At 42.2% G+C, this 115,343-nt stretch carries 107 protein-coding genes and 1 tRNA gene (2 of these 108 running past the window's edge); 39 read left to right on the top strand and 69 right to left on the bottom strand.

The window, feature by feature from the left end; translation table 11 throughout:
- On the top strand, window positions 1-223 hold the 3' portion of the coding sequence (metJ, locus tag B158_RS0112300; RefSeq protein WP_018625691.1) for a met regulon transcriptional regulator MetJ. Its footprint begins 74 nt before the window's first position; only the last 223 of its 297 coding nucleotides appear in the window; its start codon lies off the left edge, out of view; the stop codon is at window positions 221-223.
- Between the two features lie 66 nt (window positions 224-289).
- Here the strand turns inward: metJ and cysK are convergent, their stop codons facing one another.
- The gene (gene cysK / locus B158_RS0112295; RefSeq protein WP_018625690.1) at window positions 290-1,237 is read right to left on the bottom strand and encodes a cysteine synthase A; all 948 of its coding nucleotides are present in this window, start codon (window positions 1,235-1,237) and stop codon (window positions 290-292) included.
- A 285-nt stretch (window positions 1,238-1,522) separates the two neighbouring features.
- Here cysK and B158_RS0112290 point away from each other — a divergent pair, with 285 nt between their 5' ends.
- Entirely contained in the window at window positions 1,523-2,527 is a 1,005-nt protein-coding gene (locus B158_RS0112290; protein WP_018625689.1) for a LysR substrate-binding domain-containing protein, read from the top strand.
- 57 nt (window positions 2,528-2,584) lie between these two features.
- On the opposite strand, the gene B158_RS0112285 is transcribed toward B158_RS0112290, so the two are convergent.
- Both B158_RS0112285 and nadA read right to left on the bottom strand, forming a co-directional pair.
- A complete protein-coding gene (locus B158_RS0112285; protein ID WP_018625688.1) occupies window positions 2,585-3,523 on the bottom strand; it encodes a class I SAM-dependent methyltransferase in 939 nt (312 codons plus the stop codon).
- A 20-nt stretch (window positions 3,524-3,543) separates the two neighbouring features.
- On the bottom strand, window positions 3,544-4,599 hold the full coding sequence (gene nadA, locus B158_RS0112280) for a quinolinate synthase NadA (RefSeq protein WP_026309398.1): 1,056 nt from the start codon (window positions 4,597-4,599) through the stop codon (window positions 3,544-3,546).
- 147 nt (window positions 4,600-4,746) lie between these two features.
- Here nadA and B158_RS0112275 point away from each other — a divergent pair, with 147 nt between their 5' ends.
- Entirely contained in the window at window positions 4,747-6,900 is a 2,154-nt protein-coding gene (locus B158_RS0112275; RefSeq protein ID WP_018625686.1) for a prolyl oligopeptidase family serine peptidase, read from the top strand.
- Window positions 6,901-6,907: 7 nt separating this feature from the next.
- On the opposite strand, the gene B158_RS0112270 is transcribed toward B158_RS0112275, so the two are convergent.
- The 3 genes from B158_RS0112270 to B158_RS0112260 all read right to left on the bottom strand — a co-directional run bounded on the left by B158_RS0112270 (window position 6,908) and on the right by B158_RS0112260 (window position 10,783).
- On the bottom strand, window positions 6,908-8,233 hold the full coding sequence (locus tag B158_RS0112270) for a saccharopine dehydrogenase C-terminal domain-containing protein (RefSeq protein WP_018625685.1): 1,326 nt from the start codon (window positions 8,231-8,233) through the stop codon (window positions 6,908-6,910).
- Between the two features lie 4 nt (window positions 8,234-8,237).
- The gene (locus tag B158_RS0112265; protein WP_018625684.1) at window positions 8,238-9,365 is read right to left on the bottom strand and encodes a M14 family metallopeptidase; all 1,128 of its coding nucleotides are present in this window, start codon (window positions 9,363-9,365) and stop codon (window positions 8,238-8,240) included.
- 185 nt (window positions 9,366-9,550) lie between these two features.
- Entirely contained in the window at window positions 9,551-10,783 is a 1,233-nt protein-coding gene (locus tag B158_RS0112260) for a TonB family protein (RefSeq protein WP_018625683.1), read from the bottom strand.
- Window positions 10,784-11,137: 354 nt separating this feature from the next.
- On the opposite strand from B158_RS0112260, the gene B158_RS0112255 reads away from it, so the two are divergent.
- Window positions 11,138-11,827: a response regulator gene (locus B158_RS0112255; protein WP_026309397.1), complete on the top strand. Its 690-nt coding sequence runs from the start codon at window positions 11,138-11,140 to the stop codon at window positions 11,825-11,827.
- Window positions 11,824-13,194 (top strand): sensor histidine kinase, encoded by a 1,371-nt coding sequence (locus tag B158_RS0112250; RefSeq protein ID WP_018625681.1) that lies wholly within the window; start codon window positions 11,824-11,826, stop codon window positions 13,192-13,194. The genes B158_RS0112255 and B158_RS0112250 overlap by 4 nt, the downstream gene beginning before the upstream one ends.
- Before the next feature lie 20 nt (window positions 13,195-13,214).
- Here the strand turns inward: B158_RS0112250 and B158_RS0112245 are convergent, their stop codons facing one another.
- Genes B158_RS0112245 through dapA form a run of 3 tightly spaced genes read right to left on the bottom strand, consistent with a single transcriptional unit; the run spans window position 13,215 to window position 15,958 of the window.
- A complete protein-coding gene (locus tag B158_RS0112245) occupies window positions 13,215-14,024 on the bottom strand; it encodes an MBL fold metallo-hydrolase (protein ID WP_026309396.1) in 810 nt (269 codons plus the stop codon).
- A complete protein-coding gene (bamC, locus tag B158_RS0112240; RefSeq protein ID WP_018625679.1) occupies window positions 14,011-15,093 on the bottom strand; it encodes an outer membrane protein assembly factor BamC in 1,083 nt (360 codons plus the stop codon). The genes B158_RS0112245 and bamC overlap by 14 nt, the downstream gene beginning before the upstream one ends.
- The gene (gene dapA, locus B158_RS0112235; RefSeq protein ID WP_018625678.1) at window positions 15,077-15,958 is read right to left on the bottom strand and encodes a 4-hydroxy-tetrahydrodipicolinate synthase; all 882 of its coding nucleotides are present in this window, start codon (window positions 15,956-15,958) and stop codon (window positions 15,077-15,079) included. Before dapA ends, bamC begins: the two co-directional genes overlap by 17 nt.
- A 174-nt stretch (window positions 15,959-16,132) precedes the next feature.
- Here dapA and bcp point away from each other — a divergent pair, with 174 nt between their 5' ends.
- Both bcp and B158_RS0112225 read left to right on the top strand, forming a co-directional pair.
- On the top strand, window positions 16,133-16,600 hold the full coding sequence (bcp, locus tag B158_RS0112230) for a thioredoxin-dependent thiol peroxidase (RefSeq protein WP_018625677.1): 468 nt from the start codon (window positions 16,133-16,135) through the stop codon (window positions 16,598-16,600).
- A gap of 22 nt (window positions 16,601-16,622) precedes the next feature.
- Window positions 16,623-18,044 carry a PhoH family protein gene (locus tag B158_RS0112225; RefSeq protein WP_018625676.1) on the top strand — a complete coding sequence of 474 codons (1,422 nt, stop codon included), beginning with the start codon at window positions 16,623-16,625 and terminating at the stop codon, window positions 18,042-18,044.
- Window positions 18,045-18,099: 55 nt separating this feature from the next.
- Here the strand turns inward: B158_RS0112225 and B158_RS0112220 are convergent, their stop codons facing one another.
- Entirely contained in the window at window positions 18,100-19,230 is a 1,131-nt protein-coding gene (locus B158_RS0112220) for an AI-2E family transporter (protein WP_018625675.1), read from the bottom strand.
- Window positions 19,231-19,362: 132 nt separating this feature from the next.
- On the opposite strand from B158_RS0112220, the gene B158_RS0112215 reads away from it, so the two are divergent.
- Window positions 19,363-20,862, top strand: coding sequence for a M48 family metalloprotease (locus B158_RS0112215; RefSeq protein WP_018625674.1), 1,500 nt, complete (start codon window positions 19,363-19,365; stop codon window positions 20,860-20,862).
- Between the two features lie 23 nt (window positions 20,863-20,885).
- Here B158_RS0112215 and B158_RS0112210 read toward each other — a convergent pair whose 3' ends face one another.
- Window positions 20,886-21,347 (bottom strand): TlpA family protein disulfide reductase, encoded by a 462-nt coding sequence (locus B158_RS0112210; protein ID WP_228127102.1) that lies wholly within the window; start codon window positions 21,345-21,347, stop codon window positions 20,886-20,888.
- A gap of 148 nt (window positions 21,348-21,495) precedes the next feature.
- Here B158_RS0112210 and B158_RS0112205 point away from each other — a divergent pair, with 148 nt between their 5' ends.
- Window positions 21,496-23,073, top strand: coding sequence for a hypothetical protein (locus B158_RS0112205; RefSeq protein WP_018625672.1), 1,578 nt, complete (start codon window positions 21,496-21,498; stop codon window positions 23,071-23,073).
- Here B158_RS0112205 and B158_RS0112200 read toward each other — a convergent pair.
- The gene (locus B158_RS0112200; RefSeq protein ID WP_018625671.1) at window positions 23,044-24,237 is read right to left on the bottom strand and encodes a YihY family inner membrane protein; all 1,194 of its coding nucleotides are present in this window, start codon (window positions 24,235-24,237) and stop codon (window positions 23,044-23,046) included. The genes B158_RS0112205 and B158_RS0112200 overlap by 30 nt on opposite strands.
- A 50-nt stretch (window positions 24,238-24,287) precedes the next feature.
- Here B158_RS0112200 and arsC point away from each other — a divergent pair, with 50 nt between their 5' ends.
- From arsC to B158_RS0112185, 3 genes are read left to right on the top strand one after another with little or no spacing between them, the layout of a single operon-like run.
- Window positions 24,288-24,641, top strand: a complete 354-nt coding sequence (arsC, locus tag B158_RS0112195; protein ID WP_026309395.1) for an arsenate reductase (glutaredoxin) — start codon at window positions 24,288-24,290, stop codon at window positions 24,639-24,641.
- A 22-nt stretch (window positions 24,642-24,663) separates the two neighbouring features.
- Window positions 24,664-25,263 (top strand): NAD(P)H:quinone oxidoreductase, encoded by a 600-nt coding sequence (gene wrbA / locus B158_RS0112190; protein ID WP_026309394.1) that lies wholly within the window; start codon window positions 24,664-24,666, stop codon window positions 25,261-25,263.
- 22 nt (window positions 25,264-25,285) lie between these two features.
- A complete protein-coding gene (locus B158_RS0112185) occupies window positions 25,286-25,699 on the top strand; it encodes a DUF2069 domain-containing protein (RefSeq protein ID WP_018625668.1) in 414 nt (137 codons plus the stop codon).
- 30 nt (window positions 25,700-25,729) lie between these two features.
- Here B158_RS0112185 and aroC read toward each other — a convergent pair whose 3' ends face one another.
- The 27 genes from aroC to ribF all read right to left on the bottom strand — a co-directional run bounded on the left by aroC (window position 25,730) and on the right by ribF (window position 54,921).
- Window positions 25,730-26,827: a chorismate synthase gene (aroC, locus tag B158_RS0112180; protein WP_018625667.1), complete on the bottom strand. Its 1,098-nt coding sequence runs from the start codon at window positions 26,825-26,827 to the stop codon at window positions 25,730-25,732.
- Window positions 26,828-26,842: 15 nt separating this feature from the next.
- Window positions 26,843-28,147 (bottom strand): 3-phosphoshikimate 1-carboxyvinyltransferase, encoded by a 1,305-nt coding sequence (aroA, locus tag B158_RS0112175; protein ID WP_018625666.1) that lies wholly within the window; start codon window positions 28,145-28,147, stop codon window positions 26,843-26,845.
- 39 nt (window positions 28,148-28,186) lie between these two features.
- Complete coding sequence (locus tag B158_RS0112170) at window positions 28,187-28,396, bottom strand: hypothetical protein (RefSeq protein ID WP_018625665.1); 210 nt, start codon at window positions 28,394-28,396, stop codon at window positions 28,187-28,189.
- Entirely contained in the window at window positions 28,380-29,285 is a 906-nt protein-coding gene (gene trpA, locus B158_RS0112165) for a tryptophan synthase subunit alpha (protein ID WP_018625664.1), read from the bottom strand. The genes B158_RS0112170 and trpA overlap by 17 nt, the downstream gene beginning before the upstream one ends.
- A gap of 25 nt (window positions 29,286-29,310) precedes the next feature.
- Window positions 29,311-30,522: a tryptophan synthase subunit beta gene (gene trpB, locus B158_RS0112160; protein ID WP_018625663.1), complete on the bottom strand. Its 1,212-nt coding sequence runs from the start codon at window positions 30,520-30,522 to the stop codon at window positions 29,311-29,313.
- Window positions 30,519-31,979, bottom strand: coding sequence for a bifunctional indole-3-glycerol-phosphate synthase TrpC/phosphoribosylanthranilate isomerase TrpF (gene trpCF / locus B158_RS13145; RefSeq protein WP_018625662.1), 1,461 nt, complete (start codon window positions 31,977-31,979; stop codon window positions 30,519-30,521). The genes trpB and trpCF overlap by 4 nt, the downstream gene beginning before the upstream one ends.
- Window positions 31,972-32,979: an anthranilate phosphoribosyltransferase gene (gene trpD / locus B158_RS0112150; RefSeq protein WP_018625661.1), complete on the bottom strand. Its 1,008-nt coding sequence runs from the start codon at window positions 32,977-32,979 to the stop codon at window positions 31,972-31,974. Before trpD ends, trpCF begins: the two co-directional genes overlap by 8 nt.
- Window positions 32,963-33,577, bottom strand: coding sequence for an anthranilate synthase component II (locus B158_RS0112145; RefSeq protein ID WP_018625660.1), 615 nt, complete (start codon window positions 33,575-33,577; stop codon window positions 32,963-32,965). The genes trpD and B158_RS0112145 overlap by 17 nt, the downstream gene beginning before the upstream one ends.
- Window positions 33,574-35,163, bottom strand: a complete 1,590-nt coding sequence (locus B158_RS0112140) for an anthranilate synthase component 1 (RefSeq protein WP_018625659.1) — start codon at window positions 35,161-35,163, stop codon at window positions 33,574-33,576. The genes B158_RS0112145 and B158_RS0112140 overlap by 4 nt, the downstream gene beginning before the upstream one ends.
- Window positions 35,153-36,187, bottom strand: a complete 1,035-nt coding sequence (gene aroF / locus B158_RS0112135; RefSeq protein WP_018625658.1) for a 3-deoxy-7-phosphoheptulonate synthase — start codon at window positions 36,185-36,187, stop codon at window positions 35,153-35,155. Before aroF ends, B158_RS0112140 begins: the two co-directional genes overlap by 11 nt.
- A gap of 467 nt (window positions 36,188-36,654) precedes the next feature.
- The gene (locus B158_RS0112130) at window positions 36,655-37,365 is read right to left on the bottom strand and encodes a ParA family protein (RefSeq protein ID WP_018625657.1); all 711 of its coding nucleotides are present in this window, start codon (window positions 37,363-37,365) and stop codon (window positions 36,655-36,657) included.
- 89 nt (window positions 37,366-37,454) lie between these two features.
- Window positions 37,455-40,406: a VWA domain-containing protein gene (locus B158_RS0112125; RefSeq protein WP_018625656.1), complete on the bottom strand. Its 2,952-nt coding sequence runs from the start codon at window positions 40,404-40,406 to the stop codon at window positions 37,455-37,457.
- Window positions 40,407-40,417: 11 nt separating this feature from the next.
- Window positions 40,418-40,975: a PilX N-terminal domain-containing pilus assembly protein gene (locus tag B158_RS0112120; protein WP_018625655.1), complete on the bottom strand. Its 558-nt coding sequence runs from the start codon at window positions 40,973-40,975 to the stop codon at window positions 40,418-40,420.
- Window positions 40,976-40,979: 4 nt separating this feature from the next.
- Entirely contained in the window at window positions 40,980-41,720 is a 741-nt protein-coding gene (locus B158_RS0112115) for a PilW family protein (RefSeq protein WP_228127101.1), read from the bottom strand.
- 56 nt (window positions 41,721-41,776) lie between these two features.
- Window positions 41,777-42,370: a type IV pilus modification protein PilV gene (pilV, locus tag B158_RS0112110; RefSeq protein WP_018625653.1), complete on the bottom strand. Its 594-nt coding sequence runs from the start codon at window positions 42,368-42,370 to the stop codon at window positions 41,777-41,779.
- Entirely contained in the window at window positions 42,367-42,930 is a 564-nt protein-coding gene (locus tag B158_RS0112105; RefSeq protein ID WP_018625652.1) for a pilus assembly FimT family protein, read from the bottom strand. Before B158_RS0112105 ends, pilV (B158_RS0112110) begins: the two co-directional genes overlap by 4 nt.
- A gap of 171 nt (window positions 42,931-43,101) precedes the next feature.
- Window positions 43,102-43,509: a type IV pilin protein gene (locus B158_RS13640; protein ID WP_018625651.1), complete on the bottom strand. Its 408-nt coding sequence runs from the start codon at window positions 43,507-43,509 to the stop codon at window positions 43,102-43,104.
- Window positions 43,510-43,511: 2 nt separating this feature from the next.
- Complete coding sequence (locus B158_RS13260) at window positions 43,512-43,964, bottom strand: pilus assembly FimT family protein (protein WP_018625650.1); 453 nt, start codon at window positions 43,962-43,964, stop codon at window positions 43,512-43,514.
- Complete coding sequence (locus B158_RS0112090; protein WP_018625649.1) at window positions 43,961-47,035, bottom strand: pilus assembly protein; 3,075 nt, start codon at window positions 47,033-47,035, stop codon at window positions 43,961-43,963. Before B158_RS0112090 ends, B158_RS13260 begins: the two co-directional genes overlap by 4 nt.
- Window positions 47,036-47,049: 14 nt before the next feature.
- The gene (locus B158_RS0112085) at window positions 47,050-47,613 is read right to left on the bottom strand and encodes a pilus assembly PilX family protein (RefSeq protein ID WP_018625648.1); all 564 of its coding nucleotides are present in this window, start codon (window positions 47,611-47,613) and stop codon (window positions 47,050-47,052) included.
- Between the two features lie 9 nt (window positions 47,614-47,622).
- Window positions 47,623-48,351, bottom strand: a complete 729-nt coding sequence (locus B158_RS0112080; RefSeq protein ID WP_018625647.1) for a PilW family protein — start codon at window positions 48,349-48,351, stop codon at window positions 47,623-47,625.
- A 16-nt stretch (window positions 48,352-48,367) separates the two neighbouring features.
- Window positions 48,368-49,033 (bottom strand): type IV pilus modification protein PilV, encoded by a 666-nt coding sequence (gene pilV / locus B158_RS0112075; RefSeq protein ID WP_018625646.1) that lies wholly within the window; start codon window positions 49,031-49,033, stop codon window positions 48,368-48,370.
- 163 nt (window positions 49,034-49,196) lie between these two features.
- A complete protein-coding gene (gene ispH, locus B158_RS0112070; protein ID WP_026309391.1) occupies window positions 49,197-50,132 on the bottom strand; it encodes a 4-hydroxy-3-methylbut-2-enyl diphosphate reductase in 936 nt (311 codons plus the stop codon).
- 3 nt (window positions 50,133-50,135) lie between these two features.
- Complete coding sequence (gene fkpB, locus B158_RS0112065) at window positions 50,136-50,573, bottom strand: FKBP-type peptidyl-prolyl cis-trans isomerase (protein WP_018625644.1); 438 nt, start codon at window positions 50,571-50,573, stop codon at window positions 50,136-50,138.
- Window positions 50,563-51,105, bottom strand: a complete 543-nt coding sequence (gene lspA, locus B158_RS0112060; RefSeq protein ID WP_018625643.1) for a signal peptidase II — start codon at window positions 51,103-51,105, stop codon at window positions 50,563-50,565. Before lspA ends, fkpB begins: the two co-directional genes overlap by 11 nt.
- A gap of 14 nt (window positions 51,106-51,119) precedes the next feature.
- On the bottom strand, window positions 51,120-53,924 hold the full coding sequence (gene ileS, locus B158_RS0112055) for an isoleucine--tRNA ligase (protein ID WP_018625642.1): 2,805 nt from the start codon (window positions 53,922-53,924) through the stop codon (window positions 51,120-51,122).
- Window positions 53,925-53,985: 61 nt separating this feature from the next.
- Window positions 53,986-54,921, bottom strand: a complete 936-nt coding sequence (gene ribF / locus B158_RS0112050) for a bifunctional riboflavin kinase/FAD synthetase (RefSeq protein WP_018625641.1) — start codon at window positions 54,919-54,921, stop codon at window positions 53,986-53,988.
- A gap of 188 nt (window positions 54,922-55,109) precedes the next feature.
- On the opposite strand from ribF, the gene B158_RS0112045 reads away from it, so the two are divergent.
- The gene (locus B158_RS0112045) at window positions 55,110-55,688 is read left to right on the top strand and encodes a hypothetical protein (RefSeq protein ID WP_018625640.1); all 579 of its coding nucleotides are present in this window, start codon (window positions 55,110-55,112) and stop codon (window positions 55,686-55,688) included.
- Between the two features lie 50 nt (window positions 55,689-55,738).
- On the opposite strand, the gene B158_RS0112040 is transcribed toward B158_RS0112045, so the two are convergent.
- A complete protein-coding gene (locus tag B158_RS0112040) occupies window positions 55,739-56,470 on the bottom strand; it encodes a hypothetical protein (RefSeq protein ID WP_018625639.1) in 732 nt (243 codons plus the stop codon).
- Window positions 56,467-58,002 (bottom strand): murein biosynthesis integral membrane protein MurJ, encoded by a 1,536-nt coding sequence (gene murJ / locus B158_RS0112035; RefSeq protein ID WP_018625638.1) that lies wholly within the window; start codon window positions 58,000-58,002, stop codon window positions 56,467-56,469. The genes B158_RS0112040 and murJ overlap by 4 nt, the downstream gene beginning before the upstream one ends.
- A 203-nt stretch (window positions 58,003-58,205) precedes the next feature.
- Here murJ and rpsT point away from each other — a divergent pair, with 203 nt between their 5' ends.
- Window positions 58,206-58,466 carry a 30S ribosomal protein S20 gene (rpsT, locus tag B158_RS0112030; RefSeq protein WP_018625637.1) on the top strand — a complete coding sequence of 87 codons (261 nt, stop codon included), beginning with the start codon at window positions 58,206-58,208 and terminating at the stop codon, window positions 58,464-58,466.
- 179 nt (window positions 58,467-58,645) lie between these two features.
- Here the strand turns inward: rpsT and B158_RS0112025 are convergent, their stop codons facing one another.
- Entirely contained in the window at window positions 58,646-59,086 is a 441-nt protein-coding gene (locus B158_RS0112025) for a MarR family winged helix-turn-helix transcriptional regulator (RefSeq protein ID WP_018625636.1), read from the bottom strand.
- A gap of 262 nt (window positions 59,087-59,348) precedes the next feature.
- Here B158_RS0112025 and B158_RS0112020 point away from each other — a divergent pair, with 262 nt between their 5' ends.
- Together B158_RS0112020 and B158_RS0112015 are read left to right on the top strand one after the other, a co-directional pair.
- The gene (locus tag B158_RS0112020; protein WP_018625635.1) at window positions 59,349-60,701 is read left to right on the top strand and encodes a DUF1329 domain-containing protein; all 1,353 of its coding nucleotides are present in this window, start codon (window positions 59,349-59,351) and stop codon (window positions 60,699-60,701) included.
- Window positions 60,702-60,839: 138 nt separating this feature from the next.
- On the top strand, window positions 60,840-61,382 hold the full coding sequence (locus B158_RS0112015; RefSeq protein ID WP_018625634.1) for a DsrE family protein: 543 nt from the start codon (window positions 60,840-60,842) through the stop codon (window positions 61,380-61,382).
- Between the two features lie 37 nt (window positions 61,383-61,419).
- Here the strand turns inward: B158_RS0112015 and cgtA are convergent, their stop codons facing one another.
- The 3 genes from cgtA to rplU all read right to left on the bottom strand — a co-directional run bounded on the left by cgtA (window position 61,420) and on the right by rplU (window position 63,660).
- Window positions 61,420-62,691 (bottom strand): Obg family GTPase CgtA, encoded by a 1,272-nt coding sequence (gene cgtA / locus B158_RS0112010; protein ID WP_018625633.1) that lies wholly within the window; start codon window positions 62,689-62,691, stop codon window positions 61,420-61,422.
- Window positions 62,692-62,820: 129 nt separating this feature from the next.
- On the bottom strand, window positions 62,821-63,075 hold the full coding sequence (rpmA, locus tag B158_RS0112005; protein WP_018625632.1) for a 50S ribosomal protein L27: 255 nt from the start codon (window positions 63,073-63,075) through the stop codon (window positions 62,821-62,823).
- A gap of 3 nt (window positions 63,076-63,078) precedes the next feature.
- Window positions 63,079-63,660: a 50S ribosomal protein L21 gene (gene rplU, locus B158_RS13710; protein WP_018625631.1), complete on the bottom strand. Its 582-nt coding sequence runs from the start codon at window positions 63,658-63,660 to the stop codon at window positions 63,079-63,081.
- A gap of 283 nt (window positions 63,661-63,943) precedes the next feature.
- On the opposite strand from rplU, the gene ispB reads away from it, so the two are divergent.
- Complete coding sequence (ispB, locus tag B158_RS0111995; RefSeq protein ID WP_018625630.1) at window positions 63,944-64,915, top strand: octaprenyl diphosphate synthase; 972 nt, start codon at window positions 63,944-63,946, stop codon at window positions 64,913-64,915.
- 265 nt (window positions 64,916-65,180) lie between these two features.
- Window positions 65,181-66,782 (top strand): phosphoenolpyruvate carboxykinase (ATP), encoded by a 1,602-nt coding sequence (pckA, locus tag B158_RS0111990; protein ID WP_018625629.1) that lies wholly within the window; start codon window positions 65,181-65,183, stop codon window positions 66,780-66,782.
- 57 nt (window positions 66,783-66,839) lie between these two features.
- Here pckA and B158_RS0111985 read toward each other — a convergent pair whose 3' ends face one another.
- From B158_RS0111985 to B158_RS0111975, 3 genes are read right to left on the bottom strand one after another with little or no spacing between them, the layout of a single operon-like run.
- On the bottom strand, window positions 66,840-69,191 hold the full coding sequence (locus B158_RS0111985; RefSeq protein ID WP_018625628.1) for a bifunctional diguanylate cyclase/phosphodiesterase: 2,352 nt from the start codon (window positions 69,189-69,191) through the stop codon (window positions 66,840-66,842).
- A 21-nt stretch (window positions 69,192-69,212) separates the two neighbouring features.
- The gene (locus tag B158_RS0111980; RefSeq protein WP_018625627.1) at window positions 69,213-70,100 is read right to left on the bottom strand and encodes a TolB family protein; all 888 of its coding nucleotides are present in this window, start codon (window positions 70,098-70,100) and stop codon (window positions 69,213-69,215) included.
- Window positions 70,101-71,852, bottom strand: a complete 1,752-nt coding sequence (locus B158_RS0111975) for a pentapeptide repeat-containing protein (RefSeq protein WP_018625626.1) — start codon at window positions 71,850-71,852, stop codon at window positions 70,101-70,103.
- 139 nt (window positions 71,853-71,991) lie between these two features.
- Between B158_RS0111975 and B158_RS0111970 the strand changes: the two genes are divergently transcribed.
- Window positions 71,992-72,348, top strand: a complete 357-nt coding sequence (locus B158_RS0111970; RefSeq protein ID WP_018625625.1) for a carboxymuconolactone decarboxylase family protein — start codon at window positions 71,992-71,994, stop codon at window positions 72,346-72,348.
- Between the two features lie 3 nt (window positions 72,349-72,351).
- Here B158_RS0111970 and hda read toward each other — a convergent pair whose 3' ends face one another.
- The 3 genes from hda to B158_RS0111955 are packed head-to-tail and all read right to left on the bottom strand — an operon-like array spanning window position 72,352 to window position 74,774.
- On the bottom strand, window positions 72,352-73,041 hold the full coding sequence (hda, locus tag B158_RS0111965) for a DnaA regulatory inactivator Hda (RefSeq protein ID WP_018625624.1): 690 nt from the start codon (window positions 73,039-73,041) through the stop codon (window positions 72,352-72,354).
- A 17-nt stretch (window positions 73,042-73,058) separates the two neighbouring features.
- Window positions 73,059-73,664 (bottom strand): CDP-alcohol phosphatidyltransferase family protein, encoded by a 606-nt coding sequence (locus B158_RS0111960; protein WP_018625623.1) that lies wholly within the window; start codon window positions 73,662-73,664, stop codon window positions 73,059-73,061.
- Between the two features lie 45 nt (window positions 73,665-73,709).
- Window positions 73,710-74,774 carry a DUF2066 domain-containing protein gene (locus B158_RS0111955; RefSeq protein ID WP_018625622.1) on the bottom strand — a complete coding sequence of 355 codons (1,065 nt, stop codon included), beginning with the start codon at window positions 74,772-74,774 and terminating at the stop codon, window positions 73,710-73,712.
- A 261-nt stretch (window positions 74,775-75,035) separates the two neighbouring features.
- On the opposite strand from B158_RS0111955, the gene B158_RS0111950 reads away from it, so the two are divergent.
- The 6 genes from B158_RS0111950 to B158_RS0111925 all read left to right on the top strand — a co-directional run bounded on the left by B158_RS0111950 (window position 75,036) and on the right by B158_RS0111925 (window position 79,498).
- Window positions 75,036-75,638, top strand: a complete 603-nt coding sequence (locus B158_RS0111950) for a hypoxanthine-guanine phosphoribosyltransferase (RefSeq protein WP_018625621.1) — start codon at window positions 75,036-75,038, stop codon at window positions 75,636-75,638.
- A gap of 158 nt (window positions 75,639-75,796) precedes the next feature.
- Entirely contained in the window at window positions 75,797-76,462 is a 666-nt protein-coding gene (locus B158_RS0111945) for an OmpA family protein (protein ID WP_018625620.1), read from the top strand.
- Window positions 76,463-76,632: 170 nt separating this feature from the next.
- Window positions 76,633-77,670 (top strand): phosphoribosylformylglycinamidine cyclo-ligase, encoded by a 1,038-nt coding sequence (purM, locus tag B158_RS0111940; protein WP_018625619.1) that lies wholly within the window; start codon window positions 76,633-76,635, stop codon window positions 77,668-77,670.
- Between the two features lie 14 nt (window positions 77,671-77,684).
- Window positions 77,685-78,305, top strand: a complete 621-nt coding sequence (gene purN, locus B158_RS0111935) for a phosphoribosylglycinamide formyltransferase (protein WP_018625618.1) — start codon at window positions 77,685-77,687, stop codon at window positions 78,303-78,305.
- Window positions 78,265-79,059 carry a DUF3108 domain-containing protein gene (locus B158_RS0111930; protein WP_018625617.1) on the top strand — a complete coding sequence of 265 codons (795 nt, stop codon included), beginning with the start codon at window positions 78,265-78,267 and terminating at the stop codon, window positions 79,057-79,059. The genes purN and B158_RS0111930 overlap by 41 nt, the downstream gene beginning before the upstream one ends.
- 22 nt (window positions 79,060-79,081) lie before the next feature.
- Entirely contained in the window at window positions 79,082-79,498 is a 417-nt protein-coding gene (locus tag B158_RS0111925) for a hypothetical protein (protein WP_018625616.1), read from the top strand.
- 69 nt (window positions 79,499-79,567) lie between these two features.
- Here the strand turns inward: B158_RS0111925 and dcd are convergent, their stop codons facing one another.
- Both dcd and apbC read right to left on the bottom strand, forming a co-directional pair.
- Window positions 79,568-80,134 (bottom strand): dCTP deaminase, encoded by a 567-nt coding sequence (dcd, locus tag B158_RS0111920; RefSeq protein WP_018625615.1) that lies wholly within the window; start codon window positions 80,132-80,134, stop codon window positions 79,568-79,570.
- A gap of 65 nt (window positions 80,135-80,199) precedes the next feature.
- On the bottom strand, window positions 80,200-81,288 hold the full coding sequence (apbC, locus tag B158_RS0111915) for an iron-sulfur cluster carrier protein ApbC (RefSeq protein ID WP_018625614.1): 1,089 nt from the start codon (window positions 81,286-81,288) through the stop codon (window positions 80,200-80,202).
- 178 nt (window positions 81,289-81,466) lie between these two features.
- On the opposite strand from apbC, the gene metG reads away from it, so the two are divergent.
- Together metG and B158_RS0111905 are read left to right on the top strand one after the other, a co-directional pair.
- Window positions 81,467-83,491: a methionine--tRNA ligase gene (gene metG, locus B158_RS0111910; protein ID WP_018625613.1), complete on the top strand. Its 2,025-nt coding sequence runs from the start codon at window positions 81,467-81,469 to the stop codon at window positions 83,489-83,491.
- 42 nt (window positions 83,492-83,533) lie between these two features.
- On the top strand, window positions 83,534-84,043 hold the full coding sequence (locus B158_RS0111905) for a hypothetical protein (RefSeq protein WP_018625612.1): 510 nt from the start codon (window positions 83,534-83,536) through the stop codon (window positions 84,041-84,043).
- A 93-nt stretch (window positions 84,044-84,136) separates the two neighbouring features.
- On the opposite strand, the gene ggt is transcribed toward B158_RS0111905, so the two are convergent.
- Entirely contained in the window at window positions 84,137-85,873 is a 1,737-nt protein-coding gene (ggt, locus tag B158_RS0111900) for a gamma-glutamyltransferase (protein ID WP_018625611.1), read from the bottom strand.
- A gap of 258 nt (window positions 85,874-86,131) precedes the next feature.
- Here ggt and B158_RS0111895 point away from each other — a divergent pair, with 258 nt between their 5' ends.
- From B158_RS0111895 to B158_RS0111885, 3 genes are read left to right on the top strand one after another with little or no spacing between them, the layout of a single operon-like run.
- Window positions 86,132-86,413, top strand: a complete 282-nt coding sequence (locus tag B158_RS0111895) for a chorismate mutase (RefSeq protein ID WP_018625610.1) — start codon at window positions 86,132-86,134, stop codon at window positions 86,411-86,413.
- Window positions 86,414-86,420: 7 nt separating this feature from the next.
- On the top strand, window positions 86,421-87,410 hold the full coding sequence (gene ubiU, locus B158_RS0111890; protein ID WP_018625609.1) for a ubiquinone anaerobic biosynthesis protein UbiU: 990 nt from the start codon (window positions 86,421-86,423) through the stop codon (window positions 87,408-87,410).
- Window positions 87,411-87,415: 5 nt separating this feature from the next.
- Entirely contained in the window at window positions 87,416-88,297 is an 882-nt protein-coding gene (locus B158_RS0111885; RefSeq protein WP_018625608.1) for a U32 family peptidase, read from the top strand.
- Here the strand turns inward: B158_RS0111885 and ubiT are convergent.
- Window positions 88,267-88,809, bottom strand: a complete 543-nt coding sequence (ubiT, locus tag B158_RS13135; RefSeq protein WP_228127099.1) for a ubiquinone anaerobic biosynthesis accessory factor UbiT — start codon at window positions 88,807-88,809, stop codon at window positions 88,267-88,269. The two genes, B158_RS0111885 and ubiT, sit on opposite strands and share 31 nt — an antisense overlap.
- A 334-nt stretch (window positions 88,810-89,143) precedes the next feature.
- Between ubiT and B158_RS13130 the strand changes: the two genes are divergently transcribed.
- Window positions 89,144-89,680 (top strand): transposase, encoded by a 537-nt coding sequence (locus B158_RS13130; protein ID WP_033414123.1) that lies wholly within the window; start codon window positions 89,144-89,146, stop codon window positions 89,678-89,680.
- Window positions 89,681-89,698: 18 nt separating this feature from the next.
- Here B158_RS13130 and B158_RS0111870 read toward each other — a convergent pair whose 3' ends face one another.
- The gene (locus tag B158_RS0111870; RefSeq protein ID WP_156823107.1) at window positions 89,699-89,866 is read right to left on the bottom strand and encodes a hypothetical protein; all 168 of its coding nucleotides are present in this window, start codon (window positions 89,864-89,866) and stop codon (window positions 89,699-89,701) included.
- A gap of 143 nt (window positions 89,867-90,009) precedes the next feature.
- On the opposite strand from B158_RS0111870, the gene rsxA reads away from it, so the two are divergent.
- From rsxA to nth, 7 genes are read left to right on the top strand one after another with little or no spacing between them, the layout of a single operon-like run.
- The gene (gene rsxA, locus B158_RS0111865; protein WP_018625604.1) at window positions 90,010-90,591 is read left to right on the top strand and encodes an electron transport complex subunit RsxA; all 582 of its coding nucleotides are present in this window, start codon (window positions 90,010-90,012) and stop codon (window positions 90,589-90,591) included.
- 8 nt (window positions 90,592-90,599) lie between these two features.
- Complete coding sequence (rsxB, locus tag B158_RS0111860; RefSeq protein ID WP_018625603.1) at window positions 90,600-91,187, top strand: electron transport complex subunit RsxB; 588 nt, start codon at window positions 90,600-90,602, stop codon at window positions 91,185-91,187.
- Window positions 91,187-92,785, top strand: a complete 1,599-nt coding sequence (gene rsxC / locus B158_RS0111855; protein WP_018625602.1) for an electron transport complex subunit RsxC — start codon at window positions 91,187-91,189, stop codon at window positions 92,783-92,785. The genes rsxB and rsxC overlap by 1 nt, the downstream gene beginning before the upstream one ends.
- Window positions 92,782-93,858 (top strand): electron transport complex subunit RsxD, encoded by a 1,077-nt coding sequence (gene rsxD / locus B158_RS0111850; RefSeq protein WP_018625601.1) that lies wholly within the window; start codon window positions 92,782-92,784, stop codon window positions 93,856-93,858. Before rsxC ends, rsxD begins: the two co-directional genes overlap by 4 nt.
- Window positions 93,848-94,489, top strand: coding sequence for an electron transport complex subunit RsxG (rsxG, locus tag B158_RS0111845; protein ID WP_018625600.1), 642 nt, complete (start codon window positions 93,848-93,850; stop codon window positions 94,487-94,489). Before rsxD ends, rsxG begins: the two co-directional genes overlap by 11 nt.
- Window positions 94,482-95,183 carry an electron transport complex subunit E gene (locus B158_RS0111840; protein WP_018625599.1) on the top strand — a complete coding sequence of 234 codons (702 nt, stop codon included), beginning with the start codon at window positions 94,482-94,484 and terminating at the stop codon, window positions 95,181-95,183. The genes rsxG and B158_RS0111840 overlap by 8 nt, the downstream gene beginning before the upstream one ends.
- Complete coding sequence (nth, locus tag B158_RS0111835) at window positions 95,176-95,811, top strand: endonuclease III (RefSeq protein ID WP_018625598.1); 636 nt, start codon at window positions 95,176-95,178, stop codon at window positions 95,809-95,811. The genes B158_RS0111840 and nth overlap by 8 nt, the downstream gene beginning before the upstream one ends.
- A gap of 394 nt (window positions 95,812-96,205) precedes the next feature.
- Here the strand turns inward: nth and B158_RS0111830 are convergent.
- The 6 genes from B158_RS0111830 to B158_RS0111805 all read right to left on the bottom strand — a co-directional run bounded on the left by B158_RS0111830 (window position 96,206) and on the right by B158_RS0111805 (window position 101,857).
- A tRNA-Val gene (locus B158_RS0111830) sits at window positions 96,206-96,282 on the bottom strand.
- A 52-nt stretch (window positions 96,283-96,334) separates the two neighbouring features.
- Complete coding sequence (cysC, locus tag B158_RS0111825) at window positions 96,335-96,931, bottom strand: adenylyl-sulfate kinase (protein WP_018625597.1); 597 nt, start codon at window positions 96,929-96,931, stop codon at window positions 96,335-96,337.
- A gap of 15 nt (window positions 96,932-96,946) precedes the next feature.
- Window positions 96,947-98,695, bottom strand: coding sequence for an SLC13 family permease (locus B158_RS0111820; RefSeq protein ID WP_018625596.1), 1,749 nt, complete (start codon window positions 98,693-98,695; stop codon window positions 96,947-96,949).
- Window positions 98,696-98,712: 17 nt separating this feature from the next.
- Window positions 98,713-100,134 (bottom strand): sulfate adenylyltransferase subunit CysN, encoded by a 1,422-nt coding sequence (gene cysN, locus B158_RS0111815; protein ID WP_018625595.1) that lies wholly within the window; start codon window positions 100,132-100,134, stop codon window positions 98,713-98,715.
- Window positions 100,134-101,042 (bottom strand): sulfate adenylyltransferase subunit CysD, encoded by a 909-nt coding sequence (gene cysD / locus B158_RS0111810; RefSeq protein ID WP_018625594.1) that lies wholly within the window; start codon window positions 101,040-101,042, stop codon window positions 100,134-100,136. The genes cysN and cysD overlap by 1 nt, the downstream gene beginning before the upstream one ends.
- Window positions 101,043-101,119: 77 nt before the next feature.
- Window positions 101,120-101,857, bottom strand: coding sequence for a WecB/TagA/CpsF family glycosyltransferase (locus B158_RS0111805; RefSeq protein ID WP_018625593.1), 738 nt, complete (start codon window positions 101,855-101,857; stop codon window positions 101,120-101,122).
- A gap of 268 nt (window positions 101,858-102,125) precedes the next feature.
- On the opposite strand from B158_RS0111805, the gene B158_RS13125 reads away from it, so the two are divergent.
- Window positions 102,126-103,253 (top strand): MraY family glycosyltransferase, encoded by a 1,128-nt coding sequence (locus B158_RS13125; protein WP_018625592.1) that lies wholly within the window; start codon window positions 102,126-102,128, stop codon window positions 103,251-103,253.
- 74 nt (window positions 103,254-103,327) lie between these two features.
- Here the strand turns inward: B158_RS13125 and B158_RS13340 are convergent, their stop codons facing one another.
- The 7 genes from B158_RS13340 to wecB form a co-directional block, all read right to left on the bottom strand.
- Entirely contained in the window at window positions 103,328-105,208 is a 1,881-nt protein-coding gene (locus tag B158_RS13340; protein ID WP_018625591.1) for a glycosyltransferase, read from the bottom strand.
- 3 nt (window positions 105,209-105,211) lie between these two features.
- The gene (locus B158_RS0111790; protein WP_018625590.1) at window positions 105,212-108,766 is read right to left on the bottom strand and encodes a glycosyltransferase family protein; all 3,555 of its coding nucleotides are present in this window, start codon (window positions 108,764-108,766) and stop codon (window positions 105,212-105,214) included.
- A gap of 43 nt (window positions 108,767-108,809) precedes the next feature.
- Window positions 108,810-109,775, bottom strand: coding sequence for a hypothetical protein (locus B158_RS0111785; RefSeq protein WP_156823106.1), 966 nt, complete (start codon window positions 109,773-109,775; stop codon window positions 108,810-108,812).
- A gap of 23 nt (window positions 109,776-109,798) precedes the next feature.
- Window positions 109,799-112,513 (bottom strand): glycosyltransferase family 4 protein, encoded by a 2,715-nt coding sequence (locus tag B158_RS0111780; protein WP_156823105.1) that lies wholly within the window; start codon window positions 112,511-112,513, stop codon window positions 109,799-109,801.
- A gap of 68 nt (window positions 112,514-112,581) precedes the next feature.
- A complete protein-coding gene (wecC, locus tag B158_RS0111775) occupies window positions 112,582-113,844 on the bottom strand; it encodes a UDP-N-acetyl-D-mannosamine dehydrogenase (protein WP_018625587.1) in 1,263 nt (420 codons plus the stop codon).
- A 105-nt stretch (window positions 113,845-113,949) separates the two neighbouring features.
- A complete protein-coding gene (locus B158_RS0111770) occupies window positions 113,950-114,714 on the bottom strand; it encodes a hypothetical protein (RefSeq protein WP_018625586.1) in 765 nt (254 codons plus the stop codon).
- 18 nt (window positions 114,715-114,732) lie between these two features.
- Window positions 114,733-115,343: the 3' portion of a non-hydrolyzing UDP-N-acetylglucosamine 2-epimerase gene (gene wecB, locus B158_RS0111765; protein ID WP_026309383.1), read on the bottom strand. The gene runs 511 nt beyond the window's last position; only the last 611 of its 1,122 coding nucleotides appear in the window; its start codon lies beyond the right edge, outside the window; its stop codon occupies window positions 114,733-114,735.

The raw sequence follows: 115,343 nt of genomic DNA, 5'->3' as shown, positions 1-115,343 counted from the left end.
AATAACAGTATCAATACCCTTTTCGGTACTCAAAATTTTGACAGACGAAAGAACCAGACGCCAAGTTAATAACTTACGTCATGCAACCAACAGTGAATTGTTGTGCGAGGCATTTTTACATGCTTACACCGGCCAGCCGCTACCAACCGATGAAGACTTGAGAAAAGATAGGGATGATTATGTCCTCGATATGGAAGCGCGAGGCAAGAAAGTTAAAAAGTGAACATCAGCTATAATATTAAACACAATAAAAAGCAGGATTAATTCCTGCTTTTTATTTGCTTAAAGATTAATTTAAGACTTCATCATCACTGCCTTCATTGATTCCTTCGAACAGGAACGTGCTCATGTAGCGCTCACCGGTATCAGGTAACATTGCCAATATGGTGGCACCCTCTTCTGCATCTTTAGCTACCTCAAGCGCGGCCGCAAAGGTTGCACCTGCTGATATACCACAAAAGATTCCCTCTTTTTGAGCCAAAGCCAAGGCTGTATCTCGGGCTACGACATCATCAATTGGAATCAGACGATCATAGATATCCTGGTTCATCACTTCAGCAATAAAGTCAGGTGTCCAACCTTGAATTTTATGGGGTTGCCACTCTTTACCAGCTAACAAAGAAGCCCCTGCAGGTTCAGTAGCTATAATTTTAGTTTCTGGACGGGCAACTTTTAGAACTTCCCCCACACCAGTGATTGTTCCACCCGTGCCATATCCACTTACAAAGTAATCCAGGCGCTTACCGGCAAAGTCCTTTAGTATTTCTGGAGCTGTGGTATTCCGATGGTAAGCAGGATTAGCTTCATTCTCAAACTGACGAGCGAGGAACCAACCATTTTTATCCGCCAGCTCTTTAGCCACACGCACCATTCCGGTTCCACGCTCTGCTGCTGGTGTCAGAACAACCTTGGCCCCAAGCGCCCTCATGATCTTTCGTCGCTCAATCGAGAAGGTTTCCGTCATTACAGCAACAAATGGATAACCTTTTGCGGCACAGACCATAGCTAATGCGATACCGGTGTTTCCAGATGTGGCCTCTACCACTGTCTGCCCGGGTTCTAGCAATCCCTTCTGTTCGGCATCGTTAATAATAGCAAAGGCCAGGCGATCCTTGACGGATGCTAATGGGTTAAAAAACTCCGCTTTTACATACATACTGATATTTTTCGGAGCCAGCCTATTAATTTTAATGATTGGTGTATTACCAATCGTCTCCAGAATGGAATTATGAATCATGAATAAAACCTCTATACAAATAACATTCGGTTATTTATCTCAATAAAAACTGAAACTTAAGTTCAACTATTCAAAAATAACTTTATGACTTAGATAAAAAAGGACGCAACAAATCTAAGCATAATAAGGTTTGTAAGCTAATTGTTTTTCATTATCTTCTAATAACCCTCGGTTATAAAGAAGTATAATTAATTTGCACAATATATCTGAAGGATATATAAGATATTGCTTTTAACTATAAAGCATGCTAATTTTCACAGCCATTTAAACATTTAGACGTCCAAAATGAAACTACAACAGCTAAAATATTTAATCGCTATTGCGGATAATAATCTGAGCATCACCAGTGCTGCCCAGAAAATTTTCACTTCTCAACCCGGGATCAGTAAGCAATTACGCCTTCTTGAAGATGAATTACAGACCAAGATCTTTGAGCGCAATGGCAAACAATTGGTAGGAATAACCCAGGTGGGCAAAGAAATTCTGGCAAGAGCTCGCAAAGTCATGCAGGAGATTAATAATATTAAGCGTCTATCAAGTGAAATTAGCCAGCAAGACTCTGGCTGCTTTTCAATTGGAACCACTCAAACTCAAGCTCAGTACGTTTTGCCGCGCACATTCTCTACTTTCCATAAAGAATACCCTGGCTTGAAAATTGATCTGCATCAGGGAACAACAGAACAAATCATTGAACAGCTCAACAAGCAGGAAATCGATTTTGTTATAGCGTCAGGCAACGTTGAACTTGGGCCTGATATTGTTCAGATACCTTGCTACCAATGGGATAGAACATTACTGTTCCCTCAGGACCATGCACTGGGTGATCTAAGAAAAATTTCCCTCGAGGACTTGGTCCAATATCCGCTTGTAACTTATAACTTCAGCGACAAAGCCTCTTCTAGTTTGTTGCGGGCTTGTAAAGAACAAAAACTAGAACCCAATATTGTTTTCACGGCTCGTGATGCTGACATCATAAAAACATATGTTCGGAAAGGATTCGGTGTTGGAATTATCGCCAGCATGGCCTATGACAACGAGCATGATAAAGACTTAATCAGCTATTCGACACGTGAGATGTTACCTAAGTGCACTACTTGGCTTGCATTCAACAAGAACCTGTTCTTGAAACAGTATATGAAAGACTTTATTGAGCTGTTTGCTCCACATATTTCACAGCAAGAACTCATTCGTTACTTGTATAGTGAACATACATCATCCTCAGAATTACTGAATAGGATTAAAGCAAATGATAGTAAAGGGATTGAGTTTCGAAGAGTGGTTTCTGCATAGCGCTACGCCCTATTGGGGTAGCGCTATATTGCTTTGATAAAGAATAAATGCAATTGATTACTGAGCTGCTGGCTTGACGAATTTTAAAGTCATACGATCGCTCTCACCAATTTCCAGATACTGTTCTTTGTTTTCTTCACCTAGACGCAGACTTGGTGGCAAAGTCCATACTCCTTTGGGATGATCAGTAGTATCTTTGGGGTTAGCATTGATTTGTGATCGCTCAAGCAGTTTAAACCCAGCTTCTTCTGCCAAATCAATGACGAACTTTTCATGCATATATCCGGAGCTTGCTTTTTCGTCCTGCTCCAATCTAGTTGCCAAACGATGTTCTACAACACCGAGCATGCCACCTGGTCTTACAGCATCATGCATTAGCTTAAAGGCATTCAGTGCTTCTTCACGACCACCGCGCATCCAGTTATGCACATTACGGAAAGTGACCACTACATCAGCACTATTGGCAGGTGCTATTGGATTAGTAGACTTAGGGTCGAATACGGTTAACTCAACATTAGAATAAAGCTCTGGGCTCGCCGCCAACTTATCTCTGAAACCTTTAAGACTATTCTGGTAATACTCAACCTCCGAATTAGGGTCAAAATGTGCTGCATAGAGCTTTCCTTCTTCACCTAACCAGGGGGCAAGAATTTCAGTATACCAGCCGCCACCAGGCGAAACTTCAACAACAGTCATACCAGGACGGATACCAAAAAACTTAATCGTTTCGGCAGGATGACGATACTCATTTCGAGCTTTATTCTGCTCGCTTCTATGATCACCCTCAATAATGGATACTAATTTAGAGCCGGTAGTCTCTTTTTTGTCAGCTGTTGCTTCTGGCTTGGCTTCTGATTTAGCTTCCAGATTAGTTGTATCCTGTTTAGATTCTACGGCAACCAACTGACTCTCAGATTGCTCATTCTGCTCGTTACAGGCACTGATGCTTAGAGCCGTGATAATTGCTAAGGTTACTACCTTGATATTTGCTTTCATGAATTCCCCTTTGGTCTCTGTTAAATATTACTTTTAACGTTCGCTTGAATATCGTTAGCAAAATTTACCATTTTCTGTAAGGGGATCAATGCTTTTTCAGCTAAATCGTGATCAACAAACACTTCATTATCATCTTGCTCAAAGACCTGAGATAACAATTGCAGGACATTCATCTTCATCCAGGGGCAGTGTGCACAACTACGGCATGTTGCTCCTTCCCCTGCTGTGGGTGCAATAATCAGCTCTTTTTCAGGAGCTGCCTGCTGCATTTTATAGAAGATGCCTTTATCAGTAGCAACAATAACCTGCTTCTGAGGAAGTTCTTTGGCGGCTTTAATCAGTTGTGATGTTGAGCCAACAAAATCAGCCAGATCCACAATCTTTTGGGGGGACTCTGGATGTACCAGCACTGCAGCTTCTGGATACAAAGCCATAGTTTGCTCTAAGGCTTTGTATTTGAATTCATCATGAACAATACAGGCACCTTGCCACAACAGCATATCGGCACCTGTTTTTTGTTGGATATAGCGCCCCAGGTGCTTGTCAGGCCCCCAGATTATCTTTTTCCCTTGCTCGGCCAAATACTCAAGAACATCTACAGCAATACTGGAAGTCACCACCCAATCAGCACGTGCTTTAACGGCAGCTGAGGTATTTGCATAGACCACCACTTCTCGGTCAGGGTGCTGATCACAAAACTCACTGAAAGGTTCAATTGGGCACCCTAAGTCCAATGAACAGGTTGCCTCAAGAGTTGGCATGAGAACACGCTTTTCAGGGCTTAGAATTTTGGCCGTTTCTCCCATAAACTTAACTCCAGCAATAATTAGAGTGTCTGCCGGATGACGGGCTCCGAATTTGGCCATTTCCAGGGAATCACCTACAAAACCACCAGTTTCTTCAGCCAAAGCCTGAATTTCAGGGTCAGTATAATAATGAGCAATCAGCACAGCGTTATGCTGAGCCAATAACTCTTTGATTAACTTCCTATGATGTTCTTTTTCATCAGTAGAGAGTTCGACAGGAGGCTTTGGGAATGGAACATCAATTTCGATGGGCGCTACAGTTTGATTCATCGCCATATGTGGTATTGCAAAGTGGTTCGATCATTATATAACAGTTAGCATACAACTGATAAATCTTTTATAGCTATTTGGTTTTGCATTAAAACTGGCTGTTGGTACAATCAATTCAACTTTTGCTATGCTCCATACAAGGATTTTATGCTTTTTAACGCACCAATCAAGAATACCAATCAATCGCAGATTAGGCGTACTAAAGCTATCCTTATTGTTCCAGCCTTGCTGTCCGCTTTGTTACTGAGCTCTTGTTCAGAAGATGAAGCACCTGAACAGCTACCTGTTACCAAAGTTTCCTTGCCAAAGAATCCCACACAAGATTACGACTATCTTCTTAATGGTGTGCAGATTGATGATAATTATATGTGGCTTGAGCAAAAAACACCGCAACGCACTGATTGGCTCGAACAGCAGGTAGAACTATCCAAGCAATATTTTTCCAGACTGGATCAGGGAATCGAAGCATTTAAACAAGTTGAAAGTGCTCTAGGACGTAAACTCCCCCAACAGTTCATCAACCTTTATTTCTACATCAAAGAAGACCCTGCCACCCTAGAGAGCAGTATTACTGTTTATGACACTATAAAGGAAATAGAGACAAACCTTGGAGCATTGCCTGCTGGCATGACCGCTGTATCAACATCACTATCACCACACGGACGATATCTAGCAATCCAGACACAAAACAGCCAAAAGCAATACCGCTGGCTAATTTTTGACCTTACAGCACAACAATTTAATAGCTACCGGTTACCTGCAACTCATATCCAAACTCAGTTTAACTGGCTTGCGGGACATAATCGGTTTATCTATCAAACCGATCACCAGTTGTACTATCAAAACCTTGGTCAGGGGCCAGATTTCAGTCAGGTTCTTTTTGATTTAACAGAACACATTGACACACCAGAACTCTGGAGTATCAGTACTCAACTTACTCCTGATGGCCAATATCTTGTGGTTACTGCCAAACATCTGGTTGATACGTCTGACATGGTTTGGGTTATTCCGATTAGTGAAACTGGAAAGTTGTCAGATGCCATTAATATTGCAAAAAATACTCGAGCCAGCCTTAATTTTGTTGGCAATATCAATGAAACTTTTTATTTTCATACAAACCTTGTAGCACCTCGCTGGCGCATTATATCGATTAATCTTAAGCAACCATCTCGCCGTGACTGGAAAGAAGTCATTGGTCAACAGAATGAACTGCTGCTTAGTGCCCAGCTAATAGAGAATCGCTGGTTATTGCAATACCTGAACAATACTCAGCAAAAGCTCTATGTTACACAGCTGAATGGTGGCTCCAGACAATCAATAGAAGTTAAGCCAAACAGCGAATTAAAACTGCAGCCGAGCACCCTTATGCAGAACGGGCAAAGAAGTATTCTTGCAACGGTGAACAGCTTTGCACACCCGGCAACCATTCACTCTGTGGACTTAAACCAAAAAGAACTTGTGGTATCACCACTTCCTATTAATAAATCAAAAGATATTGTTAGCGAAACAGTATTTTATCGTTCAACTGATGGTAGTCGAATTCCATTGACCATAGCCTACCATGAAGACCTACCCAAAAATGGAAAGAACCCTGCCCTTCTTCTGACTAACCACGGTTTTGGACATATTCAAGAACCATACTACCATCCGTTATTTAAAGATTGGCTGGAGCGTGGAGGAGTCGTTGCAATCGCTCATATCCGCGGAGGTGGAGTGTATGGTGAAAGCTGGCGCCAATCAGTCAGCGGACAAAAGCATGCACGTGCGGTAGAAGATATTGTGAGCGCCGTTGACTGGCTGGCGGATAATGATTTTTCTAATAGAAAGCAAATTGCGGCATATGGTGAAGGCTTTGCCGGTAGCTTGTTAATGGAGGCCGCCATCCATGCTCCTCAGAACTTTAGTGCCATCGCACTCAAGGATTTCGAAGCTAATTATCTCAGCATGCTTGAGTCTGAAAACCCTTATTGGATGAAGGAATTTAATCTCAAAAACGACGAAGCTTCCACTGAATGGTTTTTAGCGGTGAGCCCCTATCACCGTTTAACAGTAAAAAACTATCCAGCAGTTCTAATTATTGATGATAGTAGCGAGCCTGGTGTTAGCCATTACAAAACATTAGCAAAATGGCAAAACCTGCAGCTCTCACAAAGGCCGGTATTATTACTCAATAAGGAAATTACTAAGGAGATAACGGAAGAGAATAACTTTAGTCTCATTACTCAAGAAGCTATAAAGCAATTCCTGAGTAATGAGTTAAGAGCAGCGGATACTGAACCAAATGACAATTTGGCTCAGTAATTTATAGTTAATAGTCCAACTCACTTAAAAATGAAGAGTCAGCATCCATTACCTGCTCTTTACAGACAACGCCTTCTTTTTCAAGCAAATCAAGGATAGGGGCATAAATATCTTCAGTCATTGGAAGAACAAGGCCTTTACGGGCAATTTTGCCGTCTGCAATCAGCTGACAGGCTATTGCCGCCGGATATCCAACTGTTTTTGACATGGCTGAATACCCCCCAACCTCCCCAAACTCTTGAAGCGTTGAAGCTATGTGATAACGACTACCATCAGCTTTTTCGATTTCAAACTTGTGTTGTAATAACACCATATCGACCTGGCCTTGACTGTAGCCTAACTTCTTAACTAATAGACTACAGAAAGCATCAATCGGGCCGACATGTTTTCCCACATTCTGTTCTGAAAAACAACCAAGCCACTCAAGTCCTTGCCATGCAGATTCAGATAACTGATCTTTCAGTTCATCGACACTGTTGACCTCATTTAGCCTACTAATATAATCGCTCCAGACCGAATCCTGCATAACAACATCTGATTCAGAATCCAGCAAATTTAAATCCTTGGCTGCCTGAATAATTTCACAAAAGCCAGAATAGCGGAAAGTGCCTCGAATGATATTTTGAGCTTCAGGTATACCGTAAATTTCCTGATAACCTGTGGAGTCTCGATTAGGATAGCCCTCGAGCTCTAAACCATTTGCCTGCAATGGTTTTGCCCACTTCAGAAGCTCTTTAGCAACCACTCTTTCAACTTTGCCGTTATGTAAGAATAACGCATCATTAAGAAGTGCCAATAACACGCCTTTCGGAGCCCATGAAAATTTATAACCTAACGGATTATCATTATCCTGTGGGGATGGAAGCCCGCCACACCAGGAAACAAAACTGATGACCTTTTCATTGTTCGCATGTGCTTGGTCGATAATCTTCATCGCGCTCAAGTGATCAATTCCAGGGTCTAAACCAATTTCATTTAAGATGGTAACACCAGCATCGAGAGCCTGTTGCTTTAGCTCTCTCATTGCAGGTGATTCATAACTTGCCGTGACCATGTTCTTTTTCTGGGCAATGGCTGCTTTTGCTATTACAGGATGTAACGTAGCTGGTACCAAGCTAACGACCATATCATAGTCAGCCATCAATGGTTCAATTTGCGCCTGATCAGTGACATCTGCCTGAATAGCTTTTACACCGGAAAATTTATTCGCAAGAGCTTGCGCCTCTTCGAGAATATGACTGACAACAGTCACCTTGTTATCCGAGCGTCGCAATAAATATTCAACTAATGGTTCGGCGACAAAACCGGCACCGAAAACTAAAAAGTTTGCCATGCTACTACCTTAATTTTTTAACTAATTGATAGAGTGGATTGAGTAAAGTTTGGCCCAATAAATAACTACGATCTCCTGACCAGCCAGTTTGCTTATCAGGCAAGTTAGCATTATCTTTGAATGGCATTTCAAGCGTTAGCGATAAACACTTAAACTCTTCGCCAACCCAGGCATTTGCCACTGTCAAATTTGCTTTGCCAGGCTCATCTTTATCGTAACCATACTCTGTCTGGAAATCTGGGTTTATCGACTTAAGAATGGCGCTGAAATCTTCCTCAAGCTGTTTAATTCGATCATCGTAACTTGGGATACCTTCACAAGCAGCAACAAATACATAAGGCAAGCCTTCATCGCCATGCAGATCGAGAAATGCGTCTACTCCAGTAGACTTCATTTTATTACGCACATGATAAACTTCAGGACTTTTCTCAAGACTAGGATTTTGCCATTCACGATTTAGGTTGGCACCAGCAGCATTCGAACGTAAGTTTCCGCGGATACTACCGTCAATGTTCATATTAGGAACGATATAGAAAACCGCTTCTTGTAAAAGACTTTGTGCTAAAGCATCGTCTTCATTCAACAGGCGCTCAATAAGGCCTTCAGCACACCATTCAGCCATGGTTTCACCTGGGTGTTGTCGTGCGGTTACCCAGATTTTACGCTCACGGCTTTCATCACCAATGACCAACAGATCAATATCATGCCCATCAACCGTTTGCCCCAGCACCTGATGCTGACATAGCTCTGAATGCTGTGCCTGATGAACAAGGCTCAAGTGACGTTGATAAGAATAAGGCTCGAAATAAGCAAAGAAAATCGTGGAATGCTCTAACTGATGGGAGAATGTAAGGCGTTTATCTGCGTCAAATGTGGTATGAACTCTAAACCAAAATTCACCATCATAGGAAGCTGCAACCTGATAGTCATTCCAGCCATCGACATAAGAGCAATCTTTGGCATTCATTATTTCGAAATTATAGGTTTTGCCAATTTCACCGTGCAGCCGGAAGTGAAACCACTGTTTGAATTCTGAATTGGAGTCATCTCTGATAGCCAGTTTAACTGCATTGTTATCACTGGCCTCAATTACCTCAATATTACCACTATCAAATAAGCAATTGATATTCATTATATTTTTACCTTAATTGTTTAATGAAAGGACTAATAAGCAAGTTAAGGTGCCATATCGTCCAGTTTCATCTAAAGTAAGCTCAAAGGGCTCAACCAATATTTAAATCGTTCGGATTCGCAATATCATAGTCAATATAATAGAAAGGGGCCATAAAGGCCCCTTCCACTAAAGTGTAGACGATTCTACATTTGTGGCGCTGGAATTGAAATAGGCAATGTCGTGTTAAATGTTTCTTCTGGCAACTCTTCTGGCATTGCAGGGTAAGGAACCGCATCAAAAAGTGCGCTCATCACTGCATCATCAAGAATTTTCTCACCAGAGCTGCTTACCAGACTACCACCTACCAGCTCACCGTCACGATCGACTTCCAGCTGAATGGTTACCTCACCATGGGTGCGGCCCTTACGCGGATTCAATAGCGCTGACTTGCCATGACGGCGCATAATCTCCTGTACCGGATACTCGAAGAATGGAACATAATGCGCGCGAATTGCGGAGTTATAACTCGCTCTCATCGCTGCTAGCTCTTCTTCAGTTGGACCAGCTGGCACTTCTTCTACAACCGGCTGCTTAACCTCCGGCTTAGGCTCTGGCTTTTTCTCTTCCTGCTGCTGAGCCTGTTGAGTTGCCTGTTGCTGTTCGCGCTGCGCTGCTATTTCAGCCTGACGCTGTCTTTCCTCTTCCGCACGACGCTGCTCTTCGGCACGGCGTTCCTCTTCTAGACGGCGCTCTTCAGCTTCACGTGCTTTACGCTCTTCTTCTTCCTTAGCCGCCTGCGCTGCCTGATCAAATATTGAAACGCGCGATGGAGCAGGATTGATTGTTGTGTACTTGGCTAAAAGATCTGAATAACCTACAGCTGATTGATTACCCAGAATAGCATCTTTGAATTCAGAAGATGGTGGTCTTTCTCCAACCCAGGTATTTAGCATTAACGGGAAAATGGCTTCATCAACAGTATTCACAGTTGCACCGTTAATTTGAATGACAGTACCTTGCCCTGGTACATAATCAATATTAATGGTGTCGCCAGCAGCAAGATCCTGACCAAGGCTATCCGCCAATTCTCGAACACCTTTTGCATTTTCCAGAACTACAGAGGCCTCATTGTTATTCTTAATTCGTTCAATCCAGAAACGTTTTAGGCGGCGACCAGGCAACTGGTCTGCCAACACCTTGATTTGCATTCTCTTAATCATCGGAGAATTCAAGATTTCTGCTGGGTCATCTGATTTATTGCTTAAGTACAATGCATTGAGGAACCACTCTTGACGTAGTTCACTGTGCACTGCTAGACCATTCAATTGCAAATTAGAACCTTGCACATTCACCTGTTCAGCGGCTTTAGCCAAACCAGCGACACCCGATAACGCAACCAATAATAACGAAGATAAGAATAATGCTACTTTTTTCATATGTTTACAGCCGTAATGCGTGAAAAGATATTAAGAAAACTTGTGTGCCAAGAATGTTAAATTTTATGACACAGTTCATACTGTAAGAGATTAGCAGTTAAATGCAAGTATGACAATAACAAGCCTTTACAGAGCTGGAGAGACAATTTTTAAAACCTGGTTTTCAAGTTTAACTTATTGATAAATATGGTTATTTATTATCGGATAGCACACTTATCGTAATTTTGTGCTATTATCAAACCGAAAAAATCTAAAAATACTTTAGATATTTCAGCCAAGGCATTGACCTGACAGGCTATTTCAGGCAATTTAATGCCTACTTTTATTGGGTGTACTCTAAAAAACTATAAAATAATGTCGCAAACTATATTACTTGTAGAAGATGATGACAAACTAGCTTCGCTGGTAGCAGAATTCCTTGAAAGCAATGACTATCAAGTGCAAATTGAAGCTAACGGCACAAAAGCTATTGATCTGATCATTGAACAGCAGCCGCGAGCTGTAATTCTTGATGTTATGCTTCCGGGAGCAGATGGTCTGACTGTCTGTCGTACCGTGCGACCACATTATAGTGGCCCGATCCTGATGCTGACCTCAATGAGTGATGATATCGACGAAGTCGCAGGGCTAGAAACTGGCGCTGATGACTATCTTTCCAAACCAGTAAAATCAAGAGTACTACTCGCCCATCTACGGGCTCTTCTGAGACGTGTGGAAGTTTCAGATTCCTTAGAGTCAGGCACTGAATTTATCCATGCTGGTAAAGTCAAAATTAATCCGCAAAACCGCACAGTCATTTCCGACGGTCAAGTAGTTCACCTAACCACGGCAGAATATAACCTACTCTGGTTACTCGCCGAACGCTCTGGCGAAGTCGTCAGTCGTGAAGAATTGCACCGTAAAACCTTCCGTCTTGAATATGATGGTACTGATAGAAGTATCGACTTACGTATTTCTCGACTGCGTAAGAAACTAGGTGATGATCCTAAGTTGCCCTACATTATCAAAACAATTCGTGGTGAAGGCTACCTGTTAACTAAATGATAAAAAAACTGCTTGCCCCGCTGTTAATTATAGTTGTAGCCAACATATTGGGCGGCACTTTCATATATTACGTTTATTTTCCCTGGGTTTACGATATCGGTGAAAAGGAGGTTCGCGACAACATCACATCTGATGCTCGCGAGCTGAACTTCAGACTGTCAATTCTTGATTACAATCACTCGCCTCAAACTATAGCTCGAGCAGAATATGAGCTGGAAACAAAAATCACAACTGAGAAACTATCGGACTTAACTCTCGATCAGAATATTAAAGATGAGTTAAAGCAAAACCGTTACCTGGTTTACATGCAAGGAAAGGATGGTCCGATTGGCCTGGTCATACTGAATGATAATGAGTCTGTTCTAGTTCTTGGTCCCTATGATGCGCCCTATTTTTATGTTTCAGTTACAGACTGGGTTGTATACAGTTTTGTTCTACTTCTGCTAAATGGTTCCATTCTCTATGGACTTCACTACCTAAATCAGAGAAACCTTCGTCCTGCCAGTTTCGCGCTGGATAAAGTACAATTTGATGGACTAGCTTTAGATAGAAAAGAGTATGCGGTTCAGGACCTTGCAACTAATATTCCTAAACTGGTTGAGCATATTAATGATCTTCGAAAAGAACATCAGCAAAGTCTCTATAATCAAAGAGATTTAATGCATGCTGTAGCTCATGAATTCAGAGGCCCTATGGCTCGCCTGAGCTTTGCTCTTGACCTATTTAATGACAAAGCATCTGATAATCGTCGTGAAAAATTAACAGATGATATGCATGATGCTCTGGATGAACTTGATGCATTAGTCAGGGAAGTCTTAGGTTATTCAAGATTGAAGCATGGCCAGCATCCTTTACAACTTTCAGAGTTCAATATTAAAGAATTAACTCAGGATGTTTGCGAAAAAGTTAAAACTATCCACAATAACAAGCAGTTCGTTATTTACAGTCAGCCTAATCAAGGCAGTACACTATATGCCGATAAAAACTTGATTGAACGCGCTCTTATCAACTTGGTTAGAAATGCGGCACGATTCTCAATTTCTACCGTACAAATCAATCTGACCGAGTACAACGACACTCTTGATATTCAGGTCGAGGATGATGGCCCAGGTATCCCACCAGGAAAACGAGAAAGAATCTTCGAACCATTCACTCGTTTGGATTTTAGTCGAAATCGAGACTCAGGAGGCGCAGGTCTTGGACTAGCAATAGCAAAGGGTATCATCACCCGTCACCATGGAAAAATTTGGGCTGAAGATAGCCGCATGCTCAATGGTGCTCTCTTCACTATAAGCATGCCCTTAAAACAACTGGATAGTAATGAAGAATCTTCTCAGGAAGATCAGAATAAAGAAGCCTTAAGTTAAGAAGTTTCAAAGAAAAGTTGCTAAACCGATTCAAACACTCTGTTTGACTCGAGTACCAGTTCATGCCAACCAAAACCCATATCCTGCTCAGCGATTTTAATTTGTTCAACCGGCCAGTCCAGAGTTTCTGCCAGTAAGTCACCGACCAGTTTAGGGCAATTATTCTGTTCGCTCAGGTGTGTCGCTATAACAAGCTGCAAAGCGTCTGTATCCATCTGTTGTAATAACTCTATAGCCTGTCGGTTACTCATATGCCCCATTCTTCCTGCTACGCGCTGCTTCAGGCGGTCAGGGTAAGGACCATTCCATAACATCTCTTCATCATGATTACATTCAAGCAAAATCCCATGACATGGAGTCAATTGCTCAACGATTCTTGGGGTAAAACATCCGAGGTCGGTAAGAATGGCAAGGCGAAGTTCATCCTGGGTAAAGAGGAATTGGCACGGTTCGCGCGCGTCATGAGGAACAGATAATGGCGTAATATCTAAACTACCTATAGAAAAAGGGCTGAAGCCTTCAATCACATTATATTCAGGTAAGTTACCGCACTTGCCTGATAATAGGCTTCCTCGAGTTGCCCATACAGGTATTGAGAACTTTCGGCTTAAAGCACCCACTCCACTGATATGATCCTGGTGTTCGTGTGTCACCAGAATCCCATCGATTTGCTCTGGCTCAAGATTGATACGAGGTAATCGTTTCAGAACTTCTTTGACGGTGAAGCCACAGTCAACCATGACTGTAACTTCTCCATTGGAAACTAACGTTGCATTGCCTTTGCTCCCTGAGCCCAGCGATGCAACTTTTAATCGTCTACTGCTTTGCACGACTTTTGAAGCTTGCTGCAAACTCCGGGTAAATTCGAGTTACTATATTTGCATCGAGCAAGTTTCCTTCGTCATCTTTGAAGGTCATACTCACACCCGAAGTAGTCGTTTCAACAAGAATCTGATAGTCACCCGGCTCCATCTCAACTTTTGGATTAGCCTCGTCATCATTCCACAACCAGGCCCAGAAGCCAGTCTCAGGTTCTTTGGCATTAAAGTAGTAGATGCCAGCCGACTGATCTCGATCAGAAACCGTTAGGTTCAAATCCTCTAGTACTTTTGGTAATTGATCCCATACTGCCAGGAACTCGCGTTCAGCTGTAAGAGCAATATTCCCTTGCTGGTTTGTTCCAAGGTTCACGTTAATCGTTCCCTCTTCTAGAATACGCTGACGCGCCTCTTTAGTGCGCTCAGTATCATAGAAACCAAGGAACGCATTCAGAAACTGGCTGGCAACCGTCTTAGAAGGAGCCATTGCAGCCCATTTATCTTGAACTAAACGCTGACTCTCTGTGTTACGAACCTGAAGTGCTATCTCGTTGGCATTTTGGCCAACAATCTCAAGGGTTAGTCTGTGACGCTGTCCATCTAAATTATAGGAGCCAATATAGTTCGCCAAAGTGGTTTCATCTTCATCGGTAATCCAGTCTGTGGTCACTTGTGTATCACTTGATGATAAAACAGGAATGTTTTTTTGATCCATGAATCGAGATACATAATCCATGAAAGGAGTATTCTGGTGACGAATCCAAACAGTTGGCTGGGCCTGCTCGGAGTCTTCACGTACACCATCACCACCGACTAACAATAACTGTGGTGGGTCTAGGCTAAGCTTTTTTCCTTTTGCATCACGGTTAGTGATGATGACACCTTCAGGCACTCGATAACGATCTTCAACGTCGATCTGCTCTGTGACTGGCGGCACTTGCAATTGTGGACCTTGTTGACTGCGCATATAGCGATCATCTATATCCTCAGTGCCATCTTTGGCAGAGAACCAGCTACAAGAAGAAATTGCAGCAATAGAGCTTAAAATTAATAGTGTTTTATACTTATTTAATGTCGACATTCGCTTGTTCCAACGCTTGTAATACTTGTGAGTGATACTGCTCAGCCAATACGGTCAAAGGTAACAAAATTGTTTCTTCACATTTACCCATTTTAGCCAATGCCCATTTAACAGGGATTGGGTTCGCTTCAACAAACAGATCCTGGTGTAAAGCTGACAGTTTTTCATTTATAACAGTGGCTTGTTTCCATTGCTCTGCTTTGGCTAACTCACACATTTTGCTCATCAGTGCAGGCGCCACATTGGCAGTAACAGAAATGACACCATGACCACCCAGCTTCATAAACTCTAGAGCGGTAGCATCATCACCACTTAACAGGGTGATTGGAGTCTTACAGACTCGATTTAGTTCCTCAACGCGGGAGATATCGCCAGTTGCTTCTTTTATAGCTACTATATTGTTCAATTCAGCAAGGCGCGCAACCGTGTTCGGATTTAGATCGCAGGCAGTGCGTCCCGGAACGTTGTATAAGATAATGGGAAGCTTAGTATTTTCAGCTACAGCCTTAAAGTGCTGAAACAAGCCCTCTTGACTGGGCTTACAGTAGTAAGGAGTAACCACCAAAGCAGCATCAACGCCCATTGCCTCTGCCTGTTGCGTTAACGCTATCGTTTTCTTTGTGCTGATTGAGCCGGTACCAGCTATAACCGGAACACGACCAGCTACTTGCTTAACCGTCAGCTCAATGGCTGCCTGATAGTCTTTGCTCTCAACAGTCGCAGACTCGCCAGTAGTTCCCATAATGACGATACCATGAGTACCTTCATTTATGTGCCACTCTATAAGCTCTCTTAACGCATTTTCATCTATTGAACCGTCAGACAGCAAAGGGCTGACAATTGCAACGATACTACCTGAAAACATGAATAATTCCTTTGGGCTCGCCCTTGTTTGCGGGCTATGTTAGCCAGCGAGCCCAGTAAAAACAAGCAAAATCACAAAAAAGGCAGGATTGCTTGCGACAATTTTTTTTCTGACGTAAAGTGATAATGAAAACGATAAAAACGACTCTCTATTAATCTTTTAAAGGAGGCTGATTTGAGCCAACCACAGCTTAATAAGAAAGCACCCAACTTCAAACTCCCCGCCACTGGCGACAAAACTCTTTCACTGGCCGACTTCAAAGGCAAAAACCTCGTCATATACTTTTACCCTAAAGATAATACCCCTGGATGCACCACCGAAGGGCAAGACTTTCGTGATCATTTCAAGCAATTTCAAAAACATAATACTGAAATTCTTGGCGTATCACGCGACAGTGTTAGAACGCATGAGAACTTCCGTAAAAAGCACGAGTTCCCATTTGACCTTCTATCAGATGCAGATGAAGAGATGTGTAAGGCTTTCGATGTCATAAAGCTTAAAAAGCTGTATGGCCGTGAATATATGGGTATTGAGCGTAGTACCTTCCTAATCGATGAGCAGGGCAAACTTAAACAGGAATGGAGAAAAGTCAAAGTAAAAGGCCACGTTGAAGAAGTATTAGAAGCCGTTAAAGCACTATAATAAACCACTTGAGAGGTGCCTCATGGTAATAGAAAACCTGGACGGAAAACGTCTATTCGTATTGGACACGAATGTATTGATGCACGACCCCACTGCTCTATTCCGCTTTGAAGAGCATGATATTTTAATCCCGATGGTAGTACTTGAAGAGCTGGACGCAGGCAAAAAAGGGGTTTCAGAGGTAGCTCGCAATGTTCGGCAAGTAAGCCGCTACCTCGATGATCTTCTGTCAGCTGCCGAAGAAGGCGAAGACCCTATGGTCGAGGGCATTCATATCGGCCTAATCCCTCAAATCCAAGATAAAAACAAACACGGCAAGATTTACTTCCAGACTAAAGAACACATTGACCGACTCCCTGATTCGCTTCCTAGTAGTAAGGCTGACAACACCATCCTCAACGTAGCCCTAGCCCTTCAGGCACGTGATGATGATAGAACCGTTACTCTGGTTTCCAAAGATATCAACTTACGCATCAAGGCCAATATCGTTGGCGTTCATGCCGAGGACTACTATAACGACAAGGTGCTGGATGATGTTGAGCAGCTTTATACCGGCTATTACGAGTTACCAGAAAACTTCTGGGATACTCACAGTCGCGACATTGATTCCTGGCAAGAGGAAGGCAAGACTTATTACCGAATTCAGGGCCCTCTGGTTTCCGAATGGTCACTAAACCAATGTCTGTTCCAGCCTCAGGATAACTTTGAAGCCATTGTGCGCTCCATTGAAGAGGAAGATGGACATGACACAGCTACAATAGAACTGTTAACCGATTATCGTAGTGACAGTCATAATATCTGGGGCATTACCGCCAGAAACAGAGAACAAAGTTATGCCCTTAACCTTTTGATGGATCCCGAAGTGGATTTTGTCACACTACAGGGTCCCGCCGGTACCGGTAAGACGCTATTGGCTCTTGCTGCAGCACTTGAGCAGACGATTGAGTTAAAGCGCTACAAAGAAATAATTGTTACCCGCGTTACCGTTTCAGTGGGTGAAGATATTGGCTTCCTGCCTGGCACAGAAGAAGAGAAGATGACTCCGTGGATGGGCGCACTGATGGATAACCTTGAAGTGCTCTCTCCGTCTGATAACGATGAATGGGGTACGGCTGTGACCCATGACTTGCTTAGAAAATGGATTAAGGTTCGCTCTCTGAATTTCATGCGCGGTAGAACCTTCCTCAATAAATTCATCATTATTGACGAAGCACAGAACCTGACATCGAAGCAGATGAAAACCCTTATTACTCGCGCAGGCCCCGGAACCAAAGTGGTCTGTATGGGTAATGTCGCGCAAATCGACACCCCTTACCTGACCGAGACAACTTCTGGAATAACGTTTGTTGTCGATCGCTTCAAGAACTGGCCACATTCAGGTCATATGACGCTTAAACGAGGAGAGCGATCACGCTTAGCCGATTACGCTTCCGAACTTTTATAACCGATAGGAATATAAAAAAAGCCTCGTTTAATTCGAGGCTTTTTGCTTTTATGGACTAGTTATCTTCAGTAGGCTCTGGCGCTTCCAGTGATTTTTGTACCGGAGAATCATTACTTTGCTGTTCATCGTAGAGTTGCAATTTATGTCCTTTTAATGCCGACAAAACTGCATTGACCAAGATTGCTAATGGGATAGCAAAGAATACCCCCCAAAAGCCCCATAAACCTCCGAATAAAAGGATAGAGCCAATTATGGCAACCGGATGCAAATTCACTGCTTCAGAGAATATTAAAGGTACGAGCAGATTGCCATCAAGAATCTGAATAATCAGATAAATGACCATCAGGATGTAAAAGTCATGGGTAAAGCCCCACTGGAAAAAAGCAATTAACGCAACAGGAATAGTCACTAGCGCTGCACCAATATAGGGAATAAGTACAGACAAGCCCACACATACCCCAAGTAGCAGAGCGTAGTTTAAACCCATTATCAGGAATGCAATATAGGATGCGGTCCCAACAATGACGATTTCAAGAACTTTACCACGAATATAATTGCCGATTTGCTGATTGACTTCACTCCATACAGCTTCAGCTAAGTGCCTTTCCTGTGGTAGCCATTGCGTACACCAGCCAATGATCTGTCTACGATCTTTTAGGAAGAAAAATACTAGCAAGGGAACCAAGATAATGTATACCATTAAGGTAGCGACACTCATCAATGAGCTGACAGAGGCAGTCAGAATCGCTTCACCCCACTTAGCCAACTCGCTGTTCAAGCTGGCAAAAAAGGCACTAACCTGCTCAGTGCTGACGAAATTTGGATATTTTTCAGGAAGTTCAAGAATACTCTCTCGAACCTTAGTCATAATATTGGGCAGCTCAGCAAATAACTTAGCACCCTGCTCCCAGACCAGTGGAATCAGGCCAAATAGGATAATCAACGCTAATCCTATAAAGCCTGAAAAAACAACAAGCACAGCCCATATACGCGGTACGCCTTTCCTCCGCATCACTGAAACAACTGATTCCAACAAGTAAGCAAAAACTAACGCCCATAAGATCGGCGCAAGAATGTCTCCTACCGTTAAAATGATAAAAAAGCCCACAATCAGCAACATGCTTAGCACAATAGTTGCCGGGCTTGAGAAATTGCGCTTGAACCAACGAGTAAAAATTGTCGTCATTGAAAATCCAGATTAGCTCGATTTTGTAACTCTGAGCATGATACACAGTTCGAGATTGAACTTTTACCACACAAGTCCCATCATATACAGTAACTAGCTTATGAATTTTGTCATGTGACATTCAATCCTTTTATGAAAAAACCAAAAAAAGCGCGTCTATCAAAGCTTAACAGCTTGCTTGCTCTAACTCTCAGCATATCTACTGCACTTTCTCCAGTTATGGCAAAGGCCGCAAGCAATGACTTGCCCAAATTAGGGGAAGCTGCTGGTGCAACCATGTCGGTAGCTGAAGAGCAGATGATTGGCGACAGGATAATGACACAAATACGCCGTAGTCAGTATTTAATGAAAGATCCGCTGATCACAGACTATATCCAGCAATTAGGCCATAAGTTAGTCGCAGCCAACCCTGATGCTTTAGGTAGACAATTCCAGTTTTTCGTCATACAAGAAAGTTCAATCAATGCATTTGCTTTACCAGGAGGTTACATAGGCATCCACTCAGGGCTAATTACCGCTTCGCAAAGCGAAAGCGAACTGGCCTCAGTGCTAGGCCATGAGGTGGCACATGTTACCCAAAGACACCTGGCCAGACGTTTAGAGCAACAGGACAAAATCTCAATACCTACAATTTTAGGGGTGCTAGCCTCGGTTATTGCAGCCACACAGGACCCAGAAGCAGGAATTGCTGGAATGAGCGCCACTCAGGCTGCGGCTCAGCAGAGTATTATTTCCCACACCAGAGACAACGAAGAAGAAGCCGATAGAATTGGTATTACCATGTTATCTAGTGCTGGTTTTGACGTCAGAGCCGCTGCCGATTTCTTTGAAACTATGCAACAGGCAAGCCGCTACACTCAAAAACCACCAGAAATTTTATTAACACACCCGCTTTCCAGAAACCGAATCGCAGCTGCCCGCGAACGTGCTCAATTGTATCCTCAGGTTGAGCATGAAAATTCACTCGATTACCACTTAGTAAAAGCCCGAATTAAAAGTATCGACTTAATTAACAGTGAAGATAGTTTTCGCTTGCTCGCTCAGAAGTATAATCAAAAACAGCTGAGTTCGGTCGAAGAGCGTTATCTTTATGCCGAGCTGTTAAAGAGCAGGGGCAAGACACAAAAAGCATTATCAATATTAACTGACCTTTATCAGGAGCATTCAGATAATCACTTGCTGTTATTTACCCTCGCAGAAACCCACAAAGCCAATAAAACATCATCCGAAATTCTGCCTGAGCTTACAAAGCAGCTAGAAAAGACACCAGGCTCAACAAAGTTGATTCTAGCAACTGCGCAAATTTATCTGGATAATAAACAACCCGAAGCAGCTGAAAAATTGCTGCTACGGTATGTAGACGTCAATCGGCACAATCCCAGTTATCTTTATATACTTGCCGAAGCACAGGCTCAGGCTGGCCGGACACCTGAAATGCATGAAACGACTGGTCAATACTTATTGTTGCTGGGCGACTTAAGAACAGCGAAGAAGCACTTTGAACTGGCCCTTAATGGCACATCGGAAGACCCTTACGCCCAGACTCGAATTCAAGCACGTCTGGACGAGGTCAACAAAAAGATTCGTGAAATACTGACAGAAAATGCTCGCTCAAGATTTGCAACTGGCTAATCCTGAGCGTGCAATAGAATTACTTAGTTAGCAGTTTGAGCTGACTGGACTTTCTCAATAATCTCTACAATTTTATGACGATCGACCTTGCCCATTAAAGGCCCCATGATCTCACCTTTAGGCGTGACAATATAACTGGCTGGCAAACTTAGTGGTCGTTCCATTGGCAAGTAAGGCATAGGCTCGGTCGCTACAACAGGATACTGAATGTCGAGTTTCTCTGTCAGCGCACTAAGCTCATCATTTGGCAACTTATCAAAACTCACACCAAGAACCTTTATGTTGTCGTTTTCTTGAGCGAGCAAATTTAGTTCTGGAATTTCTTCCAAACATGGTGGACACCATTCAGCCCAGAAATTCACTACAAGCCAGTCACCACGGTAATCTGACAGATTCTTCTGCTCACCGTTTAAAAGCGAAAACTCTTTACTGTTATCGCAAGCAGCAAGCGATAAAGTAGCAAGGCCTACAAGAAGTATGCGCAAACACAAATGTCTCATAATAATCATTTAAAAATCATTAGGTTAGAATCAATGAATTTGAATAGAATGGTGGAAATACCATAAACTTTCGTGCATATTATACTGAGTGGACTGAACAAATAATAGAACTATAACCAGGTAGGCGCTATTAATGACTCAACTAAAGCTCACATACCCATCATTTCAGGCTGGCCAGGAGTTCATGCTGGATACGGCCCCTTCTGCCATCAGCGCCTGGCATGAGCGTCTTGCATTCTCCGATATAGATCGAGCTATCCACGAACTACTCAATGTTGCAAAAACGCTTAATCGGTGCCAACAGAAAACCGCCCACCGAGAAGCCAACTTCCTAACTTTAAGCAAAGGTTATTTGCAAATCAGCAAACACCTGAGAGAACATAACGACCGAAGAACAATAAAGGTCACTCATAACCAACTTAAGTCGCTACATGCCCTAAGCACCGAGATGGCCTTTGCATTCAAACGACTCGTCGATGAGCTATCTACTCAAAAATTTGCACTTAAGAAAAATCAAAGACTGGCCCAGGCTATTAATTATTCACAACATTATCTGGGCATAATGCTGATAGAGCACTATCAATTACATACTCCTGTTCCAGCCTATCTATGGCATGAGCTCCATATGTTGTACGAGTTTGCAGAAGAATCAAATTTACACCGAACTAAAACCAGTTCATTGGATGATGCGCTTGAACCAATGGCGACTATCGAGGGTACCTATATACGTAGCTGCCTGATGGCCATCATTGATCCCTATCACCTGGGCGATAACCTGCATTGGCATTTATTTAAATATTTTTATCATTGGGCAAATAAAGCCAAGTTGGATAAAAACCTTCAGCATTTCAGCGAAAGCCGCTGCTTTATTATCAATCTTAATGAAGGAAAAAAACCGCTATTTATCAGTAAAGAAACTGAGTATGAAGACTCCGGCCATCTTCGCCTGCTGCTAACTCACGAACTGCTTGAGATAGTTGAACAACACATGCTTAAGCTTGAAGAAAGTCAGGAGCTGCCAAAACCCGGATTTTATAAGGCGATTGATAATAAACTCGCCATGAAATTATTACATCGTATTTTTACTTATTGCGACCAGCATCTAAAGCGTCAGTCGACCCGCTATCCAATGATGGGCCATGTCAATGTAGTTTGGGGAGCAAATGCAATTCAGAAGACGCTCTCAGGGCTAAACAAGCTCACAATAAATGAACACCTTGCCTTTCAAATAAAAGAATTGCTTGGAGATGACTATAAAACAGGAATTAACTGGCAAACCGTAAATTATAGCGAAGGTGGTATGTGTATTCGCCACAATAAACAACAGATAGCTCAGCTTGCGGTGGGAAGCATTGCATTAATCCGAATCGATAATAACCATGAAGAACCTGATCGCTGGCAGCTTGCTATAAGTCGGTGGCAAAATATTGATCACGCAAGAGGAGCAACCATTGGTGTTGAATACTTACGAGGCAATCCAGAATTAAATTACTATCTGACAAAGACCAAGGATGATCAAATTATCAAGCATCCAATCATAACTTTAAAACAAGGCGAAAGTTTTCCTTCAATTATGATTGCGCCAAAAAGTCTAATTGGTGGTCAAAAACTTTTGCAGCTTGAGATTTCTGGTAAACACTATCCCAGCTATGTTACCCACATCATAGAAAGTAGCTCGCAACTAGCTATCTTTGGAATTCGTAGGGACTAACGAAATCTCCAGTGCTTTATCCAATTCAAGGTTTGCCTGCTCGATTGGCTGACTAAAAATATCATCTTTATCATCTGACAGCACCTGGTTATTGTTCGGCAAACGCCAGTTCCCACGACGATAAACCTCGTCAATAGTTAAGCTTCTTCCTGTCAATTTAAGGCAATACTGTTCACTTTCAAGTTTTGCAAGAAAGTTCAGCCTTAATAACTGTTCCAGATAACCCCGAACTGTCTGCTCATGCAAATAACTGAACTTGCTCTTTAGCTGCTGTAACGACAACGAACTTTCCTTTTCTTGCGCCTGAGTAAAGAACTGTAGAATTTTTAATATAGAAATAAACTCATGTTCATGTTTCTCACTGTCCATTTCAAAACGGTGCAAACCAAAACAGATAATCACACCGAGCAACAGAATAGACCAGGAAAGATAGACCCAAAGGAAAAAAATGGGTATGGCAGTAATAGCACCATAAATTAGCTCATAGCTTGAAAACTTGGTTACGAAAATAGCAAAGCCGTATTTAGCTAATTCAAATAGTATCGCGGTAATCGATGCGGCAATAAGTGCCTTATAAAATTTCACCTGGGTAAAAGGTACAACGGTATATAAAGCTGAGAAAGCGAGAACGATCAGAATAAATGGTAATCCAATGGTGAGCACTCCACTTAAGTGAGACACAATGGGTAAAGCTGCGAAATAAGAAGATGCCGCCAGGCTGGCAGCAATAAGAATAGGTGCCATCGTTAACATGGCCCAATATGCCAGAATTTTATGGATTCCTCTGCGTTGTGTAGGCGTCTCCCACAACGCATTGATAGATCGATCAATAGAGCGCATCAACAATAATGAAGTGACGATTAAAAAGCCAAAGCCAATCGCAGAAAGATTTTTTGATTTCGACACATACTCATTGAGATGCTCTTGAACGGCAAGCCCTGTTTCAGGTAACAGGTTATCAAAGATTAGCGACTGGACCTGGGCATTCACACTTTCAAAAGCTGGAAACACTGCCATTAGACTGACAGCAACCGTCATCAACGGAACCAAAGCCAACATATTGCTCAAGGTAAGTTCCGCCGCCATGGCACTCGCTTGTTTGCGGTTAAACTGGCTAAAAACAAAATTAATAAAGGCTTTTAACCACTTCCATCTTTTTTCCATGCTCATTTATGCCTAAAATAGCCCTACGTTTTAATAAATTACATCATATTATGAGTGAAATTAACATCTTACATAATCCACGCTGCTCAAAATCACGCCAAACCCTGGCTCTATTACAAGAAAATGGCGTTGAACCAAATGTTATCGAATACCTTAAGAACCCACCAAGCAAAACAAAACTTAAACAGATTGTGAAATTACTGGGTGTTTCACCACGCGATATAATCCGCACCAAAGAAGCAGAATACAAAGACGCTGGTCTTGATAACCCTGATTTGACAAAAGAACAAATTATTGAGCTGATGGTCGCGAACCCAAAAGTTATTGAACGCCCTATCGTATTCTCAAATGATAAAGCTGCGGTCGGTCGTCCACCTGAAAACGTTCTGAGCGTTATCAAGTAAACTTCAAATAATAGGCATCATTTTGCATAAAGTTCTTATTCTGTATTACTCACGTCATGGGCATACGCGTCAAATGGCGCGTTTGATTGCTCGTGGTGTTGAAACAGTCGATGGCTGTGAAGCTTTGCTGAGAACCGTTCCATCGATATCAATAAACGAGCAGGCCGCTACGTCGAGTACCTCAGCTGATGGAGGCGATCCAATAGTCACTCTTGAAGAGCTGGAAGCTTGTCATGGGCTTATTCTAGGTAGTCCGACTCGCTTTGGCCATATGGCCTCGCCCTTAAAGTATTTCCTTGAAACCACCTCAGCCCTTTGGATGTCAGGTGCTCTAGCAGGCAAACCAGCAGGCGTATTTACCTCAACTGGTACTTTGCATGGTGGTCAGGAAGCTACATTACTGAGCATGATGCTCCCATTGCTCCATCATGGCATGCTAATAACAGGCTTGCCCTATTCGGAAACTGAGTTAATCCATACTGAAAGTGGTGGCACACCTTATGGTGCATCCCATACGGCTGGCAGTGACAATAGCCAGCAGATTACAGAGTCAGAAAAAAAACTGTGTATTGCACAGGGAAAACGCATTGCTCAGCTCAGTAAAAAACTATCCGTCAGCTAAATCACAAAAGAACACATTCATTATGCAAAACGAACTTAATCCCTATTTACTCAGTGCTCTTCGCTATCGATTAATTGGACTGATAACCTACCTGGCGATTGTAGTTATGATGCCTTTCTTTATCGTAAAGAATCATGAAAGCCAATCCCTGGTATACTTTTCGCTCGTGATATGGTGGGCACCTTTACTAATAGCACTACCTGGTTTGTTTAAAGGTAAAACTTATACTTATGGCTGGACCGGCTTTATTATTTTATTGCCATTCTTCTATGCCTTCTTCTATATCATTGAGCCAGAAAAATTTCAGTGGTCACTCATCGTCACGATTCTTTGCGTTGTTTATTTCTTTGCTTCTGTTTTATACGTTAAAAAGAATGCATTAGGACACGGCATTAAGACCAACAAAGATGCAAAAAAAGCAAAAGGGCTGGAATAATCCAGCCCTTTTTAAAAATCGCTTATTAACTTAATCGATGTTGAATAGGTCTTTATAAGCTCTATAACGTAAGAAATGATCACACAGAACTAATGCCGCCATTGCTTCAACAATAGGAACAGCTCTCGGTAATACACAAGGATCATGCCGCCCTCTTCCATGAAAAATAGTTTCTTCTCCTTCAAGGTTAACCGTTTCCTGCTCCTTGATAATGGTTGGCGTAGGCTTGAAAGCAACCCTAAAAACGATCGGCATACCATTAGATATACCACCTAATACGCCACCCGAATTGTTACTTCTGGTTTTGACCTGGCCTGACTCATTAATAAAAACATCATTATGCTCTGAGCCACTTGATAATGTGCCAGCAAAACCCGAACCAATTTCAAAGGCCTTAGAGGCATTGATTGCCATCATAACTTTTGCTAAATCTGCTTCCAGCTTATCGAACACCGGCTCACCCAAACCTACTGGAATCGAGTTAATTCGGCACTCAACAATACCGCCAAGGGAATCACCTTTTTTACGAGCCTGCTCAATTTTAGCAATCATTTCGTCGGCTAATACTAAATCAGGGCAGCGTACCGGGGTCTTCTCAATGAGACTGGCATCCACTTCCTCAGAGCCAAGAGTCATACTCAGATCCTGAATGCTTTTTACATACGCCACGATTTCCGTGCCTAATGCCTGCTGCAAAACTTTTCGCGCGATAGCGCCTGCTGCAACATGTCCTGCGGTGATTCGGGCTGAGCTTCGACCACCTCCGGCCACATCCCGGATACCATATTTTTTTTGGTAAGTATAATCAGCGTGGCTGGGCCTGAAAATGGACTGCAACTCTGAATAGTCCTTGCTCCGCTGATCCTTATTAGGAATTAACAGGCTGATTGGAGTACCCGTTGTGATCCCATCAACCACACCCGAAAGAATTTGAACCTGATCGGCTTCATCTCGCCTAGTGGTAATTGAGCTCTGACCTGGCCGACGACGGTCAAGAAATGGCTGTATATCTTCCTCGGATAGCTTAAGGCCAGCAGGACAGCCTTCTACAACTGCGCCAATGGCTTTGCCGTGAGACTCACCCCAGTTAGTCACTCTGAATAATGTACCGAAACTATCACCAGCCATAAAAAGTCCTAATCATTAATTGCTTATTAAGTTTGGTTCGATAACCATACCAATCCGCTCAACATACTGCCAGTAATCCGGGAATGACTTGGCCACCGCTTCAGAATGCTCAATCACTAGACCGGGTAACCTGATCCCCATTAAAGCTAGGCTCATGGCGAGCCTATGGTCATGACAACTGGAGACTTTACCTGCATTGAGATCTTTTGAACCACGAATGGTGATACTCGATTGATCGTAATCACAATCTGCCCCCAACTTTCTCAACTGCTCACAGAGATCAACGATTCGGTTTGACTCTTTAAAAGCCAGATGGCCAATATTGGTAATTCGGGTTTCTCCCTCAGCAAAACATGCAATAGCTGCTAAAGTTGGTACAGCATCCGGCATATTACCCATATCAACTTCGACACCTTGAAGTGGTTTATCATACTCAACAGTCAGATCATCATGCTTCAGATAAACTTTCGCACCCATCTTTTCCAGTACCTGTGGAAACTTAGATTCTCCCTGCGGGGAATCGAAGTGGTAATGCTTTATAGTACAAGATGTTTTTGCAAACAGAGCAGCAGCCATAAAATAGCTGCTGCTAACCACGTCACCTGCAACTTGTATTTCCTGAGCTGTTAGTGACTGCTGCCCAGGAATAAAAAATTCGCGACAATTAATTCTTTTTATCTCACCGCCAAAAAGCTCAATCGCTCGCAAAGTTAGCTCAACATAACTTTCAGACACCAACTCTGAGTTTAAATGAATCAAGGTATCTTTTTCTGCTCTAAGACACGCAATCAATAAACCACTGAGAAATTGGCTACTTCGAGAGGCATCAAGTTCACACGAGCCACCTGCAATCGGACCGGACAATTTTATTGGTAAATAACCATTATCACTGCTTACTTTGACTCCAAGATTCTGCAGGCTTACCACACTCTCATTCATTGGCCTCGACCGCATCTGAGCACTGCCTGTAATAGTAATCGAGTGTCCGGAAGAAGAATAAAACAAGCCCGTCAGCGCAGTAATAAAGCGCGCCAGAGTCCCGCTGTCATGACAATCAATAATCAAGTCACTAGATAACTCAAAGTTTTCAATGCTCTTGATATTGACGCTGCTTTCATCAATCCACTGGATATCTGCGCCTAAAATAGAAATAGCCTGTAAAGCAGCTTTTATGTCGTCATTAGCAGGGACATTGGTAAGCTGAGTTGTACCATGGCTAATAGCAGCAAGAACGATATAGCGGTTAGCGAGGTATTTACTACCCGGAAGCGTTACTTCAAAAGGCTTTATATCACTCGACGTTACGATTCTATCAGTCAAAAGTTTTTCCAAATATAAACAAGGCCTGATGTTTCAGGTCTAATCTGCGGGTTGCAGCTCATCGAGTAATTCAGATAGCAAGTCAACATCACGGTCACTTAAGCCATCAGCTTCGACTGCATCTTCTACAAACAGCGCAAACTCCGCAAACCATTCATCATCAGACAAATCATCGACTGGTATCAAATCTACCATTGGAATCAGATACCCTACTAAAAACAGTTTTTCTTCTTCAACTTGCTGTTCCATTTCCAGCAGCTGCTGTTTGATTGTTTCCGCTATCGACATAGTTAGAGCCTTTTTCAATTGTATGCACCATTTTTAGTTGGTGGCGTGCATTATGTGCCGCGTCAGACATAGTCTTGGCATAATCAGCCACTAAATCTAACATTTTATCCGGTGTATTATAATGCTCATTGATCAAGTTAACTATGGCTGAGCCAGTAATTATTCCGTCCACACCTGCCTCTGCTGCCTGAAGCACATGCTCTGGCTTTGATATACCGAACCCCTGGACAAGAGGCGGTGCTTGTAATTGCTTCAACTGTTCAATCAAGTCGGTGCCAGTTTCCTGCTGACTATTTTCAGTGCCAGTAATACCTTTTCGACTCAACACATAAGTGTAGCCCTGACTGTAATTGGCAATTAATTCCAAACTCGAAGGCCCAGCATCGGGCGGAGCAATATACACAGTGTCAATGGAACAGTTTCTAGCGGCAGCCGAGAATAAATCTCTCTCTTCCACAGGGCAGTCAGCAATAAGCACCGAATCCACACCAGAGCGAGCAGCTTTATCATAAAATTGCTCGATACCAGGCGCAAATACCAGGTTGGCATAAGTCAATATACCTATTGGCAAGTCAGGGTATTTAGCACGGACTTGGGAAATTAACTTAAAACCAGCATCAACATAAAAACCGTTTGTCAGTGGCCGAAGACTAGCTGCCTGAATGACTGGTCCATCGGCTACCGGATCAGAAAATGCAAATCCTAACTCTAAAGCATCAGCACCATTTTTAACCAGAGTATCGATGAGTTTTAACGATAACTCCTCAGTGGGATCGCCTAGAAGTAAAAACGGAATATAGGCCAGCTGGTTTCTTTCTTTCAAGCTGTTAAATAATTTGTTATATCTCATTTGAATGTCTCATTACTTTTTAAAGCTAATTCGAAGAGTTAAGTATACTCATGACATGAGCCAGGTCTTTATCACCACGACCAGACAGGTTCACTAAAATATTAAGTGGCTCTGTGGATTCTGCTGCCAGTTTCTTGGCGTAAGCTAATGCATGAGATGACTCTAATGCGGGAATAATTCCTTCGCTTTTTGAAAGCTCCTGAAAAGCCTCAAGCGCTTCCTCATCTGTCACCGATACGTACTCTGCCCGACCCGATGTCATTAAATGGACGTGTTCAGGGCCAACCGCCGGATAGTCTAATCCTGCCGATACCGAATGGGACTCCTGTACCTGCCCTTCTTTATCCTGCATGACATAGGTTCTGGCACCATGCAAAATACCTTCGTGCCCTTTCAATAAAGTTGCCCCATGAGCATTGGTATCAAGACCTTTACCAGCAGGCTCAACGCCAATGAGTCTGACCTGCTCATCCTTAATGAAATCGGCAAAGATACCAATTGCATTTGAACCACCACCGACACAAGCAATTACAGCATCAGGTAGCTGACCAATTAACTCCTTCATCTGCTGTTTCGCTTCTTCTCCAATAATTTTCTGGAATGTACGAACCATCTTTGGAAATGGGGCAGGACCTGCAACGGTACCTAATAGGTAATGAGTGGTTTCATAACTTGAAGCCCAGTCACGCAGCGATTCATTGATAGCATCTTTCAAGCTGGCACTACCGTTATCAACGGGGATGACTTCGGCTCCCATCAGTTGCATTCTAAAAACATTGGGCGCTTGCCGATCGCAATCTTTTTTACCCATATAAATGGTGGCCTTAAGGCCTAACAGTGCACAGGCCAAAGCCGTTGCGACACCATGCTGACCCGCCCCGGTTTCAGCGATAATTCGATGCTTACCCATTTTCTTGGCCAGTAATGCCTGGGCAAGAACCTGATTGGTTTTATGGGCTCCACCATGCAATAAATCTTCACGTTTAAGAAATATTCGCGACTGATTAATCCGTGCATAAGAGGTGCATTCAGTGACCGGTGTGGGCCGCCCCGCATACTCTTTAAGCAAACGCTTTAACTCAGTTTGAAAGTCGTTATCGACCAGCGATGCTTCGAATGCCTTGTTAAGTTGTTGTAACGCAGGCATAAGTAGCTGAGGCACAAACTGACCTCCAAACTGACCAATATAAGCACCATCAAATTCAAATTGAGTCGGTGCATTAACTTTTTGATTCATGAAGACACTCCTGTTGCAGCAACTGCAGTAGACTGCCTGTCTAACTCAGTTACGATTGAATTGATAGAGTTACGACCAGATTGTGGTCTGGCTGAAAGAAAGAAATCGGTTAATAAGTCCTGGCTTTTAAAGCCAGGACTCGACTCTACTGAACTGGAGATATCAAGCTTGGTGATACCCATTTGTTTAAGCTGTTGAATATTTGCCGAACTGACACCACCGGCAATTCGGATTTTTTGCCTCAATAACTCTGGCTTCAGGCTCTGTATTAATGACCAGTCAAAAGTTACCCCGGTACCACCACGTTGCAGTTGCTCACCATCGCAAATTGCAGAATCTAATAAGATTTCATCATAGTGCTCAAGAAGATCTTCTAACTCATTTACAAGTTCATCTTTTGAAACGTCAGAGCTAACATGAAAAACTTTAGAAAGCTTAACCGTAGGAAGTTTCTGCCTGATAGCCTCTGCATACTCCAATGTTTCATCACCGTGTAACTGAATAGCGTTCAGTTGATAATTCAGCGCTTTGGATACCACCTCATCAGTTTCCTGATTTTGGAACACACCTACTAATGGCTTTTGGGATGTTTTAATAGTTTCGGAAACGCGCCTTTTAGAAGATGGCGCAAAAATAATACCTACCGAGCTAACTGGAAGTGTTTCTAACATTGTAATGTCAGCCTGTTGAGTGACCCCGCATACCTTGATATCTCCATAAACAAGTTGCCTTGCAGCACACTCAAGATCAGCTTCTTTCATCAGACTCGACCCTACGAGACAGGCATCAGAAAACCGGGAAAGCTCAAGCACATCGCTATGAGTAGAAATACCCGACTCAGTAATGATTAACCGATCACCTGGGATCTTATCGACGAGCTGTTTAGTATGCTCAAAGCTGGTTGATAAGTCTTTAAGGTTACGGTTATTGATACCAATAATTTTCGCACCTAATAGAATGGCTCTTTCAAGCTCAGCCTCTGTATGGACCTCTGTGAGAACGTCCATATTTAATGAAGTCGCCTGCTCATGACATATTTGATAGTCACGATCATTAAGAACAGAGAGCATCAGTAAAACGGCATCAGCACCAAAATGGCGAGCCTGACGAATCTGCTTTGGGGTAAAAATGAAATCTTTACAGAGTATCGGCTTGTCCGTTAATTGACGGGCTTTCGCCAAGTTGGAAAAACTTCCTCGGAAAAATCGTTCCTCCGTTAATACTGAAATCGCATCGGCATATTGATCGTAGACAGAAACTATCTCTTCAATGTCAAAGTTTCCTCTAATCAATCCTTTTGAAGGTGAAGCTTTTTTACACTCCATGATAAACCCATAATGTGGCTGACTTAAGGCATCATAGAAGCTACGCTGACTTGGCGTCAGAGTGGAAAAATCCGGCGTGTTACCAATCACCTCACGCTTATGCTGCAAAATAGTTTCAAGAACATTAAGCATGCGAGCCCTCCTTGATTACCTGAAAGTGCTTATAAGCCTTGCCACTGCTCAAAAGTTCCTTCGCAGTTTGAGTCCCCGTTGTAAAATCATGTGCAATCCCATTCAAAACCATCAAAGCTCCACAATTCACTGCAACCATATCAAGATGGGCCTCAGAACCTTTTCCTTGCAGTAAATTGATCGCGGACCGAACATTATCATCAATGCTATCAGCTTGAATGCTAGCGATGCTGTGACGAACAATTCCAAAATCTTCTGGAGTTAAATGTAACTCTTCAATCTTGCCATCATCCAAACTTACTGCAAATGTTGAGTCATGTACTGCTATTTCGTCCAAACCTGAACCATGCACAACCAATGCTTTTTTCGCGCCCAGTATTTTTAATATCTCGGCAAAAGGACGACAATATTGCTTATCGTATACACCAAGCAACTGCACTTCGGGCAACGCAGGGTTGGCTAATGGTCCAATTAAATTAAAAATGGTGCGAGTTTTTAACGACTGCCTGACAGGCATAACGTGCCTTACACCGGGATGGTAATCTGGTGCGAAAAGAAATGAAAAATTCGTATCATCCAGTAGTTTCTTACTTTGAGCAGGACTTAAGTGAATATTGACACCCAATCGCTCTATAAGATCGGCAGAGCCACATTTTGATGATACTGAGCGGTTACCATGCTTGACCACTTTGACACCAGCCGTGGCAGCCAAGATACTGACAATGGTTGAAACATTAATAGTGTTTAAACCATCCCCACCGGTTCCACAACAATCACTGACCAGATAGTCACGTTGTGGAAAAGCTACCGCCTCCTGTCGCAGTGCATAGGCAGCTCCGGCAATTTCTTCCACTGTTTCACCTTTGGTCTTTAGCGCCGCCAACATGGCTGCCACAACGGGAGCTTCAACCTGACCTTTAAGAACAGCCTGGAATGATTCTGTAGCTTGAGCGTAATTGAGGTTATCACCTTGATAAATGGATTCAAGCAACTGCATCATGGCCAGCTCCTTTTAATGTAGAGGAAAAGTCAGTGACAATCGCTTTGAAGTTTTCGAGTAGCTTGTGGCCTACAAAACTCATAATACTTTCGGGGTGAAATTGCAGACCATATATTGGATACTTGATATGTTGCACAGCCATGACTTCATTATCGGCAGTTGCCGTAATTGATAGCTCTGCCGGAACTTTGGTCGCAACGAGCGAGTGATATCGAGCAACACAGATGTTGGTAGATGTTCCTTTGAATAACTGTGATACATCTTTCAGTTTAAGATTAGAAACCTTTCCATGAACCACTTGTTGAGCTTTTTCAACAACACCCCCAAAGCTTTCTACTATTGCCTGATGACCAAGGCAGACCCCCAGTATAGGTTTGATACCCTTAAAGTCATTTAGCAGCTGTGGGCAGCATCCAGAATCAGCAGGTCTGCCAGGGCCTGGAGACAATACAACGCAGTCTGAATTATGAGCTTTATTTGATATAAAGTCGTAATCAGCATCGTTACGAACAACAATCACCTCGAAGCCCAGTTGTTGTAATTCGTAGTCAAGGTTATAAATAAACGAATCATAATTATCGATAAGTAACACCTTCATGCTGCAGCCTCCTCAACTTGGCGTTGTGCAACAAGGCACGCATTGAGTACCGCCATGGCTTTATGACGAGTTTCATTGGCTTCCAGCTTTGGAACAGAGTCATAGACAATTCCAGCACCGGCAGAGACGTATGCCTTACCATCAATGACTTCGGCAGAACGGATAATAATGGCACTATCGAACTCTTGATTAGCGTTATAAATACAGACTGCCCCTCCATAAAAGCCGCGCGGTTTTTTCTCTATGTGGCGTATTATTTCAACTGCCTTAATTTTAGGAGCACCAGTCAGGGTTCCCATGTTGGCGCAGGCTCTGTAAGCATGCATGGGATGGATGTCATCACGCAGCTCCCCAACGACTTCTGACACCATATGCATGACATTGGAGTACTTAACAATTCGTTTTAACTGTGTAACCTGGCGACTACCTACCTTGATAACCTTTGCTAAATCATTACGAGCAAGGTCAACTAACATCATATGTTCCGCACTTTCTTTCGCGTCGCTGATTAATTCAAACTCTGTTTTTGCATCCTGCTCAAAATTAATTGAAGAGTCAGAATTGAATGCGCGCTTTCGTGTACCAGCAATGGGGTACAGAGAAACCTTGTTATTATCAAAGACTTTTAGCGCACTCTCAGGACTGGAACCGAATAACTGACTTTTGCCATTATTTATATAATACATATATGGACCAGGGTTATTCTGGCGCAGAACCTGATAAGCTTTAAATGCATCCTGGCAGTCAGTCACGAAGGTTCTTGAAAGGACCACCTGAAAAGCATCCCCTTCAATAATATTCTGCTTTACACTTGCTACATTGGTAGCGAACTCTTCGTCACTGACATCCACACCATAATCGCTTTCGGTTGTGCTAACTTGTTTAGGAACGTTTGAGTTAGAAAACAATAATGGCTTGGCTTGAGAAGATTTCAGATTCTGTTCTATCGCTTCTATTGCGGTGCCTAGACGAATAGTATTTTGGGCATTTTCGCCAAACCCTTTGACGATTATTTTTGCGGTCTGTGAGTCATCTTCCTGTATAAGCAATTGGTCAGCTAAATAGAACCTGAAGTCAGGAGTCTCTTTCACTATTTCAGGCAAAGACTCATACTGGTCAATCAGATCAAAACTCATAGCTCCAATTAAACAGGAACTGACATCATCAGTTTTTTGATGACTTTTTATCTGCTCTACAATATAGAATAGAATATCCGCAATTGTCGTCTGAACCAGACGCTGACTTTCGCTAATCAGTTCGTCATTTGTCTGTTTAATAGAGAAAGTGACACGGTCATCAGTGACATCTTTGTAAAAGCTAGAAATATTTTGGCTATCGTTAGTTAGTTCCTTGATGAAGCAGGCTCCGTTGTCATTGAGACTTGAAATAGTAACGGTTCCATTAATACCTTCGATAATAGCTGCGGCTGATACCATGCTAATACTTCTTTTACTCTTCTGAGTACCTGGTTCTGCCGTTTCCAGTAAAACCGTATGAGCTTTCTGTCCATTTTGCGCCAGAAGCCCATAAACCTCACAGGGAAGCAAAGACAATGGCAGCTTTTTAGTTAAAGTACTAACTTGCACGAGCCACCTCCGCCAAAGTACGGCCACTTGCTGTAACGAATGGAGCAAGTTGCTGCATCAAGTTATGGAAATCTTGTGGTGATAACGCTTGAGCCGCATCAGACACCGACTCTTTGGGGCTTCTATGGCATTCGACAATAACACCATCTGCACCGCAGGCTACTGCCGCTTTTGCCATTGGGGAAACCAGAGTACGAACACCAGTGCCATGCGATGGATCAACGATTACGGGTAGATGGCTACGTTCTTTGATAAAGGCGACAGCATTTAAGTCAAGTGTATTTCTAGTGGCGGTTTCGAAGGTTCGAATTCCTCGCTCGCAAATCATGACATTGGGGTTACCGCTGGCAACGATATACTCCGCGGCAAGCAATAATTCTTCTATTGTTGCCGACAAACCACGCTTCAATAGTACTGGTTTCTGCGTTTCCCCCACTGCTTTTAACAGGGTGTAGTTCTGCATATTTCGCGCGCCAATTTGTATGGCAGAGATATAACGCGCTACATCATCCAGGTCTTTAACGTCCATAAGCTCGGTAATGGTATCGAGCCCAACCTCCTTACCCACCTGTGACATGATTTTTAAACCTTCAACTCCAAGTCCCTGAAAAGAGTAAGGGCTGGTACGAGGCTTAAAAGCACCGCCACGAAGTACTGTAGCACCTGCATTCTTAACATAACGGGCAGTCTCAAGAAGCTGTTCTTCACTTTCAATGGCACAAGGCCCTGCCATGATTGCAAACTGCTCAGAACCCACTGGTGTGTTGCCCACCTGCACTACGGTATCTTGTGCGTAGATTTCTCGGCTCACCAGCTTATATTTACTAAGAACAGGCTTAACCATGTCTACTTGAGGTAAATTCTCGAGGTGTAGTGATTCTAGAACTCGCTCATCCCCAAGAGCACCAATCACAGTTCTCTCTATACCTGGCATATGCAAAGGTTTTAAGCCCGCCGTGTCAATCTTTTGAAGGATCTCTTGGGCATCCTGTTCAGAAGCATCTGGTCGAAGAATAATAATCATAGTGTGTTCCTCATTTGTAATTTAAATCGCAATAATCTTTTCGGTATCAACATTTAATTAAGCAGATAAAACTTTCAGACATAAAAAAAGCCCGCACAATGGCGGGCTTTATCGTCTTTCTATAGACAATACCCCGCCCTAGCAGCTCCACCACCAGTTATTCAGTAGGAATGTGTTAGTAATTGAATGTATTGCCATAGTTAATGTCTCAGTTTCAGCTCTCGTAAATCTGCTATTAATTTTCCGGTTCTTATAGACATAAAAAAAGCCCGCTTTTGCGGGCTTTCAAATTCGTGTTCGGTATAAATATCTTACAAACAACAAAAGGCCCGCTACTTATGTAACGTGCCACCACCAGATGTTTTGTGTGATATTCATATTCATGCTTTGCAATCTAAACCAATTTATTTTCAGGGTCAACAGTTTTATTAAATGACTTACCATTAACGTTGCTGGGCTTTTATCTACTATTTCCCTTTTGCAAACTTATCTACCTGATTTTCCGTTTTAAGCCTGGACTTAGGTAGCTGCGAAATCAGTCGTTCAATATTTGAAGTTAACGACCAAATCTCAAGCTTTGCTGCAGGGTCATGCCACTCAGCAACAGTTAGCCCCTCTGCAAAGGAGTCAAGATAGGCAACGCGATTGCCTAACTTTGTTGGAAAATCTTCCAAACCAAGCTCTTGTTTAGCATTGGAAACAACGTTGTCTGCTGAGTTTGTTCGAACACGATAACGGTTCCAGCATATCCTGGCTTCCAAATTAGGGTTCATTGCCTTAGCTTCATCAACTATTTCAGCAAGGTGTTTAGTCGACCAGACTTCTATTGGTGAAGGGCTTAAAGGGATAAGAGCTAGATCAGAGAGTAAAACAACAGCTCTAGTTAGATTGGTAATTCTTGGATGACCGTCAATCAGGATGTAATCATATAAATCAGTATTTTCACGAACTTGCTTTTGTAGATGAGCAAGGTTCTTAGCCGATATAACATCCATATTTTCGATGAGATACTGCTCGTCTCGAACACGATACCAAGTTTCAAGAGAACTTTGAGGGTGATCGGTATCGATCATCAGAACTTTGCTTTTATCAGACAAAGTTGAGGCGATATTGGCACATAAAGTGGTTTTACCTGCCCCACCTTTCATTTGGACAAAACTAATGACTTTTGCGCGCACAGAAAATCCCCGTATCCTGTAGTTTTACATAATTCTACATGACACGGGGCAATTCGCAAGCTGGAGCTTTCATCTTTAATATCAAGAAGTTAGTTGCTCTTGAGTTGCTCAAGTTCTTTTTTGGTCAGTTCACGCCACTTAACGGTATTTAATTCGTTTAAATAGTCGCACTCAGCTCCGCTACAGATAACCTCAAGCCCAACCAGCTTAACCACATCCCCAGCACCACCATTGCCATCGTCGGGATAAACTATCGTAGGCTCAGGGGCGATACCCAGGAAACCTAAATTAGTTGAACGAACATACTCAACAAACTCGCCATTCTGATTATTTTTCTTAAAGAATGTAGGCTTACCGTCAAGTACGCTCACCGTGTATAACTTATTTTGTCCTGCAACAGCACTACAGGTGTTTTCCTCGTCTGAACCAGGTTTAAATGTGGTAAACAATACTCTGTAGTTGATGGTTGAGGCATCCGCCAATACTTTCTCTCCATCAGCAAGTCTTATATACCAACCATTATTGGTTGTTTCATGATCTAAAATATCAAATACACCGACATATCGCCCCTTGGTTGCATCGTTGGGGTCAGTATCAATTTTATTTGTAACATCAAATAAAGTGCTTTCACTAAGAACCTGCTCAGGGTAGCCGCCTGAAAGTATATTCTTATCGTAAAACACATAGAATCGGTCGTTAGTATCTTCGGCAAGTGGATGAGCTCTGTACCCTGAGCCTACCGCTATTAGAGCCATAGTCTTGCCGCGAAGCTTAACGAAAGATACGTCTGGACGATTATAGAACCGCCTGTTACCAGCAACACCTGTACCTGCAATATCTGCTAATTTGACACCATAAATTTGAGTGTTGCTATTCTTACTTTCTTGGGTAATGTCAAAACGGAATAGCTGACCACCTGTGTCAGTTGCATAAATATGCTCGATGGTGCCGCTGCCTCGTAAGTCACCGGCTGAGAGATCTGCTGCAAAGCTGTTGGTTAGTTGGCTAGCAAAATCACCACCTCTACGATCGATGGCATTGTCTTTAGCGTTCCAAAGCATTTGACCCGAAACTGCATCGGCAATAAAGATATTACGACCAACGGTATCGGGTGTATTAGCTTCTAAGCCATGGTTATCCTGATTTTGAGCATCATAACCACCGCCGAAAATCATGACTAATTTTTTTCCACCTCTCCATTTGATGTGGCCTATGATAGGCTTAGACCAAGTTTGGCCGAGACCTTCGTAGTAGTGAACAGTATCCCAGCTTAGTCCAGCCGTGACTTCTTCAGAAGTGGCAAAGTCCCCCGTAATGGTAAACATGTATTGCGGCCTTTCTGAGTTAGAAATATCAATCGCATAATAATTCTGGCCACCTCGTCTCATACCTACATACAGGTAAGCCTTTTCACCATTATCCACTTTGCCGTTTCTATTTCCGTCCTGATGGTAAACAGTAATATCTCCATCAAGGCCATAGATACGACTGGACACATTAGACAGGGCGTCATTTCTAACTAGCTCTGCGGTATTTTTTAACAGCTGACGAGGAATGAACGACCATTCTTCTTTACCGCTATTATCGTCAGTATTGATTGCATGCAAATAACCCTCGTTATCGCCCATGAATAGCAAGCTCTTATTTGCATAGTCAACAACCACTGGTTTGGAGTGAAGCGGATCACCGTATCGATTAATACTAGTATCCAAGACATCATCGTCATTAGTATCAATATCCACTTCTCCATTAAAAAGCCATGAAATATGGTTAGTTAGTTCAGCATCGCTCGCTGCAGCGTCTAACCCCAGCAATGAACGAGTAATCTGATTATTAGTCGTGGTGATTTTATTTTTCAGCGTCCACAGGTTTTTTTCCAAGATATTGGAGTAAACATTGCGTGGCATATCCATAGTTTGAGCAGCACCACCAAGAGCTAACTTATTACCATCCATTAAACTCCAAGCACTTGAAGCTGAATCTAGGAATTGTCCCTTGTCATTGACAGCATCAGCTTTATTGCTATCGACCACTTTTCCGTCTTTTAAATAATACTTTTTGAGATTCCCATGCCAGAATTGAGTTTTTGCAGGTTGGAACATGGCAAGGAATAGTTCGTTACTGCTATTCAGGCGATTACTTTGACTAAATGGCACACTTGGCGCAACCATCATGCTTTGCTCAATGTCGGATTCAATTGAAGACTTGAAAGCGTCAACTAGACCAGCTGTACTATCCGCTGTATAGCTATTTCCACTACCTTCCTTAGCGACTCCTTCCAGGAAACTCTTAGCGTCTGCATCTTCAAGAGCAAAAGCAATGGTGTGAGTTTTAACAGTCGAAGGCACTACATCCTTCAGCTGATCAACACTGGATAAATATTTAGCTAGTTTCTGTGAGCAATCTTTGCCATCGTCATTCCATGCGCAATTTTCGCCAGTTAAGTTCTTTATACTATTCCAATATTTATAATTGCTGTACTCCAAACTATTAGGTTGACCGTCAGTAAGAAATACAATGTTGCTGGCATTTCCGCAACTTGGGGTGATCGGAGAGTTTAAATCACCATATTTTCCACGAAAATAACTGGCAGCTTCATACAGCGCGCCTGCAGTTAAAGTACTACCATCTGCATCAAGTCCATCAATAGTGTTTAAGAGTATTGCTTTATGATTATTTTCACTTAGCTTTTTAATCTCATGCTGAAGAGCAATATTACCTCCTGAAGAGTAAGTAAGAATTCCTACTTTCACATTATTAGGTAAATCATTAAGAAATACCTGCAAAGCTTCCTTCATAATATCTAAACGAGACTGCTCGCCATTTCTGGGTAAACAATGCGCAATAGGATTTCTTCGCCACCGCCTTTCTGTGCATGTTTCTGTAGTGAAAGCCATTGAACCTGAGACATCAAGCACTAATAGCAAATTGACGTCTTTAGCCTGTCCGAAATAAACTTCGGTATCATCTGCATGCAATAAAGCAGGCATTAAGCCTGTAACTATCAATAGCGCAGTTATTAAACTTTTTTTAATAATCATAATCCCCTCACTTACAGTGCTTTATTGCAACTACGCACAGCACTCACCCACTCTTCAATATGAGTATTTGCCTCTCCGACATCTGCAACATCATTCTTATTTACATCAAGGTTACCCTCACCAATCAATTGGAAAGAATGACATCCTAAGCCCGTGTTATCCCAAGAATTACCTAAACACTTCAATGCCGCAGTTTCACAGTCATGATAAAAAGCTTCTACTCTTGCTTTTAGAATTTTGTCTGACTCAAGCCTCACGTCTGAATCACATTCAACCAAATCACCGAATTCATTAGTGCATTGTACATAACCGTTTTTAGGCGCAGGCAATGTATCCCAATAGGCATCCTCGGCTGTTTCCACTAAGTGAGAAGCATCATAATAATAGGTACTCACATAAGAACTATTGGCAGTCTGAGCGGCATGAAAGACCATAGTGTCTTCCTGGTTAACAACCGCTATTTTCTGAGAAGAAACACCCGAAGACATAATGGACACCCCGAGCAAGGCCATTATGGCCAAAATTATCAAGCCAATAATTAATGAAAAACCGCTTTGATTATTAGTCATAGAACTACTCCGAAACCAATAATGAATCTGGTGGTTGATGCCCATTGTTGTTTAACACAATGGTGCTTGTGAAAACCTTACGATAGCGTCCATCATTGAATACGTATGGACCTTCATCTAAAACGCCATTCAAGCTTACATTTTTGTCTATGACATTTTTCTCGTCCGATGCGACAGAAAATGCTATCTGCAAGGTTTGTAAAAGTGAGATATCACTTACAGAATCTGAGGTGACATATTGCAATCCATTAGCAGTCAGTACGCCATATCTAATCTGGAAACTTTCTACGTTCTTAATTAAGCTGGCACCGTTACATTTCAGCTCAGGCAAGCTATCGGCTGTCGATACGAGTTGATATTGATTTTGTACAATTCCATCGGCTGGCATGTCGCCTATGCAATTCTCTTCACCATAATAGCGCACTGTTAAACCGTCAGAAGCTTTACCTCCGGTTACGGCAACATTGTTTTTTAGTCCATCAAATGGTGCAGCTAAGCTATGACCATCAGCAGTTACGATATCACTATCAACCCAACCTGCTTTACGTAAATCACTTACAAGGTAGTTCATGGCAAACCGTCCGTTGTCATGAACGTGACTCATTGCAGTGTTAAGACGGTAAGTTTGTTTGCTAGACACAAATAACATCATAATTCCAGCGATGATAATTAGGCCAATCAACATCGCAACCATCATTTCAACTAAAGTAAAGGCCTTAGTGTTATAACGACTTAAAGGCTTCATTAACTTCTTTCCCATAGATGTATTAAATTTGGATATCCGTTTGCTTGATAAGTTACTCATGGGACAATCTCCAATTGAACACAAGCATAGTCACTGTCTAAATTGAGTTCAGTCTGGCAACGAGTGTTTTGGCTATATTTCTCTTTTCCACTTATATCCTCTCGCTCACGGCCCTTCCATGCCAAAAACAATGATATGCGCGAACCATAACTACAGTTGTCAGAATCAAGCTCTCGATCAAAACAACTAGCACCGATTATTCCCGTAGGGATTTTGGTATCAACCAAACTGGAACATACCTCAAAAATATCCTGCTTGGCCAAATCATCCATAGAGCAACTTGAATCTGAATCACAGGAAGCTTCAGGTATAATGCCACTTTCAATATCACACCAGTGAAAAACTGCCTTTGGGTTTACATCCCCAGTGTAAGCATTCGCTGAGCCCGCATCACTTCTCATGTACTCAGCGTTATTTCGCATTCGAGCCGCAGCATCCTCTAGAATGATGCTTGCCTGTGATCGAGAGAAAGAATCCAACGAGCTATTTAATGCGCCCATTTGCAAAGCTGCATACCCCAATAATCCGATACTTACCACAAGTATAGTGATCAGCACTTCCATTAAGGCTATTCCTGCCTGTTTAATCATGATGAAACCCCACACCCTTGTTTAATATCAGTCACCTGTACTCGACCTGAAGCCAACATCGTTAACTGTCTGCCCTTGCCATTAGCATTGCAAAATGTAATTCCGTGCTCCCCTAAAGGGTTTAAATTTGATGTCATACCATTTGGTTTAAAAATGATTGATAGTTCTTGATTGCCGATAAATGTGACCGGATCTTCAAGTTGGTTCTGTACATGTATGGCTTGGCTAAACTCTTGAACACCAGTCTCTGTATTCAATGGAATAACTTGCCACCCATCACCCCAGCTCTTTCCAATCGCTTTAACTTTTATACTGATATTTGTTTCAATTGCGACCTGACGAGCTTTATGGAAAGAGTCAATAAACCTTGAAGCTGTCTGGTCTAGTAATTTGGAGGAAAATAAATTAAGGAAAAGATGGCAGGCACTTAATAAAAAGCCCGCTAATAAGACAATACTAATGAATGATTCAACAAGACCAAATCCAGCTTGTTTCTGAAAGTGTCCTTGATAAATGGAAACACGTTGCATCCCACCTCTAACTTCACTACCCCAGCTCATAGCCCCTCAATCTGTTAAGGTTCCACCAATTGCCGGATGTATTCTAGAGATTTAAGAAATGTGTACTATTTGATATGTGTATTTAAATTGTAGGGTTTTGTATAAAAAACAACCCGTTCACAGAACGGGTTGGATACATTATTCGGAGCCTTTTTGAATAACTAAATTTACTTAGTCTGGCCAACTAGCAGCACCATTATAGGTTTTAACACCTGCCTGGTTTATGGTCAGATCCCCATCACCTTCCATTGAGCCAGTATCAGAAGCTCGAATCCTGTATGTTGTAGCTGATAAGTTTTCTAAAGATAAGGTGTAGTATACTGAACCTCCAGAGTTAGGTACATTCACGTTAAAAAGGTCTGCCAAAACAGCTCCATTGTAAGAAAAGTTCGCAGCTTTATAGCGCTCCATTGCTTCAGATGCCCCCATTAATGCTTGCATGGCATCTGATCTTTTCGCTCTTTTAACATACTCAGAATAAGAAGGGATTGCGATAGCGGCAATAATACCAATAATAGCCACCACAATCATAAGCTCCATCAAAGTAAAACCGTTGGTCTTTTTTGTAAATTTAATCATTATCAATAACCTTTCTTACTGATCGAAACCACACCCGCACCACTAAGGTCGAGAACCCTACATTTACTTCGCTTATCACATGCCTGAATGCCATCCCAAGCCAATCCCTTCAATATACCTCTCGAAGTTATTTGTAAGTCAGAAGGATTATTCAATGTAAGCTGAGAGTATGATTCAGATGAGCCAATGACCTCGCTAGTATCGTCAATAATAACCTCCCAGCCATTAGACCAAGCATTATCAACAGGTTTTATAGAAACTGATTGACGCCTTGTTAGGGCTTCACTCCTCGCCAAAGATACCGAATTGGAAAAGTCGTTTGCAAAAGCCACCAACCTATTCTCTAAAACCATATTTTGCATGCCAGGTACTGCAATCGCTAAAAGAATTGCAAGTACGGCTATTGTGGTAATAAGCTCTATTAGAGTAAAAGCATTTGTAAATTTTTTCATCATGGTTCCACTTTTTGCCAATTCATCCGCTCTACCTCACCTAGACCACTTGTTAATAAATCTTGGAATGTACCACCAATTCCACTATCGTCATCATTGATTACGTTGTTACCAACAAGCCCAACGAAGCCATCATCACCAAGATATAGTAATTGATATGCTGGAGGTAGTCCTGGATAGATGTCACTTATTGAACGAGTATCATTGCTAAAGAATGATGTACCATCAATCACATTAACACCATACAACTTACCAGCACCTGTAACCACTGTACAACGGTCTATTTTTGTAGCAACAGGAACATAGCTAGTAAAAACGATTTTGTTATTAATGATCCTAGCCTCGGCCAACACCTTCTCGCCAACCTCAGTTAACTCAAGCTTCCAACCGTCAATAGCATCAAAGTCAACTCCTGAAAGCGCAGCCTGCTCTTGTGACACATAACTGGTAATATCTTTTAAATTACCATGGGTTAACTTTGTTGGAGCTGAAGAATCAAATACCGTTCTGTCCTTTATCATGTAGAAGAAGTCATCAACAGTTTCGTCCAGTGGATGAGCACGATAGCCTGAACCAATAGCGATTGCTACAAATGATTGTCCACCTGGCCGTTCGATTGTTGCCGCAGTTGGTCCATAATAGAAACGTCTATTACCAGCTACTGTTGCATCATCATTCAAATCAGCAATAACATAGCCTTTGGCAAAGATTTGGTCGGTATTTTCGACGGCACTTTCGTTGTCAATATCCACTCTATAGATTCTTCCACCAGTGTCAGATGCATAAATATGATCGATCAAGCCTTCAGAATTGAATCCGAAAGGAGTTAAATCACCCACAACGCTATCTGTCATTTCTAATCCAGCATCCGTTTTAGCATCCCATAAGACTGTTCCGTCTCTAATATCAATCAGGAAGATATTGTTTCCCTGAGTCAGGGTTGGCTTTTCACTATAAGCAATACCAGCAATCTTTTTCTCTTGTTTGATCTCACCTGTTAATAAATCCTTAATTGGGTTTCCAAATGGGTCATACATATCTACGAATTCATATTTAACGGTGTCATCTCTGACACTGTCATAACCACCACCAAACATCAGAACAGTTTTTTGCTGACCATTATATTTGATGTTACCGAACTTTGGCTCTGACCAAGTTTGTCCCATCTTTTCTGCTCTAGCAGAATTGTTATCTATTTTATAAAGATATTTTGGGGTGTTTAGATCTGAAATATCAAGAACATGATAACTTTTACCACCTCGACGCATTCCAACAACAAGATAAGCCTTCTCGTCTGGACTATTACCATCTACTCGAGCATCACGGTCAGCATCAGCATGAACTAATAGCACCTGTCCATCGAGACCGTACTTGTGGTCTTCAGGTTTATCAATAACGACATCTTCATAAAATTTATCTAGATCTTTCACGAATTCATCGGGAATGTAGGACCAGACTTCTTCACCTGTCGCAATATCAATTGCATGTAAATAACCCATGTTAGTACCAAAGAAGGCAATCTCGCGGACAATCTCTTCTTCACCTGACGGTATCGCATATTTAACAATTTTTGGAACACTGTGCAGGGGGTCACCCATACCACCAAGTGTAGCAACATCATAGGTTCCTAATAGAACAGGATTCTCAGGATCTGTAGTATCCCAATCTTCTATGATAGAGAGGAACAGACCTCGCGCCTGATCATAATACTCTTGAAGCCTTGAGGAATCGATACCTAAATCAGCTGCGGAGTATTCTGTAATATCTTTGAGAGCTTGATCTCTTGAGAGTCCAAGATTGGTTAGTACCTTTCTTGTATATGCACCGAAAGGTTTGATTACACTTCCGTCAAATAGAGTAACATCATCCTTGAGAATAAGATGACTGGTTAAGGCTTCTGCTGCACCACCTAATCTTACATTATTTCCATCAGGGTATGGTGACCAATAACTTTTTGCGATTTCACCATTATCATCAATCGGATCACCATTTTTGAATAGATCTTTTTCATTAACTGCCTCAATAGGAGTGCTATCCATCAATACAGAATCAACAATCTTATATTTTTTAATATTTCCCGGCCAACGCTGCCTGTTATCAGGCTGAAATTGAGAGAAATATAAACTGTTATCTAGTTCTAGTCGGTTCTGTTGACTCACGGTTACACCAGCTTGAACGAAACTGGAACCTTGACGTAGAACCTTTTCAAGCTTGTCTTTGATGTAGTCGGCTAACGAAGTATCAGATAAACCATCCCATCTGAAGGGATCTTCTGTCTCACTTGCATCTGTAATGGCTTTAAGATTTGCATACAAACCTGCTTGACTACCACTAAATACTGCATAAGTGTCTACTTTTTGAGACTTTAAATACTTCGCAACAGCTGCCGGTGCATCACAATTATCACCACAAGTACCATTTGTAACTTCGGTTATTTGCTCTGAGTTATCCTTGTTATTACCTGGCTGACCACCAGAAATCACAATAATCGCATTACCGCCGCAATTGAAATCTGCAGATAAGTTATCGTAAATACCGCTTTTCAGGTTATCAGTTTGCACCAATGGGTCCATCTCAAAGCCTTTTTCATTTGGCTTTTGAAATGTTGCTCCATAAACAATTTCCATTCCCTGAAAATAACGAGCAGCTTCAACCATGCCTTTTGTCAACGCAGGACCACCTGTGAGAGAACTTGTTTGCAGTTCATTTTCTGCCCAACCTGCAAATGTGTGCCCATCGCTGTCAACGTCATTTAGCCCCATGACTGGGCGAGTTGTTTTGGCCGAGGCTGCATTACCAGATGAGTAGAAAATCTGAACACCTATGTCCACATTGTCAACAAAGTCTTGGTCTTGAGCAATTGATTTAAATGCACTACGTAAGTTAGCTAATCTCTCGGAACCATTGGTATTCGCTGACCATTCTAAGAGGATCAACACCTTTGGTTTCGAAATTTCAAGAAGACCGGCATCATTAAAATAGACTTCGGTATCATCGGCTTTAGTAGTACTAGTCAAAAGCGGTAATGCAATGTAGCTAGCAACTAAAGTGGAATATAGAATTTTCTTAAACATTACCATTACCTCAATTATAGAATTGGTATAGCGCCACCTGTAGACGCATCACAGCCCGAGGTTTTAACAACCCAGCTATTTACCTGATTAGTTGTTGTACCGGCTACAGTGCTAAAACCAGTAATTTTCCATGCATTACAATTAATTAATCCGCCAAACTCATTACCTGGACAAGATTTGCAATCAAGGAACTCAATTTGTGCAACCGCATTCAAACCACCGATACCTTCGAAACCATCGTTACAACTAGCTTTGTCCGCTACTTCTGTTACCTCGCCATTTGCGCTAACACAGAAAAATGGGGTAATTGGTGTAACTGCACCAGTTACTGGATCAACTGACATTAACTCATCATCAAAGTTTGAGCCATAGAGCTCACGCTTATCTAATTTATCAGCATTAATTAGCGCAGCAACTGCACTTTCTGCAACGTGAAAAGCCTCATTTTCTAAATAAACATTTGTGGATGACTTTTGCTGAATGATTGAACCAGACATACTTGCAACGCCTAGAATGGTTAGAATAATTAGAAAAATTAAAACCACTACTAAAGTTGCGCCATTTTGTTTTTGCATCATAAAACTCTCCTATGAACCTAAGTATTTAGGTCTATTAGGTAAAAATATTGTCGATGAAAATATTCGCCTTAATTTCCGGTCATTATTGGCGGTGAACTCACCCTCTCCTAAAATAGTGAAGGTTCTAGCTGTATTGGTATCAGCTACATTCGTATCACTTGCCAATAACAAAATTACTTTAACCGATGCTACTTGACGAGCTTCAACAGGATTTGCTGCCAACTGAGAAGCAGTAACATATTTCTCAGGGGTGTTGTCTCTATCAGTGTCTACGCCGTATAGAAAATGAGCAACCTCAACACCATTTATTATTGGTTGAGAAGCGCCCCCTGCTCCACATTTCAACTGCCCATCCTCAACAAAAAATCGATTAGTAGCAACTCCGCCGGCCGCTGCATTACCTAAACAGTCAACATCAGACTCATACCGAATTTGAAGTGAGTCAGATACATTGGCAGCACCTCCATCTGAGGTTCCAGTTAAATCTATGTAGTTTGGGGTAGAGGCTCCTATAATAAAGTCAGGCTCTTTCCAACCAGCCATTTGAATTTCATTGGTTAGGAAATAAAGTGCAAAACGTCCATTTTCCTGTAATTCAGAAATACCATTTTGAGCTTGTGAAGACTTTTGCATACCTAAAAAGAAAGTGCCTACTCCGGCTAACAAAATTAAGCCAATAGTAATAGCAACCATGTATTCAATCAGCGTAAAACCATTTGATTTATTAATACTTTTCATCTCATTTATCACTTTGTTACGGCATAATGTCAATTACTAAGCAATCGACAGGGTCACCAATAGTTGCATAATCTAAGCCTATTGATGCAGCAAAAACATTACAGCGTTGGTTCTCTGGTATTCCAACGGAGCCAACATCTTCTCGCCGGACATTATTTGCCCAAAATGTATATATGTGTAGGGTAGAACCTGGTGAGCAAACATCTGCATCCGAAGCATCTCTATCAGTACACCCAACTCTGACCTGACCATTTAGCAAGGCATCATCATTATCAACGTCTGTTGTGAAACCTTTAATCGTCTGACAAGCTTGCCACGCATCAACTCTAGCTTGCTCTGATGGAAGACAAAGACCTCCCGCGCCAGAACATGCAGGCTTAACATCGCAGTTTTCGTAATTAGCCTGTACCAAGTACTCGGAATTACCACCAGAACTGAAGATATAATCTCTATTTGCTCTCAAAGCTGAGCCTAGCTCCTGAGCAATAAGAGTTGCTTGTGTACGTGCAAGTCCATCCTGATTTGAATTGATAGACGCGAGTTGTAAAGAAAGGAAGCCCAACAAACCAATTGCAATGATTATCATCGCAATCAAGACTTCCATTAAACTGAAGCCCTGCTGTTTCGAGGGTATGAGCTTCACTTTGGGGTGTCCGGATGTTTTGAATTTTTGCTTTAACATTATCTGGTCCAAAATAAGTTTTTCACCAGTATGTTATACGAAAACAAACTTTCAAGATCACGAACTAATAGACAAACGGTAAGATTTAGCCGATAAACGGTTATTTTATCGGCTTAGAAAAGGAAAATGATAAGAATCAGGTAGTTATAATGAGTCTAGATGATTATTCAGCTCGTAATTCCGCTGGAAGTACGAACACGATATTTTCTTCTACTCCATCGGATTCAAGTGCAGTTGAACCACCCTGAGATTCGAGATATTTGATAACATCCTGCACAAGAATTTCTGGTGCAGAGGCACCGGCAGTAACACCAACTTTATTGACGCCCTCAAGCCAACTAGCATCAATCTCAGTAGCATTGTTAATTAAATAAGAACGGCAGCCCTGATTTTCTGCAAGTTCCTGTAAGCGACTGGAGTTAGAGCTGTTCTGCGCACCCACCACAAGTATCAAATCACACACTGCTGCCAGCTGCTTGACTGCATCCTGACGATTCTGGGTGGCATAGCAGATATCATCTTTTTTGGGGCCCTGAATATTGGGGAACTTGTCTTTTAATGCATTGACCAGTCGCTGAGTGTCGTCGACCGATAAAGTGGTTTGAGTAACATAAAAGAGTGAATCTGGATTCCGAACCTGTAACTCAGCCACGTCCTGTTCATCCTCTACCAAATAGATGCCAGCTTCAGAATTGTCATACTGGCCCATAGTTCCTTCTACTTCTGGATGACCTTTATGTCCAATCAGCACACACTCTTCGTTACGGCGACTGTGCCTTGATACTTCCATATGAACCTTTGTAACCAAAGGACAGGTAGCATCAAATACCTTCAGGTGGCGCTCTTTAGCTTCATGACGTACCTGTTGGGATACACCGTGTGCGCTAAAGATAAGTGTTGAATGTTCAGGAACCTCATTGAGGTCTTCTATAAAGATGGCACCTTTTTCGCGCAGGCCGTCAACCACAAACTTGTTGTGCACTACTTCATGTTTGACATAAATCGGCGCACCAAAAATTTCAATGGCGCGATTAACGATCTCAATGGCACGGTCAACACCGGCACAAAAGCCACGAGGATTAGCTAAAACAATATCCATCATTTATTCCTGATGTCGTATATCGACAACGTCAACTTCTACAATAATGTCCTGATCAGCCAGCGGATGATTAAAATCCACCTTAACTGAATGACCCTTTACTTCACGGACCATGCCTGGAATCGCTCCACCGCCCATCTGTTCAAAAGCGATGATGGATCCTTCTTCAAGCTTCAGATCCACCGGAAACTGATTAATATCCATAAAATGAATATTATCAGGACTGGCAGGACCGAAGAAATCAGAACCATGAATTTCAAGCTTACGCGTTTCACCTTTTTCGGCACCCAGTAACTGAGACTCAACTTTGTCGGTCAAACTACCATCACCAAAGATAAACCAAACCGGCTTGCCACCAACCCGAGTACTATCTGCCGCAGAACCATCCTTAAGCAAAATATTAAAATGCACTAAAGCCTTTGAGTTTGCTTCAATCTTCATTATTTTTTCTCGTCTTTTCCGGCTTGGACTTATGCTCAGGATTGATAAATGAATCAATCAACAACAGTCCAACCCCTATCAGGATAACGCTATCAGCAATGTTAAAGGTTGGCCAATGGTATCCATCTATGGACACATACCAGTCAATAAAGTCAATGACATAGCCATATACCATGCGATCAATTAAGTTTCCGAAAGCACCGCTTAAAATCAGCGCCATACCAATATTGGGTAGCTTTTTATGCGACTCGGTGCGCCACATCCAGAAAAGTAGCAACAGACTGATGCCAATCGCTATTGCAGTAAAAAACCAACGCTGCCATCCTCCAGCATCCCCTAGAAAACTAAAAGCAGCGCCATAGTTATAGGCAAGATTTAAATTAAAATGGGGCATCACCTCAATGATTGGTCCGCCATGGACCGGAGCCAATGCTGTATTTGCCCAGGTTTTAGTAACCTGATCAATAATCAACAAGACCGCGGTGAGCCACAACCACACCAGTCCAGACTGTCTAAATGGCAATTTTTTCATTGTCGTAACAGTCCTTATGCGTAATGGCGAGTTTCGCCTGTACCAACCACGTTCTCGACACAACGTGTACAGATAGTCGGATGCTCCGAGTTTTGACCAACATCATGACGATGGTGCCAACAACGTTCACATTTTTCAGCGTCTGACTTAGTAATGCTCAATTGCAAGCCTTTCATTTCAGTCGCTTCGCCACCCTCACCCTTCTCAAGACGAGCCTGCGAAGTAATGAAAACAAAACGTAACTCATCTTCCAGTTTCGACAAAACCGCATACAGTTCATCATTAGCATAAAGCGTCACTTCTGCTGCCAGCGAGCCACCAATAGCACCGTCTTTGCGCTTTGCTTCCAGAGCACGGTTCACTTCATCTTTAACTTCTGAAATCAACGCCCAATCAGCCTGCGTAATATCGGCATTTTCCATAGGGAACAAACCTTCATACCACTCAGCAACGAATACATTCGACTCGCGCTTGCCTGGAATAAGTGGCCAAATCTCATAAGCTGTAAAGCTCAATACCGGAGCCATCCAGCGGACTAATGCTTCGATAATGTGATACATGGCAGTCTGGCACGATCGCTGTGCACGAGAACCGGTTTTAGCCGTATATTGACGATCTTTAATGATATCCAGGTAGAAGCTACCCATATCAATAGAGCAGAAATGATGGATCTTCTGTGCAACTAACCAGAAATTATAATCATCATAGGCTTTGATAATTTCCTGTTGCGCCTGATAAGCGCAATCCACCGCCCAGCGATCTAGCGGAAGCAAATCATCTTTAGCAACTGAATGTCTTTCAGGCTCAAAACCTTCAAGGTTTGATAACAGGAATCGTGAAGTATTACGAAGGCGACGGTAAGTATCACCAGTGCGCTTCAAAATTTCTTCAGAAACCGCCATTTCACCGCGGTAGTCAGCAGAAGAAACCCATAGACGTAATACATCAGCGCCCAGCTTGTTGATGACATCATTAGGAGCCATCACGTTGCCTTTGGACTTAGACATTTTTTCGCCCTTGCCATCAACCACGAAGCCATGAGTCAGACAGTGTCGATAAGGCGCATGACCATACATGCCGGTTGCCGTTAGCAATGACGACTGAAACCAACCGCGATGCTGATCGGAACCTTCTAAATACAGATCCGCAGGTTGACGCAAATAATCGCGAGCTTCTAAAACGCAATAATGAGTGACACCTGAGTCAAACCAGACATCCAGAGTATCATCGATTTTTTCGTACTTATCTGCATCAACGAATTCCGAAGCATCTAAGTCATACCATGCCTGAATACCCTTCTCTTCGATATAGTAAGACACTTTTTCCATTAAATCAGCTGAGTCAGGATGCGGTTCTCCTGTCTGCTTATCGATAAATAAGCATAATGGAACGCCCCAGGTACGCTGGCGCGAAATACACCAGTCCGGACGCGAACCAACCATACTTTCGATGCGAGCTTCACCCCACTCGGGTACCCATTTAACCTTTTTGATTTCTTCCATTGCCTGAGCCTGTAACCCATTCTGGCTCATGGAAATAAACCATTGCGGTGTGGCGCGGTAAATCAAAGGCGTTTTTGTTCTCCAACAATGTGGATAGCTATGGCGCATTTTGTCCTGATGTAACAGACGACCTTTTTCGATTAAGTGATCCACAACTGGTTGATCAACTTTATAAACATGCTGACCGGCAAACACAGGCGTCTCATCCGAGAAAACACCATTTGCCATTACATAATTCAATAAGCCTATGCCATACTTTTTACCGACCACAAAGTCATCAGGACCATGATCAGGTGCAGTATGCACAAGACCCGTACCGGCATCCGTAGTGACATGCTCACCCAGAATTACCGGTAACGTTTTATCGTAAAACGGATGGTTCAACTCAAAGTTCTCGAGCTTTGAACCTTTAGTTGAAGCTATAACTGAATAGACTTCAATTTCAGCTTCTTTCATGACACTTTCAACGAGCTCACGAGCCAGTACAAAGCGTTGCTTCTTACCATCTCGTTCGACTTGAACTAATACGTATTCTAAATCTTCGTGAACAGTTACCGCCTGACTGGATGGTAACGTCCAGGGAGTCGTGGTCCAGATAACTACTGAGACTTCGCCTTCGCCCTGCTCGCCTGCGAAGTCAAAAGCCTTTAAAAATGCCTGCTCATCAGCGACAGGATAATTCACATAGATAGAAAAAGAGGTTTTGTCTTGGTATTCAACTTCAGCCTCAGCCAAAGAAGAACCACCGACAACGCTCCAGTAAACTGGCTTTTCCCCTTTGAAGAGATGACCATTACGAACCAGTTTGGATAAGGCTCGAACGATGTTAGCTTCAAATTTAAAATCCATGGTCAAATAAGGATTATCCCATTCGCCTAAGACACCAAGGCGAATGAAATCGGTCTTCTGCCCATCAACCTGCTTGGCCGCATAGTCGCGACATTTCTGACGAAACTCAGCGTGAGAGACTTTATCCCCTGCTTTACCGACTTTCTTCTCAACATTATTTTCGATAGGCAAGCCGTGGCAGTCCCAACCCGGAACATACGGGCTGTCAAAACCGCTCAAGGTTTTACTCTTGATGACGATATCTTTAAGAATTTTATTAACAGAGTGACCAATGTGAATATTACCATTCGCATAAGGAGGGCCATCGTGCAAAATAAATTGATCACGACCAGCACGTGCTTTACGAATTTCGCCGTAAAGATCGTTTTTGCTCCATTCAGCCAACATCTTTGGCTCACGTTGTGGCAAGTTTCCACGCATTTCAAAGCGTGTTTTCGGTAGATTTAATGTGTCTTTATAATCGCTCATTTAAGCTACTACTCTGTTTTGTTTAAATTAAAATGTTAAGGCTCAGACCAGTTTGTATATCCTAGTCGGTCAAAATTAACCGAGCCTTTTCAATATCACGGTTAATCTGTTCAATTAACTCGTCTTTACCACTGAATTTCTGTTCATCCCGAATTTTAGCGACAGGCTCAATCGTCAGCTGCTTACCATAAACATCACCGTCAAAGTCCAGCAGGTGAACTTCAAGGCGTTCTTTACGAGCATTTAAGGTTGGCTTTATGCCAACATTTGCCACTCCGTTAATCGCTTTATCCTTAATACCAAATACTTTTACCGCGTATACGCCCTGCAAAGGACTCTTGACGCGTTTCAGTGCAATATTAGCGGTGGGGACACCAATCGTTCGGCCCTGCTTATCGCCATGCGCAACTCTGCCTCGGAAACGATAAGGCCGCCCCAGCAGCTTCTCAGCATGCTCAAAGTCATTATCAACAATCGCCTGACGCACCAGGCTACTGCTGATTCGAGCACTTTCTCCATCAATGCTCTGTGTCACGGTCTGATTAGCTTCAACCGGGAACTTGGCTTCTTGCTGCAACAAAGCAAAATCGCCTTTCCGTTTATAACCAAACTTAAAGTCATCACCAATAAACAGGTGCTTGACGTGCAAAGTCTCAACCAGCACTCGGCGTATGAAATCTTCTGCGCTTAACTCTGCCAACTCTTGATTAAAGCGCAAACACAGCACGTAATCCACACCTAAGTCTTTAAGGGCCAGAAGCTTGTCTGTCAGCTTGAAAAGCCGGGCTGGCGCAGCCTCAGGACGGAAGAATTCTTGTGGGTGCGGCTCAAAAACGATTACAACACTGGGCACGGATAGTGCTTTAGCCTTGTCTGTTAAGCGCTTAATAATCGCCTGATGGCCTAGATGGACACCGTCAAAGTTACCAATAGTCGCAATACTGCCCTGCTGAAACAGGTTTGGGGGGCAACTGTATAGACCACGAATTAGGCGCATAACCGCGATTTTCTCCAAGCGACAGATATTGATGCCGAGCCAATCAAAGCGGGCAATTATAGCGGACAATGGGTCAGGAATTAACCACCTTTCAATAAATTAGCCAATTTTAATAGGAATTGAATCCATTCTCCGAAACTGACAATATAGACCTCTATTTCAGGAACATTTAAAAAGCGACTAACCTCATGAAAAAACAACTAAAATCCACTGCGGTCCTGGCATCAAGTCTGTTACTAGGAAGTTGCGCCTGTTTTTTTGCTCCAGATTATGACTTAACCAATGAAGAACTGGCCTTCTTTGATAACCTTACCCGCATGTGCGGCAGCCAGTTTGTCGGTGAGTCAGCTTTCCCTGATGATCCCAATCATGATTTTGCTGGCAAAAAACTGGTTGCTACGATTGACGGCTGTGGTCCTCGTTATGTATCCATTCCGTTCCAAGTAGGCGAAGATAAGTCCAGAACCTGGCTCATATTCAAAACTGATAACGGTTTACGATTACGTCACGACCACCGCCATGAAGACGGTTTACCAGATGAGCAAACTCTATATGGCGGCTATTCAGCACCCTACAAAGGGGAACAACCTACTCAATATAAGCAATTTTTCCACGCTGATGATTATACCTTTGAGATGATTCCAGAAGCACAAAGCAATGTGTGGATGCTGGACTATAATCCTGAAACTAAAGAGCTGACTTATTATTTAGAGCGCCATCAAGAGCCACGATATAAAGCAGTGTTGAAGCTGGTTGGAGAGAAGTAGTTACAAGAGGTTACCAATTAAAAAAAGGGAGCACGAGCTCCCTTTTTTGTTTAGTTACTTACTGGTGTTAAATGGATGAACTCTCCATTTTCATTAAGAAAACACTCAATGTCATTAAGCCTACAAAACTCCTCAAAACCATCAATATCAAACTCATCATTTGCAATGTCTTGAACCAATCCTGCAAACCAAAGCTCAAATTTTGATTGTGCCTTACTATAACCTTCATTCATTAGTAGCTTATGAGTATTCTCTAACCTTATTTCTTGCTCAACCAAGAGTTGCGAGTTATCCAGTACCGATTTGTAGACGACTCTCTTTACTTTACCAGAGTTATCAATTCTCCAAATAGAACTCAGGCGATCTTGTTCGACGAATATCTTTATGTCTCGGTCACTATATTTAGGGTCTTTCCAAAAATAGAATATTGATGTTAGAAGCGTCTCAAGTTCTATGTGTAAATTTAGGAGTTCAGAGCTCGATGGTTTCTCCAATAAATACAACTGCTTATAATTACAAGGCTTCCCTTTAAACAATAGTTTTGATTGTTGTTTTGTTATGAACTGGCAGAAATAACTTTCTTTACTCAGATTGAGTACAAAATTATATTCTCCTTTTGTGCCCATAGAAATTATTTTACTCTCGGGTGAGGTCATAATCGCATTGGGTATTTTACTGGGTACATAAATTGAGCCAAAAGAAAAGTCGTGCTTAACAAATTTTATATCTGCCATTGCACAGCAAGAAATCAAAAGAAGCGATATGCCTAAAAGATACTTCATTGCCCTATCCTGAAATCCTTGCGTCTTAACCCTAGCAACACAAGAAGAATGGCATAAGCCACAATAGTCACCGCAATAATGGTACTAATCATGCCGATGGCTTCCAAGCGTGACCAGGCCTGCCATTGTTCAATACTGAAATCGGTATACCAAAGACCAAGCAACAATAGTCCACTGGCCAATATCAGTTTACCAATCCACAACTTACTTTCTCTTGAAAGTTTTAAGTGATTGTCTTTGCTTAAAAAACGATAAAGCAGAATAGCATTGATAAATGCTGAGATACTGGTAGCGGCAGCCAACCCAACATGACCAAAAGGCTTAAATAGCGCCAGGTTAAGTACGATATTGCTGACAACAGCAACAACAGCAATCTTGACCGGAGTTTTGGTATCCTGACGCGAATAGAATCCTGTTAGGAATACTTTCACCATCATAAAAGCAATTAGACCAGAAGAATAAGCTTGAAGACTTTGGCCTGCTTTAAATGAATCATATTCAGTAAAGGCACCGTGCTGGAAAACGGTAATCATGATCGGCTCTGCCAGCCAGAACAAACCGATTGCCGCAGGGATACCAATCATTAGCACCATACGTAATCCCCAATCGAGAGTACCCGAATAGTGCTGCATATCTTTCTTCGAAAAGAACTTAGATAAGGTCGGTAAAAGTACCGTGGCGATGGCTATTCCAAAAATACCCAGAGGAAACTCAAGTAAACGATCCGAGTAATACAACCAGGAGATGCTGCCTTCAACCAATAAAGAAGCAATCTGCGTATCAATAAGCAGATTAATCTGACTGACCGAAGCACCAAATATCACCGGAATCATCAACTTAATAATTCGTTGCACACCACTATCTTTCCAAGCCCACTGTGGTTTTGGTAAATACCCTGCTTTCCATAAAAATGGAAAGTGTAAAAACAATTGCAAGGCACCAGCAATAAAGATAGCCCAGGCCAGTGCCACAGTAGGCTCTTCCATGGTCGGTGCAAACACTATTGCTGCTGCAATAATGGATAGATTCAGAAGAATTGGCGCAAAGGCCGGAACGGCAAATTTATTCAGTGTATTGAGCACAGAACTGTACATGGCGACCAACGAAATGAAGAAAATATAAGGGAATGTAATTTTCAGGAGGTCGCTGGCTAAATTGAATTTCTCAGGCTCATCAAGAAAGCCAATACCAAAAATGGCAATCAGACCTTGAGAACCCAAAACACCAACAATGGTAACAATGGCTAATACACCACCCAGCGTTCCCGAAACCTTACTTAACAGCTGAACGGTGTCTTTTTGTGTGCGGTTCGAGTAGTACTCGGAAAAAACCGGCACGAAGGCTGTAGCAAAGGCACCTTCACCAAACAGACGACGTAAGAAATTAGGGATTTTCTGTGCAACCAGAAATACGTCCGCCTGAAAAGTAGCGCCCAATAGATTTGCCAGAACCACATCTCGCACTAAGCCCATTATGCGCGAAATCATGGTCCAAAAACTGACGATGGTACTGGATTTCAGTAAGCTACCCATCGGCTCCCTAGCCTATTGTTTGTTATAGAAATTGGCGCAAGTTTAAGTGATAATTCGGCTTGCGACCAGAGAATCGCTTTAAAAGCCCCAAAATTGCCAGAATTTGCCGTTTTTGGTGGTTTTTACTTGATAAGGACGTGCAAAGGCGGTATATTTCGCGACCTTAAATTTTGAATTAACTATTTCGTTGTTAGGAGTTCACCTTGGCTAACATTAAATCTGCCAAAAAACGTGCTCGTCAAGCTGAAGCTCGTCGCCAGCACAACGCTAGCCGTCGCTCAATGCTACGTAGCTACATTAAGAAAGTTGTATATGCTATCGATGCAGGCAACAAAGCTGAAGCGCAAACTGCATTAGAGCGTGCTATCCCAGTGATTGATAAAGCTGCAAATAAAGGCATTATCCACAAAAATAAAGCTGCTCGTCATAAGAGCCGTTTGACTGCACGTATCCAAGCTCTTTAATCGCTTGGTAATGGGTTTTGTAAATACATAACCCAGTAGTAAGACAGTAAGAATTATAAAAGCTGCTTCTCATTTGAGTCGCAGCTTTTTCTTTATGCCAATCCTTTATATCGCCCCTTTAGAGCTGTGGACTCAAAATTCTTCAGCTGATATCAGCCATAGTCCTCTCTCTCTTAGTTTTAGCTTGTTTTTATCATTTGACGCTCAAGCACTGTCATTGCCTGATCAATCTGCTGTGTCTCATCAGCCTCAGTACCCTGCAACAGCTCTTCGATTGTAGATTGCGACTTTCGACGTATCTCATCAAGCAACTGCTGACTTTTACGCGTCGGTGCTACATAGACCACTCGCTGATCCGTTTTTGATCGTGATTTAATGACAAAACCTTGTTTCTCGAGACTTTTGACGGTTCGAGTAATGGCTGGTGCAGAGACTCCTTCAGTTGCTGCCAGCTTGTTGATAGTTTGCGGCCCCGTATTGATCAGGATACCAAGGATTGAAAGCCTTTCTGCTGTCAAACCACTTTCCTGTGCATGGCGTTTTGAATCTTTCAATAGATGCTCTGCCAGACGATAAAGCCTTTCTGCAATCTCTTTAATTTCTGATGTTGAATCTGACATTAGCTTGCAATGCTTAAATATTAACAATGGTTAACAATAAAGCTGTTCATGAATTATTTCAAGGAAAGATTATCTTTTGGCACTGATAGATAGCCAGGAACTATTACTTTGTAAAATAATTAGACACCGCACTTAATATTTCAATAACTTACAAACAGCACTATTGCTTTACTCTATCAGGTATGACCAGTTATTGACTTTATTGGTCGGATCAGTAGAATCTGCGCCTCATTTTATTTCAGATCCTTTTTGAGGCATTTTCATGAAAAAGGTCTTTATCTCCTCCACTTTAACTGCTCTGCTTCTGCTATCCACCAGCCACCAGGTTTCTCAGGCCAAAGTTTCTGCAGAACAGGCCCAACAACTGGGTAACACCTTATCACCAATCGGTGCGGAACTTGCAGGTAATGTTGATGGAACCATCCCGGCATGGACTGGTGGTATACTCCAAGTACCTCAGGATTATGTTCCAGGCGAACACCACAGAAACCCATTTGCCGATGAAAAGCCGCTATTAGTCATCAATCAGAGCAATGTAAGCCAATATGCTGATAAACTTTCAGCGGGCCAGATCGCAATGATTAAACAATACCCTGACTATCAGCTTAAAGTGTACCCAACACATCGTACTGCATCATTCCCCAAGAAGGTTTATGACTACAGTATTCAGAATTCTACCCGGGCAGAGCTGACACAAGATGGTGCGGGCCTGGTTAATGCTAAAGTTGGGACCCCTTTCCCGATTCCGAACAATGGTCTTGAGGCAATCTGGAATCACTTAACACGTTACCGTGGTGAGTACATTTCTCGTGAATATATTCAGGTTACACCTCAGCAAGACGGAAGTTACACTCCGGTCAAGTTTGAACAGGAGTCCTTGCAATACTATGCTCAGGAAAACCCTGAGAAAGACAACCTCCTGTTCCTCTATAAGCAACGTATTACCGCTCCATCCAATCTTGCTGGACAAGTATTACTAGTTCACGAGACATCAAATCAGATTGAAGATCCTCGCAGAGCCTGGCGTTATGACCCAGGTCGTCGTCGAGCATCCAGAACCCCAACCGTCGCCTATGACGCTCCTGCTCTTGCTTCAGATGGACTTTCAACAGTTGATAACTTCGATATGTTCAGTGGCTCACCAGATAAGTACAACTGGGAGTTAAAGGGTAAGAAAGAAATGTTTGTGCCTTATAACGCCTATCAACTCCACAGTGAACAGTTGAACTATGACGACATCATCCGCCCTGGCCACATTAACCAGGAGTATGCCCGATATGAATTGCATCGAGTGTGGGTTGTCGAAGCAACACTTAAGGACACAGAAACCAACATCTACAGTCGTCGTACCTTCTATCTTGATGAAGACAGCTGGCAAGCATTGCTGGTAGATCATTATGACGAAAATGGACAGCTATGGCGTGTTGGTGAGGCTCATGCCATCAATTATTACGAAGTTCCGGTTCTGTGGAGCACTTTAGATGTTTTGCATGATCTGAAAGCCAAGCGTTACATTGCTTTCGGTCTAGACAACAAAGAGTCCATGTACGACTTTGCCAGTGAATTGACCTACAGTGGCTTTACTGCTTCAGCGCTACGACGTGAAGGCCGATAAATAACGATTTAGCACAACCCCCTGTGTTGTAGCCACTCGCAAGAGTGGCTTTTTTTTGCTCCGTGTTTAACTGTTGGTATACTGAGAAAAATTTAAGCCATAAATAATGGAACAAGAGTCTTTAAGTCGAGGTTTGACATGAAAATTATTGGATTTATATTTTGCTGTTTTTTATTAGTGCCACCACAACTTTTTGCTAAAAGCGATATTCAAATGGGGCCAGTTATTGAAGGATATGGTCCAACTTCTGCAATCACTGATGCTGATGTAAAACTACCAGAGGGCTTTATCTATAAAGCTCTGTTTGACATTAGTGAAACGAATAAGAAACATGATCAATACAATCGAAAAATTGAGTCTGTAGCTCGCTTTCTTAATATGCACGCCAGGAATGGTGTAAAAATCGAGGATATGAAGCTTGCAGTGGTTCTTCATGGTGCTGCCACCAAGGATGTTTTGAATGACGAAGCATATGCGAAACGCCATGGCCACAACAATCCCAATACAGACTTAATTAAGGAACTATCTGAAAAAGGCGTATCGTTTTATATTTGCGGTCAATCTGCAGCATTTTATGACATTAAGAAAAGTGAGTTATCGACTGACGTGAAACTGGCCTTATCAGCCATGACCATGGCAGTGTTGCTGCAGCAAGAAGGCTATCAATTAATTCCTTTTTAAAAAAAAGCGAGCTCATGGCTCGCTTTTTTTCTATCAATTATTGATTGCTGGATTTGTCGGTCTCTTCTTTATCCTGATCTTCATCTTTTGACTGGTCATCCAACGAATCTTCTTCCGCAATACCGTCACTATCCAAATCGTCTTCGCCACCCTCATCATCTTCCCAGTCTTCGTCATCCCAGTCATCATCCAGATCGTCCCAGGCTTCTTCAGGTACTTCATCAATCGCTCCCGGCTTTGGCCAGTTGAACTCCTGCGCCTGAGTTTCTGCTTCATACTCACGAATTTTAGGATGTTCAATCAAATAATCCATGATGTCATTACAGATTTTGCGTGTCCCTTCTTTCTGGATAGCTGACATGCGATACACCGGGCCATCCCAGTCTAGTCGTTCCAACATATCAGCAATCTTAGCTTCTACTTCTTCTTCAGGCAAAAGATCGGTTTTATTAAAAACCAGCCAGACAGGCTTATCTTTTAAAGAAATATCCTTACTCTCACTATACTTGTACAGCTCATTCATAATTCCATTGAAGTTTTCCACCGGATCGGACTCGTCAAATGGCAACAGGTCAACGATATGCAGCAAAATCCTGGTACGGGCAAGATGACGCAGGAAGCGAATGCCTAAACCAGCCCCTTCAGCCGCCCCTTCAATCACACCAGGGATATCAGCAACTACGAAACTGGACTCGGCATCCACACGGACCACACCAAGATTTGGAACCAGAGTAGTAAATGGATAATCGGCAACTTTCGGTTTAGCTGATGACACAGCTCTAATGAAAGTCGATTTACCAGCATTCGGCAATCCAAGCAGCCCCACATCAGCTAAAACCTTAAGTTCCAGGCGCAACTCGCGGAATTCACCGGGCGTTCCGTGCGTAGCTTTGCGTGGCGCACGATTAACCGAGCTTTTGAAACGAGTATTACCAAGACCGTGGAAGCCGCCTTTAGCAACCAATACCTTCTGTCCGTCTCGCACCAGGTCTCCGACAATTTCACCGGTTTCTTTATCGGTAATTTGCGTTCCAACTGGAGCTTTCAGATAGAGATCTTCGCCTTTGCTACCGGTCTTATTACGACCCTGTCCATTCTCGCCTCTGGTTGCTTCATAAAAGCGCACAAAGCGATAATCAACCAAGGTATTTAGCTCGGCATCAGCAACAACATAGACGCTACCGCCGTTGCCACCATCGCCCCCATCCGGGCCGCCTCGTGCAACGTATTTTTCACGACGAAAACTGACGATGCCGTTACCGCCATCACCTGCTTTCACCTTTATGGATACTTCATCAACAAATTTCATAGCGCTATTCTGCCACTGTTACCCTGTTAGACCAACTGTCTATCATATCGTTAAAGCGACAATCCTAAAATTGTCGCTTACAAAAAAAAGCCCCAGCAATGGCTGAGGCTCTTTCTTCATCTGATTCGATTAAGCGTCGATAGAAACAAACTTACGGTTGTTTTTACCTTTAACTTCGAATTTCACTTTGCCGTCAACCTTTGCGAACAAAGTGTGGTCGCGACCGATACCAACACCGTTACCAGCGTGGAAACGAGTACCACGTTGACGAACAATAATGCTACCCGCGCTTACTTCTTCACCGCCAAAGCGCTTAACACCAAGACGTTTACTTTCGGAATCGCGGCCGTTACGAGTACTACCACCAGCTTTCTTATGAGCCATCGTTTACTCTCCTTTCAATAATTCTTTAGCCTGCTCGATCCAACCTTCGCGTTCGATGCGGCCTTTAAAGTTCAATTGCTCGTCGAATTTAGCAACATCTTCTGCTGTCCATTCGGCGATTTGCTTAAATGTAGTGATACCAGCGTCGCTCAATTTACCAACGATAACTGGACCAACACCTGAAAGTTTAGTTAAGTCGTCACCTTCAGTTTTAGCGGCTTTCTTGGCTGGTGCTTTCTTTGCAGTTGCCTTTTTAGCAGCTGGCTTAGCGCCATCAAGAGCAATACCACTAATTTTAACTTCAGTGTACCACTGACGGTGGCCTTGACGCTTCATGTGGTGTTTACGACGCTTGAACTTAAGAATGTTTACTTTCTTAGCGCGACCGTGATCAACAACTTCTGCCGATACTACAGCACCTGCTACAAGAGGCGTACCAAGTTGAATGTTTTCGCCGTCTGCTACCATCAATACTTCGTTGAAGTCGATGTTAGCACCAGTTTCCGCTTCGATTTTCTCCAAGCGAACAACTTGGCCTTCTTTTACGCGGTGCTGTTTGCCACCACTTTTGATTACTGCGTACATATTTATTCTCCAGTTATGACCCTCTCGTATATCTCAACGACAAGGTTAATATGCAATGCGATTACGAATTAAGGGCGCGAATTGTAAGCCAAAGCACGCCCCGAAGCAAGCGAAAAGCCGATAAAATCAGGCTTTTTTACGCTTTCTTCACGAGTCTAAGCCTAGTCTCAGCCTGGCGATACGAAAAAAAGCCGATAAGACTTGACCGAATCGAGCTGCCTCACTAGGATTGCGGGGCATTTTATTGATTTTTCTACAGAATACAAACGCTTTGTTAATAAATATGATGACCCTTGACCAAATTCGAGCTCTGGTTGCTGATGACTTTGATGCTACCAACCAAATCATTTTAGATAGACTGCAATCAGACGTGGTTCTGGTAAATCAGGTCGGTCACTATATTGTTGCTGCAGGTGGCAAAAGACTCCGTCCTATGCTCCTTCTTCTTGCAGCTAAGTCATTAAATTATAAAGGGGATTTTCATCCCAACCTGGCTGCTGTCATTGAGCTTATCCATACCGCGACCCTGCTCCATGATGATGTGGTGGATGAGTCGGATCTACGTCGAGGCCGTCAGACAGCCAATGCCATGTTCGGTAACCAGGCTTCTGTGCTAGTTGGTGACTACCTTTACAGCCGCTCATTTCAAATGATGGTTGAAGTCGGTGAAATGCGCGTAATGGAAGTCCTGTCGCAAACCACAAATGAAGTGGCTGCAGGTGAAGTCTTGCAGCTTATGAATGTGAATGATCCCGATGTGGATGAAGCTTCTTATTATCAGGTCATTGAGCGTAAAACAGCCATTTTATTCGCCGCCGCAACACAACTGGCGGCCATTCTAGCGGGTACCTCTAAAAATATAGAAAACGGTTTACGAGAATATGGCCTGCAGCTGGGCAATGCATTCCAGCTGATTGATGATGCTTTGGACTATGCCGCAGATACCCAGGAGCTGGGCAAGAATGTCGGTGATGATTTGGCCGAAGGAAAACCTACACTACCCCTTATTTACGCCATGCAGCATGCCTCTGAAAGTGATGCCAAGATGATTCGTCAGGCTATTGAGCAAGGTGGACTTGATAATATGGAAGCCATTTTGCAAGTTATCGAGCAAACAGGCGCTATTGAATACACTTATCAGGCCGCAGAACAAGCAGTAGCTAAGGCCATATCAGCTCTGGAGCCATTACCTGATAACCAATATAAGCAGGCGTTGGTAGATATTGCTCGCCTATCTCTGAAACGAAACTCTTAAGGTTTAGATAGCCAAAAAGACCAATAAAGCGCTTTTGCTTGCTGCTGATAATTCACAGCACTCAACCCTGTGCTTAACCATAGAACAAGCTATCGATTTAAAATGCCAATGACTGGCAAAAAATTTGACAATTGATAGCTTTTACCTCTCGCAAGCCTTTTTATTTTCTGCGATAATAGCGCGCAATTTTTAAGCATCCCGAACCGCTTAGCTTAACAGTTGCATTGCAAAGGTTTGAGAAGCCTTTGTCCAAGAGGAGTACCCAATGTCTCGCAATCTTGATTTAAGCCAATATGGCATCCACTCAGTTTCAGAAATCGTTTATAACCCGTCTTACGAATTACTTTTTGAAGAAGAAACCAAGCCCGGCGCCGAAGGTTATGAAAAAGGTGTGGTCACTGACACTGGTGCAGTTGCGGTAGATACCGGTATTTTTACAGGTCGTTCACCAAAAGATAAATACATCGTTATGGACGATACCACCCGCGATACGGTCTGGTGGTCAAAAAATGGAGTAAACGACAACAAACCAATTTCTCCAGAAGTATGGTCAGACTTGAAGCAGGTTGTTACCAATCAATTATCCAACAGCCGCCTATTCGTAGTTGATACTTTCTGCGGTGCTGACGAAGCAACCCGCCTAAAAGTTCGCTTTATCACTCAAGTTGCCTGGCAGGCACACTTTGTTAAGAACATGTTCATTCGTCCAACTGAAGAGGAATTGGAAGGCTTTGAGCCAGATTTCGTGGTTATGAATGGCTCTAAGGCAACCAACCCAAAGTGGCAAGAACACGGACTTAACTCTGAAAACTTTGTTGCTTTCAATCTAACTGAGAAAATCCAGTTGATCGGTGGCACCTGGTATGGCGGCGAAATGAAAAAAGGTATGTTCTCAATGATGAACTACCTGTTGCCATTAAAAGGTATCGCGTCAATGCACTGCTCTGCAAACGTTGGCGAGAAAGGCGATGTTGCTATCTTCTTTGGTCTATCAGGTACCGGTAAGACAACGCTTTCTACAGACCCAAAACGTGCTCTAATCGGTGATGATGAACATGGCTGGGATGATAATGGTGTCTTCAACTTTGAAGGCGGCTGTTACGCAAAAACAATTAACTTAACAGAAGAAAACGAGCCTGATATCTACCGCGCGATTCGTCGTGATGCACTCCTTGAGAATGTTGTGGTAGGCGAAAATGGTAAAATTGATTTCGACGATGGTAGTAAAACAGAGAATACTCGCGTTTCTTATCCTATCTACCATATCGACAATATCGTCAAGCCAGTGTCTATGGCTGGTCATGCTCAGAAAGTAGTTTTCCTGACTGCAGACGCATTTGGTGTTTTACCACCTGTTGCAAAACTAACGCCTGATCAAACTCAATACTACTTCCTGTCGGGCTTTACGGCTAAACTTGCAGGTACAGAGCGCGGTATTACCGAACCAACACCAACCTTCTCTTCATGTTTTGGTGAAGCATTCCTGTCACTTCATCCTACTCAATATGCAGAAGTATTGGAAAAACGCATTCAAGATGCTGGGGCAGAAGTCTATCTGGTCAATACTGGCTGGAATGGTACTGGTAAGCGCATATCCATCAAAGATACACGCGGCATTATTGATGCCATCATGGACGGCTCTATCGAGGAGTGCTCATTTGAGAACTTGCCTTACTTCAACTTAGCCATCCCAACAGAGCTGAAAGGTGTGGATACTAAAATCCTTAATCCGCAGAACACATATGCAACTGCTGCGGACTGGGAAGTAAAAGCTAAGAAACTTGCGGAAATGTTCATCAAGAACTTCAACCGTTTTGCAGATAATGACAAAGCCAAGGCATTGATTCCTGCAGGCCCAACGCTATAAGTTGTCACATACCCATAAAAAAAGCCGCTTCTGCGGCTTTTTTTTGTCTAAAGATTGTTAAATAAGTTTTGGCTTATCGATGTGGTAACCCTGCCCATAGTCAAAACCCATTTCTTCGATCTTATTTAAAACCTGTTCGTTTTCAACAAACTCAGCAATTGTTTTAATGCCTAACTGGACACTGATTTCACAGATACTTTTAACAATGGTCTGGTCATAATCATTTTCAAGAATTTGCTTGATAAATGAACCATCCACTTTAATGAAATCAACAGGTATATTTCTTAAATAACCATATGAAGACATACCACTGCCAAAATCATCTAAAGCAAATTTACAGCCATAGTCATTCAAATTATCAATAAAGGTTTTTACCAGTTCGTAATTATTAATGGCTGCAGTTTCGGTTATCTCAAATACGAGATATTTCGCCAGCTCTGGAGATTCAGAAACCTGCTCTACCAGGCGATTTCTAAACTCTTCACTGTTAAGTGATACACCTGACAAGTTTATACACCATAAGAACTCGCTGGCTTGAGTGTTTGCTTCAAGATATTCAAGTACACGGTCTACAACCCAGTGATCAACTTTGTGCATTAAGTTAAAGCGCTCTGCAGCCGGAATAAACTCAATAGGCGGAATCATTCCTCCCTCTTCATCCAACATGACCACAAGAACTTCTTTTAAATCACCAGTATTATTTAGGCTCTTGATGGTTTGCACTCGCAAAGCAAAGCGGTCTTCGTCTAACGCTTTATTAATGCGATTAACCCACAGTACCTGATTATGAAAATGCACACTCTCAGGATCATTTTTATCGAAAACATGAATTCTGTTTCCGCCTTTTTCTTTTGCAATAGTTCTGGCCGATGCAAGCTCAGATAAAACTTCACTTGCGCCCTGAGTATCGGAGCTGATGACAGCCATACCTGCGCTGGCATGGACATTGATATTCATCTGACTCCAATCAAAGACGGTATCATGAACAATGTTGATAATTTTATCGATTACATGGTAGGCGGACTCTAATTGCATGGAGTCAAAAATAACTAAGAACTCATCGGCGCTTAGGCGGTAAGCTCTGTCCTCCTTGCCGATGTTGCTCTGAATGATTTTTGCGAACTGTTTTAATACAAAGTTTCCAGCTTCATGACCAAATGAATCATTAACCAGGTTGAATTTATCTATATCCAACAAACAGGCAACATGCGATTGTTTTGTCTTGTGCTCAATAAGCTCGTTTAAAAATTTGTCTAAAGCAAAGCGGTTTTCAAGATCGGTCAGGAAGTCATGATTAGCCTGATAGACCAATTGATTTCGACTTGATTCAAGTTCATTAATATTCTTTCTCAGCTGACCTTTACTTTCCATAAGGACCTGGTTATTTCTATACAGCACAAACACCAGATACATAAAGTAACAAAGCAGAATAGCAAGTAGCACTACTACTAAAATTAGAGAATATCGAGCGTTGGATAATGGCAAATAGAACTCTTCGATGTTGCCTATTATTGTCATATTCCACTGTCTGCCACCGAAACTAAATGTCTTATCAATGGAAAAGTAATGCTCTTCGTCAATTTGACGCTCCCCCCTTGAGTGGTGCTCAAGCAGAAGAACAGGCTCTCCATCGGTAACATCCTTTATAACCAAGGTTAACCCAAATCGGGCCAAGTCATCTGAACTTTCACTAATCAAGTCTTCAAGTACAAAGACTCCTTCAGCAAAGCCAATAGTTTCAAATACCTTCCCTGATTTTTCATACTTAAATGCAGGAGAGAATACTAAAGCTGCGGACTTTCCAGGATGCTGATGCAGCTCCATTCTTGAACTGACGGTTGTATCATTAGTTGAAATAGCGCGCTCTAATGCTTCCTGGCGTGGCTCAGCTTTGTATGGATCGTAACCAATAACTTCTTTATTTTCTTCATAAGGATATGCATAAAGGATCGGGTAATAAGTATCTCTATTAAGAACCAGTGGAATTAAGCTCCCATCATCTTGTTTCTCTGTCATGGTGAAGTCTGGATATGCTTCTCTGGCACTCTCCAAAAATGAATCCAGTTGTTCATGTCTAACAATCTGAACATATTCGAAAGCCTGAACACCACCATGCTTGACCAGATTGCTCATCGCAAAGTGCTCAAACTCAAACCTGGTAACTTTTTCTGATAGTGAAAAGAAGGTTGCCAGCTGATCAACATCATCAATAAACCGCTCAACATCATTGGAAACTTTTAGAAGATAGCGCATGGATACATCATTAAAGCGCTCTTCGGCATATTGATGTTCTGTTGACTCTAACCATCGACCAGCCAGGAATAAAAATGCAAAGCCCAAAAGCAGAATGATGCCAATTGCAATCAGGTTCTTTACCAAAAATGGTAGCGGCTTCGCCTTTCGTGTCATGTAAGACTGCTCCTAGAGGTTTTACTCGTGGACTATCGCAAGTTTTTGCTCAGTATTATGTAATGCAAGCCTCGTGATATTGTTTATTTTTAGTTCTTGTAAATCTGCAACCTGTTTCTTTTGAGCACTACTTATATACCATAGTTGACTGTTTTGACCAACCAGCACTCCTTCAGAGTCCCACCAAACATAGTCTTGTACACCGTCAGGTAATACTATCCCTGTAGGCTCAACCTCAGCCTTCTGATTGAGGGTGAATAAATGGTGCTGTCCATCGATAACCTGTGTAAAACTGACTTTATTTTCTTCAATTCTCTGCAAACAACGACCAATGTTTTCGATTAGCGGCTCTGACTGACCTTCCGAATTAATATCAAATAATTGCAAGGTCATCACATCTCCAAGCACAAAAACGGTTGCCAACTCGGTATTAAGCCAGGCGTGGTAGCCGACAGGCTCTATTTCTGGGTTAAGCACTTTTTGAGAATCACCAACTAAACTAACCAAACGCAGATGTTGCTGGCCTTCAGGGTTGACTCCGATCACGCTTAGGCTAGATGGATTGTAAACCGTGGGAGAATACTCGCTGATATTTTGAGTATTGGTGATATTAGATAACTTCTTATCATCAAATCGATAAACAAAAATATCGGTTTGCTGGTCGAGCATTCGAGTGAAGTAGAGCTGCTTGCCATCTTTTGAAAAGTGAGGCTGATTGTCATAACCATCGTGATGCAATACATTAAGTGCATTGCCAGCCTCAACTTTGATGAGTTTGCCATCAGACTTTATGGGGATGATGGTGATGTCTGTAGAGGGAATGGAAGGAGTTTCTTCTTCTGCTAAAACACTTGCCGAAAAAAATAAAACTGCTGTTAATAACAATACCGACCTGGACGTAAATGTCATCTATGACTCCGGAGGCTGAACAAACGCCAATGGTTGTGCCGAATAACAGACAATCTTATCACCAGCCTGTTTATCGCCAACGGCCTTTTTTAATGCCAGACGTTGTTCTTTAAAAGTAAATGCGGAATCCGCCTGAATAGCATAATGACGAACATTTTCAGACACCAGGACTTCCCCTGGTTCAGCCATTGATTCAAGTCGCGCTGCAAAATTTATCGCATCACCCTCAATATCAAGCTGCTCGGTAATTTCGTTGTGGGTAATCTTAACCTCACCTATGTCTAGGCCGATACGCAAGGCAAAACCAGCACCTGCTAGAACTTTCTGAATCATTGCAGCACAGCTTAAGGCACTTTCGACATTTTGGAAGGTCGCTCTAAGTGAGTCACCTTCCATGTTTGGATAGCTAGCTTGCCATTTTTTCAAAACCGGTTTTAGAAGACCTCGGAATAATGATAGCTTTTCTGTTCTATCTTCTTCAGTCCAATGAGAAAAGCCTTTTAAATCGGTAAACAATACTGCTAAACGACGTGTTTTAGCATCACTATCAATTTCTGAAAGTTCTAGCAGCTTTGGCCAGTATTTATCTTTAATGGCCTGTAGCGATTCACGAATTTCAAATTGCAACTTACGTTCTGACTGAAGACTGATCTGAATTGACTGTAACTTTTCAGCCTCCTGACGCAAGCTGGCTTCAAGCATGGTCGGGTTTAGACCTCCTGTATCCTCTACCACAATAATGGCTCGAGTGTCTCCTGGCTCATTGCGAATATCTCGTATTCGTAACTTACAGCCCCAATAGCTAGCTTCCAGATGTTCAATCAAAAATGGTAAGGTTGCCAGGTCCTGATAGGAAAGCATACGCTGGTAACGTAGCGTAAAAGTTATCTTGTCCGCGAATAGTTTTTCGAATTGATTCTTTGCATAATGAGTATAGTCGCGGCCACGCTGATCCCAGCTTGCATGACTACATTCAATATTACGAATTGACCAACCATTAGTTTGAACTTGCCATAACTTTGCAGCGCTTAAAATAGCATTATCAAGATTGGCTTTAGTCAGGTTTGCACTGCGTAAATCTGCGCCTTTAAAATTAACACCGCTTAAATTAAACCCAGAGAGATCGAGACCAGAAAGATTAGCGTTACTTAAGTTTGCACTTTTTAAGCTGACTCCTTCTATTCGACAACTGGATAAATCTACATCAGAAAGGTTTGCTTTATTTAAATTGGTATCACGTAAGTTTACATTATCCATTTTAGTGCCAATTAACTTCGCACCCTGCATATCCAAACCTTCCAGGTTTTGATTTCGTAAATCAGCTCCGCTTAAATTTGCCTCACGTAAGTCCTGGCCACGCAAATCATGATCGCGTAAATCAACACTGGATAAATCGGTTCTAAAGCAAATGGCGGTTAATAAATTGGCATGTAGTAAATTGGCATGGCTTAAATTGGCTTGCTTCAAGTTAGCAGCAATCAGCTTGGCTCCAGTAAGGTTGCAGTAACATAGATTTGCATCTGTAAGATTACTTGCTATCAGGGCGACACCCTGTAAATCCGAATAGGCAAGATTGGCTCCAACGAAACTCATTTCAGAAAGGTCACAACCAGACAGGTCCAGCCCTCGAAGATCTTGTCCGTCAAAATTGGCGTGAGTTTTCGGGTTCTCTTTGCGCCATTGATTCCAGACTTTTTCCCCTTGCATTAATATATTTAATAATTCTTTATTATCCTCTGAGGTCAGAGACATGGGTTTTCCTCTTCAGCCAAGCCGTAGCACTCTATTTATACCATAGAAACTTTATATAAAACAGCATCTAACAGCAGTTTTACTTGAGCTAAATCTGGCCGTCAGTACAATAGATTCTTTTGCACATTTGAGGATTATTATGACTCATCCTTTTGAAGAGTTCCGTCAGAAAAGAGAGCTTGGTAACGCAAAGGCTCTTGATACAGACAGTTTGCTAATAAAGCGTTTCTTTGGCTTAGATAAAACAGCATATGGTGAAGGTGTTCTTGATTCAAAGACTAAAGAACTGCTCGGGCTGGTTGCGTCAATGGTATTGCGCTGCAATGACTGTATCGATTATCACTTGGAGCAGTGCGTAAAACAGGGTTGGAATAAGGCTGAACTGGATGAAGCTATGGGCGTTGCAATGCTGGTTGGTGGTTCAATCGTCATACCACATTTAAGACATGCCAAACTCAGTCTTGAGTTTCTTTTTGAAGAGCAGTCAGGAGACTAATCTTTACAAATCAAGGACTTCTTTGATGAAAGGAATCGTCAACTTACGTTTAGCCTGAAGAGAAGCCTGATCCAATTTGTCTAGAATCTCCAGCAATGTGGGTAAATCCCGTTGCTGGCGAGCCAATAAATATTGAGCAACATCAGTCCCAAGCTCAAGCCCTCTCTCCTGCGCCTTCTTTTGTAACAGAATCCTTTTTTCTTCATCGTTTAGCGGCTTGATGTTATAGATAAACATAGCCGATAGCCTGGACTTAAGATCCTGAAGCTCTATTCCCAGTTGCGATGGAGCTACTAGCCCTGTGACTAGAAGGCTTTTACCCTGCTCTTTCAGTTGATTGTAGAGATTGAAAATGGCTGTTTGCCACTCAAGTTGCCCTATGACCTCATCCACCCCATCAAGCGAGACACAGTCAAAAGCTACCAGCCCATCCAACATTTGGGGATGTAACATTCTGTTATCCAAGGGCAAATAAGCAATCAGCTTATCTGGATTTTGCTCTGAAAAAGCGTGAGTTAATGCCTGCAACAGATGGCTGCGACCGTGCCCCTTTTCAGAATAGATATAGATGAAGTCGTTGTCCCCCTGACATATGCTATCGAGCTTTTGCAGCAAAAGCTGATTTTCGCCCTCTACAAAATTTGCAAAGGTTGCGTCAGAATGAAGCTCAATATCGAGAGGTAATTGCTGCATGAAATGAGTTGTGTCACTTATTGTTCTGGTGGCTCAGTCGAGTCTGGGCTAGAGAGTGTGTCCGACTTCGCTTGATTTTTCACTGACCTATAATTAACGATACCTAACCAGATGTAATGTAGACCGCTGATAATACAGGTCAGAATTACGGTTATTTCCAAACTCTGCAAAAGTAACTCAGGAACCGGATACCAGCCTGCAACAGTCAAAAGCACCAACAACACAAGCAAAATCAATAAGGCAGTATTCCACTTAGAAATCAGTGAGGGTTGCATCTCATAGGGGCCAACGAGGTAATGATAGCTAGTAGCACCACCAACAATAATCACATCTCTTGCAGTTGAAACCCAGAACAAAGTCCAGGAAATATGTCCTTTAACCACTAACAGCAGAAGCGCCACCAATAATAATAGTTTATCTGCTAATGGGTCAGTGATTGAGCCAAAGCGACTTTGCCAACGAAAACGCTTTGCCAGCAATCCATCAAGACCATCAGAGAGACCTGCAATTAGGAAAATAACCAAGGCAAGCGCATACTGTTCGACCATTACATAGTAAGCAAACGGAATAATCAGAATTATCCGCATGATGGTAATGATATTTGGCAGTATACTTAAGCTCATGTTTTTATTGCATTTCCCTTTCTATTTTTATTGCTGAACGATTGTCTAACCTCGCCAGCTAAAACTATATCGCCCATTTAATCCCTGATTAGTTGGGATGCGACGCAGATTATTCCCTATATTGATGGCATCAATCAAGTTTTGTGGTGAAGTTAACACTTTTACTTCGAACAGAACCGCATCTGCCTTAACCTGTAGAACCTTCACTGATTCAGTCATTCCCAAGTTCGAAAGGTAGTTACGAACACCTGCATACGCCTCAAGATCATGGATATTTTCCACATAGATTTCGACCGCTAAGACCTCACCCGAGAATAACACCGCCAAACGTGAAGCCAGTTTATCAGCAACCTGATCTACAAGATCAGCCACAAGCTGTTGTTTACTGGCAGCGGTACTGGAAATATTTTCCACTGAGCCACCCAACTCCAAAGACCAACGGCCAAACCACTGTTCACCACTTTGCGATAGCTGACCAGTAACCACATAATCTGCATTATAACGCTCAGACGCTCTTTTTATTGGCCCAGTAAATCGGCCCCAGATATCTCCAACCGTAACTTGCGACTTATCTTCCAGATCCATCAATGGCAATATAATAGGCAGTCCACGGCGACTGGCTGCACGATTCAAGGAAATCGTCACCTCGTCATTTGTATCAGTTGCTACTCGGCGGCTTCCATTTTCCTCAATCGCAATCCAAAAAGCTCCAGATGGCCTATTTTCAGACCAGACAGGCTGAGAAGCGTCCTGCAAAATTTTCTTCACTGCCTGACTGTCGAATGTCGCAACCAACAATAAAGGCTTTTCGTAAACCATCTGCTCAGCTGCACTTAGTCGCTTGTAGGAATATTGGCGCATATAATTTTGAGCATTTGGCAAAGCAGCCTGAATATCAGAATTATAAACAACATCTTTACTGCCGCTAACGCGAATCAGGACTTCTGCAAAAGCATTGGTCATTGCTTTCTGACGAACAGTTGTCGACTGGCTTTCAACAGGCCAGCTGGCAGAATAGAGATCAGCAATTCGCTCAGCCTGTGCAGGGAGGATAAATAAGCTTGTTATTAACAATGCGAAGAAAGAACTTTGTTTAAAAAGACGTCTCATGAATCTAAGTTCCTGTTTTAATTATCTTTTCGTTACCTGATTCAATAAATATATCTATAGAAAAACAGGCAATAGGGTAATATCCCAACAATTTGGGCATTTTATCAGTTTTTACTGATCACGCCAGGCAATTAGCCCAGATAGCCGTTACAGGCTTTTAATAGTTCAGGCTAAGTCACTTTTTTGCAATGGATTGCTCACTTGCAGTTACCTATAATATCCCCCAGTTCATCCACTTCACACTCAGGCATAGCCTCAATCATGGCGAAAGATAACAATACCGAAAGCACGCAAATCGATACGGGCAAAGACACCCACCCTACCTCTTACCCAGAAAATATTCTTGAGAAAGCCGAAATCATTGTCAGCGAACAGATGGTGGATGAGGCTATCAATAAACTTGCTCAACAGATTAATGCTCAGGACTACTCTGCACCGTTGCATGTTTTCTGCATTATGAATGGCGGCCTCTACTTCGCTGGACAGCTTTTACGCCTGTTAACTATTCCTGTATCCGTGAGCTACATACACGCCACTCGCTATGGCGACAAAACTCAGGGGCAGGAATTGCAATGGCTGGTCAAACCCAAAGCCGACGAAATACATAATCATCACGTCATGCTGCTTGATGATATCTTTGATGAAGGCATAACTCTGGAAGCCATTGCTAAAGAATGCCAGGCACTTAAGCCGAGAAGCCTGCAATGCACTGTACTGGTTGATAAAGAACACACCAGAAAACCTTTATCAGGATTTAGCCCTGACTTTGCAGGATTAACCGTACCCGACCGCTATATATTTGGTTGTGGCATGGATTTCAAAGGCTTATGGCGGAACCTACCAGCCATTTATGCCTTAAAATAAAGCGCTTTATTGGCAATATTGAGGAACAATTCACACAACCTTCTTTGTTTTACTCAAAATACAAAGATACGCTAATAAGTCACTGTTAATTCAGTTAGTATTCATTCTGATGAGCTATGATGAATTTACGTTTTTGGGGAACCCGAGGAGAATCTAATATGAAAATTTCGACCCCTTTTATGAAAACAGTAACCGCAGCAATTGTTGCTGGCGTGATGGGAGTTGGTTGTACAACAATCAATCCATACACAGGTGAAGAACAAACCAGTAAGACGGTTAAGTATGGTGCAATCGGTGCCATTACCTGTGGCCTGATTGGTGCAACCCGCGATAGCAAAAGTGCCCGTAATGCAGCTTTAGGCTGTGGTGCCATTGGTGCTGGTATCGGTGCTTATATGGATAGCCAGGAAGCTGAGCTTCGTGAAGAGCTGGCAGGCACTGGTGTTGGCGTACAGCGTGATGGCGATCAGATTCACCTAATCATGCCTGGTGACATTACGTTCCAGACTGACCGCTATGCGATTGATAGTGATTTTTACCCTGTTTTAGACTCAGTATCTAAAGTTTTGTATAAGTTTAAAGACACAAACCTTGAAGTGGCAGGCTTTACTGACTCAGTGGGTAGTGATTCTTACAATCAGGAACTATCTGAAAAACGCGCCAATAGTGTAGCTTCTTACCTACGTCAGCGTGAAATTCCAAATAATCGCCTACGCGTTGTGGGTTATGGTGAACGTTACCCAGTTGCTCCAAATGAAACTGAGGCAGGCCGCTCGAAAAACCGTCGTGTTGAGCTGACCATCACCCCAGATCCACAAAACTAAGTGGTGAATCTATCAAAAAGCGGCTTCGGCCGCTTTTTCTTTGCCTGTGAGCCATTAAGTTACTGCTTTTTTCAAGACCACTCCTTTCTATCAATAGCCGCATCTAGTAAAATTAGCGCAATTTTTGACGGGGTCTATTGACCCAAGCCCACTTTTATCTAGGAATTCAAATGAGCGACAAAAAATCCCTGAGCTACAAAGACGCAGGTGTGGACATTGATGCAGGTAACGCCTTAGTAGACCGAATTAAAGACGTCTGTAAGAAAACATACCGTCCTGAAGTGATGGGAAGTATTGGTGGTTTTGGCGCATTATTCGACTTGCCTTCAGGTTATGAAGAGCCAGCGCTTGTTGCAGGTACCGATGGCGTAGGCACAAAACTTCGTCTAGCTTTGAATCTCAAAAAACACGATACGGTAGGTATCGACCTGGTTGCCATGTGCGTCAATGACCTGGTAGTTCAAGGTGCAGAGCCGCTGTTCTTCCTCGATTACTATGCAACCGGCAAACTGGATGTAGATATTGCTGCAGATGTAGTAACGGGTATTGCTAAGGGCTGCGAGCAATCTGGTTGCTCTCTTATCGGTGGCGAAACCGCTGAAATGCCGGGCATGTATGAAGGCGATGACTATGATTTGGCTGGATTCTGTGTCGGTATCGTTGATAAGAAAAAAATCATTGATGGCAGCAAGGTTAAATCTGGTGATGTTCTTCTTGGTCTTGCATCGAGCGGCCCACATTCAAATGGCTATTCTTTGATTCGCAAAATCCTTGAAGTCAGTGGCGCAGACGTTAATGCAGAGTTTGAAGATGGTAAAACATTGGGCGAAACCCTACTTGAACCAACCCGAATTTACGTCAAACCTTTGCTTCGCTTGTTCAAGGAAGTAGAAGTTAAAGCCATTTCACACATCACTGGCGGTGGCCTTCAAGAAAACCTACCTCGCGTTATGCCTAAGAACAGCAAAGCCATGATCAATACCAGTGCATGGCAAATGCCTAAAATTTTCCAGTGGCTTCAGACAGAGGGTAACGTCGATCGCCATGAAATGCATCGTACCTTCAACTGCGGAATCGGTATGGTTTTAGTGGTTAGCAAGGAAAATGCAGAAAGAGCATCTGACCTGTTACAAACCCTGGGTGAAACCGTTTATAACATCGGTTATATCGCGGCTCGCGATGGTGATGAAGAACAAGTAATTCTTTAAGCCAGCTCGCAACCATGTCGAACATAGTTGTTCTCATTTCCGGCAACGGAAGTAACCTTCAGGCCATTATAGATAGCGTCAAGAACGGCGCTATCGAAGGCCGTATATCTGCTGTAATCAGTAACAGACCCGGTGTTTATGGCCTTGAACGTGCTGAAAAGTCGGACATTCCTGCATTAACTGTCGATCATACCGAATTTGCCAGTCGCTCTGATTTTGAACAGGCTCTTTCCCAAACTATCGACCAGTTTCAGCCGGATGTGCTTGTGCTAGCTGGATTTATGCGTATTCTTAGTTCAGAGTTTGTTCAGCATTACCTGGGCAAAATGCTTAACATCCATCCGTCTTTATTACCTAAATACCCAGGACTCAATACACACAGACGAGTGCTTGAAAATGGGGATAAAGAACACGGCACCAGTGTACACTTTGTAACGGCCGAATTGGATGGCGGTCCAATCATTGCACAACGGAGCATACATGTTACAGCAGATGATACTGAAGAAAGTTTACAGCAAAAAATTCAGCAGCAAGAGCATAAGCTATACCCCGAAGTGGTTGGCTGGCTCTGCAACGGCCGCCTGCAATTTAAAAATGGTCAAGCCTGGTTGGATAACCAAATCGTCTCTCTTTGATAAATCATTTGGTGCGTTCCTATCGGGCGCGCTTTTATTCCTGTTTATTTCCTTTATTACAACTACAGCAACAGCAACAGCTGAGCCCCTAGCAGAATCAACTCAGGCAGAACTTAAAGCCATAAAACCCTACTCCATCCAATATGATGTCATCCATGATGGGGATAAACTCGGTACCGCCAAGCGTACATTAGAGCAGCTGAGTAATGGTCAGTGGCAATCTTCAATGGAATCAAAAATAAGCTACTATCTGCTGTCGGACAAGCGCAGAGAAACCAGCCGGTTTGAGGTGGTAGACGGTATTATACGTCCCATTCATTATCAAAGCCTGGCTGACACCAGCTTTCGTTCGGATCGAACCTTGATTCAAAAATTTGACTGGGATGCCATGCGTGAGCAAGGCTCATACGAAGGTAAAAAGTGGGACATGCAACTTCAAGAAGGCTTACTTGATCCTCTCACAGAAGTATTAGCTGTCAGAGAAAACCTGATGGCACAAAAACCCTTACAGCCCATTGATATCAGCTATAGAGGTGGTATTCGTCATCATGAATTTAAAGTGATGGGAGAAGAAACGCTAAAACTAAAGCAAAGCAATATTCGTACCGCAAAGTTACAGCTGGTAGAAAAAGAAGGAACCCGCATAACCAACTTCTGGTTTGCGATTGACCATGACATGCTATTGGTGCAAATCCAACGAATAAAAGACGATGAAGAAGAAGCGAAACTGGTAGCAACTGACTGGAAACTTTAAGGAATAGTTTTAAGGAAGAGTCATGTTAACAAAAGAACTTTTAATAGGTTTGCTAGCCATGGCGTCTTGCTACTCTACAGCCGCCAGTAACTACAATAAAAACGATGCTCTCAGTATCGATAAAGCCATCACTCAGGATATTGATTTTCAATTTCCCAACGATGCTAACATCTACCCTGATGTTAGCGACTTCGAGGTCATCAATTATGTGACCATGAGCAATGAACAAGGCGCTCGGCGAGTCACGGTCACTCTGCATAACTCATCAAGCGGCAACCGCATCTTTGTCAGTGATCAAATCATGGCATTATTTGCCAATGGTGATCGATTAAGCACTGTAGAAACAAAGGTCACTTTCAAAGGCCGGGAAACACAGACCCTCACCTTGAACTTTGGGGACCACCACTACCCAATTTTAAAAGTTTATACTCAACAGTAGATACCTCATCTCCCAAACAAAAAAGCCAAAGACATTTAATCTTTGGCTTTGTCGCATCTAGGCTTAACTTTAAGTTTTAGGCAAAGTCACTCCGCGTTGTCCCTGATATTTGCCGCCTCGATCCTTGTAAGAAGTTTCACACACTTCGTCTGACTCATAGAACAGCATCTGGGCAACCCCTTCGTTGGCATATATTTTTGCTGGCAGAGGCGTAGTGTTTGAAAACTCGAGTGTGACATGCCCTTCCCATTCTGGCTCCAGGGGTGTTACGTTTACGATAATTCCGCAACGTGCGTAAGTCGATTTACCTAGACACACCGTCAAGACATTACGAGGAATACGGAAATATTCAATCGTACGAGCTAATGCAAAAGAGTTAGGAGGAATAATACAGACATCGCTTTTAACATCAACGAAGCTATTCTCGTCAAAAGCCTTGGGGTCAACAATCGCTGAGTTAATGTTAGTGAAGATCTTGAACTCATCAGAACAGCGCACGTCATAGCCATAGCTTGAGGTTCCGTAGGACACGATACGGTGGTCGCCATTGTAACGTACCTGACCAGGCTCAAACGGCTCAATCATTCCCTCATTTTCCGCCATTCTGCGGATCCACTTGTCTGCTTTAATTGTCATAGTCGTTTCTCTTTAAGTTCTAATTCTTTGCCAAGTTCTCTTAGCATAGGCTTATTCGAATATCATCAATTGTTATCAATAGTGATGGTCGGAAAGTCAGCTCTAAACTCTTTCTCTTGTAGCGACAATTTAGCAGCAATGCGTTGCGCTATGTCAAGATACAAGTGACTTTCAGCACTCGATGGGTCGGTAGCGACAGTTGGCTCACCACTATCAGCCTGCTCACGAATGGATAATGCTAGTGGCAAGCTGCCCAATAGCTCAACACCGATCTCCTGTGCCAGCTTATCACCGCCACCAGCACCAAAGATATGCTCCTGATGACCGCAGTTTGAGCAGGTGTGCATTGCCATGTTCTCTACCACGCCCAATACAGGTACTGACACCTTGTTGAACATAGTCACGGCCTTGCGGGCATCCGCCAGCGCAATATCCTGCGGAGTTGTAACCACCACCGCCGCTGTAACAGGTATCTTTTGTGCCATGGTCAACTGAATATCGCCGGTTCCTGGAGGTAAGTCTATTATCAAGTAGTCCAGGTCGCGCCATTGAGTATCATTAATCAACTGCTGTAGCGCACCGCTGGCCATAGGCCCGCGCCAAACCATAGCCTGTTCCGGCTTGACTAGGTAGCCAATAGACATGGACTGTAAGCCATGATTCTCTACCGGCAGAATCGTCTTTTTATCAGTACTTTCGGGATGTTTTCCCTGCAATCCGAGCATGATTGGAATGCTGGGACCATAAATATCGGCATCTAAAATGCCGACATTGGCACCCAAATGGCTTAAAGCCAACGCTAAATTCACCGAAGTGGTCGATTTACCGACACCTCCTTTGCCAGAAGCCACAGCAATAATATTCTTAATATCAGGCATTGCCTGTACTTTCGCGGGATGGGCGTGAGCCTCTACGCGCCAGGAAGTCTTAATCGTGACTTCATCATCAGGAAATTGCGACTTCAGATATTCGCTAACTTCCTGCTCAAGCTGCTGCTGATAGTCGCCTAGCGGGAAACCGAACTTGAGTGACAAGCTAACCTTGTTTCCCTCAACCTCAGTCTTTTTAATGGCTTTGGCACTAACCAGGTCGGTGTTCAATTGGCTGAGCTTAAACTGGCTCAGAGCATCGTGAATCTGCTGTTCAGTGAGCATTGTGCTAATCTGTCCGGCTAATTTAAAAAAGTGGCTCAAAGTCTAAGTCTTTTAGGCCGGAAAACCAAGCCAGAACATGACATTTGAGCGAATTAGTTAATGAAAATTTGACCCAAAACAAGTAGTATTCACGGCTAAGTAAGAAATCACAAAACCAATTTCAGGACTCTATTTTAATATGAGCTCACAACGCAAAATTCTTGTTACCAGCGCCCTCCCTTATGCCAATGGGGATATTCATATTGGTCACCTGCTGGAATATGTGCAAACTGACATCTGGGTACGGTTCCAGAAATCTCGTGGCCATCAGTGTATTTATGTTTGCGCAGACGACACTCACGGTACGCCAGTCATGTTGCGTGCTCAGAAAGAAGGCAAGACTCCCGAAGACTTCATCAAAGAAAGTCATCAGGCCCATGCCCAGGATTTTGCGGACTGTCTAATTGGTTTCGATAATTTCCACAGTACCCACAGCCCAGAATCCAAAGAGCTGACCCAGGGTATTTATCTGAAGCTCAAAGAGAATGGCCACATCAGCTCAAAAACCATCAATCAGTTATTTGACCCTGAAAAGGAAATGTTCCTGCCAGATCGTTTTGTCAAAGGAACCTGTCCAAAATGTGGCTCCGAAGATCAATACGGCGACAATTGCGATGCCTGTGGCGCAACTTACAGTCCAACTGAGTTGAAAAACCCGAAATCTGCGGTGTCTGGTGCCACTCCCGTTTTAAAAGAATCTGAGCACTTCTTCTTTGACCTGAAAGGTTTCGAAGGATTCTTGCGCGAATGGCTCGGAGCTGAGGGGCACGTACAGTCAGAAGTTCAGAATAAAATGAATGAATGGCTGGATGACCTCCGCCAATGGGATATTTCACGCGATGCACCTTATTTCGGTTGGGAAATCCCGGGTGAGAAAGGCAAATATTTCTATGTGTGGTTGGATGCACCGATAGGTTACATGGCCAGCTTCAAGAATCTGTGCGACAAGCGTGATGACTTGAACTTTGATGACTTCTGGGGCAAGAATAGCGACGCAGAAGTCTATCACTTCATCGGCAAAGACATTATCTATTTCCATACCCTATTCTGGCCATCGGTGCTGGAAGGTTCGGGCTACCGCACTCCAAGCGCTGTCTGGGCTCATGGCTTCGTGACCGTCAATGGACAGAAAATGTCCAAATCAAAGGGCACTTTCATCAAGGCCCGTACTTACCTGAATCACTTCCGTCCGGAATTTTTGCGTTACTACTATGCTGCTAAATTGTCGAACCGCATTGATGACTTTGACCTTAATTTAGAAGATTTTGTCCAACGCGTTAATTCGGATCTGGTCGGTAAGCTGGTTAATATTGCCAGTCGTTGTGCAGGCTTCATTACCAAACAGTTCGATGGGAAATTAAGCGACAGCATCATTGAGCCGGAGCTGATTAAAGAATTTACCGAAGCATCTGAAGAATTAGCTCAGCATTATGAGAACCGAGATTTTGGCCGTGCCGTAAAACAGATAATGGCACTTGCCGATAAGGCCAATGCTTATATTGCCAATGAAGAGCCATGGAAACTGGTTAAGAATGATGACACCAAAGAACGCGCTCATCAGGTCTGTAGCCTTGGCATCAATATGTTCAAAATCTTGAGCGCTTATCTCGCGCCTGTACTGCCTGAATTGGCTGGCAAAGTTCAGGATTTCTTGAAGCTGGATAGCCTGAATTGGGCCAGTGCTCAGGAAGTTTTAACTGGACATGAAATCAACAAATTTAAACCGATGATGCAACGCATCGATATGAAGCAGGTTGAAGCAATGATTGAAGACTCAAAAGAAGACTTAGAAGCTGAAGCTAAACCTGAAGCTCAATTAGATGATCCAATTAAAGAAGAAATTCAGTTTGGTGACTTTGACAAGATTGATTTGCGCATCGCTAAAATTGCTAAAGCAGAACATGTAGAGGGAGCAGATAAGCTTCTAAAACTTCAACTGGATTTAGGCAATGGCGTCACCAAACAGGTTTTTGCCGGTATTAAAGCCGCTTATGACCCATCAACACTTGAAGGCAAGTTAACCGTCATGGTGGCAAATCTAGCGCCACGTAAGATGAAGTTTGGAATGTCAGAAGGCATGGTACTGGCAGCAGGGCCAGGTGGCAAAGATCTGTGGATTCTTAACCCGGACGAAGGCGCAAAGCCAGGCATGCGCGTAAAGTAATCGGCGAGTAAAACAGCTCACAAATAATAACAGGAAATACTCATGACAGTAGCAGCAACAGAGACATTGCAAACTGGCGACACACAGGAGGTCGTCACCACCTTTGCAAGCTATGGCTCAACCTGGGCCATATACATTGCCTTGGTCATATTGATGGTAGCCATCATCTGGTATGCCATCCGTAAATGGCACTTCGTTGTAAAATGGTTCATTACCTCAGTAATCCTGGCTGGAGCCCTGACCCCGGGACATCCAGTGGATTATGCTGAAACCTATTCGCCACTTGTATTAAACTCTGTAGTGTTATTATTTGATGGTGATAGCGCAGGATTTCTAGCGGGCGTAAAAACCATCATCTGGGTATTCTTAACCATTTTTGTGGTGGGACTAGGCGCTTGGTTTGGCTTTAAGTTTTGGCGTAAGAAACAGGCACAAAACGGCAATAAGCCAGCGGATCAAAATGCCACTGCAAAGTCCTCTGAAAAGAAAATGGCAACTCCGGTAGAGCCAACTTTAGGTGATGACAGTTCTGATAAAACTGACAAAGCTTAAATACCAATCACTTAAAAAGGCGAGCTAAGCTCGCCTTTTCTTTTTAAATTCAAAGCCACTTTTTAAATCGATAAAAAACTCAAAAAATCTGGCTTAATACCCTGCTGCCTCAGCGTTTGGTCGACGAGGGTCGGCTGAGCCATAAATATAATCTTCGACCTGAATCGACTGAGTGCTACCCATAGTACTTGAATCATATAGCTCATAGCCTTTTGCTTTAAGCAGGTCACGCGTGTCAGTGTTAATCGCAGGCTCAACAAACAATCGGTCAGGTAGCCATTGATGGTGGAATCTTGCAGTATGAGTCGCTTCTGCGACATTCATCTCATGGTCGATTACATTCACCACCATTTGAAGCACGGTGGTAATGATTCGACTGCCGCCAGGGCTGCCAGTTACAAGCTTAACTTTACCGTCTTTAAAAACCATGGTTGGAGTCATCGAGCTTAATGGACGTTTTTTAGGCTCAATAGCATTGGCTTCGCCGCCAATTAAGCCATAAGCATTGGGAGTTCCAGGCTTGGCCGAAAAGTCGTCCATTTCATTGTTCAACAGAATTCCCGTTCCTTCAGCAACAATACCTGAGCCATAGGAAAAGTTGAGTGTATAAGTATTAGAGACCGCATTACCCCATTGGTCTACCACTGAAAAATGCGTGGTATCAGGGCTTTCATATTTTGGTTTAGTGCCCGCTTCAATCGAACTGGATGGCGTCACTTTATCCAGCTCAATGGTCTTAGCCAGCTTGCTCGCATAATCCTTGCTGGTCAGCCAGTCAATGGGAACATCATAAAAGTCGGTATCGCCCAGATGCTTACTGCGATCGGCATAAGCACGCTTCATACTCTCGGTCATGACGTGTATGGAATTCGCTGAATTAGAACCCATTTCTTTTAGCGAAAAATGCTCAAGAATATTCAGCATTTGAATCAGATGGACGCCACCGGAACTGGATGGTGGCATAGTCACAACCTGATGCCCACGATAGTCTCCAATTAATGGCTTGCGCACAACCGGCTTATAATTGGCCAAATCTTCCAGGGTTATTAAACCACCATGCTGCGTCATATCCGCTGCGATACGCTTAGCAATTTCACCTTGGTAGAAGGCTTTTGCGCCGTATTTCTGAATCTGCTTTAACGACCAGGCCAAATCAGGTTGTTTTAAAATTTCGCCAGCCTGGTAACTAGAGCCATCTGGTTTATAAAAAGCTTTTTTGGTCGCTTCATTTTGCATTCTTGTACGGCGACGTTCTAAGTTATTGGAAAGATCCCAGGTCACTTCAAAACCATTCTCGGCCAAATCAATTGCCGGTTGAATCACCTCTTTGATCGTCATGGTTCCATATTGCTTGAGCGCCAACTCCATGCCTGCAACTGTGCCCGGCACACCAGACGACAGATGACTGAATCGAGCCTTCTGAGGATCCACGTTACCGTCAGCATAAAGAAATAGGTTGCGGTGCGCTTGAGCGGGTGCCATTTCACGATAATCAATAGCGACTGTTTGGTCTTTCTCTGCAAGGTGGATCAGCATGAAGCCACCACCACCCAGGTTCCCTGCACGGGGAAGCACCACGGCCAAGGCAAACGCGGTGGCAACCGCGGCATCAACCGCATTGCCTCCTTTTTTCAGAATATCTCGCCCTACACGGCTAGCAATATACTGCTGCGACACTACCATGCCTTTTTCTGCAACCACCGGATGATGGATACTCTGATAATCAATAATGGCTGGGGCTTCCTTACTCTCTGAGCTGGCATAAGCCGAAAAGCTCACCGTCAAAGTCAGTAATAAGCTAGTTAAGGTATGAAGAACTGGACGAATCATATAAATCACAATTAAATTTATTCAAAGTTGCGGTCAGTGTAAACCATATCGAAACAAAGTCGAAGGCTGCTCTTTTTATTAGCTCTAGAATGAGACATAAGCTTGATGGATAACGCTCAAGAGCTAACCCTTCCTGTAAGTATAAAAACATCCCTCTTTGTTTGATTCATATCAAGGGCTTTAACAATAGCTACACCTAGAATGTGCCCATTAATGAGTTATGCCTATAGCTTTTAAAGAGTGCCGGGGAGAAATACCATGATGCCACTTGATCAATTACGCTCACAGATAGATACCATCGATGAACAGCTGTTGAGTCTATTAAAGCAACGCTCTCAAGTTATCGATAATATTTCCGATATAAAAGGCGAGCTCGGTTTACCGCTGCATTGTCCCGAACGCGAACGTCAAATCATCAACAATATCTGTTCGAGAAACCCGACTCTGTATCATCAGTTGGATCTGGTCTGTATCTTCCGCGCCATCTTCAATGCCAGCTTAAATCTACAGCTGCTCAAAAATACCAAACAGGCAGGGTAAGCAGCTCATGGAATTAGTATGCCCTGCCGGTAATTACCCTTCATTAGTTAAAGCAGTCGATCAAGGCGCCAATGCTGTTTATATAGGCTTCAAAAATGAAACCAACGCCCGCCACTTCTCAGGCCTAAACTTCAGCGAAAAGCACTTATTGAAAGGTATCGATTACGCACATAGAAACAACTGCAAGATCTACTGTGCTATCAATACATATCCCAGGCAAGACGGTTGGAAAACCTGGGCCTCCAGTGTCGATATGGCGATGGGGATTGGTATTGATAGTCTGATTGTTGCTGATACTGGCGTCATGGATTATATCCGTTCGCGCTCTGATGACTTTCCCATTCATTTGTCAGTGCAGGCATCGGCAACCAACCTTGAGGCTCTGAATTTTTATCACCAGAACTTTGCCATCAGGCGCGCAGTCTTACCACGCGTATTATCACTCAAGCAGGTCACGCAATTGGCGCAGAAGTCACCAGTAGAAATTGAGGTGTTTGGATTTGGTAGTCTGTGCATCATGGCCGAAGGTCGTTGCTACTTATCTTCCTACCTGACCGGTGAATCACCCAATACACAGGGTGTTTGCTCGCCCTCTTCGCATGTGCGTTGGGAAGAAAACGATGGTGTACTCAAGAGCCGCTTAAACAACTTGCTAATCGACCAGTTTGAAGAAGGCGAAAATGCTGGCTATCCAACCTTGTGCAAAGGTCGCTTTGAAGTACAAGGTAATATTGAATACGCGCTGGAAGAGCCAACCAGTTTGAACACTATGGATATTTTACCGGAACTGCATCAGGCAGGCGTCGTGGCGATAAAAATTGAAGGCAGACAACGCAGTCCAGCTTACATAGAAACAGTGGCCAATGTCTGGCGCAAGGCTATCGATTCGGTCATATCCAATTCCGCAAAACCCAACGAACAAGATAAACAAAAACTCACCGCACTGTCAGAAGGTCGACAGACAACGATTGGTGCCTACGAAAGAAGCTGGCAATAACGACTATGAAAACATCACTCGCAGCAGTTCCCTATTTTTGGACTCAACAGGCCTATCAGGACTTTTATCATCAAGTAGCTGAAACAGACATAGATACCGTCTATCTTGGTGAAACGGTTTGCTCAAAACGTCGCAGTATGACGCTTCAGGACTGGATTGATGCTGGAATCTTTTTACAAGGCAAAGGCAAGCAAGTGGTCTTATCAACCATGACCTTGCTCGAAGCTGAGTCCGAGCTCAGCTATCTGAAAAAGGTCGTGCAACAGAAAGAGTTTCTGGTCGAAGCCAATGATATGTCGGCTATTCAGGTAGCCAATCAGGCAGGCAAACATTTTGTCTCTGGTAATGCCATCAATATTTATAACAACCAGTCGTTAAGCCTATTTCATAAATTAGGCATGACCCGCTGGAACATTCCGGTGGAACTTGGCCAACAAGATCTCAAGCCGGTTATCCCCAAGGCACAGGAGCTGGGTGTCGAACTTGAGTATCAAGTTTATGGAAGAATGCCACTGGCCTATTCAGCACGATGCTTTACTGCGCGTCATCATGATTTACCCAAAGATCGCTGTCAGTTTAAATGCAAAGATGATGTTGAAGGTATTCCTGTAAAAACTCGCGAAGGTGATAGCTTTGCTCAGATCAATGGCATTCAAACCCAGTCCGGCAAAGTCAGCAACCTGCTCAATCACTGGCAGAAACTTTACGCGGCAGGAATTGACTATGCCCGGATTGTACCGGTAGCGCCTGACACCACCTTGCAGGTCATCAAATCATTAACCCAGGCCACTGCAAACAACCAGCCTCTAGTAGACTTTACTGATGACAGCCGAGAATACTGCAATGGTTACTGGTTTCAGATGGCCGGTCTTGAAATGATTGCCTGATATTTCTGTAGCAATGTTTTTATCATTTTAGGTATCGCATCAGAATCAAGTGTATCCAATGTGTTTTTGACATGGTGGGCTAGCTCTGTGTCACCACCAATGGTCAGTTTACGTTGGAAAAACAAGGTATCCGGATCAATTTTTTGCTGCACTAAATCAATAGCATCCGCAGTAAATACTGATAAACGCGCGTCTGCATCAGATGACTCCTGAGCGATCTGACGACACACGAACTGATGATTTCTAAAACCTATGGTTGTAAATAACTGGGCATCCCTGATTTCAACCTGTAACCATTTGCCAGTCAAATAATCAAAGTCGCCATCGGTAATCTGTTCCTTTAACACACGATTCAGAACTGCTTCAATAAGCCTTCGGTTAGCCACTTGTGGCACGAAGCTGATGCAGGAACTCAGTCTTTGTGGTGCCAATAGCGCTGCTAATTTGGGTTGAAGTGTTGCTGTTAATTTTTCAGTCAGTGAAAAATGAAGGAGATCGGATACTTGGGTCATATAATGTTTTGATTCGTTAAGATAGCTCATTATAAAAATGACTCAGCAAATAGAGCATGACCTTGATCATGTGCTAAATCATTTGCTTGGCAATTCAATGGTTACCCCTTTCAAAGGGCGATTCGTGAATCGCCCCTACACAAATTCTACACAGCCTCTTGTTAGTGAGAGGTTGACCCAGTGGGCGATTCGCAAAGCACAAAAAAAATGTTTTTCCTTGCCTCCTGTAGGGGCGATTCAGGAATCGCCCAATAACTAATGGTTATTTAACAGATACCTCGTTATTTGAAATACAAAATTAATTTTGATTGAATCCTTCCAAAAGGAGCTTCGTATGAATAAAACTCAAGGACGAAAATCGACTCGTCTACAGACATATAACTACTCAACACCCGGCCTCTATTTCGTAACAATTTGCGTACACAACCACTCTTGCTTGTTTGGAAGTATAGGGGATGGGGAAATGAGGTGTAATCAGCTTGGAAAAATCGTAGAGCAGCAATGGAAAACTACTATTAGCTCATTTCCAGGTATAAAAAGTGATGAGTGGGTAGTAATGCCAAACCATTTCCATGGATTAATACATCTTTTGGAACACTCTGAGCAACGGCTAGTACAGACTAATACTAATGATCACGCGAATACTACAAGAAGGAAAATGTTAATACCTAAAGTAGTTGGTAAGTATAAAATGCAAACCTCTAAATTAATCAATCAAGTTCTTGACCGGAAGGGAAAAACACTCTGGATGCGTGGTTACTGGGATAGAGTTGTGAGAAATGAAGCTGAACTTTATAGAATTAGAGAGTACATAGCAAACAACCCATTAAAATGGGAACTTGACAGGCTTAACCCTAACAATAATCTATAACCTTCGAGCAAAAGTTTTTTAGAGCGATTCATGAATCGCCCCTACAAACTTAATCCAATTCAACGCACGAGCCTGACCTGCTCCATAGGATGCTCCCAGCAAAACTCTGCCACCCTCTTCGTACGGGCGATTCACGAATCGCCCTCCCCAAATGGTGACCACTACTTCCTTATGCCCTTGATCCACGTCATTTCCCTTAAACTTTCTATGGTTGTTTAGAAACCGGCTATCCCTCATAATATGCAGTCTTTCGATGGCAAGTTTTACTAATTGCCTGCTTCGATTCACTCCGTCGCGAAAATTGCGCAAAAACAAGGTGTTATCAGCTGATGGGCGAGTATTTGCTACTCTTTATCGGTACCGTTTTGGTCAATAATTTTGTTCTGGTGAAGTTCCTTGGACTTTGTCCATTCATGGGTGTCTCCGGAAAACTGGAAACAGCTATTGGCATGTCAGTGGCAACCACCTTTGTACTGACACTGGCTTCCGCGCTCAGTTACATTGTTAATACCTTCATCCTTGCGCCTCTCGGCATGGAGTATTTGCAAACACTTTCCTTTATTTTGGTCATTGCCGTTATGGTGCAATTGACGGAAATGATTATTCACAAGACCAGTCCGATTCTTTATCGGTTACTGGGAATATTCCTGCCACTGATTACCACCAACTGCGCTGTGTTGGGCGTAGCACTGCTTAACGTTAATGAGGCTCATAACTTTGTTCAGTCAGTGATTTACGGCTTCGGTGCTGCAGTCGGCTTTTCACTGGTTCTCATATTATTTGCAGCCATGCGTGAACGCCTGGCGGCAGCGGATGTACCTTTACCGTTCAAGGGTGCATCTATTGCGATGATCACAGCCGGGCTAATGTCACTGGCATTCATGGGCTTTTCCGGCCTCGTTAAACTTTAAGGTTGCCCATGGATTTACTGGTAGCAGTTATTATTCTTGCTGTGCTCGGCCTTGTATTTGGGGCCATTCTCGGCTTTGCCTCGGTAAAATTTAAAGTCGAAGGCGATCCTATCGTTGATCAGATCAATGACATACTGCCGCAGACTCAGTGTGGTCAGTGTGGCTATCCAGGCTGTAAACCCTACGCAGAAGCCATTGCCAATGGCGATGAAATTAACAAATGCCCACCTGGCGGTGAAGCAGGTGTTAAAGCTCTGGCCGACCTGTTGGGGCGCGAAGTCATTCCATTGGATGAAGAACGTGGCGAGGAAAAACCTCCCCGTGTTGCCTACATTCGCGAAGACGAATGTATTGGCTGCACCAAATGTATTCAGGCCTGCCCAGTCGATGCCATTCTAGGCGCTCCCAAATTAATGCATACCGTCATTATTGACGAGTGCACTGGCTGTGACTTATGCGTTGAGCCCTGCCCTGTGGACTGCATCGATATGATTGAAATTCCGCAGACAGTTTCCACCTGGAAATGGCAACAACCTGATCAGATGGAATTAAACCAGATCCCTATTAAGCAGATTTTTAGTAAGGAGAGCTCTTAATGGAACGCTCTAACTACAAATCTGAAATTCCCATTTTTGAATTCCATGGTGGGATACATCCCAAGGAACATAAACTTGAGTCGAACCAGACACCGATTCAAAAAATTCCGCTACCTCAGCAATTAGCCATCAACCTCAAGGGACAGGCAGGCAACCGCTCGCTACCCATCGTCAATGTTGGAGACAAAGTATTAAAAGGACAGGTCATTGCTGAAAGTGATGGTATTTTCAGTACCTTCCAACATGCCCCCTGCTCAGGAACAGTTGTTGCCATTGAAAAGCGTCCGATTGCGCACCCTTCCGGTCTTGATGACTTATGTGTGGTTATTGAAACTGATAGCAAGGATCAATGGTGCGAACTGTTCCCTAAAAAGAATATCCATGAATTGGAACGGGCTGAAATACTCGCTCATATTTGCGAGAGTGGCATTGTCGGGCTCGGCGGCGCCTCATTCCCCACTCATATCAAGCTTAAGCGAGAATCAGGGATTGATACCCTGATTATCAATGCAGCAGAGTGTGAACCCTATATTACCTGTGATGATCGCCTACTCCAGGAGCGAGCAGCAGACGTCTTACGAGGCGCACAAATCATTAGTCATCTGTACGATGATATCAACATCATTGTCGGCATTGAGGACAACAAGCCCAACGCGATTGACGCCTTAGTCGATGCACGCAAACAATTAGAAATGGATACGGTCAAAATTGCAGTGGTGCCCACCAAATATCCAAGCGGAGGCGAAAAACAGCTCATCCAGTTACTAACGGGTGAAGAAGTCCCGCATGGTGGTTTACCTGCTGATTTGGGTTTGGTCATGCATAATGTAGCAACCTGTGTTGCCATTTATGAAGCCTTTGAGTTTGGTAAGCCCCTGGTATCCAGAGTAGTAACACTAACCGGTGAGGCCTGCCAAAAGCCAGGTAATTATGAAGTGCCTTTTGGTACCCCTGTTGAACACTTGATGTCATTCTGTAATGCCACAAATCCTGGTGTTTTGGTTATGGGCGGTCCCATGATGGGCTTTGAGTTACCGAATCCGAAAGTCGGTATTGTCAAAGCAACCAACTGCATCATTATGGCTGCCCCCAAAGAACTCAAACATGATCATTTAGCTCTACCCTGTATTCGCTGTGGTGCCTGTATGGATGCCTGTCCGGCTTCATTGTTGCCACAACAACTCTACTGGCATGCCAAAGCTGATGAGTTTGAAAAAGCCGAAGAATATGACCTGTTTGATTGCATTGAATGTGGTGCCTGCGCTTATGTATGCCCTAGCGATATCCCATTGGTTCAGTACTATCGTTATGCCAAGTCGACCATTCGCAATCAGAAAGTTGAGAAAACTAAAGCTGATAAAGCTCGTCTGCGTCATGAGGCTCGTAATGAACGATTGGAACGCGTCAAAAGAGAGAAGGCTGAAAAACACCGTAAGGCAGCAGAAGCTAGACGCAAAGCAGCTGAAGCCGCTGGTGAAGATGATGCTAAAAAGGCTGCAGTTGCCGCAGCATTGGCTCGCGTAAAAGCCAAGAAAGCACAGCAAGATGATTCTGATACAAAGACCGAAAGCAATGACCAAAAGGATACTGATGCATGAGCCTGATTTCTTCGCCATTTGCTAAGAAACCAACATCCGTTACCGAGCTGATGCTGTGGGTAATTTTTGCTACGCTCCCGGGCCTATTTGCATTGGTTTACTTCTTTGGATTTGGCGTCATCATCAACCTGATATTGGCCTGCGCTACAGCTCTGGTTACAGAGGCTTTAATTCTCAAAGTTCGTCAGCGCCCTGTATTACCCATATTATTTGATGGCAGCGCATTGGTAACCGCCTGGCTGTTAGCTCTTGCCCTACCCCCTCTTCTTCCCTGGTGGATGACGGTAATAGGAGTTGCCTTTGCAATCGTTTTTGCAAAACACGTTTATGGTGGTCTTGGTAACAACCTGTTTAATCCAGCTATGGTTGGCTATGTACTGTTACTGATTTCGTTTCCACTTGAGATGACATCTTGGTTGCCTCCTGCTGAGCTTGCACAGAATCCAGTCAACTTCCTCGATGCCGTGGCCTATATCTTCACTGGCACAAGCATGGCAGGAGAGCCAATGACTGCAACTCGATTGGGCGTTGATGGATTTACCATGGCAACGCCCCTAGATCATGTGAAAACTGAATTAGCGCAAGGTTACCGTCTGGCCGAAATTGAAAAGGATGCAGTTATAAGCGGCCTATCAGGTTCTGGATGGCAATGGGTTAACATTGGTTTTCTTGCAGGCGGGCTATTCTTGATGTTCCGTAAAGTTATCGGCTGGCAGATTCCAGCCGGTGTACTGTTGGGCATGATCATCATGTCTTTTGTGTTGTTCGCCGGCAACAGCGACCACTACCTTTCACCCAGCTTCCACCTGTTTGCTGGCGCCACCATGCTGGGTGCTTTCTTTATCGCCACTGACCCCGTGACAGCATCAACTACTCCGAAAGGTCGTTGGATATTTGGTTTGGGTATCGGTGTCATCACCGTTATTATCAGAACCTTCGGTGGTTATCCAGACGCCATTGCTTTTGCGGTTTTGTTGATGAATATGACTGTGCCAATGCTTGATTACTACACCAAGCCTAAAGTCTATGGTCACAAAGTAAAACGTCAGCAGGGAGATACTGATGCTCACTAAAATGATCAGTAAGAACGGTTTAATTCTGGCGATTTTTGCCGCGATATGCGTGGGCCTGATCGCAGTAACTTATTATATAACTCGTGACACCATCGCTGGCGAAATGGAAGCGGCCTTAGCTCGAACTTTGAATCAGCTGGTAGCAGAAGATGAATATGATAATGATGTATATCATGATTGCACCTTAATTCAGGATGCCAAAGCGCTCGGCTCCAAGAAGCCTCTGAAAGCTTACCGGATGCGCAAAAATGGTGAACCTGTGGCTGTGGTTATGGAATCGATTGCACCTAACGGTTACAGTGGAAAAATCGCCATGGTTGTTGGCATTTATCAAGACGGCACCATTGCTGGAGTACGAGTAACGGACCATAAGGAAACACCAGGTCTTGGTGACAAGGTCGATGCAAAGAAAAGTGACTGGATTTTAGATTTCGAAGGTAAATCCTTGAGTAATCCTGATATTGAGGGCTGGGCTGTCAGTAAAGACGGCGGCCAGTTTGATGCCTTTACCGGTGCCACCATCACCCCAAGAGCAGTTATCCAGCAAGTCGCAACGACATTAGAATTCTTCGAAGACAACAAGCAGCAGCTTTTTGAAGGACCACAAAACTGTGGAGGAGCTAATGATTAATTCCGAACATAAAACGATTATCAAAAACGGGCTATGGGATAACAACCCGGCGCTCGTTCAACTGCTGGGTCTTTGTCCACTTTTGGCAGTTAGTAATACCTTCATCAATGGTCTTGCTCTTGGGCTAGCCACTACCTGGGTTTTAGCTGGATCCAATGCTTCCGTATCGCTGGTCCGCAATTATATTCCTAAAGAAATCCGAATCCCGATTTTCGTGATGATGATCGCCAGCTTTGTGACCAATGTTGGTTTAATCATGAATGCCTTTACCTATGAATTGTATCTGACGCTGGGCATATTTATTCCGCTTATCGTTACCAACTGTGCCATTATTGGTCGCGCTGAAGCCTTTGCCTCTAAAAACAAATTCTTCCCATCGTTGCTGGATGGAGTGATGCAGGGCTTAGGATTTACCGCGGTTCTTTGTACACTTGGCGCACTACGCGAAATGATTGGTCAGGGCACCCTCTTCTCAGGTGCGGAACAGTTATTCGGCGAATGGGCCATTGACTTAACAATTTCGTTCTATCTGACGGACTCTACCTTCCTGTTTGCCATACTCCCGCCAGGCGCCTTTGTTGGTCTTGGGATTTTAATTGCCATCAAAAACGGTATTGATAACAAACGAGCCGAACAGGCAAAAGCTACCAAGACGTCACCAATCAAAAATGAAGAGGCGTTAGGGCATGAATAAAACGAAGCGCCAGGAAATATTTGAGCGACTGCGTGACAATAATCCCAATCCAACCACTGAACTGGAATACAACTCAACGTTTGAGTTGTTAATAGCAGTCATCCTTTCCGCTCAGGCAACCGATGTTGGTGTCAATAAAGCTACTCGCAAGCTATTTCCGGTGGCTAACACCCCAGAGGCTATTTATGCCCTTGGAGAAGAGGGACTCAAAGAGTACATAAAGACCATCGGACTGTTTAACAGTAAAGCCAAAAATGTGATTTCATGCTGTAAAGACTTGATCGAAAAGCATGACTCGGTAGTGCCCGATAATCGCAAAGACCTCGAAGCACTGGCTGGTGTTGGTCGTAAAACAGCAAATGTGGTACTCAACACAGCATTCAGACAGCCTGCCATGGCAGTGGATACCCACATATTTCGCGTCTCCAACCGAACAAAAATTGCGCCAGGTAAGAATGTCAGACAGGTTGAAGAAAAACTCCTGAAGTTTGTCCCAAAAGAATTCCTTTTAGACGCTCACCACTGGCTCATACTACATGGCCGCTATACTTGCCTGGCCAGAAAACCCCGCTGCGGCAGCTGCATCATTGAAGACTTGTGTGAGTTTAAAGATAAGACTAGTGATTAATGATACATAGCAGTCATTTGAATAAATCCTACTGCGACACAACAATCTCATTACTCGGCAGGCAGTCACATAATTAGCAACCCTACAACCTCGAATTTCTCTCAGGCACAAAAAAATGCTGCATTAAGCGGCACTCTTCTGAATTTGGTAGTCGACAAGTTACTGCTCCTGCGTAACTTACACTTCCGCTTCTGACCCACATGGATGTGGGGAATGCATTGCTAATGCATGGAGCATTAGCTGCCCTGGCGGTCGCGAGTGGGCTACTCGGGCTGTCCTGCCAACCATCAAAACTTTGAGAGCAGGTTTCTGTACGGGCGATTCATGAATCGCCCCTACATACTTCATTTCTTTCAGGTACAAAAAAGCCGTGACAAGCACGGCTTTTTAAATTTGGTAGTCGCGAGTGGACTCGAACCACCGACCCCCACCATGTCAAGGTGGTGCTCTAACCAACTGAGCTACGCGACTATTTTGAGAGCGGGAATTCTACCATATTCTTTTTTCGGTTCAAGCAATTATTTTAGGATATGAAGCCGTTATCTCTTAAATGCTGTAGAACCTGTTGTGCAAGCTTATCAACTGATTGCTGGTCGGTTTTAAGATGAATTTCCGGCGCTTCAGGCGCTTCATAAGGGGAGTCCAAGCCAGTAAAGTTCTTAATATCTCCAGCTCGGGCTTTTTTATACAACCCCTTGGGATCTCTTTGTTCACAAACCTCTAAAGGAGTATCAACGAATACTTCAACAAATTCACCTACGCCATGTAATTCTCTTACCTGCTGACGGTCAGCTTTAAAGGGTGAGATAAAAGCTGATAACACTATGAGACCTGCATCGGTGAAAAGCTTAGTGACTTCCCCAATACGTCGAATGTTCTCAACACGGTCATCCTCACTGAATGACAAATCCTTATTAAGTCCATGGCGGATGTTATCACCGTCTAACAAATAAGAGTGGTTACCATTTTCTAGCAATAGTGATTCCACAGCATTCGCCACGGTAGACTTTCCCGAACCTGATAAACCTGTAAACCAAAGAACGCAAGGCTTTTGACTCTTCTGCTTGCAACGGTTTTCATGAGTTACATTATGATGATGCCAAACGATGTTTTCTGTCACGAACAACTCCTGCAATTATGAGAAAGGGAACACAATGGGTATCGCTATCAAGGCCACAATGGTAAAACTTAAGGATACCAACCAGCCGACTCTTGCGAAGTCCCTAAAGCTATAGCTTCCTACATTCATAACCATGAGATTGGTTTGATAGCCAAACGGACTAATAAAGCTAGCCGAAGCACCGTAAGCAACTGCCATAACAAATGGCATGTAGTTTACACCAATAGATTCTGCCAGACCAAAAGCAACTGGAAACATCAATGCTGCGGCAGCATTGTTAGTGACCATCTCTGTTATTATCCAGGTTAAGAGATAAATACTGATAAACGATAGATAGATTCCAGTTAGGTCATTACTACCGTCAATCTGGAACATACCTGTTACTGCTCGAGCTATTAGACTTGCGACACCGACCTGGTTAAATACATCAGCAATAGCTAAAGCCGAAGCAATGACTAGCCAAATTTCTAGGGGTAATCGCCGGCGTACTTCCGTGGTACTAATAACTTTAGTGGCAAGGATAAGTATCAAATACCCCATCATAGCCGTCAGTAAATTCACCAACCCCGTTGCCGCCAAAGTTACAGCAACAAAAAAACCAGCAAAAGTTATAATTTCTTGAGAAAGTTTTAACGGTGGGTGCAGCTGGACTTTATCAAGAAATATAAAGTTACGCTCAACATTGGGGCGCTTATAAAAATCAAGGCCTGTAGCAATAACGAGCTTGTCTCCAGCGCGAATCTCTACTTCACCCAGTGCGCCAGACAAGCGTCCTCCATTACGTCCAATTGCAACAACCGCCGCGTCGAAATGGGCCCGAAAACTACTTTGCTTTAGAGTTCGCCCAATCAAGGTGGACATAGGACTAACGATAACTTCTTTTAGATGTTTATCCAGTAATCCAGAATCTTCCGCAAAAACGCTCAAACCTTTTACACTAGCAAGCTGCTTTGCCAACTTAACGTCACCACAGTAAATTAAAAGGTCACCCTGCTGTAACTCAAAGTTGTGCTCTACGGGTGCAATGACCTGTTCATTACGGACAACTTCGACAAGGTCAAGGCCTGTGATTGTGGTCAAGCCAGCCTGATAAATGGTTTTACCAATTAAAATACTGTCGCTATCAACCTTAGCTTCAAGGAAATACTCCCTGGAAACAGTACCAGTCACGCTTTCCTCTGGTAGCCAATAACTCACCACTATGACAGCAACTCCACTGACCAAAAGAATGATTAAGCCAACAGGTAAAAAATCAAAGAAATTAAATCCAGGTTCACCATAGTCGACCAGAAAACTGTTAACAACCAGGTTTGTTGATGTCCCGATCAGTGTCAGTGTGCCGCCTAAAATGGCAAAATAAGATAATGGAATAAGTAAGCGTTTGGCAGGCTGGCTCGAGTTATTTCGCACAGCACCCATTAGCGAAGCTACAATGGCAGTGTTATTCAGAAATGCCGAGCTGGCCGCTACCAAGCCACCCATTTTAACTAAAGTAAAAAACTGACTCTTGCTAAAAAGCTGTTTGCTGATCCAGGCAAGTGCACGGGTGCGTTCTAATGCAAGGGAACAAATCAGTAGTAAAATAAGAGTCAGTACTGCGGGATTTACAGCATGACTAAAGAATCGTTCAGCAGATACAAATCCAGGGAAGTATAGCGCTAACGCGGCCATAGAAAAAAGCCACGCAGGCCGAGCCAGGTTCATCACCAGCCCCACCAACATGGCTATGATAATGCTAAAAACGTAGACTTGCTCTAAGAGCATAGCGTTTCCAACACTTGTTACTTAGATTTTGAAATATCTTTAGCGCCCCAGTGCGGGAAGTGCTTTCTTACAAATTGATTCAGCTCCAACTCATAAGCACTAACCTCTACAGGCTCGCTATCTTCGCCTGAGTCAGACAGAGGCTCTTCGATCATTCCAGCGCCTACAGTGACATTGCTCAAACGATCAATAATGATAAAGGCACCAGTTTTGTGATTCGAACGGTAATCATCAAACATGGCCTTTTCGCCCACTTCTAAGTCCACCAAGCCGATTTCATTAAGCTCTAATTGACCAGCAGGATGTTCAACCATTGTATTAACATCTATTCGATGGTGGATCTTATCGAATTCGCCAGTGGTCAGTTTACTGTTAAACTTAATATAGTATTCTTTGTGCTCGGTCATTGGTTGTTCATGCATCCAGACGACCTTTGCTCTCATCCGTGAAGAAACATGCGGCAGATTATCTTTTTTAACAATCATATCGCCACGGCTAATGTCTATTTCATCGTTTAGCGTAATAGTCACGGCCATAGGTGCTGAAGCTTCTTCTAGCTCACCTTCGAAAGTAACAATAGACTTTACGGTTGATAATTTGCCTGAAGGCAAAGCACGGATAGTGTCTCCGACTTTAATGGAGCCAGAAGCAATAGTTCCCGCATAACCTCTGAAATCAAGGTTTGGACGATTGACATACTGAACAGGGAACCTAAAGTCTTCCAGATTAATATCATGAGCAATTTCTGTAATCTCAAGATAATGCATAAGAGGTGAGCCGCGGAACCATTTCATGTTCTCACTTGGATTAACTACATTATCGCCATCCAACGCTGAAATTGGCACAAAGCGAATATCAGGAATATCCAAGGTCCCAGCTAATTTTAGGTAGTCAGCCTGAATGGATTTATAAACATCTTGTGAATAATCCACCAAATCCATTTTATTGACCGCGACGATGACATGTTTAATACCCAGCAAAGAACAGATAAAGCTGTGACGACGCGTTTGTGTTTGTACGCCATAACGGGCATCGATCAGAATAATAGCCAAATCTGATGTCGAAGCTCCAGTTGCCATATTACGGGTATACTGCTCGTGTCCAGGAGTGTCCGCAATAATGAATTTACGCTTATCAGTTGAGAAATAGCGATAGGCAACATCGATAGTAATGCCCTGCTCTCGCTCTGACTGCAAACCATCTACCAATAAAGCCAAGTCTACTTTATCGCCCGTAGTTCCTGACTTTTTACTATCTTCAGTAATAGCCGCCAACTGATCTTCAAAAATCATTTTGCTGTCATGTAGCAAACGGCCAATTAAAGTGCTCTTGCCGTCATCAACACTACCGCAAGTAATGAATCGCAGTAACTCCTTGTTCTCATGCTGGTCAAGGTAGCTTAGGATATCTTCTTGAATCAAAGGTGATGCGTGAGACATTAGAAGTACCCCTCAATTTTTTTCTTTTCCATTGAGCCGGAACTATCGTGATCAATAACACGTCCCTGACGCTCTGAAGTCTTTGTTAATAGCATTTCTTGAATAATGGCTGGTAACGTATCGGCTTCTGATTCAACCGCACCTGTTAACGGGTAACAGCCTAAAGTACGGAAGCGTACCTTTTTCATCATAGGCTTTTCGTCCTCTTCCAATGGCATGCGATCATCATCGACCATAATCAAAGTGCCATCTCGCTCAACTACAGGGCGTTCTTTTGAGAAATACAGGTCAGGGATCTGGATATTCTCCAAATAGATATATTGCCATATATCCAATTCTGTCCAGTTGGATAGTGGGAAGACTCGAATACTTTCGCCCTTATGGACTTTTCCATTGTAGATATTCCAAAGCTCAGGTCTCTGGTTCTTAGGATCCCAACGATGCTTTTTATCCCGAAACGAATAAACACGTTCTTTTGCACGAGACTTTTCTTCATCACGACGAGCGCCACCAAATGCAGCATCAAATTGATAGTGATCAAGCGCCTGTTTCAAGGCCTGAGTTTTCATAATGTCCGTATGGGTTGCACTACCATGACTAAAGGGCCCTACATTCATGGCAAGACCTTCTGGATTTTGATGGACTAAAAGCTCAAAGTCATACTCTTTAGCCATTCTATCGCGAAACTCGATCATCTCACGAAACTTCCAGGTAGTATCAACATGCAATAATGGGAATGGAATTTTACCCGGCGCAAAAGCTTTGCGCGCCAAATGGAGAAGAACCGAAGAATCCTTGCCCACAGAATAAAGCATTACTGGTTTATCAAACTCAGCAACGACCTCTCGCATAATGTGAATTGACTCATACTCGAGCTGCTTAAGATGTGTAAGTGTTTGATTATTCATTACAAGAAATGACCCGATTAAATTTTAAACACTGCCTTGTTTTTAGTGAGGCAATTGTAAAGGAAAATAGATTCTATTTATAGCTTACCCGCTACATGCAACACAAAATAGTGAAGCAATGAAAACTGCCTGACAATCCTACGTGGCTCCGTTATTAACCTGTAAAGCCACTCCAAATGAAGCTGTCTTAACAATTTTGGAGCTCTTCTTATCTTACCGACAAAAACATCATAACTTCCTCCGACCCCCATGTAGAATGCACCCGGATGAACCTCGCGAAGTTTTGCAATGAGAAACTCCTGTCTCGGCGAGCCTAACGCAACAGTAACTATTTCAGGTTTAAGTCTGACTACCTCATCAATAATACTTTCCTCGTCTTCAAAGAATCCATTTCTACGGGTTAAATTATGAACTCCAAACTGTTCTTTGAGTTTTTTTGCAGTAGCTTTGTTGGTTTCTTCAGTTGCACCGAGCAGGTACACCGACTGTCCTGACTCTGCTACCTTCTTCATTAATTCAACCCATAGCTCACAGCCTGGGATACGCGAGTTTACAACACCTTTGCTTTTTATAGTTTTGACCACCGATATACCATCAGCATAAAGCAAGCTAGCAGACAATAAACAGTCTTTCAGATTTTCATCTTTCATTGCCGAAATAACTTTTTCTGCATTAACGGCTACAGCAAACCCACCTTCCATATTTGCACTGTTAATGATCGCACTAACAGCATCCTCTAAACAGTGATAAGGTTTGATTGGAAGCCCTCCCACAGATACTGACGCGCCGGAACGACAAGTTAAGAATTCAGTCATAAATTTTAAATAAATCCGATTAAACCATTAGTTGTAGCTTATTGACTAATAAATTGTAGATATTTCAAAATAGCCGATTATTAGTTAATGCCCCAACTTAACAACAGCTTGGCTTTACAAATTTGTAAATATTAACTGCCTATTGTTTCTCATTATCTCTGTTAAAGATACCCGATTTAAAACTTTATTTTGAAACAACGGGCTTGACCCCTTTAGCTTTTAATTAGCCATGCTATAATCTGGCAACTCAGTTATAAGCTAAAATAACATGGAAAACTTACTTGAAGACATTACAGACCACGTACTTTTTCAAGCCGAAGGGATGATCGCGCTGATATTAGTTTTAGCTGGCCTGCCCATACTGCGACGAGCTGCCCCTAAAGTTGGGTTAGTTGACCACCCTGGCGGACGCAAACGCCAATGCACACCAACACCTTTGGTTGGTGGAATTGCCATATTTCTAGCCGTCACAACAACTTTATTTACGAGCACTCTTTTTTCAGAGTTCAAAGGCTTAATTCTTGGAGCTTCGGCGTTATTTGTGGTTGGTCTCTTAGATGACAGGTTCGACCTTCAGGCAAAACTTAGGTTCGTATTACAAGCAATTATTGTTTCAATAGCCTTGTCTATTGATGGTGTCTGGCTTTCATCTCTAGGTAGTCTTGCCGGCGTTGATTTACAGCTTGGAATATTGCAATACCCTATTACAGTTTTGGCAGTGTTGGGCGTAATAAACGCCATTAACATGCTCGACGGTCTCGACGGACTTGCCTCAGGTGTAGTCTTGCTAACTTTGTTCTTTATTCTTGGATTTTCTGTAGAAAGTGGGAGCGAGGTAGTATTAATTTCAAGCTCACTATTAGGAGCAACTCTGGGCTTTTGGCTGTACAACTATCGGTTCCGCTGGCGCGAAAAAGCCAGTGTTTATATGGGCGACTCAGGCACCATTTTACTAGGCTTTAGCCTTTCGTATATAGCTATATATTTAACTTTACCTCAAAAGACAACTAATACCCTTGAGCCAGCTTACTTGTTATGGCTATTTGCCTTACCGTTATGGGACATCACTACAGTACTATTTAAAAGAATTAAGTCTGGACGCTCGCCATTCTTGGCAGGTCGGGATCATATTCACCACATATTGCTAAATCATGAACTAAGTGTACGCCAAACTGTTCTGTTAATTTATGGAGCTACACTATTAGGACTTTCTCTAGGAACTTCTTTGTATTATTTTAAATTCGGCTCGGTAGGATTGTATCTTTCTTTTATTGCCTCATTACTGTTCTATATAAAAGTAATTCTTAGATTTGAGCAAAAGATATCTGCAGAAGTAATAGAGCTTGATATAAGCAAAAGCAAATCCACAAATAAAAAGAAACAAAGTAAAATTTAGGGTAATTAATCTATTATCACAAAACGAATGCAGGAAAGCGTTTCAGACTTGCCTGAAATCTAACATGCACTGACCTAAATCTTGCTATATAAATCTACTAGAACATCTTCCTGACTTTCCCATGATAGCTGTTTTCTTGAATTAATAGCATTTTTCTTGTATTTTCGACGCAACTCAAGGTCATCAACCATTTCTGTAAGGGCAGCGGCCAAACTATCTACGCTCTCACCCACAAGTAAACCAACCTTATAGCGTTCAACAATCTTTCGAATTTCTGGGAAGTCAGTTGTTATTACTGGTAAGCCAGCAAGCACATATTCAAATAACTTGTTTGAATCTGTTGAATAGTGATTGAGGCAAGTATTCAAAATAGGCTGAATGCCGATATCTGCAGATGCTGTATATAAGGGTAATTCTGCTAAAGGTACAACAGGTATAAATTTAACCTTATTGGTAACATTTAGACTTAGAGCTAGCTGCTTTAGCTCATGCTCTAATCGCCCACTTCCGATCAACACCACATAGACGCTCTCAACTCTTTGTGCTGCATAAATTAATCTTTCAAGACCTCTGCCAGACTGGAGACCGCCCTGGTAAACAACTATTGGCCATGACTCCTCCAATCCAAGCTCATCACGAATTTTTGAAGAAGTTTGATATTGGTAAAGATTGGGCCTGTTCTGAATCACAGTTGGTCTTGTAACACCATAAGCCCTTGAAAAAAACTTCGCTCTCATGTCTGTAGTAGTAATGACCGCATCCGCTCTTCTCATTAATCTTTTTTCAAAGAAGCCGACAAAATTCCTCAGCAACTTCAACCCTTCTCTATCTGTACTAATTTCATGTGCATCATAAACAAGCTTAGATCTCGTAAACTTACTAGCCAACCAGGCAATTGGTAACACATGTATGTCATGAGCATGAATTATATTTGGCTTTGTTCGTACAACTGAAACAAACATCCTAAACATTGCTGCAATTTGAGAGATTATCTTCAGCGAGGCGCTATAATATGAACTTCTTGCAGTCAACGTTTCTCCAGGAGGCTTTCTACCTTTGACTCTAGTCACTTTTACACCAGAAGAAAGCATAGTATTTGCTGGGGTAGAACGGTTAACTTTGAGCGCATGAACGGTAACAGGATACTTATGCTTTTGGAGTGTATTAGCCTCTTTTAGTACGCGTGCATTATTAAGAAACTCATTCCAAGCCAGCATACTAACTCTACCGCCTAGATGGCTATCAAAAAAAATTATATCATCATGATAAAGTGTTACGAGCTTGTTATATATGTCATCATCCTGCAAAAACGAATAAGTGCTAGGCCAGCCTTTTTTTTGCTTAAAGTTGTCATGAAGCTCTTTCGTTGTCAGATCGACTGCATTAGTTTCATATTTCTTTGCATTAGAAGTTGCATTGAGCTTTTTCTTGAAATATTTATTTGCAAACTCGTCACCAAATAAAGCTTTTGACTCTGTAAAAAGCTCATCTAAGATAATAACTTTATTATAATTATAGTCACCTAAATGACTTTTCTGCGTCCAAAAATGACTATCGACATTGTCTTGATTTTGCTGAGATAAATACACATTAACAAAATCTCTGAAGGTGACATCCTCTACTGGCTTATTTAAACAGCTCGATACATTACTATGAAACGGTGTCTGGCGATGTAGTCTATTAACAAATTGGTTGATAAATGCAGATACTATTCGACCAAGGGGCTCTCTTATGACCACAATTCGATATTCAGCACTTTCCATGTCCTCTTTACTTGCGGAATGATACTTACCCATAAATGATATTGGATTGCTATATTCATTAGGATCATATTCAAAAGGTGACTCATTAATAAATACCTGCTTCCAAGCAGTACATGCATTTTTTTGAATGTACAGATATGTTATTTTAGAATTATTAATTGTTATAGAAAAATTCTTTACTCTTTTTTTCACAAACTATTTCTCACAGTCGAATAATTGCATTTCTTTTTTTATTGTTGCCTCTAATCCACATTGCTTTCTAACACGTAAACTCGCATTAATAGACATCTGTTGGAATAGTCTCACATCGTTATATAAGGCCTCTATTGCATCCGCCATAGCTTTGTGATCTTCTGAAGGAACCAAAAAGCCTGAAGAATCATCTAAAAACTCAGGAATTGCAGCTACACAATTGGTAATTGGTACTAAGCCTGATGACATCGCCTCATCTCTTGATACACCCTGAGAGTCCATTCTTGTAGGAGTAAGAAAAACTCCGTAACCACTATGTAACTTAGCGATTTCTGCCTGGGTTAAAAAACCTCTATGAATCTGAACATTTTTAAAAGATGAAACCTGTGATGTAAGTTCATCGAACAAGGGGCCATCACCTACCAAGCAAAACTCTAAGTCATCAAAGAAATCTCTTTTGGATAGCTCCAGAATTGTCTTAATGGTTAAATCATTCGCATACTTTCTACTTGCATATGGTCTTATTGAAAGTATCTTCTTCCTTAATTCTGGAGGTTTCAGTGAATATGGGAATAATTGATCGTTTATATAATTATGTATAACTTCAACTTGTTCATCCGGTAAAGTTACCCCAAAATCATTAAACACCTCATTTTTAAAGTATTCGGATACAAAAACAAGTTTGAGATTTGGATGTGGTTCCCTAAGTATGCTTATCCAAAACTTTTTCCTTAAATCACTAAGTTTTTTTTGCTTACCCACTTCAGCTGTAGACATGCGCTCAAACTCAAATTCGCGCCTATTCCAAAGCTGGATTTCAGCACCATGCGCCCAAACGATTACTTTAATGTCATCTATATACTTATTAAGAACATTCCACATAGCACTGTCCAATAAGTGCACTAGTACGCACTTATACTGCCCCGTCGACAATGTTCTATCCAAGAGATTAATATCTCCCTGGACAACATCTACTCCTTCAAACTCTCTAAATGGAGCAGTGCCTTCATTTGTCAGTCTAAATACATCAACATTTCTGCCTAAATCTTTATATCCTTTTATTCTTGAATGAAGAAACCCAAATCGATAAAGATTTTCATAGGATGGATACTGATTCGTTAAAACCAATGTTTCAGACTTGCCAATAACCGTTGATGGAATTTCAAATAGTTGACCAATGATAATTTGCTTTATTGATACTTCGCCAGCTTTTAAGCACTGAATTCCCAATCTGATAAATGTGCATAGTGGAGGAATAGACAGAGAGTAGTGGGCGCCATCAATAGGGTTTGTCTGCGTAGAAATAAAATTATTATTATAATCATAGAACTCAAATACTGAGAATGCGCCATCAAAAGTGGATTCGATATCAAAGTAAAATTGATTGTTTGACAGAAGGTTTAACTCTTCACGCGCAAAGAACTTGTTGAAGAATAAAACTTGTGACTCACCTTCGACTGCTTCTACTTCAGAACTAAATTTTACCAATCCAGACTGGACTTCAACAGACAAGGTATTACTGCAAGGTGGTATTATTTCTTTTAATGTATCGCTTCTCAAAGAAACTATGGACCCGTTTCCAGAACGGTAGCCAGTTTCAAATGTTCCACTTACCTTTACTTCATCGAAGTAAGACAAGGTACTAACACCTTTATCAGCAACTGATAAATCAGACACAAAGCTGTAGTCAATGCCTACTATTTCCTGTTTGGTATTTTCACAGTAATTGAAGCAGTCAATTGAAAGAGCTTTACTATTTGTTGGCTCTATTATGCTAGCCTTAGATAGCAATTCAAAAATTGTGGAGTTAGGAGCAACGATTTTCTTAAATACTGTTCTAAACGGATCAGCATCTGATACTAACCTATATTCATTACCAAAGTTAATTTGCTTAAACCCATTTTCCTGATATTTAAAGTATGAAGATTTAGTAATAACTTGAGCATCTGAGTAATCGAAAGCTAAGCACATATCTTCTAAATAACTTGTGCCATAGTAATCACCTGGCTTATAAATTGCACAGACATCATCAGAATTTAACGAGCTGAAATATTTATTAAATTCTTGCTCATCATTAGTGCAATTTATTTGACCTAAATATTTATAACCTGAATTACTATCTGATTTAAAAAGAACATGTAGCAATTTATTAGGATACGATTGAGATTCAAAGCTTTCAATTACATCTTTAAAAGCATCCTCACTATCTACTACAGCAAAGACATTTATTTGTTTTTTATTAATGACAAATTCTCGCCCAGTTAACTTTGCCAGAATGAAGCTAAGTCGGTGCGAATAGGTATGTTCATTCATTACCTTACGTAGACCTAATAGACGATATTTTTTGTAATCAATTTCGTTAGAAACATAATTGTTTAAACCATCTAATAAGCATCTGGTATCATCGGAAGCGATAACAAGATCGCCAAAAAGCTCTCTGACACCACGCGAATAGTTACTTAACACAATAGTATTAGAGGCCATCAACTCAAAAACTCGCCGAGCAAACATAGTTTGAGACTGCTTTATTGTGTTGATATTTATCCCAAACTTATAGCCTTTATATGCTTTATCAATTTCCGAGAAAGGAAGGCCACCTAGGATCTTATCTTTATACTCATCTGGAAACTCAAAATGTGGATGTGGTGCGTTATAATTCCTATCGTATATCTCAACTCCCTTAAATGAATCTGCTATTGCTGTTAATGTTTTAAAATCAGCTATTCGCTCAGGAAAACGAACATAGTAGGAGCCCGCAAAGTTGAAACTATCTTTTCGTTGATATTTCTCTATCGGATTGTGATATTTAGGCTGAGCAGCAAAAGGAAGTACATACACACGTTCATGTCCTAACGCTGCCTTATACTTGGCAATTGAATCAAAATCCGTAGTAAATACATAGTCTACAAACTTGGCAAGTGGAAGAAATGAGTTGTAATGAACTGGGTCTTCTTTATTCCACAAAAGTGTAGGAATATCATTATCGAAACACCAATCTATGCAACCAACAACTTCTTCTGTACATGTACTAACTTTTCGTTCCCATAGTTTATCTTTACCCTTCCAGGCCGACTCAATGAACAAAAGATCTGGCTTAAAGTTTTCTAACTCATCTACATAGTTGTCTGGAGTTAATAATAAAAGTTCACATTCTGGAGCAAACGAGCTGTAGGTGAACTCATCCATAATTGCTGCCATCCGAACCTTTCTTCCATTTATCTTTCCTCTAACTAACTCTTGTATATTAGAAATATCTTTAGATGAAATGTTTGACTTGGGTTTGGCAATTGGCTCCCTTACTGGTGCGCCGAATAATTTATAACCATGTGTTAAATGAAAGTTTTGCTTTGTCCTAGCATCTTTGTATACTCGATATAGTGATTTAGGAAGTGAAAGGATTCCTCTCCAGGATCTAAGTGAATTAAGTAACGTGTTTCCAAGTCGATAAGAAGTTGAATTACGAACATCATTGACTTCCGCTTTAAGTGCAACTTGTTTATTGACGAGCTCTTGATACTCATCAATGCTGATAGTAATTTTGTTATTTTGCTTATCCACTTTTTACCTTCTAATAGACACGGAGTACAAATATGTGGCTATATTACGGACGATAGTCAGATGTGTATTGTATTAGGTCATTTAATATCTCAGATACCAACCCAAACAGATCATCAGATTGATGTGGTTCTCGATTATCATCTATCATTACATTCAAATCTTCTATTTCACCGATTATTTGATTTGCATACTTTATAGTCGTAGCAGACTCTTCCTGAGCCCATTTTTGAGTAAGTGATAATTGCTCATTTGAAAGAGAAATCTTTGAAGATTTAATCTTTCCTAACTTTGGAAAGACAATATGTTTTAGAAAAAAGTTACGGTCTTTATCTGAAAGGCTGTGTCTAGCATTCAGAAATCGTAAAATCTCTGTAAGCTCATAGCCTAGAGACAAATTACTTTCAGTGCTCTTTATGGAAAGATTTAATTCCTCAGAATTTAATTCAAGTGCACTTAAAAACATATGCGCCAGATCTTCCTTAACTCCTGATGTAGGAACTATAACAACTGAAATTGGAGCAACCTTCGACCATCTTCTAATCTGATTACCATATGCGTATATTTTCCACATACCACTAAGTTGATCTCTGTCGTTTTCCATATTGTTAACAAATTTATCTAAGGATAACTTACCACCACCTTTAATATATTGTTGCCAAGCTGAAGGAATAACACTGGATAAGTTTCTTACGGTAAAAATAATTTTGTCAGGTTGGCCAAATGTATCAACGACTTTACTAATTCCTAACTCATCAAGACAAGAAAGCACTTCCGCTGAGAGAATTACATTACTGTCATTACTTTTAACTATTTGGCTTGCGAGGTCATTTGAAAGTTCACCGTTCTTCCTACCTGATTTGGGGACGCTCCAGGGTACAGAATCCGGCACAAGATCATATATAGCATGCTGTTGATTGAGTCTTTGACCGGGATATCTCCAGTTTTTTAATTTTAGTTGGGATTTATTTTTATGTAGGACTGACTGTAAGTAAGTCGTACCTGATTTCATTGTACCCACATGATAAACTAGCATTAATCTCTTTCCTCATTTATTATTAATTGAGTCAATTCGTTATAAATTAGTTCACTGCCAAACTTCTTAATTAAATAATCCCGATTTTGTAATGACTGATTTTTCTTTGCATTATCAATCACTTCAATGGCACTTTGAACGGTACCATTACAAATCCAATTGTTCGGATAAATATCAGAAGCACCCTCCCAAGGCCAAATAACTGGAAGTGCGCCTGCCAAGACACCATCAGCAAGCGCATAATGAAATGATTCATTATCGCTTGGCGAAAGAATAACGTTTATATTTCTATACCATAAGGCAACATCATTGCCCCATTCATAGAAATGAATGTTTTTATCTAAATCAGGGGTTTCTTTGATTTTGTCATAGAGTGCGTAATAATAATCAAGCTCTGCAACACGGCCAGGAGCATGCATAAAGTCGAGATTTTCTGGCCGATGTCCCTTTATGTGTAATGATGCCTTACGCCCGTGTTTCAATAACACTTCTAGCAACTCAATTGCTCTGTCAAACCTTTTTGTTTGAGGAACAATTCCAACCATGCCAAGCCTTATTTCTTCATCTGAGCTCTTTTCTTCGAATGGAACATCTTCAAGGAAATTTGGAATGACGACTGTTTTTTCAATTGGCCAATTAAATAACTTTAATGCCTTTTGTCTTATATTTTCGGAAACAAATATAAATTTAGACACTTTTTCAACGTTAATATCGTAAGCAAATTTACGTGCCTTCTCTCTTACTTCTTGAGCATGAATTCTTATATACAGTGGCTTTTCCAAGTGATTATTCTTACTATACCAAACAGCATTAGCTAAGCCCCACTCACAGAAAATTATATCTGCCCACTCTTGCTTTTTTTGACTTGACTTAATATCTATACTTTCCCCCCATAGCCAAGGATCAACCATGACAGGCACTCCATTTCTCTTAAGGTGAGAAATAAAAGGGGATATAAACTTTAAATCAGTACCTGCAAACAAAATTCTACGTTTTGTTTGAGGATTTGTATTAAATGTAGACGCAAGTGATTTAGCAATAGATTCGAAAGAGAATTTGTTTGTTATTTTTTTAGCTAACTCGTTATTATTGGTGTCCAAACTATTAGTTAAAATATCCCTAATTTCACTAGGTTTTGTTATATAGTATTGATAGTCTTCTTTTAATAAGCCAACATTTATGGTTGATGGATAACAAATAGCTTTTTGACCGTGCGCAACCGACTCAATTAACTTAGTAGAAACCTCTAAAGTAGAGTTCTCAAATGAAGCAGGCCGGTAACACCATACATAATCCATTTTAGACATTAGCACTTGACAATCAGTTCTCGAAAGTGACCTGTAAAATGTGATAAATGATTCACTCTTAATTAAATTTGTAATTAAATTTCTAAAACCTGGGTGTGAGCCGTCACCGTCACTAATTTTACCTGACGCAATATGAATCTCTATTTTGAATCCTTCACTCCTTAATTCTCTAACTTCATTTATTAATTCAAGAACTCCCCAGTTAGGTTGTATTTTTCCAGAATAACCGATCCTGATTAAATCTTCGTCGGTATCATCTAATCCTCTAAAATATTCATGTTTGTCCTTTTCTACGGAACTTATAGTAGGAGGAAGATATAAGGCTTTAATATTGCTACTTAGAGCAGAAACATCCATTAATGCCTGTTTTATCTCCTCAGTCTGATATAACAAATAGTCTGTATGGAATAAAAGTTGCTCAAGACTTTCATGTGAATACTTTATAATTGGCCCATTAATATTTGGTGTATAAAAGTCCGTTACATATACAAATTTTCTGCTATTGAATGTTTTATCTTTTTGTACTTCTAAAGCCAGCTCAACACCTCTCGTCACCAGACCGTTAATTAAGGGGCATTCATTGTCTATTATTTTTAGAGCTGTGACTGCATGCTCTATTGTAAACTCTCTAAAGTGACGGAAGTCATGTGGGAATAGTGTTGTAATATTTTCAGATTCTAAATTAACGAGAACATTATTATCAGTTTTTATATTGTCTTTCGCGAGTAAAATCACATGTGTAAATCTTGACAAAATGTTCACAAGTGATGTGAGCCATATAGACGAACCATCAATGGTATTAATATTAATATCGCCATAAACTAAAACCGAGGTCGGCAATTCTCGTAGCCGCTCAATTATTTCTCCATTTAATTCCAAAGGCGTTACGTCAGTTATAGAAATCTCGTTAATGTTTATTGCTCTATCAAATTGTGTTTTAAAACTTGCTTTTAGGTATTTAATAGGTTGACTAACATTTAGTTGTAAAGACTGGTGGAATATACCAGTGTTATTTCCTCCACCTCCCATATACTCAAATGGAAGTAATGTTTTAGTCTCTCTTTTTTGTAAATTTAAAACCTTCTCTCTTTGTTTGATATATGAATCTGTTGTAAAGTCAAACGATACATAAATAGAATTTCGTCTTATATTAAGAAACTTATCATTATGATAAATTGTAACTTTATAACTACCAGCTAGTAATTCTTCAAAGATAAAAGTCTTTTCCTTTGACTTTGAGATCATGAAAGGGTTTGATTGATAGAAACTCTTATTGAACTTAATCGAGCTAAATTTCCAAATGAGCTCTTTAGTAAATTTTTTAATATGAAACAGTATCTTTTTGATCTTATCTACAATATGTGACTCAACTACTTTTAACTTATCTATAATAGGTCTTGGTAGCATCCATATCAGCGATCTTTTAAAATATTTTACTACCTTTCTTACGAGGTTTTTTAATTTGTACATGAAGTTCATTTAATTAATCCAACCACATCAACTATCTGTGAGATTTCGGCAATTTTTGTTCTATCAATTGATTTATACTGTCTATGTCCTACTAAAAAAACATGGATATCAGCATCAATATTATCGCTACCCAATTCTGCTTTATTATGATGACATAGGTCCACTGGTAACTCATCTATATTCGGTTCGGAAATAATTAAATTATCTGGATATAGAGCTGACAAACACCGAACGATTTGCAATGCTGGACTTTCTCGCAAATCATCAATATCAGGCTTAAACGCTAGTCCATAACAAGCGATTGTGACTTCTTTTATAGATTTGTTCTGTTCACTACATACCAACTCAACTGCTCTATTTACTCTTTCAACAACCCAAGCGGGCTTGTAATCATTCACCTGTCTAGCAGTATGAATGAGCCTAGCTTCATCAGGCGTTTTATTGACAATAAACCAAGGATCTACTGCTATACAGTGACCTCCAACGCCAGCCCCAGGTTGCAAAATATTTACTCGTGGATGACGATTGGCAAGTTCGATAAGCTCCCAAACGTTTATATCAAGCTTATCGCATATAATTGATAGTTCATTAGCAAAAGCAATATTCACATCTCTGAAACTATTTTCTGTAAGCTTTGCCATTTCTGCGGTTCTTGCATTGGTTACAATACATTCACCCTCCACAAAAATCTTATACAGTTGGCATGCTCTTTCTGAGCACTTTGGCGTCATACCGCCAATAACTCGGTCATTCTCTACTAACTCACGAACTACATGACCTGGTAATACCCGTTCTGGGCAGTGAGCGATATTAATATCAGCTAACTCTCCCTTTTGTTGCGGAAAAGTTAAATCACTTCTGGCCTCGGCTAACCATTTAGCCATTTGCTCAGTGGCACCTACAGGAGATGTCGACTCTAATATAACAAGGTCGCCTTTTTTTAGAACTGGGGCTATTGCTTTACTTGCTGCTTCGATATATGAAAGGTCAGGCTCATGATCACCTTTAAAAGGTGTCGGCACTGCTATTAGATATGCGTCAGCATTTTTTGGAGTTGTTGTTGCTTTTAGATAACCCTCAGACACTGTTGCATGTACTATCATATCTAATTCAGGCTCAACAATATGAATCTTTCCGTCATTGATGGTATCCACAACGTGCTGACCAACATCGACACCTATAACATTAACTTTTCTGGAAGCAAACATAGCCGCGGTTGGAAGGCCAATATAACCCAATCCAATAACTGAAATAGTTTCAAATGACACGTAAGCACCTCATATGCATAATATTTTATAAGTATCAAAGAGTAAGTTAAATGCAGTATAAATTGTTATCGACAATGCATTTAAACGATCTATAAGTCCGCTCTATTAATTTGTTGTACTATCAGTCTGTTTACTAGACTCAAAGAATAAATGCTCGATATGTTCTTTAAATAACGTCTTAGAAATTGGTGCATGTCCAACTGGAACTTGAGAACTATGCTCAACAGTGACCTTAAAATATACTGCATTATTAGATTGTTTCTTAAGATAATTTCCAACTGCTCTAACATATGGAGCTACATGATTACCAAAATGATGGACATCTGTCGCGGGAGTGAAAATGTGGACATTTGGAATTCTTTTTTGTTTATTGAATAAACAAATCAAATTTAAGTGCTCTTCAGCACGGGAATCAATATCATGTAATATATGTTCAATCGCCAGATTAGAACCTGGATAGTTATATAAGTTGGTTTGTGGGCACTCGGCAAATGCAAAACTCCCTTCAACCAAATTTGCTAGATAAATACTAGCATAGCCACCCATTGATGAACCTGCAAATATAATACTTGGCTTTTTATTTTTAACATTAGATTTAATAAATAAACTTAACCATGCAGCGAGATTTTTTAACCAGCTGCCTTTTTCATTATCTAAAAACCAAGCACCATTTAAAGTATCTTTATATTTTAACAAAGAAGGGTCTGCGCATGAAATATAACACTTATCAGGAAACAAATCATGCCACATTGCTCTCGTAAAATAAGGTAAGTATTTTTTACCTATGGATGGTAATGAAACTACAATGCCATTCTCTGCTAAATGAGGTCTAAATACCTTAATACACTCACTTGGAAATATGTCTTGCATTATAACGGTCCTTAGAATTTATTGTTCAAGCGCATATAATATTTTTTCACAAGCCTTACCATCCCCATAGGGGTTATGCGCAAAGCTCATTTTTTGATATGCAGTTTCATCAACTAACAAGCTACTTAGTTCAGCAACAATAGTATCTACAACAGTTCCAACAAGCTTAACTGTACCGGCCGATACAGCTTCCGGTCTTTCCGTGGTGTCTCTCATTACAAGAACAGGCTTGCCTAAAGAAGGAGCCTCTTCCTGAATACCGCCAGAATCTGTCAGGATTAAATGAGACTTATTCATTAAATATACAAAGGGCAAATAATCTAACGGTTCAATTAAATGAACATTACTAAGTCCTTTAAGCAATCTATTAACAGGCTCCCTAACATTTGGATTAAGATGTACAGGATATACAAATTGGACACTTGGGAACTCTTGAGCTGCTTGTGAAATCGCAGTACAGATTCTTTCAAAACCATCTCCAAAACTTTCTCGACGATGGCCAGTTATCAATACCATTTTTTGGTCTAGTTGCAGAAAGTCGAACTGTCTTTCTAACTTACTTGAAAGTTCTGAGTTATTTTCAAGCTTACTAATAACCTGTAATAGCGCATCAATCACAGTGTTACCAG

Origin of the sequence: Kangiella aquimarina DSM 16071 (assembly GCF_000374105.1) — a bacterium.
Taxonomy (GTDB): Bacteria; Pseudomonadota; Gammaproteobacteria; order Enterobacterales; family Kangiellaceae; genus Kangiella; species Kangiella aquimarina.
Note: the sequence above shows the minus strand (reverse complement) of the source record. Positions and strands in the feature narration are given on the sequence as shown.

Excerpts from the sequence above, each read along its gene's own strand:
- cysK (WP_018625690.1), bottom strand. The coding sequence starts at position 1,237 with ATGATTCATAATTCCATTCTGGAGACGATTGGTAATACACCAATCATT.
- B158_RS0112290 (WP_018625689.1), top strand. The coding sequence starts at position 1,523 with ATGAAACTACAACAGCTAAAATATTTAATCGCTATTGCGGATAATAAT.
- B158_RS0112285 (WP_018625688.1), bottom strand. The coding sequence starts at position 3,523 with ATGAAAGCAAATATCAAGGTAGTAACCTTAGCAATTATCACGGCTCTA.
- nadA (WP_026309398.1), bottom strand. The coding sequence starts at position 4,599 with ATGAATCAAACTGTAGCGCCCATCGAAATTGATGTTCCATTCCCAAAG.
- B158_RS0112275 (WP_018625686.1), top strand. The coding sequence starts at position 4,747 with ATGCTTTTTAACGCACCAATCAAGAATACCAATCAATCGCAGATTAGG.
- B158_RS0112270 (WP_018625685.1), bottom strand. The coding sequence starts at position 8,233 with ATGGCAAACTTTTTAGTTTTCGGTGCCGGTTTTGTCGCCGAACCATTA.
- B158_RS0112265 (WP_018625684.1), bottom strand. The coding sequence starts at position 9,365 with ATGAATATCAATTGCTTATTTGATAGTGGTAATATTGAGGTAATTGAG.
- B158_RS0112260 (WP_018625683.1), bottom strand. The coding sequence starts at position 10,783 with ATGAAAAAAGTAGCATTATTCTTATCTTCGTTATTATTGGTTGCGTTA.
- B158_RS0112255 (WP_026309397.1), top strand. The coding sequence starts at position 11,138 with ATGTCGCAAACTATATTACTTGTAGAAGATGATGACAAACTAGCTTCG.
- B158_RS0112250 (WP_018625681.1), top strand. The coding sequence starts at position 11,824 with ATGATAAAAAAACTGCTTGCCCCGCTGTTAATTATAGTTGTAGCCAAC.
- bamC (WP_018625679.1), bottom strand. The coding sequence starts at position 15,093 with ATGTCGACATTAAATAAGTATAAAACACTATTAATTTTAAGCTCTATT.
- dapA (WP_018625678.1), bottom strand. The coding sequence starts at position 15,958 with ATGTTTTCAGGTAGTATCGTTGCAATTGTCAGCCCTTTGCTGTCTGAC.
- B158_RS0112225 (WP_018625676.1), top strand. The coding sequence starts at position 16,623 with ATGGTAATAGAAAACCTGGACGGAAAACGTCTATTCGTATTGGACACG.
- B158_RS0112220 (WP_018625675.1), bottom strand. The coding sequence starts at position 19,230 with ATGACGACAATTTTTACTCGTTGGTTCAAGCGCAATTTCTCAAGCCCG.
- B158_RS0112215 (WP_018625674.1), top strand. The coding sequence starts at position 19,363 with ATGAAAAAACCAAAAAAAGCGCGTCTATCAAAGCTTAACAGCTTGCTT.
- B158_RS0112205 (WP_018625672.1), top strand. The coding sequence starts at position 21,496 with ATGACTCAACTAAAGCTCACATACCCATCATTTCAGGCTGGCCAGGAG.
- B158_RS0112200 (WP_018625671.1), bottom strand. The coding sequence starts at position 24,237 with ATGGAAAAAAGATGGAAGTGGTTAAAAGCCTTTATTAATTTTGTTTTT.
- arsC (WP_026309395.1), top strand. The coding sequence starts at position 24,288 with ATGAGTGAAATTAACATCTTACATAATCCACGCTGCTCAAAATCACGC.
- B158_RS0112185 (WP_018625668.1), top strand. The coding sequence starts at position 25,286 with ATGCAAAACGAACTTAATCCCTATTTACTCAGTGCTCTTCGCTATCGA.
- aroC (WP_018625667.1), bottom strand. The coding sequence starts at position 26,827 with ATGGCTGGTGATAGTTTCGGTACATTATTCAGAGTGACTAACTGGGGT.
- B158_RS0112170 (WP_018625665.1), bottom strand. The coding sequence starts at position 28,396 with ATGGAACAGCAAGTTGAAGAAGAAAAACTGTTTTTAGTAGGGTATCTG.
- trpA (WP_018625664.1), bottom strand. The coding sequence starts at position 29,285 with ATGAGATATAACAAATTATTTAACAGCTTGAAAGAAAGAAACCAGCTG.
- trpB (WP_018625663.1), bottom strand. The coding sequence starts at position 30,522 with ATGAATCAAAAAGTTAATGCACCGACTCAATTTGAATTTGATGGTGCT.
- trpCF (WP_018625662.1), bottom strand. The coding sequence starts at position 31,979 with ATGCTTAATGTTCTTGAAACTATTTTGCAGCATAAGCGTGAGGTGATT.
- trpD (WP_018625661.1), bottom strand. The coding sequence starts at position 32,979 with ATGATGCAGTTGCTTGAATCCATTTATCAAGGTGATAACCTCAATTAC.
- B158_RS0112145 (WP_018625660.1), bottom strand. The coding sequence starts at position 33,577 with ATGAAGGTGTTACTTATCGATAATTATGATTCGTTTATTTATAACCTT.
- aroF (WP_018625658.1), bottom strand. The coding sequence starts at position 36,187 with ATGATTATTATTCTTCGACCAGATGCTTCTGAACAGGATGCCCAAGAG.
- B158_RS0112125 (WP_018625656.1), bottom strand. The coding sequence starts at position 40,406 with ATGATTATTAAAAAAAGTTTAATAACTGCGCTATTGATAGTTACAGGC.
- B158_RS0112120 (WP_018625655.1), bottom strand. The coding sequence starts at position 40,975 with ATGACTAATAATCAAAGCGGTTTTTCATTAATTATTGGCTTGATAATT.
- B158_RS0112115 (WP_228127101.1), bottom strand. The coding sequence starts at position 41,720 with ATGAAGCCTTTAAGTCGTTATAACACTAAGGCCTTTACTTTAGTTGAA.
- pilV (WP_018625653.1), bottom strand. The coding sequence starts at position 42,370 with ATGATTAAACAGGCAGGAATAGCCTTAATGGAAGTGCTGATCACTATA.
- B158_RS0112105 (WP_018625652.1), bottom strand. The coding sequence starts at position 42,930 with ATGAGCTGGGGTAGTGAAGTTAGAGGTGGGATGCAACGTGTTTCCATT.
- B158_RS13640 (WP_018625651.1), bottom strand. The coding sequence starts at position 43,509 with ATGATTAAATTTACAAAAAAGACCAACGGTTTTACTTTGATGGAGCTT.
- B158_RS13260 (WP_018625650.1), bottom strand. The coding sequence starts at position 43,964 with ATGATGAAAAAATTTACAAATGCTTTTACTCTAATAGAGCTTATTACC.
- B158_RS0112090 (WP_018625649.1), bottom strand. The coding sequence starts at position 47,035 with ATGTTTAAGAAAATTCTATATTCCACTTTAGTTGCTAGCTACATTGCA.
- B158_RS0112085 (WP_018625648.1), bottom strand. The coding sequence starts at position 47,613 with ATGATGCAAAAACAAAATGGCGCAACTTTAGTAGTGGTTTTAATTTTT.
- B158_RS0112080 (WP_018625647.1), bottom strand. The coding sequence starts at position 48,351 with ATGAAAAGTATTAATAAATCAAATGGTTTTACGCTGATTGAATACATG.
- pilV (WP_018625646.1), bottom strand. The coding sequence starts at position 49,033 with ATGTTAAAGCAAAAATTCAAAACATCCGGACACCCCAAAGTGAAGCTC.
- ispH (WP_026309391.1), bottom strand. The coding sequence starts at position 50,132 with ATGGATATTGTTTTAGCTAATCCTCGTGGCTTTTGTGCCGGTGTTGAC.
- fkpB (WP_018625644.1), bottom strand. The coding sequence starts at position 50,573 with ATGAAGATTGAAGCAAACTCAAAGGCTTTAGTGCATTTTAATATTTTG.
- lspA (WP_018625643.1), bottom strand. The coding sequence starts at position 51,105 with ATGAAAAAATTGCCATTTAGACAGTCTGGACTGGTGTGGTTGTGGCTC.
- ileS (WP_018625642.1), bottom strand. The coding sequence starts at position 53,924 with ATGAGCGATTATAAAGACACATTAAATCTACCGAAAACACGCTTTGAA.
- ribF (WP_018625641.1), bottom strand. The coding sequence starts at position 54,921 with ATGCGCCTAATTCGTGGTCTATACAGTTGCCCCCCAAACCTGTTTCAG.
- B158_RS0112045 (WP_018625640.1), top strand. The coding sequence starts at position 55,110 with ATGAAAAAACAACTAAAATCCACTGCGGTCCTGGCATCAAGTCTGTTA.
- B158_RS0112040 (WP_018625639.1), bottom strand. The coding sequence starts at position 56,470 with ATGAAGTATCTTTTAGGCATATCGCTTCTTTTGATTTCTTGCTGTGCA.
- murJ (WP_018625638.1), bottom strand. The coding sequence starts at position 58,002 with ATGGGTAGCTTACTGAAATCCAGTACCATCGTCAGTTTTTGGACCATG.
- B158_RS0112025 (WP_018625636.1), bottom strand. The coding sequence starts at position 59,086 with ATGTCAGATTCAACATCAGAAATTAAAGAGATTGCAGAAAGGCTTTAT.
- B158_RS0112020 (WP_018625635.1), top strand. The coding sequence starts at position 59,349 with ATGAAAAAGGTCTTTATCTCCTCCACTTTAACTGCTCTGCTTCTGCTA.
- B158_RS0112015 (WP_018625634.1), top strand. The coding sequence starts at position 60,840 with ATGAAAATTATTGGATTTATATTTTGCTGTTTTTTATTAGTGCCACCA.
- cgtA (WP_018625633.1), bottom strand. The coding sequence starts at position 62,691 with ATGAAATTTGTTGATGAAGTATCCATAAAGGTGAAAGCAGGTGATGGC.
- rpmA (WP_018625632.1), bottom strand. The coding sequence starts at position 63,075 with ATGGCTCATAAGAAAGCTGGTGGTAGTACTCGTAACGGCCGCGATTCC.
- rplU (WP_018625631.1), bottom strand. The coding sequence starts at position 63,660 with ATGTACGCAGTAATCAAAAGTGGTGGCAAACAGCACCGCGTAAAAGAA.
- ispB (WP_018625630.1), top strand. The coding sequence starts at position 63,944 with ATGATGACCCTTGACCAAATTCGAGCTCTGGTTGCTGATGACTTTGAT.
- pckA (WP_018625629.1), top strand. The coding sequence starts at position 65,181 with ATGTCTCGCAATCTTGATTTAAGCCAATATGGCATCCACTCAGTTTCA.
- B158_RS0111985 (WP_018625628.1), bottom strand. The coding sequence starts at position 69,191 with ATGACACGAAAGGCGAAGCCGCTACCATTTTTGGTAAAGAACCTGATT.
- B158_RS0111980 (WP_018625627.1), bottom strand. The coding sequence starts at position 70,100 with ATGACATTTACGTCCAGGTCGGTATTGTTATTAACAGCAGTTTTATTT.
- B158_RS0111975 (WP_018625626.1), bottom strand. The coding sequence starts at position 71,852 with ATGTCTCTGACCTCAGAGGATAATAAAGAATTATTAAATATATTAATG.
- B158_RS0111970 (WP_018625625.1), top strand. The coding sequence starts at position 71,992 with ATGACTCATCCTTTTGAAGAGTTCCGTCAGAAAAGAGAGCTTGGTAAC.
- hda (WP_018625624.1), bottom strand. The coding sequence starts at position 73,041 with ATGCAGCAATTACCTCTCGATATTGAGCTTCATTCTGACGCAACCTTT.
- B158_RS0111960 (WP_018625623.1), bottom strand. The coding sequence starts at position 73,664 with ATGAGCTTAAGTATACTGCCAAATATCATTACCATCATGCGGATAATT.
- B158_RS0111955 (WP_018625622.1), bottom strand. The coding sequence starts at position 74,774 with ATGAGACGTCTTTTTAAACAAAGTTCTTTCTTCGCATTGTTAATAACA.
- B158_RS0111950 (WP_018625621.1), top strand. The coding sequence starts at position 75,036 with ATGGCGAAAGATAACAATACCGAAAGCACGCAAATCGATACGGGCAAA.
- B158_RS0111945 (WP_018625620.1), top strand. The coding sequence starts at position 75,797 with ATGAAAATTTCGACCCCTTTTATGAAAACAGTAACCGCAGCAATTGTT.
- purM (WP_018625619.1), top strand. The coding sequence starts at position 76,633 with ATGAGCGACAAAAAATCCCTGAGCTACAAAGACGCAGGTGTGGACATT.
- purN (WP_018625618.1), top strand. The coding sequence starts at position 77,685 with ATGTCGAACATAGTTGTTCTCATTTCCGGCAACGGAAGTAACCTTCAG.
- B158_RS0111930 (WP_018625617.1), top strand. The coding sequence starts at position 78,265 with ATGGTCAAGCCTGGTTGGATAACCAAATCGTCTCTCTTTGATAAATCA.
- B158_RS0111925 (WP_018625616.1), top strand. The coding sequence starts at position 79,082 with ATGTTAACAAAAGAACTTTTAATAGGTTTGCTAGCCATGGCGTCTTGC.
- dcd (WP_018625615.1), bottom strand. The coding sequence starts at position 80,134 with ATGACAATTAAAGCAGACAAGTGGATCCGCAGAATGGCGGAAAATGAG.
- apbC (WP_018625614.1), bottom strand. The coding sequence starts at position 81,288 with ATGCTCACTGAACAGCAGATTCACGATGCTCTGAGCCAGTTTAAGCTC.
- metG (WP_018625613.1), top strand. The coding sequence starts at position 81,467 with ATGAGCTCACAACGCAAAATTCTTGTTACCAGCGCCCTCCCTTATGCC.
- B158_RS0111905 (WP_018625612.1), top strand. The coding sequence starts at position 83,534 with ATGACAGTAGCAGCAACAGAGACATTGCAAACTGGCGACACACAGGAG.
- ggt (WP_018625611.1), bottom strand. The coding sequence starts at position 85,873 with ATGATTCGTCCAGTTCTTCATACCTTAACTAGCTTATTACTGACTTTG.
- B158_RS0111895 (WP_018625610.1), top strand. The coding sequence starts at position 86,132 with ATGATGCCACTTGATCAATTACGCTCACAGATAGATACCATCGATGAA.
- ubiU (WP_018625609.1), top strand. The coding sequence starts at position 86,421 with ATGGAATTAGTATGCCCTGCCGGTAATTACCCTTCATTAGTTAAAGCA.
- B158_RS0111885 (WP_018625608.1), top strand. The coding sequence starts at position 87,416 with ATGAAAACATCACTCGCAGCAGTTCCCTATTTTTGGACTCAACAGGCC.
- ubiT (WP_228127099.1), bottom strand. The coding sequence starts at position 88,809 with ATGACCCAAGTATCCGATCTCCTTCATTTTTCACTGACTGAAAAATTA.
- B158_RS13130 (WP_033414123.1), top strand. The coding sequence starts at position 89,144 with ATGAATAAAACTCAAGGACGAAAATCGACTCGTCTACAGACATATAAC.
- rsxA (WP_018625604.1), top strand. The coding sequence starts at position 90,010 with ATGGGCGAGTATTTGCTACTCTTTATCGGTACCGTTTTGGTCAATAAT.
- rsxB (WP_018625603.1), top strand. The coding sequence starts at position 90,600 with ATGGATTTACTGGTAGCAGTTATTATTCTTGCTGTGCTCGGCCTTGTA.
- rsxC (WP_018625602.1), top strand. The coding sequence starts at position 91,187 with ATGGAACGCTCTAACTACAAATCTGAAATTCCCATTTTTGAATTCCAT.
- rsxD (WP_018625601.1), top strand. The coding sequence starts at position 92,782 with ATGAGCCTGATTTCTTCGCCATTTGCTAAGAAACCAACATCCGTTACC.
- rsxG (WP_018625600.1), top strand. The coding sequence starts at position 93,848 with ATGCTCACTAAAATGATCAGTAAGAACGGTTTAATTCTGGCGATTTTT.
- B158_RS0111840 (WP_018625599.1), top strand. The coding sequence starts at position 94,482 with ATGATTAATTCCGAACATAAAACGATTATCAAAAACGGGCTATGGGAT.
- nth (WP_018625598.1), top strand. The coding sequence starts at position 95,176 with ATGAATAAAACGAAGCGCCAGGAAATATTTGAGCGACTGCGTGACAAT.
- B158_RS0111820 (WP_018625596.1), bottom strand. The coding sequence starts at position 98,695 with ATGCTCTTAGAGCAAGTCTACGTTTTTAGCATTATCATAGCCATGTTG.
- cysN (WP_018625595.1), bottom strand. The coding sequence starts at position 100,134 with ATGTCTCACGCATCACCTTTGATTCAAGAAGATATCCTAAGCTACCTT.
- cysD (WP_018625594.1), bottom strand. The coding sequence starts at position 101,042 with ATGAATAATCAAACACTTACACATCTTAAGCAGCTCGAGTATGAGTCA.
- B158_RS0111805 (WP_018625593.1), bottom strand. The coding sequence starts at position 101,857 with ATGACTGAATTCTTAACTTGTCGTTCCGGCGCGTCAGTATCTGTGGGA.
- B158_RS13125 (WP_018625592.1), top strand. The coding sequence starts at position 102,126 with ATGGAAAACTTACTTGAAGACATTACAGACCACGTACTTTTTCAAGCC.
- B158_RS0111785 (WP_156823106.1), bottom strand. The coding sequence starts at position 109,775 with ATGAAATCAGGTACGACTTACTTACAGTCAGTCCTACATAAAAATAAA.
- B158_RS0111780 (WP_156823105.1), bottom strand. The coding sequence starts at position 112,513 with ATGCTACCAAGACCTATTATAGATAAGTTAAAAGTAGTTGAGTCACAT.
- B158_RS0111770 (WP_018625586.1), bottom strand. The coding sequence starts at position 114,714 with ATGCAAGACATATTTCCAAGTGAGTGTATTAAGGTATTTAGACCTCAT.